This window comes from Bradyrhizobium sp. SZCCHNR1051 (assembly GCF_032489615.1).
Lineage (GTDB): Bacteria > Pseudomonadota > Alphaproteobacteria > Rhizobiales > Xanthobacteraceae > Bradyrhizobium.
This window is the reverse complement of the sequence record NZ_JAUEYJ010000029.1, coordinates 1-89,556: the sequence shown is the minus strand read 5'-3', so window position 1 is coordinate 89,556 and position 89,556 is coordinate 1. Positions and strand designations below refer to the sequence as shown.

General features: G+C 66.2%; 88 protein-coding genes. 28 read left to right on the top strand and 60 right to left on the bottom strand.

Translation table 11 applies throughout. The features are described 5' to 3' along the window. Positions 1-113 precede the first annotated feature (113 nt). Entirely contained in the window at positions 114-1,292 is a 1,179-nt protein-coding gene (locus QW868_RS30090) for an acetate/propionate family kinase (protein ID WP_316232238.1), read from the bottom strand. Between the two features lie 170 nt (positions 1,293-1,462). On the opposite strand from QW868_RS30090, the gene QW868_RS30085 reads away from it, so the two are divergent. After that, on the top strand, positions 1,463-2,497 hold the full coding sequence (locus tag QW868_RS30085; protein ID WP_316232242.1) for a uroporphyrinogen decarboxylase family protein: 1,035 nt from the start codon (positions 1,463-1,465) through the stop codon (positions 2,495-2,497). 138 nt (positions 2,498-2,635) lie between these two features. Continuing rightward, positions 2,636-3,283, top strand: a complete 648-nt coding sequence (locus QW868_RS30080) for a hypothetical protein (protein WP_316232237.1) — start codon at positions 2,636-2,638, stop codon at positions 3,281-3,283. Between the two features lie 12 nt (positions 3,284-3,295). On the opposite strand, the gene QW868_RS30075 is transcribed toward QW868_RS30080, so the two are convergent. The 14 genes from QW868_RS30075 to QW868_RS30010 all read right to left on the bottom strand — a co-directional run bounded on the left by QW868_RS30075 (position 3,296) and on the right by QW868_RS30010 (position 14,276). Next, a complete protein-coding gene (locus QW868_RS30075; RefSeq protein ID WP_316232236.1) occupies positions 3,296-4,276 on the bottom strand; it encodes a PDR/VanB family oxidoreductase in 981 nt (326 codons plus the stop codon). Positions 4,277-4,286: 10 nt separating this feature from the next. Beyond that, positions 4,287-5,042 (bottom strand): GntR family transcriptional regulator, encoded by a 756-nt coding sequence (locus QW868_RS30070; RefSeq protein WP_315738426.1) that lies wholly within the window; start codon positions 5,040-5,042, stop codon positions 4,287-4,289. Between the two features lie 5 nt (positions 5,043-5,047). Continuing rightward, on the bottom strand, positions 5,048-6,091 hold the full coding sequence (locus QW868_RS30065; protein WP_315738427.1) for an aromatic ring-hydroxylating dioxygenase subunit alpha: 1,044 nt from the start codon (positions 6,089-6,091) through the stop codon (positions 5,048-5,050). A gap of 372 nt (positions 6,092-6,463) precedes the next feature. Further along, positions 6,464-7,072 carry a nuclear transport factor 2 family protein gene (locus tag QW868_RS30060; RefSeq protein ID WP_315738428.1) on the bottom strand — a complete coding sequence of 203 codons (609 nt, stop codon included), beginning with the start codon at positions 7,070-7,072 and terminating at the stop codon, positions 6,464-6,466. A 1,085-nt stretch (positions 7,073-8,157) separates the two neighbouring features. Then, on the bottom strand, positions 8,158-8,826 hold the full coding sequence (locus QW868_RS30055) for a hypothetical protein (RefSeq protein WP_316232235.1): 669 nt from the start codon (positions 8,824-8,826) through the stop codon (positions 8,158-8,160). 153 nt (positions 8,827-8,979) lie between these two features. Further along, positions 8,980-9,648 (bottom strand): DUF1109 domain-containing protein, encoded by a 669-nt coding sequence (locus QW868_RS30050; RefSeq protein ID WP_315738430.1) that lies wholly within the window; start codon positions 9,646-9,648, stop codon positions 8,980-8,982. After that, the gene (locus tag QW868_RS30045; RefSeq protein ID WP_316232234.1) at positions 9,645-10,277 is read right to left on the bottom strand and encodes a sigma-70 family RNA polymerase sigma factor; all 633 of its coding nucleotides are present in this window, start codon (positions 10,275-10,277) and stop codon (positions 9,645-9,647) included. The genes QW868_RS30050 and QW868_RS30045 overlap by 4 nt, the downstream gene beginning before the upstream one ends. After that, the gene (locus QW868_RS30040; RefSeq protein ID WP_316160426.1) at positions 10,267-10,773 is read right to left on the bottom strand and encodes a DoxX family protein; all 507 of its coding nucleotides are present in this window, start codon (positions 10,771-10,773) and stop codon (positions 10,267-10,269) included. The genes QW868_RS30045 and QW868_RS30040 overlap by 11 nt, the downstream gene beginning before the upstream one ends. Continuing rightward, positions 10,770-11,555 (bottom strand): DNA-binding domain-containing protein, encoded by a 786-nt coding sequence (locus QW868_RS30035; RefSeq protein ID WP_316232233.1) that lies wholly within the window; start codon positions 11,553-11,555, stop codon positions 10,770-10,772. Before QW868_RS30035 ends, QW868_RS30040 begins: the two co-directional genes overlap by 4 nt. Then, complete coding sequence (locus tag QW868_RS30030) at positions 11,555-12,424, bottom strand: DUF692 domain-containing protein (RefSeq protein WP_316232232.1); 870 nt, start codon at positions 12,422-12,424, stop codon at positions 11,555-11,557. Before QW868_RS30030 ends, QW868_RS30035 begins: the two co-directional genes overlap by 1 nt. A 53-nt stretch (positions 12,425-12,477) precedes the next feature. Further along, positions 12,478-12,825: a DUF2282 domain-containing protein gene (locus QW868_RS30025; protein WP_315738435.1), complete on the bottom strand. Its 348-nt coding sequence runs from the start codon at positions 12,823-12,825 to the stop codon at positions 12,478-12,480. A gap of 128 nt (positions 12,826-12,953) precedes the next feature. After that, a complete protein-coding gene (locus QW868_RS30020) occupies positions 12,954-13,544 on the bottom strand; it encodes a TlpA disulfide reductase family protein (protein ID WP_316232231.1) in 591 nt (196 codons plus the stop codon). Between the two features lie 2 nt (positions 13,545-13,546). Further along, positions 13,547-13,891, bottom strand: a complete 345-nt coding sequence (locus tag QW868_RS30015) for a hypothetical protein (protein ID WP_315772081.1) — start codon at positions 13,889-13,891, stop codon at positions 13,547-13,549. Positions 13,892-14,060: 169 nt separating this feature from the next. Further along, positions 14,061-14,276 carry a hypothetical protein gene (locus QW868_RS30010; protein ID WP_316232230.1) on the bottom strand — a complete coding sequence of 72 codons (216 nt, stop codon included), beginning with the start codon at positions 14,274-14,276 and terminating at the stop codon, positions 14,061-14,063. 272 nt (positions 14,277-14,548) lie between these two features. Between QW868_RS30010 and QW868_RS30005 the strand changes: the two genes are divergently transcribed. The 5 genes from QW868_RS30005 (at position 14,549) to QW868_RS29985 (ending at position 17,441) form a co-directional block, all read left to right on the top strand. Beyond that, a complete protein-coding gene (locus tag QW868_RS30005) occupies positions 14,549-15,028 on the top strand; it encodes a VOC family protein (protein ID WP_315796785.1) in 480 nt (159 codons plus the stop codon). Between the two features lie 191 nt (positions 15,029-15,219). Continuing rightward, positions 15,220-15,528, top strand: coding sequence for a hypothetical protein (locus QW868_RS30000; RefSeq protein ID WP_316232229.1), 309 nt, complete (start codon positions 15,220-15,222; stop codon positions 15,526-15,528). 305 nt (positions 15,529-15,833) lie between these two features. Then, positions 15,834-16,199, top strand: a complete 366-nt coding sequence (locus QW868_RS29995; protein ID WP_316232228.1) for a hypothetical protein — start codon at positions 15,834-15,836, stop codon at positions 16,197-16,199. Between the two features lie 73 nt (positions 16,200-16,272). After that, positions 16,273-17,079, top strand: a complete 807-nt coding sequence (locus QW868_RS29990) for a sensor histidine kinase (RefSeq protein WP_315811771.1) — start codon at positions 16,273-16,275, stop codon at positions 17,077-17,079. Beyond that, a complete protein-coding gene (locus QW868_RS29985; RefSeq protein ID WP_315796782.1) occupies positions 17,070-17,441 on the top strand; it encodes a signal transduction histidine kinase in 372 nt (123 codons plus the stop codon). Before QW868_RS29990 ends, QW868_RS29985 begins: the two co-directional genes overlap by 10 nt. A gap of 19 nt (positions 17,442-17,460) precedes the next feature. On the opposite strand, the gene QW868_RS29980 is transcribed toward QW868_RS29985, so the two are convergent. Continuing rightward, positions 17,461-18,381 carry a LysR family transcriptional regulator gene (locus tag QW868_RS29980; RefSeq protein WP_316232227.1) on the bottom strand — a complete coding sequence of 307 codons (921 nt, stop codon included), beginning with the start codon at positions 18,379-18,381 and terminating at the stop codon, positions 17,461-17,463. Between the two features lie 135 nt (positions 18,382-18,516). Between QW868_RS29980 and QW868_RS29975 the strand changes: the two genes are divergently transcribed. The 7 genes from QW868_RS29975 to QW868_RS29945 all read left to right on the top strand — a co-directional run bounded on the left by QW868_RS29975 (position 18,517) and on the right by QW868_RS29945 (position 24,470). Then, positions 18,517-19,797: a gallate dioxygenase gene (locus tag QW868_RS29975; protein ID WP_316232226.1), complete on the top strand. Its 1,281-nt coding sequence runs from the start codon at positions 18,517-18,519 to the stop codon at positions 19,795-19,797. A 213-nt stretch (positions 19,798-20,010) separates the two neighbouring features. Next, positions 20,011-20,973 carry a PDR/VanB family oxidoreductase gene (locus tag QW868_RS29970; RefSeq protein ID WP_316232225.1) on the top strand — a complete coding sequence of 321 codons (963 nt, stop codon included), beginning with the start codon at positions 20,011-20,013 and terminating at the stop codon, positions 20,971-20,973. A gap of 4 nt (positions 20,974-20,977) precedes the next feature. Further along, positions 20,978-21,181, top strand: coding sequence for a hypothetical protein (locus QW868_RS29965; RefSeq protein WP_315776080.1), 204 nt, complete (start codon positions 20,978-20,980; stop codon positions 21,179-21,181). Between the two features lie 263 nt (positions 21,182-21,444). Beyond that, positions 21,445-23,088, top strand: a complete 1,644-nt coding sequence (locus QW868_RS29960) for a nitroreductase family protein (protein ID WP_316232224.1) — start codon at positions 21,445-21,447, stop codon at positions 23,086-23,088. A 65-nt stretch (positions 23,089-23,153) separates the two neighbouring features. After that, a complete protein-coding gene (locus tag QW868_RS29955; protein ID WP_316232241.1) occupies positions 23,154-23,897 on the top strand; it encodes an ankyrin repeat domain-containing protein in 744 nt (247 codons plus the stop codon). After that, on the top strand, positions 23,894-24,208 hold the full coding sequence (locus QW868_RS29950; protein WP_316232223.1) for a hypothetical protein: 315 nt from the start codon (positions 23,894-23,896) through the stop codon (positions 24,206-24,208). Before QW868_RS29955 ends, QW868_RS29950 begins: the two co-directional genes overlap by 4 nt. Before the next feature lie 22 nt (positions 24,209-24,230). Then, positions 24,231-24,470: a hypothetical protein gene (locus tag QW868_RS29945; RefSeq protein ID WP_315738450.1), complete on the top strand. Its 240-nt coding sequence runs from the start codon at positions 24,231-24,233 to the stop codon at positions 24,468-24,470. Between the two features lie 126 nt (positions 24,471-24,596). Here QW868_RS29945 and QW868_RS29940 read toward each other — a convergent pair whose 3' ends face one another. Then, complete coding sequence (locus QW868_RS29940) at positions 24,597-25,040, bottom strand: Rieske (2Fe-2S) protein (protein WP_316232222.1); 444 nt, start codon at positions 25,038-25,040, stop codon at positions 24,597-24,599. A gap of 191 nt (positions 25,041-25,231) precedes the next feature. On the opposite strand from QW868_RS29940, the gene QW868_RS29935 reads away from it, so the two are divergent. After that, on the top strand, positions 25,232-25,876 hold the full coding sequence (locus QW868_RS29935) for a glutathione S-transferase family protein (RefSeq protein WP_316232240.1): 645 nt from the start codon (positions 25,232-25,234) through the stop codon (positions 25,874-25,876). A gap of 5 nt (positions 25,877-25,881) precedes the next feature. On the opposite strand, the gene QW868_RS29930 is transcribed toward QW868_RS29935, so the two are convergent. Continuing rightward, on the bottom strand, positions 25,882-27,600 hold the full coding sequence (locus QW868_RS29930; RefSeq protein WP_316232221.1) for an ATP-binding protein: 1,719 nt from the start codon (positions 27,598-27,600) through the stop codon (positions 25,882-25,884). A 25-nt stretch (positions 27,601-27,625) separates the two neighbouring features. Then, complete coding sequence (locus QW868_RS29925) at positions 27,626-29,242, bottom strand: flavin monoamine oxidase family protein (protein WP_316232220.1); 1,617 nt, start codon at positions 29,240-29,242, stop codon at positions 27,626-27,628. 136 nt (positions 29,243-29,378) lie between these two features. Between QW868_RS29925 and QW868_RS29920 the strand changes: the two genes are divergently transcribed. The 5 genes from QW868_RS29920 to QW868_RS29900 all read left to right on the top strand — a co-directional run bounded on the left by QW868_RS29920 (position 29,379) and on the right by QW868_RS29900 (position 33,070). Continuing rightward, the gene (locus QW868_RS29920) at positions 29,379-29,783 is read left to right on the top strand and encodes a nuclear transport factor 2 family protein (protein ID WP_316232219.1); all 405 of its coding nucleotides are present in this window, start codon (positions 29,379-29,381) and stop codon (positions 29,781-29,783) included. A gap of 276 nt (positions 29,784-30,059) precedes the next feature. Continuing rightward, positions 30,060-30,578 carry a hypothetical protein gene (locus tag QW868_RS29915; RefSeq protein WP_316177285.1) on the top strand — a complete coding sequence of 173 codons (519 nt, stop codon included), beginning with the start codon at positions 30,060-30,062 and terminating at the stop codon, positions 30,576-30,578. A 92-nt stretch (positions 30,579-30,670) separates the two neighbouring features. Next, the gene (locus QW868_RS29910; protein WP_315738455.1) at positions 30,671-30,832 is read left to right on the top strand and encodes a hypothetical protein; all 162 of its coding nucleotides are present in this window, start codon (positions 30,671-30,673) and stop codon (positions 30,830-30,832) included. A 71-nt stretch (positions 30,833-30,903) separates the two neighbouring features. Continuing rightward, entirely contained in the window at positions 30,904-31,494 is a 591-nt protein-coding gene (locus tag QW868_RS29905) for a cysteine dioxygenase (protein WP_316232218.1), read from the top strand. Beyond that, complete coding sequence (locus QW868_RS29900; RefSeq protein WP_316232217.1) at positions 31,451-33,070, top strand: rhodanese-like domain-containing protein; 1,620 nt, start codon at positions 31,451-31,453, stop codon at positions 33,068-33,070. The genes QW868_RS29905 and QW868_RS29900 overlap by 44 nt, the downstream gene beginning before the upstream one ends. A gap of 162 nt (positions 33,071-33,232) precedes the next feature. Here QW868_RS29900 and mmsB read toward each other — a convergent pair whose 3' ends face one another. From mmsB to QW868_RS29795, 21 genes are all read right to left on the bottom strand, one after another. Beyond that, positions 33,233-34,423 carry a multiple monosaccharide ABC transporter permease gene (gene mmsB, locus QW868_RS29895; protein ID WP_316232216.1) on the bottom strand — a complete coding sequence of 397 codons (1,191 nt, stop codon included), beginning with the start codon at positions 34,421-34,423 and terminating at the stop codon, positions 33,233-33,235. A 21-nt stretch (positions 34,424-34,444) separates the two neighbouring features. After that, the gene (gene mmsA, locus QW868_RS29890; RefSeq protein ID WP_315776072.1) at positions 34,445-35,995 is read right to left on the bottom strand and encodes a multiple monosaccharide ABC transporter ATP-binding protein; all 1,551 of its coding nucleotides are present in this window, start codon (positions 35,993-35,995) and stop codon (positions 34,445-34,447) included. Between the two features lie 80 nt (positions 35,996-36,075). Next, a complete protein-coding gene (gene chvE, locus QW868_RS29885; RefSeq protein ID WP_315796773.1) occupies positions 36,076-37,146 on the bottom strand; it encodes a multiple monosaccharide ABC transporter substrate-binding protein in 1,071 nt (356 codons plus the stop codon). Between the two features lie 108 nt (positions 37,147-37,254). Beyond that, positions 37,255-38,139 (bottom strand): SMP-30/gluconolactonase/LRE family protein, encoded by an 885-nt coding sequence (locus QW868_RS29880; RefSeq protein ID WP_316232215.1) that lies wholly within the window; start codon positions 38,137-38,139, stop codon positions 37,255-37,257. Further along, complete coding sequence (locus QW868_RS29875) at positions 38,136-39,218, bottom strand: aldose epimerase family protein (RefSeq protein WP_316232214.1); 1,083 nt, start codon at positions 39,216-39,218, stop codon at positions 38,136-38,138. Before QW868_RS29875 ends, QW868_RS29880 begins: the two co-directional genes overlap by 4 nt. Positions 39,219-39,222: 4 nt before the next feature. Next, positions 39,223-40,149 carry a Gfo/Idh/MocA family oxidoreductase gene (locus tag QW868_RS29870; protein WP_316232213.1) on the bottom strand — a complete coding sequence of 309 codons (927 nt, stop codon included), beginning with the start codon at positions 40,147-40,149 and terminating at the stop codon, positions 39,223-39,225. 4 nt (positions 40,150-40,153) lie between these two features. Continuing rightward, positions 40,154-41,083, bottom strand: a complete 930-nt coding sequence (locus QW868_RS29865) for a dihydrodipicolinate synthase family protein (RefSeq protein ID WP_316232212.1) — start codon at positions 41,081-41,083, stop codon at positions 40,154-40,156. A gap of 9 nt (positions 41,084-41,092) precedes the next feature. Next, a complete protein-coding gene (locus QW868_RS29860; RefSeq protein WP_315811756.1) occupies positions 41,093-42,829 on the bottom strand; it encodes an IlvD/Edd family dehydratase in 1,737 nt (578 codons plus the stop codon). Next, entirely contained in the window at positions 42,826-43,566 is a 741-nt protein-coding gene (locus QW868_RS29855; RefSeq protein ID WP_316232211.1) for a FadR/GntR family transcriptional regulator, read from the bottom strand. Before QW868_RS29855 ends, QW868_RS29860 begins: the two co-directional genes overlap by 4 nt. Next, a complete protein-coding gene (gene yjfF, locus QW868_RS29850) occupies positions 43,563-44,543 on the bottom strand; it encodes a galactofuranose ABC transporter, permease protein YjfF (protein ID WP_316232210.1) in 981 nt (326 codons plus the stop codon). The genes QW868_RS29855 and yjfF overlap by 4 nt, the downstream gene beginning before the upstream one ends. Then, positions 44,540-45,532, bottom strand: a complete 993-nt coding sequence (locus QW868_RS29845; protein ID WP_316232209.1) for an ABC transporter permease — start codon at positions 45,530-45,532, stop codon at positions 44,540-44,542. Before QW868_RS29845 ends, yjfF begins: the two co-directional genes overlap by 4 nt. After that, positions 45,529-47,079, bottom strand: coding sequence for a sugar ABC transporter ATP-binding protein (locus QW868_RS29840; RefSeq protein WP_316232208.1), 1,551 nt, complete (start codon positions 47,077-47,079; stop codon positions 45,529-45,531). Before QW868_RS29840 ends, QW868_RS29845 begins: the two co-directional genes overlap by 4 nt. Positions 47,080-47,193: 114 nt before the next feature. Next, complete coding sequence (gene ytfQ, locus QW868_RS29835; RefSeq protein WP_315781805.1) at positions 47,194-48,159, bottom strand: galactofuranose ABC transporter, galactofuranose-binding protein YtfQ; 966 nt, start codon at positions 48,157-48,159, stop codon at positions 47,194-47,196. Between the two features lie 239 nt (positions 48,160-48,398). After that, the gene (gene eda / locus QW868_RS29830) at positions 48,399-49,043 is read right to left on the bottom strand and encodes a bifunctional 4-hydroxy-2-oxoglutarate aldolase/2-dehydro-3-deoxy-phosphogluconate aldolase (protein WP_316232207.1); all 645 of its coding nucleotides are present in this window, start codon (positions 49,041-49,043) and stop codon (positions 48,399-48,401) included. Further along, positions 49,040-49,966 carry a sugar kinase gene (locus QW868_RS29825; protein WP_316232206.1) on the bottom strand — a complete coding sequence of 309 codons (927 nt, stop codon included), beginning with the start codon at positions 49,964-49,966 and terminating at the stop codon, positions 49,040-49,042. Before QW868_RS29825 ends, eda begins: the two co-directional genes overlap by 4 nt. A 17-nt stretch (positions 49,967-49,983) precedes the next feature. Next, positions 49,984-51,015, bottom strand: a complete 1,032-nt coding sequence (locus QW868_RS29820) for an L-idonate 5-dehydrogenase (protein ID WP_316232205.1) — start codon at positions 51,013-51,015, stop codon at positions 49,984-49,986. 35 nt (positions 51,016-51,050) lie between these two features. Next, complete coding sequence (locus tag QW868_RS29815) at positions 51,051-51,818, bottom strand: SDR family oxidoreductase (RefSeq protein WP_316232204.1); 768 nt, start codon at positions 51,816-51,818, stop codon at positions 51,051-51,053. Positions 51,819-51,900: 82 nt separating this feature from the next. Next, the gene (uxuA, locus tag QW868_RS29810) at positions 51,901-53,097 is read right to left on the bottom strand and encodes a mannonate dehydratase (RefSeq protein WP_316232203.1); all 1,197 of its coding nucleotides are present in this window, start codon (positions 53,095-53,097) and stop codon (positions 51,901-51,903) included. Between the two features lie 27 nt (positions 53,098-53,124). Then, positions 53,125-53,850: a GntR family transcriptional regulator gene (locus QW868_RS29805; RefSeq protein WP_315738476.1), complete on the bottom strand. Its 726-nt coding sequence runs from the start codon at positions 53,848-53,850 to the stop codon at positions 53,125-53,127. A gap of 18 nt (positions 53,851-53,868) precedes the next feature. Beyond that, positions 53,869-55,731, bottom strand: coding sequence for a TRAP transporter large permease subunit (locus QW868_RS29800; protein WP_316232202.1), 1,863 nt, complete (start codon positions 55,729-55,731; stop codon positions 53,869-53,871). Between the two features lie 163 nt (positions 55,732-55,894). Next, positions 55,895-56,911, bottom strand: coding sequence for a TRAP transporter substrate-binding protein (locus tag QW868_RS29795; RefSeq protein WP_316232201.1), 1,017 nt, complete (start codon positions 56,909-56,911; stop codon positions 55,895-55,897). A gap of 183 nt (positions 56,912-57,094) precedes the next feature. Here QW868_RS29795 and QW868_RS29790 point away from each other — a divergent pair, with 183 nt between their 5' ends. Together QW868_RS29790 and QW868_RS29785 are read left to right on the top strand one after the other, a co-directional pair. Then, positions 57,095-58,105 (top strand): Zn-dependent oxidoreductase, encoded by a 1,011-nt coding sequence (locus QW868_RS29790; RefSeq protein WP_316232200.1) that lies wholly within the window; start codon positions 57,095-57,097, stop codon positions 58,103-58,105. 9 nt (positions 58,106-58,114) lie between these two features. After that, positions 58,115-59,596, top strand: coding sequence for a mannitol dehydrogenase family protein (locus QW868_RS29785; RefSeq protein ID WP_316232199.1), 1,482 nt, complete (start codon positions 58,115-58,117; stop codon positions 59,594-59,596). Between the two features lie 45 nt (positions 59,597-59,641). Here the strand turns inward: QW868_RS29785 and QW868_RS29780 are convergent, their stop codons facing one another. From QW868_RS29780 to QW868_RS29755, 6 genes are all read right to left on the bottom strand, one after another. Further along, complete coding sequence (locus tag QW868_RS29780) at positions 59,642-61,057, bottom strand: FAD-binding oxidoreductase (protein WP_316232198.1); 1,416 nt, start codon at positions 61,055-61,057, stop codon at positions 59,642-59,644. A 119-nt stretch (positions 61,058-61,176) separates the two neighbouring features. Further along, positions 61,177-62,826, bottom strand: coding sequence for an ABC transporter ATP-binding protein (gene nikE, locus QW868_RS29775; RefSeq protein ID WP_316232239.1), 1,650 nt, complete (start codon positions 62,824-62,826; stop codon positions 61,177-61,179). Positions 62,827-62,852: 26 nt separating this feature from the next. Continuing rightward, positions 62,853-63,713, bottom strand: a complete 861-nt coding sequence (locus QW868_RS29770) for an ABC transporter permease (protein ID WP_315738483.1) — start codon at positions 63,711-63,713, stop codon at positions 62,853-62,855. Positions 63,714-63,715: 2 nt separating this feature from the next. Then, entirely contained in the window at positions 63,716-64,747 is a 1,032-nt protein-coding gene (locus QW868_RS29765; protein WP_316232197.1) for an ABC transporter permease, read from the bottom strand. 18 nt (positions 64,748-64,765) lie between these two features. Continuing rightward, a complete protein-coding gene (locus tag QW868_RS29760) occupies positions 64,766-66,385 on the bottom strand; it encodes an ABC transporter substrate-binding protein (protein WP_316232196.1) in 1,620 nt (539 codons plus the stop codon). Positions 66,386-66,498: 113 nt separating this feature from the next. Further along, positions 66,499-67,914, bottom strand: coding sequence for an NAD(P)/FAD-dependent oxidoreductase (locus QW868_RS29755; RefSeq protein ID WP_316232195.1), 1,416 nt, complete (start codon positions 67,912-67,914; stop codon positions 66,499-66,501). A gap of 210 nt (positions 67,915-68,124) precedes the next feature. On the opposite strand from QW868_RS29755, the gene QW868_RS29750 reads away from it, so the two are divergent. Next, positions 68,125-69,021: a LysR substrate-binding domain-containing protein gene (locus QW868_RS29750; RefSeq protein WP_315772059.1), complete on the top strand. Its 897-nt coding sequence runs from the start codon at positions 68,125-68,127 to the stop codon at positions 69,019-69,021. 1 nt (position 69,022) lies between these two features. Here the strand turns inward: QW868_RS29750 and QW868_RS29745 are convergent, their stop codons facing one another. From QW868_RS29745 to hydA, 3 genes are all read right to left on the bottom strand, one after another. Further along, positions 69,023-69,784: an SDR family oxidoreductase gene (locus QW868_RS29745; RefSeq protein ID WP_316232194.1), complete on the bottom strand. Its 762-nt coding sequence runs from the start codon at positions 69,782-69,784 to the stop codon at positions 69,023-69,025. Between the two features lies 1 nt (position 69,785). Beyond that, a complete protein-coding gene (locus tag QW868_RS29740; RefSeq protein ID WP_316232193.1) occupies positions 69,786-70,757 on the bottom strand; it encodes an NAD(P)-dependent oxidoreductase in 972 nt (323 codons plus the stop codon). 198 nt (positions 70,758-70,955) lie between these two features. Continuing rightward, positions 70,956-72,425, bottom strand: coding sequence for a dihydropyrimidinase (hydA, locus tag QW868_RS29735; RefSeq protein ID WP_316232192.1), 1,470 nt, complete (start codon positions 72,423-72,425; stop codon positions 70,956-70,958). A 128-nt stretch (positions 72,426-72,553) separates the two neighbouring features. Here hydA and QW868_RS29730 point away from each other — a divergent pair, with 128 nt between their 5' ends. Further along, on the top strand, positions 72,554-73,213 hold the full coding sequence (locus QW868_RS29730) for an aspartate/glutamate racemase family protein (protein ID WP_315772054.1): 660 nt from the start codon (positions 72,554-72,556) through the stop codon (positions 73,211-73,213). A 250-nt stretch (positions 73,214-73,463) separates the two neighbouring features. Here the strand turns inward: QW868_RS29730 and QW868_RS29725 are convergent, their stop codons facing one another. Continuing rightward, positions 73,464-74,390 (bottom strand): N-carbamoyl-D-amino-acid hydrolase, encoded by a 927-nt coding sequence (locus QW868_RS29725; RefSeq protein WP_316232191.1) that lies wholly within the window; start codon positions 74,388-74,390, stop codon positions 73,464-73,466. 27 nt (positions 74,391-74,417) lie between these two features. Further along, positions 74,418-75,647 (bottom strand): amidohydrolase family protein, encoded by a 1,230-nt coding sequence (locus QW868_RS29720; protein WP_316232190.1) that lies wholly within the window; start codon positions 75,645-75,647, stop codon positions 74,418-74,420. Between the two features lie 249 nt (positions 75,648-75,896). Between QW868_RS29720 and QW868_RS29715 the strand changes: the two genes are divergently transcribed. The 3 genes from QW868_RS29715 to upp all read left to right on the top strand — a co-directional run bounded on the left by QW868_RS29715 (position 75,897) and on the right by upp (position 79,301). Continuing rightward, positions 75,897-77,153, top strand: coding sequence for a GTP cyclohydrolase II (locus tag QW868_RS29715; protein WP_315796750.1), 1,257 nt, complete (start codon positions 75,897-75,899; stop codon positions 77,151-77,153). A 15-nt stretch (positions 77,154-77,168) separates the two neighbouring features. Next, positions 77,169-78,398, top strand: a complete 1,230-nt coding sequence (locus QW868_RS29710) for a URC4/urg3 family protein (RefSeq protein ID WP_316232189.1) — start codon at positions 77,169-77,171, stop codon at positions 78,396-78,398. A gap of 273 nt (positions 78,399-78,671) precedes the next feature. Then, on the top strand, positions 78,672-79,301 hold the full coding sequence (gene upp / locus QW868_RS29705) for a uracil phosphoribosyltransferase (RefSeq protein ID WP_315738496.1): 630 nt from the start codon (positions 78,672-78,674) through the stop codon (positions 79,299-79,301). Between the two features lie 6 nt (positions 79,302-79,307). Here upp and QW868_RS29700 read toward each other — a convergent pair whose 3' ends face one another. Genes QW868_RS29700 through QW868_RS29670 form a run of 7 tightly spaced genes read right to left on the bottom strand, consistent with a single transcriptional unit; the run spans position 79,308 to position 85,817 of the window. Beyond that, positions 79,308-80,681 carry an amidohydrolase family protein gene (locus QW868_RS29700; protein ID WP_316232188.1) on the bottom strand — a complete coding sequence of 458 codons (1,374 nt, stop codon included), beginning with the start codon at positions 80,679-80,681 and terminating at the stop codon, positions 79,308-79,310. Then, on the bottom strand, positions 80,678-81,571 hold the full coding sequence (locus QW868_RS29695; RefSeq protein WP_315811735.1) for a polysaccharide deacetylase: 894 nt from the start codon (positions 81,569-81,571) through the stop codon (positions 80,678-80,680). The genes QW868_RS29700 and QW868_RS29695 overlap by 4 nt, the downstream gene beginning before the upstream one ends. Next, on the bottom strand, positions 81,558-82,376 hold the full coding sequence (locus QW868_RS29690; protein ID WP_316232187.1) for an ABC transporter substrate-binding protein: 819 nt from the start codon (positions 82,374-82,376) through the stop codon (positions 81,558-81,560). The genes QW868_RS29695 and QW868_RS29690 overlap by 14 nt, the downstream gene beginning before the upstream one ends. Before the next feature lie 4 nt (positions 82,377-82,380). After that, positions 82,381-83,148 (bottom strand): amino acid ABC transporter ATP-binding protein, encoded by a 768-nt coding sequence (locus QW868_RS29685; RefSeq protein WP_315796917.1) that lies wholly within the window; start codon positions 83,146-83,148, stop codon positions 82,381-82,383. Next, the gene (locus QW868_RS29680) at positions 83,145-83,999 is read right to left on the bottom strand and encodes an amino acid ABC transporter permease (RefSeq protein ID WP_316232186.1); all 855 of its coding nucleotides are present in this window, start codon (positions 83,997-83,999) and stop codon (positions 83,145-83,147) included. Before QW868_RS29680 ends, QW868_RS29685 begins: the two co-directional genes overlap by 4 nt. Then, a complete protein-coding gene (locus QW868_RS29675) occupies positions 83,996-84,817 on the bottom strand; it encodes an ABC transporter substrate-binding protein (protein ID WP_316232185.1) in 822 nt (273 codons plus the stop codon). The genes QW868_RS29680 and QW868_RS29675 overlap by 4 nt, the downstream gene beginning before the upstream one ends. 25 nt (positions 84,818-84,842) lie before the next feature. After that, positions 84,843-85,817, bottom strand: a complete 975-nt coding sequence (locus QW868_RS29670; RefSeq protein WP_315772038.1) for an N-carbamoyl-D-amino-acid hydrolase — start codon at positions 85,815-85,817, stop codon at positions 84,843-84,845. A 153-nt stretch (positions 85,818-85,970) separates the two neighbouring features. Here QW868_RS29670 and QW868_RS29665 point away from each other — a divergent pair, with 153 nt between their 5' ends. Then, complete coding sequence (locus QW868_RS29665; protein ID WP_316232184.1) at positions 85,971-86,909, top strand: LysR family transcriptional regulator; 939 nt, start codon at positions 85,971-85,973, stop codon at positions 86,907-86,909. Between the two features lie 101 nt (positions 86,910-87,010). Here QW868_RS29665 and QW868_RS29660 read toward each other — a convergent pair whose 3' ends face one another. Together QW868_RS29660 and QW868_RS29655 are read right to left on the bottom strand one after the other, a co-directional pair. Beyond that, positions 87,011-87,799 (bottom strand): creatininase family protein, encoded by a 789-nt coding sequence (locus QW868_RS29660; RefSeq protein WP_316232183.1) that lies wholly within the window; start codon positions 87,797-87,799, stop codon positions 87,011-87,013. A 305-nt stretch (positions 87,800-88,104) separates the two neighbouring features. Then, entirely contained in the window at positions 88,105-88,347 is a 243-nt protein-coding gene (locus QW868_RS29655) for a hypothetical protein (RefSeq protein WP_315811728.1), read from the bottom strand. Between the last annotated feature and the right edge of the window lie 1,209 nt (positions 88,348-89,556).

Sequence of the window (89,556 nt, the reverse complement as noted above, 5' to 3'; positions counted from 1 at the left end):
AACTCCAGCAGAGGCGCTTGACGAGCTGCTGTCACGAATGAAAACACTGGGTGTTGCGACCACCGCTTGAGCCCGCCAAGCGGCAAATCAGCAGGTCTGGTCGGCCATCTCAGTCATTGCTGCCTAAGCAGGCGCGCGGCGTGCCGCGCGATCATCATTTCCTCATTGGTATTGACCACGCGCACGCGCACCTGCGACCGGTCCGAAGAGATCAAGGAATGGCTCGCACGATTGCGGCCGTCGTCCAACGCGATCCCGAGCCATTCGAAGCCTTCGCAGACGCGCTGGCGAATGCGCCATGCGTGCTCGCCGATGCCGCCGCAGAACACCACCGCGTCGATGCCCGAGAGGATCGCGGCCATAGCGCCGAGCTCGCGCCTGATGCGGTCGACAAAGTAGTCGATCGCCTGCCGGGCTTCCGGCGTGCCGGCTGCCTCCAATTCGCGCATGTCCTGCGACAGTCCCGACAATCCCTTGAGGCCCGAATGATTGTAGAGGAGATCGGTGACCGCCTCGGCGGTCATCCGCTTCTCCTGAAGCAGATAGAGGACGACGCCAGGGTCCAGCTGACCGCAGCGCGTGCCCATCGGCAGACCGTCGAGCGCCGTGAATCCCATCGACGAACCGATGCTCTGCCCATCCCGGATCGCACACATCGAGGCACCGTTGCCGAGATGCATCACGACCACCCGGCCCTTCTCGTCGAGCGGAGCGATCTCCTTCAGTCGCGAAACGACGTATTCGTAGGACAGGCCGTGAAAGCCGTAGCGGCGGATGCCTTGGTCGTAGAACTCACGCGGCAAGGCATAGGTATCATTGACCCAGGGGTGCGAACGATGGAACGCGGTGTCGAAACATGCGACCTGCACGGCATCGGGAAAGGCGCGATGGGCGGCGCGGACGCCGGAGAGATTGTGAGGCTGGTGCAATGGTGCCAGCGGAATGAGCTTTTGCAGATCATTCAGAACATCGTCATTGACGACGATCGGCTGCGTGAAAGCGAGCCCGCCATGGACGACGCGATGACCGACGGCGTCGACTTCGGTGCGACCGATGGCGCGTTGCAGTACCTCGAGCACGACGCCGAGAGCCGCCTCGTGATCGGTGGCGCTCGCGGCATCGAGCCGTTCGTCAGCCAGCGCACCGTCCCTCAGCTTTGCTTCGAGATGCGGCGCCGCACCGCCGAGCCCTTCGATCTGGCCATGCACGGCCTCGACAAGGGCGGCATCTTCCTCGAACAAGGCGAACTTGATCGAGGATGAGCCGGAGTTGAGGGTCAGGATGTGTTGCATCGATGATGTCGCCTCGTGGAGAATGATGAACTGATAAACTGCAGAAAATGCGAACTATTTCCGTGACGACCCGAACACGAACAAAACTTTAGGTTGCATTCTGCCCTGAGCTTACTGCCTGCTATCATATCAAAGGTTGAGTCGGACCCGCGGGAGAGCATTGCGTGAATATGCCTCGACATCTCCTGCCGACCACCGTGGTCGGAAGCTACCCGCAGCCGGATTGGCTGGTCGATCGCGCAACGCTGTCGAAGTCCGTTCCCCGCATTCGCATGCAGGGCATGTGGCGCATCCCCCGGCCGCTGCTCGACGACGCCCAGGACGATGCGACCATCGTCGCGATCCACGACATGGAACAGGCCGGGATCGACATCGTGTCGGATGGCGAGATCCGGCGCGAAAGCTACTCCAACCGGTTCGCGACTGCGCTCGACGGCGTCGATGCCGACAATCCCGCCATCATCATCTCGCCGTCCGGGATCAAGACGCCGGTGCCGCGCGTCGTCGGTCCGATCCGGCGGACACAGCCGGTCGAGCTGCGTGACATGGAGTTCCTCCGCCGTAACACCAAGCATGCCGCCAAGATCGCCCTGCCCGGGCCGTTCACATTGAGCCAGCAAGCCCAGGACGACTTCTACGGTGACGACGAGGCGCTCGCGATGGCTTTCGCCGACGTCGTCAATGCCGAGGCCCGCGACCTGCAACGCGCCGGCGCCGACGTCATCCAGCTCGACGAGCCCTGGGTCCGCAACAATCCGCAGGCGGCGCGGCGCTATGCCGTCAAGGCGATCAACCGGGCGCTCGATCACATTACGGTGCCCACCATCGTTCACGTCTGCTTCGGTTATGCCGCCATCGTGCCGGGCTCCAGCAAGCCGAGCGGATATGCGTTCCTGGCCGAGCTTGCCGATTGCCACGCCGCGCAGATCGCGATCGAGGCGGCGCAGCCGCGACTCGACCTCGGCGTTCTCAAAGATCTCTCGACCAAGACCATCGTGCTCGGCGTCCTCGATCTCGGCGATGCCGAGGTCGAGCCGGTCGCGGTCGTCGCCGAGCGCATCCGCAACGGCCTCAAAGTGGTGGCGCCGGAGCGGCTGGTCGTGGCGCCGGACTGTGGCATGAAATATCTGCCGCGTGCGACCGCCTTCGGGAAATTGAAGGCGATGTGTGGGGCGGCGGCGCGGGTGCGCGAAGAGCTCGCCTGAAAGCCCAATGTGGCAGATGCGGCGCATGTCGGGCGCGACGCTCCACGATGGCGCCACCCTGCAAACCCATTTCCGGAATAAGGCAGCCGGCGAGCGCGAGGGGTCGGCTGGCCCGATCTCGTCGCAAGGGAGGCTCCGATGGCCGTCTGCATCACGTCGAGACATGTCGCCGGTGCGATCGGCATGCTTGCCGGCGCAGCGTTGAGCGGGACCGCGATGGCCGATCCGCTCGACGACATCATGGGCGGCCTGATGCGCGACGCGCGCAGCTCGTTTGCGCGGATGGTGCCGATCGGGCTCGTACCGACCATGCCATCGCTCCAGCCACCTCCCATCCAGCAGCCAACGGCACTCCCACCATCCTCTCCGCCCGCGCTGCCGCCACAGGCTCAGACCGTCAAGCCGCAGGCCACGGTGAAACCACTGCGCCCCCGGCCGCCGCTCAGTCCCGCTGCGGCGACGCTGGCGGCTGCCCATGCTGCCGAGATGGTCGCCGACGCCAATCTCGATGCGGCGCTGGCGGCCAACGAGAAGGCCATTTCCGACCGCGACGCGGCGGAGGCGCTGGCGAAGGCCAATCCCACCGCTACCAACATCGCGGCGGCCAAGGCCGCGGCCGAGGCCGCCTACCTCGCGGAGGCCAACCTCACCGACGCGCTGCTCGCCGACAAGGACGCCGACGCGCGCCTCAAGGCGGCGCGGGCCGCTCTTGCCGCGGAGCAGAGCGGCCGGAGACCGGCCGCCAAGCCGCAGGAAGCGATGCCGGTCAGCCTCGCCGACAAGTAGCCGGCATCGCGCTCACAGCGCGTCGGCTCGTTCCATCGTATCGATCGTGACCACGCCATGGGCGCGCGACACGCAGGCGCAGAGCTTGCGGTTGTCGTGCTTCTGCTCGGCGCTGAAGAACACGTCGCGATGATCGATCTCGCCCTCGACCTCGACCACGTCGACCGCGCAGACGCCGCACTCGCCGCGCCGGCAATCCGCCATGACCTCATGGCCGGCGACATTCAGCACGTCGAGCATCGAGCGGTCGCGCGGCACCACGATTTCCTCGCCGCTGCCACGCAGCCGGACCTTGAACGGCTCGGTCGACAGCCGGCCGCTCGATCCGAACGTCTCATAACTGAGATCGGCCGGCGCGCGGCCGCACGCCGCCCACGCGCTGCGCGCGGCATCCAGCATCCGCATCGGTCCGCAGAACAGCACGGCTGCTCCGGACGGCAGACCCGAAAACAGACCGGGCAGGTCCAGCCGCTGCGACTGGTCTGCGGCATACACCGCGAGCCGGTCGCCGAGCAGCGCCGAGAGCTCATCGACATAGGCCGCCTCGCCCTGCGATCGCACTGCGTAGTGCAACGAGACGTTCGGTGTCTTGCGGAGCAGCGCGTGCGCGGCCCCAACCAGCGGCGTGATGCCGATGCCGCCGGCGACCAGACAATAATGCGGCCGCTGCCAGTCGATCTGCAGCAGCGAGGTCGGGCTCGCCACATCCAGCCGCGCACCGGGCTGCAGCGACCACAGATAGCGCGACCCGCCGCGGGAATCCTCGGCGAAGCGCACGGCGATCCGGTAGCCACGCGGATCCGCCTCGCCGACCAGCGAATAGGAGCGGACATCGGGCTGGCCGGCGGCGAGAACGCCGACCTTGATGTGGCTGCCAACCGCATAGGGCGCGCAGACATAGCCGTCGGGCCGCAGAATGAATTCGCGGATGCCCGGCGCGAGGTCGCGTGTCGAGACCAGGGTCGCAGGCGACCAATTGTCCTGGAAACGCATGATCGCCTCCTCAGCCGTTGGTCTGCGTCTTGATCAGCACCGCCGCCGGCACCAGGTCCATCGGACCACGCGCCTTCACGGCCAGCCGCAGGTTGCGGGCGGCAAGCCGGGCATGCTCGCGCATGATCCCCTCGGCGCGCGCGCCCTCGCGGTTCTCGATCGCGTCGATGACGATGCGGTGATGCTCCTGTGCGACCACCAGGATGTGACGCGCCTCGGGGAGCGCCGATTGCGCCATCACGAAGCCGCTTGGCGAGGCGAACGGCAGCGCGCTGGCGCGGTCGACCTGGCGGATCACGGGCGGACTGCGCGACAATTCGGCCAGCAAGGCATGAAAGCGCGCATTCAGCGCCACATAGGCCGAGAACCCATCGAACGAGAGCTCGGCGGGCGCGATGAGCTCGTCGATCTGGGCGAGGCATTCGCGCATCGGCTCGGTGTCGCGCACGGACACGCCGCGCTCGGCGGCGAGCCGCGCCGCCAGTCCTTCCATCGTGCCGCGCACCTCGATGGAGTCGAGCACGTCACGCTCGGAGAACGACTTCACCATGAAGCCGCCGGACGGAATGGCCTCGAGCAGCCCCTCCTCCTCCAGCCGCACCAGCGCCATCCGCACCGGCGTGCGCGAGACGCCGGCGGCCTCGACCGCCTGCAGCTCGGAGATGCGCTCGCCAGGGCGCAAGCCGCCGGTGAGAATCAGGTCGCGCAAAGTGAGCTGCGCACGGACGGTCTGCGAGATCGAGCGCTCGCTGTCACGCTCAGCCATTCCATTTACTCCGCGGCTTCGCGCAGCGGCGTTTCGCGCGCGATCATCCGATCGATGATCCGTCGTGCCCACATTGCGCCTGCATCGATGTTGAGGTTGTAGAAAACGCGTCCTGGATTCTCGTCCATCGCACGCTGCTGCGCTTCCAGGATCAGCTCGTCCTCGCGGAAGATGCCCGACACGCCCTCGCGAATCTCCGTCGTCAGCCGCTGCTCGGAAAGCTGGTAGTTGCGGGCGAACGCCCAGAAATAATGGCAGGTCTTGTCGGTCTCCGGCGTGATGGTGTTGAGCACCATGCCGTTGACGCCCTGCGAGCGGTCGCCCTCCGGCGCGCCCGTCCCGGTCGGGGCGACGCCGACGTCGATCGTCACCGTGCACGGCGCCTCGAAGCGGATGATCTGCCAGCGGTCGACGAGACCGGGCTTGCCGAGCTGCTTCGCCCAGAACGGCGGCGGCTCGATGCCGCGCATCCAGCGCGTCACGGTCGCGGTGCGCTCGCCATGGGTGACGTCGAACGGCGCTTCCGCCACCGCGTCGTTGCCGATCGACGAGCCGTGCACGAAGGTCTCGTGCGTGAGATCCATCAGATTGTCGACCACCAGCCGGTAGTCGCATTTGACGTGGATGGTCTTGCCATCGCCGGCCCAGGCCGGATCGTGATTCCAGTGCATGTCGGGAATGGTCGCGGGATCGGCCAGCGCCGGATCGCCCATCCACAGCCAGATGAACCGATGCCGCTCGACCGCCGGATAGGCCCGCACGCAGGCCGAGGGGTTGATGGTCTCCTGCGAGGGCATGAACGTGCAGCGGCCCTGCGGGCTGAACTTCAAGCCGTGATAGCCGCAAACGACAGTGTCGCCTTCCAGCCGCCCCTTGGACAGCGGCACCAGCCGATGCCAGCAGGCATCTTCGAGCGCGGCGATGGTGCCGTCGGCCTTACGGTACATCACGACGTGCTTGCCGCAGATCGTCCGCGGCAGCAGGGCCTGCTTGACCTCGGCGTCCCAGGCAGCGGCGTACCAGGCATTCATCGGAAAAGAAGCGGCCATGGCGTGTCCTCGTGTCGGTATACGTCCAACTGGCCGCTGTATACAATACATGGGAGACAAGGCGCAAGTTCCGCCTGTTCCATGTCCACATCTGCCATTTCTGTATACAAAACACCTTCCCAGCCGCGCGACGGTTCCGCCAGAAGGAACGAAGCTGACAGACAATCCTTTCTAATTCAGTGACTTGCGTTGATTCCTCGCCGGTCCTCGACCAGATGTCACCCGTTCGGCTTCGGCCTTCGCCGCCCAGCGAGCGCTCGATCCCTTGGCATCTTTGCCTGGCAACGGGACCACAGGCACGAGGGATCAGCCGCCCCACGGCGAGAGCAGATTCCGCAGGCAGCGCGGCGCCAGCGAGGCAGGGTTCGACGATCACGAGTGCTCGCCCCGAAGCCACGCGGCGCCGCGTGCATAGAGCGCTTCGACTTCCGGCCCCTTCAGCCCGGGCATGTCGCGCTTCACCGTGTAGCCGATGCGCGTCTGCAGATAGGCGAGATGCCGATACCCCACGGGAAACTGCTCGAGCAGCGCACGATCCAGCGCCGGCACCGCGCCGGGTGTCACCGGGTCCATGCGATCCTTCTCATAGATCGGCTGGCGCAGCACGATGCCCCATTTGCCCGCGCGCTTCTCGAGAAAGTCGTAGAAGCGGCCGGTGCAGAGCACGTCGCAAACGACGCCTTCGACTTCGGCGCGCTGTGAGATCGTCATCTTGGTCTGCGCGATCGCGCGCTGGCCGGCGAGATCGACCGAGATGCCGCCGAGAAAGTGCAGGATGTTCACACCCTTGGCCCAGGCCGCCTTGCTGATCTCGATGAACTCGTCGCCGGTGCCCTGCGTCCACGTCGCCATCATCCGCCCATCCGGATGCCACACCGTGCGGAAACGCTCCCAATCGCCGGCATCGCGCCAGATCGCCCAATTCTGCAACAGCTCGCGGATCTGACGGTCGTCCTCGATTTCGGCGGCGGTCTTGGTCATGTGCATTTCCTCTGTGTTGTGCGGCTGCTGGATACATGGATCGGAGCAGCGCTGCAAAACTCACATTGCTGGTGATGAAGTCCAAGACGCGCCAAGCATTCAGTGTCGTCCCGGGCAAGTCCGACAACGCGGAGCGTTGCCGGACGCCGACCCGGGATCCATACGCCGCGGCGGATGCGGCTGGGCGAGAATGGTCGACCATCGTGCCTCGCACATCTCCTTGGGGTTATGATCCCGGATCGGCGCGCGCGTTGCGCGCTTGTCCGGGACGACAGTTGAGTAAATGTCGACACCTTCGGCCTCATCACGGAGGCGAAGTGATAAGCATCTTTCATCCCGCGGCACGTCGTGCCCGGGTGATGCAGCATTCGTGTCCCTCTGAACAAAGAGAGGGCGCGAGGAAGGCCGGACCTCGGCTGAGGCCCGTGGCCCGCCTGCTCAAAAGAATGCAAGCGGCAGGTACCACAGGTACAGCCGGACAGACCCGGCCTTCCCCGCGCGACGGTGTTAACGGTGTCCTTCGTGCTCTCCCTGGGGATCGGCTTTCTTGCCCCCATCGCCCGCGCGTGCCGTCAAGCAACGCTCACGGACTTGACCTCAGCGTCGAGAGGCCAGGACCACACGACTTCGCCGTACGTAACCACTGCGCTCGTCGGCACAGCCATCACGTCCATCGCAGCCCACCTCCACGTTCGTGACGACGCGTACGTCCCTCTGCTCGAGGCGGGATGCGCCGACATAAGCACAGTTTCTGAAAAACAGCAACCAAAATCTTTCCAATCGGCAGGCCGCCTGCCCCCGAAACAGCGCGAGAAGCTCATCGTTCGGCCGTTCGGTCGCTCCTAAGGCCTTTCCCCTGAACGACCAAAGCGATCGCATTTGCGTCGTTGATGTCTGCAGCCGTTGCTGAGCTCTCATGGTCCGAGGGCCGCGGCAAGCGGCGGTCTCAGAGGACGGCCGCAGGCGCCGCCAGCACTGCGCTCTTGTCCATCTGCGATCCCCCTCCCCCACAGCCGTGCATGATGGCCTACGAATCGTCGGGTCACCTCGCCGGCCTTGCCATCATGCGCCAGCTCTCTGACCGCCTATTCCGGAATCCGTGCGATCAGCTGATGATGGGCATTGACGCCGATGTCGCCGCGCTGCGCGCCATGAGCCGCACCGTCGCTGTGATAGACGAGCAGTACGGCGTTGTCGTGGGTCAGAGGCTGCGGCGCCATGATCGTCAGCTTGGCCTTGCCATCTGCGCTGGCCACGAAGTCGTTGGTCGTGGCAGTGCCGTCGAGCGGCGTGAAGCCGACAGGCTTCTGGTCGAAATGGTTTTCGAACAGGCTGTAATGGCCGCCCGGCTTCAGATGATCGAAGCTCATGGCAATCTCGACCTTGCCGCCAGCCGTCGGCGTGAGCGTCACGCTGCCGCTCGCCGCCAGCCAGTCGCCGAGCGTGAAGCCGATCGCCTCTCCCTTGGCATTGGAGATTGCAACGGTCATCGCATCCTGATCGATGAACGCTGGCCGGAAGCCGGCGACATGCGAGATGTTCTGCGGCCCGACGGCGACCGGCGCTGCCGCGTCCGCGACGAAGGCATGGGGATCGACCGACTTCGGCTGCTTTGTCTCGGCCGAGAAGAATGCAGCATGCGTGACGAAGGTCAGATGGCTTGCATCGGCCGCCATGCTGGGGCCGGAGGCAGCGAATGACGCGAGCAGCAGCACCGGGCCGGCCCACGAGATCAGATTCTTCGATCGTTGCATCGTCCTATTCTCCTGGCGCCGCGTGCATGTCGACGCGCGCGATGCGCGTCCTGGCGGGCCTGCCCGCGCCGAAGCCCTGCTGGCTGTTCGCTTCGAACGCGACAAAGGTTACGCCCGCTGCCGCCCATGTTCGTGGCGCGCAGCACTGCGAGCTCAGTCCTGGGCAAAGACGCGTGGCGCGATCGAGAGGAACATGCGGCGGCCAAACAGGGCGGCCACCCCCATGAGCAGGACCGCCGTTCCGACGTTCCACATCAGGATCATCACCGAGGCGTCGATGGTATGGAACAGCGCGAGCGCCGTCGACGTGATCGCAGAGACGGCGAGGCTTCCCATCAGAGCGACCATGGTGGGACGAAGCCGCGCGGCATAGCGCAGCATCACCAGCAAGGCCAGCGACAGCGGCAGACTCGTCACCGCGAGCGTCGTGAAGCAGCGCGCCGCTTCGCCCGGACTCATGCCGTCGGGACCGATCGAGACCCAGTCCGTCAGACACTGATAGCCGATGTTGGACAGCCAGAGCGCAAGCGCCGGCAGCGGCAGGAGCATCCAGAGTCGCGAGCGGTCGGGAAGACTGATCAGGAACGCCGCGATCACCGCCAGCACGCCGGTCAGGATCGATCCCAGCAGGCTGGTGACGAAGGGCGCATCGTGCAGGCGCTGCGCCAGATCCGGACGGATCCCCTGGTTGACGGCGAGCAACGCCACGATGGCGGCTGCTCCCAGCAGCCAGCCGCAGGCGCGCAGCAGCGGCGGCCGCAGCCGTCTCACCGGCCGCATGTCGGTCGCAAGAGAGTCGATCAGGTCATCGGTCTTGATCATGGCTCGTTCCGCGGAATGAGCAGTTTCTGAAGGCTCTTCAGAGCGCGGTGCATGTTGACTTTCAAGGAGGTCGTGGACATTCCGGTCGCCGCCGACGCCTCCCTGAGCGACAGCTCCTTGAGCTTAAGCAGCCGCACGGCCTGTTGCTGGGCCGGCGGAAGGTTGCCGATCGCCCGCTCCAGTTCGCGGCGGTCAGGGGCCGCCTCCGCACTGGTCTCGGGCTCGGCTGCAATCTCGTGCTCCGGCGCCAGCGCGATCTCTCGCCCACGCTGGCGGACCTGCCGCCGCACCCGATCGATCAGCCGGCGGTTGGCGATGGTCACCAGCCACGGCGCGAACGGGCGCGTCGGATCATAGGTGTGGCGGATCGAATGAATGGTCAACAGCACGTCCTGCACCGCGTCCTCGATGTCGCTGCGGTCGTTGCAGCGCCGGGCCGCGAGCGAGCGCAGATACGGCGTGATCTCCTGCAGCAGCCGCTGATAGGCGACGCGGTCGCCCTCCTGGGCATGCGCCATCAGGATCGCCCAATCGAGCGCCCGCCGCCCCGGCTTGACCTCGGCACGCGCCTGATGGCCGGCCGAGACGAGCCTCAGCCGCGGTGCGGGACCGCCCGGATCACTGCTCATCGGCGCCCTCCGCCTTTCGACCGAACGACGCCGCGAGATGATCGAGACTGACAGGCCCCGGCCCCAGGGCGATGATCGCAACGGCCATCGCTGCCCATGGCAGATGAAAATTGGCCCAGCCGTCGGGGACCACGAGCTGAATGATTGCGGTCATCATCAGAAGCCCGAGCGCGCTCAGCCGGGTCGCGAGCCCGGCCACCAGAAGCACGGGCAGCACGATCTCGGCCACGCCATCGAAGAACGCGAAGGCCGTAGGCCAGGGAAAATCGTAGGCCTGCCCGAACACATGCAGCTTGAACTCATCCTCGAACAGATAGGAAGCGGCCGGCGACAGCGACAGCAACCCATCCCACTTGGTCAGGCCGGATCTGAAGAACGGGACCGCCAGCGCGATCCGCAGCACCGGGGGCGCCACGGTCCCCGCCAAGCGAGCGAGCCGATCCGCGACGTCACGCACGACGACGGCGAGGGCTGGAATGGTTGCGGCCGTTCTCATGCCGTCCCCGCCATCGGCGCGAGGTCGAAGCCGATCACGGCTCCGCTGTGGATCAGGTCGTGGAGAGTTCCGGCCAGCTCGAACCGGACGTCGGCGCGCAGCGCATTCTCGAGCGCCGTCAGGACCGATCGGCCAGCCAGGAGGGCCTCGACGAAAGCGAGGCTGCCCGCGGGGATCGAGCGGACCACGACATCAGCGTCCGGACGGACGATCAGCGCGGCCTCTCGGGCGGCGAGATCTACTGGGCCAGGAATTCCTCCGGCCGCATTCATCTGCCAAATCGTGAGCGCAGGAAACGATGAGCCGACGAGCCGCAACGACGGATGAAACCGCAGGCGAAGCCCGGGCAGATCGGCCGGCGCAACGGCTGCGAAGGCCGCCGGTGTGACCGGCCCGGCCTCGGCGGCGTGATAGGCCTCCGTCCAGGCGCGCTCGATCCGCGCGACATCCGCCAGATAGGGCAGCGCCGATGCCGGCGCGAAGCCGTGGATGAACGCGGCGAAGCCGGCGCCGTAATCGAGCAGGATGGGAGAGCGCGGAAGCTCGGAGACGACATAGCGGCGCGCCATGGCCTGGAAGAACTCCGCTCCGACGATGCGATGCACTGCGGGATAGGCGTCCTTCAGCGTGGCCGTCAAGCCGGCCACGACGTTGTTGCGGTAGACGCCGAACCGTCGCCGGCTCGGCGTGCCGTCCGGCCCGACCAGGCCGGCGGGCACCGGCTGCTCGGGGTCGAGCAGCGCCCGCGCAAAGCTGCCAAGACGTTCAGCAGGCGGCGGCATCACGCCACCTCCTTCACTTGCATCTGCATGATCGCCTCGGCGCGGCTGGCGTCTTCCGCGAGCACCGGCCAGGGTGGCACCTCGGCGTCCCACTCGATCAGCGTCGGCACGGGGCCGATCGACCGGATGGCGCGCGCATACAGCGCCCAGACCACGTCGTCGACCGGACGGTCATGGGTATCGATAAGGAGCGGCTGTCCGTGCTCGTCGGCCTCGCGCGCGTGACCGGCGAGATGGATCTGCAGCACATGCCCAAGCGGAAATGCGTCGAGATAGGAATACGGATCCCACTGCTGATTAGTTGCGGCGACGTGCACGTTGTTGACGTCGAGCAGGAGTCCGCAGCCGGTGCGGCGCGCGATCTCGGCAATGAAGGCGGGTTCGGACCAGTTGCTCTCCGCGAACGCGACATAGGTGGACGGATTTTCGAGCAGCATGCGGCGGCCGAGCGCGCTCTGCACCTCGTCGATATTGGCGCAGATGCGGTTCAGGGTTTCCGTCGTGTAAGGGACCGGAAGCAGATCGTTGAAGAACCCGGACTCGTGCGACGACCACGCGAGGTGTTCCGAGAACAATCCGGGCTCGTAGCGCGCGATCAATTGGCGGAGGCGGCCGAGATGGGCTTGGTCGAGCGGGCGATCGGCGCCGATCGACAATCCGACGCCGTGAAGCGACAGCGGATAGCGCTCGCGAATAGCCATGAGGTAGCGGTGCGGCGGTCCGCCCGCGCCCATGTAGTTCTCGGCATGCACTTCGAAGAAGCCGATGTCGGGCGATGTTTCGACGATGCAGCGGTAGTGCTCGGCCTTCAGGCCGACGCCCCCCCGTGCAGGGATCCCTGCAGCCGTCGAGAATTGCGAGCGTGACACGTGCAGTCTCCGATCAAGAAGTGAGGCGGGCCGCGCGCAGCCCGCCCGCGGCATCAGGCCTTCGGCGTGAGGCTTCCCGATCCCTTCGGGGTCTGCATCGTCGTGCAGGTGCCCTTGGGTTCGAGCTTGAAGGCATTGCCCTGATAGTCCGCCGTGCTCGTGCCCGCGCAGGTCGTGCCGGCACCTGCGAAGCAATCGTTCTGGCCCTTCAGCGCGACGCCGAAGCACTTCTCCATCTTGCCGTCCTTCATGGCCTTCATGGTCTCGGCCTGCTTGGCCTTCATCATCTTTTCCATGTCGCCCTTGGCCATCATCTCCGCCGAGGCGGACGTCACGGCAAGCGTGCCGGCGGCGACCGCGAATGCGCCGACAATCATTGCGGACAGCGTGCGATTGGACATGCGTGTTCCTCCATTCTCAGGGTTCAGCCTGCGGACATTGCAGGCGTCTGGCGGCCATCGGCACGCCTGCACATTGGTTCGCTCGGATGCGGCGGAAGGTTACGTCGCCGCGTTCGAGATGGCGTCCCTCAATTGCGCCTGAGATAGGCGAATAGATCGGCGGCCGCCGACGACGACCAATCGGCGGCGCCCTGGAGGTATCCGATGACGAGGCCCGAAGCGGAGATCAGGTAGGTGATCGGCATTCCATGGAGGATGAACGGCGCGGTCCTGCCGCTGCCGTCGCCCTGCTGGGCCACATATCCGTTCGGATCGAGGCAGATCGGCAGCGTCTTCAGCCCAAGCGACCCGACGAAACGACCGACACGGTCGCGATCGCTCCGGTCTTCGGACACCGCGACGACCTGCAGGCGATCATGGGCGACGCTGCGCGCGAGTTGATCCAGCACCGGCAGTTCGGTGCGGCAGGCCGCGCACCATGAGGCGAAGAAGTTCAGCAGGATCGGCGCGCCGCGCAGCGCGGCCAGATCGAGCGTCCCGCCCTCGAGGCGAAAAAGCCTCACCGGCGGCAGGCTCTGTTGCGGCCGCAGCAAGATGAGCTGATGGCGCCCGTCCGCGAAGGCCGGCACGTCATCGTGAGGGGGCGCAGCCAGGGCGGATCCCGCGCCCGCCATGAGGACCGACAGCAGGCCGCCGGTCACATCGCGCCGGCTCGCCACGCTCATTCCGTCACCTCCTCGACGACGAGAACGGGCGACGACTGCGGCACGGCGGGACGGAATGCGATGAAGAAGAACAGCGGATTGGGTAGCCAGTACAGCCAGCCGATCGACGGCTCACGCCGGCCATCCGGAAGCCGAAGGTCCAGCCAAACGTACAAGAACTTGTAGATGCACAGCCCGGGGATCCAGTTCAGCCGAAGATGGCCCGTCTTCAGGTAGCGCCGCCGGATGTAGAGATTTCCTTCAAACGGCGTGATGCCCCAGAGTCCGACCGGCCCCTCGGCAATCACCTCGCCGCTCGGCCGGTGCGTGATGCGCACGATGCGCGGGCGTGTGATCTGCAATCGGATACCTCCGCTGACCGCTCCGGACCATGTTGTTCCGACGGTTCGATCGCGGACCTGGAAAGGTTACCTGGCAGCTTGTCACGACGGAGCGGATATCCGCGGCGCAAATCCGGCTACGGCGGCCCGAGCCTCGACTGGCCTCACGGCTGACGAATCCGGATCGAGATCACACGCCCTGCCCGATCGCAGCGTCGCCGATCACGAGCGGACCGAGACGAAGGCAGGTTCGCGTGATCAGACTCTCCAGCTTGGCCGGCGTGAGCTGCTGCGACATCTTCGCGACGCAGGTGAACCCGACCGCCTCGGCGGCGCTCCCGGCTGCGAAAACGAATGCCAGCAGGACGAGCGCGTCCGACATCACGAACGGCGTGATGGCTTTCATGCAATTCCCCCTGCCGCAGGACCCGCGGCGGCAAGCCTCACGACACGTCCATACGATATGACTGCGCCAAGACCACAACCGTTGGCGGAACCGACCCGCTGCAGACCACCTGAAAAAAATCTGCTGGAAACGCCGGCCGTCGTGTCGGCATGTGCGCATGCGGACCGTCCTTGGGTCAGCCGTATCGATACGAGCTGGCTTGAGCACTCCCAAATGGCCGCCTATCCAAGGTTGAAGCGTGGCCTGCACCCGGACCGGAGAGGACCCCTGCGATGCCGACGAACAAAAACACGATCTGCCTGTGGTTCGACAAGGACGCCGAGGCGGCCGCGCGGTTCTATGCCGAGGTGTTTCCCGACAGCCACGTGGCCTCCGTGCACCGCGCGCCGGGCGACTATCCGTCCGGCAAGGCCGGCGACGTGCTGACAGTGCAATTCACGGTGTGTGGCATCCCCTGTCTCGGCCTCAATGGCGGCCCCGCGTTCACCCACAACGAATCGTTCTCGTTCCAGATCGCCACCGACGATCAGGCGGAGACGGACCGCTATTGGAATGCCATCGTCGGCCATGGCGGCCAGGAAAGCCAATGCGGCTGGTGCAAGGACAAATGGGGCATCTCCTGGCAGATCACGCCGCGCGCACTCACCGACGCGATGGCGGCCGGCGGAGCCGAGGCCAAGCGCGTGTTCGCCGCGATGATGACGATGAAGAAGATCGACGTCGCCGCCATCGAGGCGGCGCGGCGGGGATGACCTTGCCAGCCGGAGCGCAGCATCGCCGCGCTCCGGCGTCACGGGCACAGGCTGCCGCCGCGATGGCGCGCAGGCTGCCGTTCGACGCCAGAGCCTCGGGACGAAACAAATGACGCCGCCTGGGGAACCATGGGATTGCCAGCAGATTGGTTCCATGACGCAATCCCCCCACCCGGAGACATCTCATCACCATGAAGATTCTTACGATCACTCTCGCAGTAGCGGCGAGCACATTGATGGCTGCAGCCGCCTCCGCTGCCCCGCTCACGGCCAGTATATCGGTCCTCCCGGAGAGCAGCATCCAGCAGGTTCGCCTGGTCTGCAACGAGAACGGCCGCTGCTGGCGCCAAAGCCGCGAACGCCGTGTCATCATCCGCGAAGACCGCGGCGCCTACGGCTATGGCCGGCGCGAGCGGCGTGACTATGAAGGGCGTGGCTATGAAGATCGTGACGGCATCGGCATCCGCGCGCCCGGCGTGAGCGTCGGAATCGGCCGATAACACGTCCGACGTTCTGACTCCATGCCAAGGCATCGCGATCAGAACTGCACATGATCCACAAATGAGCCAGGCGTCCGACGTTCGCATGTCGATGCAACGATGCTACGAACGTCGGATGAGCCGTCAGGCCAGACTCGCTCTCGCTTCAGGCGATGGCGGCGACCAGATCCTCGCGACAAATAGTTTCGGGCCGGACCTCGCTATTGCGCGCGCGCACACCATATGTTGATGATCACCGCGCGTCCCCCGGCTGCCATCGGTGACTGAGAGCCATGCGCTCCCGCCGCGACCAGAAGGCGGACAGCATGTCGAAAACTTCGAACACCTCTTCGAACACCACCACGTCCAGTGCGCGCGTGGTTGGTGCGACCGCTCCTGGCGCCGCCATTCTTTGGGCTGCTGATCGTCGCCGCGATTCTGATCCGGTGGCCGCCGTTCGCAGCGGGGCGCTTGCGCCAGTTCGCCCCGACAAGCCCTCCGAGCCGGCCAAGCGAGAGCGGTCATCGCTGCACGCGACGCTCGCCACCAGGGCGGAGAATGCGTTGGAGACGGCGGGCCTGATGCAGCAGGGCGGCGAGCGCGCTGCCGCGATCAGGAAGGCGACCATCCTCGCAAACGCCGCCGAGATACTCGGGCATTTCAACGGAAGTGTCCGCTCGCGAACGAAGTGACGCTGGGGCGGCCTGCTCCTGCGTACCATCGTGCCCTCCGAGGGCGGCATCCGGTACAAGGACATGTCAGCCAATGCTCGAGATCAACCTCACCACAGAGCCTCCTCACGGCACGGTCGTGGATCCCGACTTTCTGCTGACGGAAATCATCGGGCTGAAGCGCCTGCTCGTCGAGGCCGAGAGCAATGCCAAGACCCGGTCCGAGCAGGCCGAAATCGAGGCGAGAGAACGCGAGACGGCGAGCAGGCTGCAAAAGCTCATTCTTGAGGAGCTGCACCATCGCATCAAGAATACGCTCGCGACCGTCACCGCCATCGTCTCCCAGAGCCTCCGCAACGTGCCGGCGACCAAGGATGCACAGCATGCCATCTCCGGGCGGCTCCTGGCCCTCGGACGGGCACACGATCTCCTCCTGCAAGCGAAATTGTCCAGCGGCGATCTCCGCACGGTGATCCGTACGTCCGTCCAGGCCTTCGACACGCCCGACGACTCACGCTTTGCGATCACCGGGCCCGACGTGCTGGTGACGCCGGATGCCGTCATCGCCATCGCGATGACGCTCAACGAGCTGTGCACGAACGCCCTGAAGTTCGGTGCGCTGTCCGTGCCGGAAGGACGCGTCGATCTGCTGTGGACCGTCGACCAACGCCGGGTCCGCTTCGCCTGGACCGAAAGACACGGCCCGGTCGTTCAACAGCCCGCCAGCCGAAGCTTCGGAACCCGGCTGATCGAAACGCTCGGCGTGCAGCTCGGCGGCGAGGTTCAGTTGAACTATGCGCCGTCAGGGCTCTCCTACACGTTCGACGCGCCGATCGCCGTTCTCGACTCTCCCGTGAGACCGCCGATGCACGCAACAGAAAGGGATCTCCGATGTCGCTGAGCCAATTTAGCGTCGATGAGCAGCCGCATACGATGGACGGATTGCGCCTGCTCGCCCAGGATGGCGCCGTCGGCGTCGAGGCCTTCGTCAGCCGCAAGGTGATGGACATCTGGGCCGAGTCGATCGAGCACACGGGCGGCCGGCAGAGCCTGTTTCGTGTCCAATACAATGCGCTGGGACAATTGAACCTTGCTGCGATCGAGCGGATCGTGAGCAGGAAATATCGGCGCGGCGCCGCATCCAACCGTCAGCATCCCTTCATCGAGGTGTTGTTCTCGGATATCGCCGACAGCGGTGAAACGCTCGATCTGAGCGAGCTGGTGCGAGAGCCATTGCCGCCGTCATTCCATCGGCTTGCGTGAGGCAGACGGACGGCGCACCTCAGGTCTGACCGATCAGGGTGTGCGCGGACGCGGTGCAGATCTCCTCGAGGAAGTCGAGGAAGGCACGGGCGCGCGAGGAGATCAGCTTGCGGCTCGGAAAGATCGCGGTCAGCTGGGCGGCGCGGGTGTCGAACACGACCCCCCTGCCGATCTCGACCAGCCGGCCCTCGCCGATCAGCTCGACGCAATAGTGCTCCGGCAGAAAGGAAATGCCGGCGCCATGGGCGACGGCGCGGCGCACCGCCAGCGGATTGTTGATGCGGGCGACATGCGCACCGACGTCGAAGCGGACGAGATGGCCGTGCTGCTTGATCATCAGGGTGCGATCGCCATAGCGCCGCTCGCAGATCATGAGATGGCGCTCCAGCGCGCGGACGTCGTCGCCGATGTCGTGCGCGGCGAGATAAGCGGGGCTGGTCACCCAGATCAGGCGGCCCCCGATCAGCACTTTCTGCGCCAGCTCGGAATTCTCCTGCACGCCGACCACGACCGCGATGTCGAAGCGGTCGGCCAGCATGTCGATCGCCCGCGTGGTGGCCTCGACATCGAGCTCGATGCGCGGATAGCGGCGGTGGAATTCGGCGAGCTGCGGCGCCAGGATCTCCTCGCAGAATGCCGGCGGCAGCGCCACGGACAGTCGGCCGCTGGGCACGCCGACCAGCCCGGTCATGACCGCGTCGGCCTCAGAGACCTGATCCAGGATCTTCTGACATTGCTGGAAGAACAGCTCGCCCTCGCGGGTCACCCGGACGCGCCGCGAGTTGCGGTCGAACAGCCGGATGCCGAGATCCTGCTCGAGCCGGGCGACCGATTTGCTGACCGAGGATTTCGGCATGCCCAGCGACCGCGAGGCGCCGGTCATGCCGCCGGTCGCGACCACCGCATGGAACACCGGAATGTCCTCGATCCGCCATTTCATCCTAGAGCCGCTCGTTCATCGAGAGAAACGATCCGTGCACGTTAGCATGATTGTCTAGCATGGGAAACTTCGTAAGGTCCGTCCCAGCACGGCCGCGGGTCACAGTCCACGGCGGCCCATTTCGCGGAGGGACACTTGGCCCGGATCATCGGCGGCATCGGCGCCTCGCACTCGCCCACCATCGGCTTCGCACTCGACACCAACAAGCAGAACGACCCGGCCTGGAAGCCGATCTTCGACGGCTTCGCAGTCGTGCGCGACTGGGTGAAGCAGAAGGACATCGACGTCCTGTTCATGATCTACAACGATCACATCACCTCGTTCTTCTTCGATCACTACTCCGCCTTCGCGCTCGGCATTGACGACCGGTATATCGCCGCCGACGAAGGCGGCGGACCGCGCGACGTGCCGCCGGCGAAGGGCCACCTCGGCCTGTCGCAGCACGTCGCGATGGCGATGATGGCGGACGAGTTCGACATGTCGTTCTTCCAGGGCAAGCCGGTCGATCACGGCCTGTTGTCGCCGCTGTCGATGATGGGCGATGCCAGCGGCCCGTGGCCGGGCATGGTGGTGCCGCTGCAAGTCGGCGTGCTGCAATTGCCGATTCCCAATGCGAAGCGGATGTGGAAGCTCGGCAAGACGCTGCGCAAGGCGATTGAGAGCTATCCGGAAGACCTGAAAGTGGCGATCTTCGCCACCGGCGGGCTGTCGCACCAGGTTCACGGCGAGCGCGCCGGCTTTCTGAACGAAGACTGGGACAACGAATTCCTCGATCTGCTGGAGAACGACCCGGAGCAGCTGACGGCGATGCGCATCGCCGACTACGCGGTCAAGGGCGGCATGGAAGGCGCCGAGGTCATCATGTGGCTGATCATGCGCGGTGCGCTCTCGGACAGTGTGAGGCTCGTGCACAAACAGACCTACGCGCCGTCGGTGACCAACATCGCCACGCTGGTGTTCGAGGATCTCGGCGGCGCGCCCGACCCGCAGGAGGTCGCGGCCTATCGCGCACACATCGGCCATGAACTCGCGGGCGCGGAGATGCTGACCGGCACCTACCCGTTCACCCATGGCCGCAGCCAGGCCAATTTCCGCATCAACGACTTCCTGCACCGGCTCGTCATCCCCGCGCATCGCGCGAGATTCGTTGCGGAATTCGACGCGCTGGCGGACGAGCACCGTCTCACGGACGAGGAGCGCGAGCTCATCAAGAACCGCCGCTGGATCGAGATGATCCGACGCGGCGTCAGCTTCTTCGTGCTGGAGAAGATGGCCGCCGTGATCGGCGTCTCCAACCCGGAGGTCTATGCCGCGTTTCGCGGCGAGACGCTGGAAGCCTTTCTGAAGACCCGCAAGGTGCCGATGCGCTACTCCGTCGCCGGTGGCGCCAAGGCGGACGCGATCGACGCCCATTGACATTGGCACGCACGACCCGCGCCGCCGCCCCGCAGCGGCGACGCAGGTCATGTCTCCGGCGTTGATGCCGCGCGCCTTGGCCCAGCACTCCAGGACCTTGCGCTCGTCGCAGCGTGCACAAGCGGAAAAGCCGCCGCGCCCCGCGGCGAACGCCGCTTGGCCCTCCCCTTGCATCGGCCTCTCATGAGCCGGTTCGCAAGATGGAGTTGTCAGATGTCCGACAGCCTGCATACCGTCGTCGTGGCCAGGAAGGCCATCGAGGCGCACAACATGGCCTCATTCGAACTTGTCCCGGCGGACGATCAGCCGCTGCCGGGCTTCACCCCCGGCAGCCATATCGACGTCACCCTGCCGAACGGACTCACACGGCAATATTCGCTGCTGAACAGCGCCGCCGAACGCAATCGCTACTGCATCGGCGTGTGGAAGGATGCCAACAGCCGCGGCGGCTCCAAGGCGCTGCATCTCGATATCAACGAAGGCGACAAGCTGCAGGTCAGCCGCCCACGCAACCGCTTCAAGATCCCGAAGGACACCAAGCGCGCGCTGCTCGTGGCGCGCGGCATCGGCGTCACGCCGATCCTGTCGATCGCGGACACGCTGAAGGCGAAGAACATCCCGTTCGAGCTGCACTACGTGTTCGCGCTGATGTCGCCGGATTCGTTCCGTAGCACCATCGAGGCCTCGGCCTTCGTCGAAGATACGACATACTACAAGGAAGCCACTGAGGACAATCAGCTGCTGAAGGCCGCCGAGCTGCTGGCCGACCGGCCCGACGACACCCAGCTGTTCATCTGCGGCGTCGACTGGTGGATGGATCCGATCGTCGCGCTGGCCAAGCAGAAGGGCTTTGCCGAGGAGCGCATCCATGTCGAGCGCTTCACCGCGAAGGCGGCCGCGGCGCTACTCGACAAGGTGTTCGACGTCACCATCAAAAGCACCGGCGCGACCTTCAAGATCCCCGGCGACAGGACCGTGACCGCGTTTCTCGAGGAGAACGGCGTCAAGATCGCAACCTCCTGCGAGCAGGGCCTATGCGGCACCTGCAAGACCAGGGTCGTCGAGGGCGAGGTCGACCATCGCGACAAGCGCCTGTCGGCGGCGCAACGCGCCGAAGGCTACTTCCTGCCCTGCGTATCGCGCGGCAAGGGCGACCGGCTGGTGCTGGATCTCTAGCACCGTGACGACCGAGACCGATCTGTGGCAGACCGCGTGGATCATCGCGCAACAGCATGGGACCGACGGGCCTGCGTTCGCGGCCCGCATGGCCGACGGCTTCAGGCTCGGCCACAAGGTCGCCGCGCATCGGGCGTGGCTGTCGATCGCGGCCAAGGTCGCCGTGCTGATCGACGACAGCGCATCGGGCACCACGCACCGGCATTGATATGTCGAGAAGCGGACAGTTCTGATCGCGCTGTTCAGAATCGGACACGCTGTGTCGGCGCGTCATTCCGGGGCGACGCGCAGCGGCAAGCCCGGAATCCATATCCACCAGCCGTGGTTATGGATTCCGGGCCTGCGCCCAACGGGCTCATGACGACGGGGAGGCAGTTGCGGCTGTTCGGAACGTTTTTTGCTCCGCCTGACGCAGTCACCAAGCGACCGTCCAACATGCGCGAACGCGCAGGTCGCGCCTTGTGAGGAAGCATGTCCGTGTCACAGTCCGGCACGGCGGACGTTCCAGCCGCCGCCGACATCGCGTTGGCCTATCACGCCCGCACCAAGCACAGCCTCAAGCGCTATGCGGCGGGGCCGGAGACGCTGGACTGGGACGCGCAGCCCAATCCGTTCCGCGAGTTCGCCGGCAGCCCGCGCACCGATCTGCCGCTGACCTCGGACCGTCTCGCCGTGAGCTTCGCCGATGCCTGCGACGCCACGGCGCCGGTCCAGCCGTTGACGATCGACGGCGTCGCGCTGCTGCTGGAATTGTCGTTCGGGCTGGCGGCCTGGAAGGAGTACGGCCCTGACCGCTGGGCGCTGCGCTGCAATCCCTCCAGCGGCAATCTGCATCCGACCGAGGCCTATGTCATCGCGGAGAATGTGACAGGGCTCAGCGACGGTCTTCATCACTATGTCAGCCGCGATCACGTGCTGGAGCAACGTTGCCGCCGCGGCAGGCCATCGCATGGCGAGCCGCGGCTATGGCTCGCGCTGTCCTCGATCCATTGGCGCGAGGCGTGGAAATATGGCGAGCGCGCGTTCCGCTACTGCCAGCTCGACCTCGGACATGCGATCGGCGCTGTCAGCTACGCCGCCGCTGCGCTCGGCTGGTACGCGCACGTGATCGACGGCATCGACAGTGCGAGACTCGCAGCGCTGATGGGACTCGATCGCGCGGATGATTTCGCCGGCGTCGAGACCGAGAATGCCGATGTGCTGCTCGCGATCACGCCGCGCGATGCGAGCTCGCGGTCGCCCGCCGGTTTGCCATCACTCGCCACGATCGACGACACGTGGAAAGGTCAGGCGAACCGGCTCGATCGCCATCCGCTCTACCGCTGGCCCATCATCCCCGAGGTGAGCGCGGCCACGGCCGGCGCGGCGCAGGATGCGATCTCCATTCCGTGGCGGTGCCCGCCGCTGACGCGGCAATCACAGGCGCGCGCGGCCGAGCTCATTCTCGGTCGTCGCAGCGCGCAGCGCTTCGACGCCAGGTTCACGATGGATCTCGCAACGTTGCTTCACCTTCTCGACGCGCTGCTGCCGCGCGCTACGCCGCCATGGACCATCTGGCCGTTCGCGTCGCGGCTGCATCCGCTGCTATTCGTCCATCGCGTCGAGGGGCTCACGCCCGGGCTCTATGCGCTGCCGCGCGGCAGCGGGGCGGAGACCAGCCTGCGGCGCGCGCTGCGTCCCGACTTCGACTGGCAGCCGGTCGAGCGCGTGCCTGATCATCTGCCGTTGTTCCGGCTGCTACCGACCGACAGCCGCGGCGTGATCCGCACCGCGAGCTGTCACCAGGCGATCGCGGGCGACGGCTGCTTTGCGATGGCGATGCTCGCCGAGTTCACGCCGGCCGTCAGCGACCATCCGTGGCGCTATCGGCAACTGCATTGGGAGGCCGGCCTGATCGGCCACGTGCTCTACCTCGAAGCCGAGGCGGCGGGTCTGCGCGGCACCGGCATCGGCTGCTTCTTCGACGACTCCGTGCACGAGATGCTCGGCGTGGTCGGAGAGCAGTTCCAGGTGCTCTATCACTTCACGGTCGGCCGTCCCCTGACCGATGATCGCATCACGACGCTGGCGGCCTATCCCGGCCGAACGCGCAATGAAGCGGGAGTCCTGCCATGAGACCGCGTATTCCGTTTCAGCGCATCGATGTCGACCACGCAGCCGAGCTGCTGCAGCGCGACGATGTGCTGCGCTTCGACGTCCGCGACAACGCCTCGTTCGACACCGCGCATATGGCCGGCGCGCGGCATCTCACCCAGCGCAATCTCGCCGAGATGATCGCCGGCACGAGCAGGCGCGCGCCGATCCTGATCTACTGCTATCACGGCAATGCCAGCCAGGACTACGCGCAGACCCTCTCCGATTTCGGCTTCACTGAGGTCTATAGCCTCGACGGCGGCTATGAGGCGTGGCGCCAGCGTTGTCCCGCGCGGAGCGGCGCGGCGAATGTCAGTCCGGCCCTGGCGGCGTGGCTCGCCGCCCAGGGCTTTCCCGCTGACGGTGTCGACGCCATCATCGCCAATCGGACCACGCCGCTGATGAAGGCGGCACATCTCGGCAATGTCGTCGTCATCCGCGAGTTGCTCTCTGCCGGCGCCGACATCGCCGCCAGGAACGCGGACGGCAATAACGCACTGTGGCTCGCCTGCGTCGGCCGGCATCTCGACGCCATCGACGCGCTGGTCGAGGCCGGCATCGATCTCGACAACAGCAACGACAATGGTGCGACAGCGCTGATGTATGCGTCCTCCTCCGGCAAGGCCGATGTGGTCGCGCATCTCCTGGCCAGGGGCGCGGACATCCGCACCGAGACGCTCGACGGCTTTTCCGCGCTCGACATGGCCGCTTCGCTCGAATGCCTGAACCTGCTGCGGAATGCGGTCAAGGCGGCGGCTTCAAAGGCGCCCGCGCCCGAGGTCCGACCGTGACCGTCATCGAGCACGATTTCGGCATGCAGCAGCGTCAGGTCGAGCGCCGCTTCCGGACGCTGCTCAGCCTCGATGCGCTGCACGAGGCCAATGTCCGCGCCAATCCCATTCCTTATCTGGAACGCGCCAGCGAGCGCATCTACCAGCTCGAGAAGGCGCTGTTCGATGCGCTGCAGGCGGCGACGGCTGCAGCCGACGATCATGGCGAGACGGTGAGCATCAGCAAGGCCGAGCATCAGCGCCTGCTGCAATGCCGCGCCATCGTCGAGAGCGCCTATGCGCAGTTCGTCGCCGATCAGCCCGAGACCTGACTGAACGAGGTTGGAGAAAGAGATGAGTGAAGGATTCTTCGTAGACTGGGATGGCAACCTGCGCAGTGCCGCCGATCCCGGCGGCGGATATCTGTGCGACATCGACACTGTCGCGCGCTATGTCGCGGTGACGACCAAGAACGGCACGCTGGTGCACGAGGCGACCTTTTTCAGAACCCGGGCCGATGTCGACAAGGCCGGCATCAAGGCACAGCTTGTGTCGGGTACCCATCCGTGGGGCAAGAAGGCGGATGGGTTCTGAGGGTCCGCCGAACGACATCACGTAGTGAGTGTCATTGCGAGCGAAGCGAAGCAATCCAGGGCTCAGGTAGGATTCTGGATTGCTTCGTCGCTTCGCTCCTCGCAATGACGTTGGAAACCCCATCCGTCAATCCGGGTGGATCATGATCTCCATGGTCTCGTCGAGGTCGTCGAACGGGTCGGGAAGATCTTCCACCAGCGCGACGCCGCACAGGCAGACCTCGCCGTCGATGACAGCGAGCGCAATCGGCTCCAGGCTCTGCCCTGCGCAGGCACCGACGTTGCACAGCCCGGTGTCGATCTCGAACGTTGCGCCATGCCGTCCGCAGCGCAGCAGCGTCCGATCCGGAGTGAAGAACTGGCCGCTACCGATGTTCAGCCATTTGCCCTCGTGTGGGCAGCTGTTGACATAGCCGACAAAGCCGCCGGACACAGTGTGAATGATCACGATAGGAAACGGCCGCGCCTCGCCATTGTCGCCGATCCGCGACAGGCTGAACGCCTTGGCTTCACCCGGCGCGATGCCGGCAGTCGGACAGATCACGAAGATTTCCGGCTCACGTTCCGTCATGCGCGGCGCTCCCTGACCGACGCGACGGAGCTACGGGACCGCGATGACGTCTCCCGTCGCAAACCTGACGGCAGCGGCCCGACGTGTCGAGCCACGGCGCATCAGTCTCGATCTGTCCCGATCCTTGCATGAAGCATGCCGTAGGCATCGAAGACACGCGCGATGTCGGCTTGGAGACAATGATGGCCGCGATGAAATTCTACATGACGCCGGGATCGTGCTCGACCGGCATCCACATCATTCTGGAAGAGCTTGAGGAGGTGTTCGAGGCCCATATCGTCAACCTGCCGGCCGGCGACAATTTCAAACCGGACTATGTGGCCATCAACCCGAAATCGACGATTCCGGCGCTGGTGCGCAGCGACGGCAGCGTGCTGACGGAGGTGCCGGCGATTGCCTATTGGCTCGGCCGCTCCAGGTCGCGCGCCAGATTATGGCCTTCGGATATCGAGACCGAAACGCGGCTGCTCGAAGCCATGAGCTACATTGCCGGAACGGTGCATGGCCACGGCTTCGCGCGCATCTTCGCCACGCCGACCTTCAGCCGCAACGAGGCCGACCAGGAGTCGGTGCGCGCGCTCGGCCGCAACATCGTCGTGAAGGGCTTTGCCATCCTGAACAAGATGCTCGACGGGCAGTCCTATCTCGGCGGCGAATTCTCGGTCGCCGATCCGATCCTGTTCTATGTCGAGTTCTGGGCCGACAAGACCGGCATTGCGCTGCCGGCCAACCTGCTCGCGCACTACCGCCGCATGCTCGCGCGCCCGGTCGTGCAGCGGGTGCTGCGCGAGGAAGGGTACAGTCCGGCGACCTTGGGGCAGGCCAGCCAGTTGTAGCCGATCTACTCCGCGGCCTCCGGCAGCAGCTCGTGGTCGCCCAGATCGATGCCGCGGAAGATGGCGCAGCGGCGGAAGACCTCGATGGTCGGGCGGACGCTCTTGTGGTGGCAATATTTGGCGACCAGCTTGGCCAGCCCCTTGATGTCGCGGCCTGACGCGCCTGGGAACGTGTCCACCAGCAGCTCCACCAAGCCGGCATCGACGTTCAAGCCGAACTGCGCGCACATCACCCGCCAGATCCGGCCGCGCGCTTGCGCGTCCGGCGCCTGGAACTTGATCAGCGCGATGCAGCGCGACACGATCGCTTCATCGATGTCGTCGATGCGATTGGTGGTCAGGAACAAGAGCCCGTTGAAATATTCCAGCACACGCAGGAATACGCCGACGACGGCATTCATCGTCATGTCGTCCTCGCGCCGCTTGATGTAGACGTCGGCCTCGTCGATCAGCATGACCGCGCCCCAACGCTGCGCGCGCGTCAGCACATCCTTCAGCGCACTCTCCATCGCCGCGACGTTCAGCCCGAGCTGACCGGAATGCACGCGGTACAGCGGCCGGCCGATGATCTCGGCGTAGACCTCCGCCGTCAGCGTCTTGCCGACGCCGGGCGGCCCCGCGCAAAGCACGGTGGTGCCGCCGGACTTGCCGGCGACGATGTCGTCCATCAAGAGGTCCATCTCGGCAGTGAGGATGTCGATCAGATCGGTCTGCTCCTCCGGCAGCACCAGCTTCTGCTTGAGCTCGGGCTGATAGGCGTAGGGCACCATGTCGTCGGCATGCACCCAGAGATAATGGTGCAGGTCGAGATGGAACATCAGCATGTAGGGATGGACGGGAATGCGGCAGAAGATGCCCTTCGGGATCGCCGCCCTGGATTCTTCGACCTCCTGCTCTGCGTCATAGAGGTTGCTCTTGGCGGCCTTGCGCAGGTACTGCCCGAGTATGTCGCCCGTGACCTCGAGCGTCAGCGCCCGCTCGGTGAGAATGCCTTCGTCGTTGACGAGCCGCGCGCTGCCGCCGCCGGACGACAGCACGATCACGTCCTTGCGCGACCAGTCCATGTCGCGATGCGAGGAGTTCGGATCATCGGCGAAGAAGCCGATGCCGCGGCCGGAGAACTGCGCTCCGTAGCGGCCGCGCCAGGCGAAATAACGCTCGGCCGTCTCGTCATAGGCGGATATCAGCTCGGGTGTTTCCTTGAGGAAGCCCTTGGCGGCGAAGATTTCGGCGACCGTCCTGCCGACGATGTCGCCGGCGGAGATGCGCAGGGTGGACGTGGTGATCGCGCCCTTGGCGTTGGCCTTGAGCTCGATGAAGACGCGGCCGGCCTCGTCATTCGACGGTGCGGTGTAGTCGAGTCGCGTCACGACATAGGGCAGCGGCCGGCTGGCGACGTTGGCCGTGAACATCCAGCCGCGGATGGCGTCCGAGATCAGGTAGCGCGCAATCGCCGGCAGCACCGATTCCAGTTCGTGCTCGGAGAACCGGGCGCCGGAATCGGCAAAGGCGCGCTGCAAGGTGGCGATCTGCGCCGCACGGGCGTGCCATTCGGGACCGGCCTTCTGGTAGCTGTCGCGCAGGAAGTCGAGCTCGGCGGTCGCGAGTTGCGCCATATTGACCTCGACCTTGTCGCCGAAACGCAGCTGCTCCGTCAACGAGGCCAGGCGCGGGAAGGCCGCCGCCATCGCCAGGATGGTCGGACGTTCGATCTGCAGCTTCATCGGTCGTACCTCGACGCTGTCGGACTCACGACGACATTCTCGTCGGCGTGCGCGTCACGTCTCCCGACTTTGCCAGCAGCAGGCGGTTGGCGGCGAGCGAGAACTCCTGCCAGGCGGCGGCGATGTCGCGCAGGATCGTCTGCACGTAGTCCTTCGACGGCTTGTGCTCGAACGGAAAGTTCGACAGCGCGCAGGAGGTGCGATTGAAGGCTATGGCATCGTCGAGCAGCGACTGCATGACATCGCGGAACGGTTTCTGGATCTCCGGCATCAGGGCGGAGCGCCCGCGTTCGACGGCGACGTCGCGCATGTCGAAGGTCAGTGCGTCCAGCACCTGCAGCGCCGCCGCGAACACCCCCTCGGTGGCTCCGAGAACAGCGAGCTGGGTCAGTTGCTCGCGCTGCTGCGTAGCGAGGCTGCGGTTGAGCCGCTGCCGATAATCGTCGAACGCGGCATCACGCTGCGCGGCGACCCAGGCGCCGAACCAGGCGAGGCTCGCTGCGTTGCCCGACAGCCCGTCGCCGATCGCCACGGCCGGCCGCGGCCCGGCGATCTCGCCCATGCTCCGGGCCATCGCACGCTCGATGCGCTTGGCGGCGTTCAGGGCACCTTCGAGATAACCGGCCGCGTGGCTTGCGGTCTCGGCGCCACCGAGGTGCAGCCGCCCGTCCCATAGCGCCCGCCGCAGCATCGGATTGGCGATCTCGCTGTGCTCGCCGCGCGGCGTGGTGCGATCCAATGCGCTGCAGGTGAAGCGCTCGGCCGCCCAGTCCTGATAGTGCTGCTCGCCGCCTTCCAGCGCGGAGCCGAACAGCTGCACCATCTGGCTGTCCATCAGCAGCGGCAGCCCGACACTGAAGGTCGCGCGCAGATCGGGCGAGAAGGCGAGGAAGCCGCCGAGCGCAGCACGGTCGCCGCCGGCATCGCAGGCGTCGAAGATCTCGCCGATCACGGCCTGCTCGTGGCTGACGAACGCATTGCCGGACCGGCCCTGGTCGCGCCAATGCGCCTGGTCGTAGGCGATCACGACCTTGGCCTGCGCCGCCATCCAGGTCTCGGCACCGCGCATCGCATCGAAAGTCGCGTCGTCCAGCTCGGGAAAGAAGCCGACGTGATCGATCAGCAGCCGCGGCGGCAGCGCGAGCACGGCGCGCTTGGCCTCGATCGCGACCGATTCCGTTGATGTGGCAAAGATCAGCCGCACATGCGTGCCGCAATCGACGATGCGCACCAGCTCATGGCCGAGATGGATGAAGGGCTGCGGCAGATCACGCGCCAGCGCCTCGACCAGCTTCGTCATGCCGCCGGAGAGCCGGCGCGCGCCCTGGTGGACCGGCGGCCCGCCGATCTGCTCGGCCGACTTGTCCGCCTCCTTCAGATGAAGAACCGTGCCGTCATCGTGCTGGGCAAAGTCGGACAGGCCGAGCTCCGCGATCAAGCCGGTCAGCAGCGGCTGGGTGTCCGGCCAGAACCAGGTCGGGCCGAGGTCCAGCGCAAGCCCCGCCTTGCTCCTGGCCGACAGCACACGCCCGCCTAGGCGATGTCGGGCTTCGAACAAAGCGAACGTGCTGCCGCGCTGCTGCAGGCTGCGCGCGAGTGCCATTCCGCACAATCCACCTCCGACAATGGCCGTTTCGAGCATGGCAGGACCTCGGCTGATGCGCTGCGATCGCGTCTCGACCGGGTCCTGCAAGAAGCTTGCAAGTTTTTGCGGGCCCGGATGTGTGCGTTTCCAAACATTGCTTGATTTTCGCACCGGCTTGGCTCACCTCATCACAATGAGCGACGAGCGCGAGATCCTGGCCGCCAATGCGGCCTTTTATGCTGCCTTCACGGCCGGCGATTTCGCGGCACTCGTCGCCCTCTGGGCCGATCGCGACGGCATCTCCTGCATTCATCCGGGCTGGACGGCGATCGTCGGCCGCGCCGCCGTGATCGGCAGCTGGCGCGACATGCTCGCCAACCCGGGCCGGCCGAACATCGTCTGCGCGGACCCGCACGCGATCGTCGACGGCGATCATGGTCACGTGCTCTGCATCGAGCTGGTGGACGGCGCGGCGCTCGCGGCGGCCAATCACTTCGCGCGCATCGACGGCGCCTGGCGGATGATCCACCACCAATCCAGCCCGATCGCGCAGCTCGCGACGCCGGAACACGACGCCGACGGCCATCGTCTCCACTGATCGCCGCATGTGGCACGAAATTTGATCTACCCTCCCTGACCGGCAGCAATGTCGGGGATTGTTGATTTTCGTCGCGTCGGATTCGGGTCGAATGTCCGTCTCCACGCAAGGCGATCTGCGCAGGCTGCGACCAGCAACGTGCAGATGCCGACGGGAGACAGGGATGGCACGCGTTCTGACCGCCTATCTGAAACGCAGCGATGTGCCGACGCGCACAGCGTTGCAGCAGGCCATCGACCTCGCGCTCGGACAGGCGCAGGGAGCACTGGTATGAACATGACGGCTCCACTTCAGCCGACGGCGATCCATGCCGTGCCTGCCGAGCTCTGCGACTGCGGCTTCCGCCTGCTGATGATCCGCCAGTTCAATGTCGGCGCGGTGCCGCCGGCCTTCGCCATCATCGATCAGCGCGTCATGCGCATGCCGCAGCGGCTCGGCCGCCATGGCGTGTCGTTTGCCGCCACGTTCCTGCCCGAGGTGATGTCATGGCTGATCGATCATCTCGGCCGGCCATCGCTGCATGATGAGACCGGCCGCTCCTACCGCAATCCGCGCTGGCCTGTCGTGTGCTGGCATGACCAGGAACGCTACTGGCCGAGCGGCGCCGTCACGGTCGAGTGGTTCGCCGAGGTTGCCTTCCAGGATCACGCATCATGGATGGCATTTCGCACCCATTGGCACGAAAGCCTGACGGGCCGGAATGCCGGCGCAGACGCGACCGATGGAGAAGCAGAGCAGCGCGACGCGTACGATGCGGAAAAGGAATTTGCCGGCGAGGTGCTTCAGCAGGCATGATCTGCCAAAGTGATGCGGAGCCGTGCCGGGCTCTGTTCGATGCCGGTCGAGGCGTGATATCAAGGACGTGATCAAACCGCGCGGAGACTCTCATGCGCTACGTCTCATGGTTCGGAGGCTGGCTCGGTCATTTGCTGCCGCAAGGGCGCGCTGACAGCCGTCTCAAAGCGCACGACATCCTCACCCGGCGCCCGGCCGCCGAGTTGTCCAATGAGGACCTGTTCTACATCGCGATGCTCGGCCCTCACGTCTGAGTGGGACCAGATCCCTCGCCCATCGCGCCGCCCATCGGCGGCCTCCCGCCTCGATACGACACGAGCCCGACATGACTGACATTGCGCGCTTCCGCGACTTCGTCGCCGATACGGCACGCCTCGTCGCAAGCACGACAAACGAGCCGGAGCTGCTCGCCGCGCTCGCACCGAAACTGAAGGAGCTGGTCGCGCATGACGACTGGCTGCCTCAGGCCTTTGCGGTCGCCGACGGCGGCCGCTACCGACAATATCTGCTGTATGCCGATCCGCTCGATCGGTTCTCCATCGTGAGCTTCGTGTGGGGCCCCGGCCAGGGCACGCCGGTGCACGACCATCGCGTCTGGGGCCTCGTCGGCGTGCTGCGCGGCGAGGAACGCTCGGTCAGCTACGCGCGGCAGCCGGACGGCACGTTGCGCGCGGCTGCGCCGGAGCCGCTGCGGGCTGGACAAACGGCCGCGGTATCGCCACACATTGGCGACATCCACGCGATCTCCAACGGTCTGGCGGACCGCTCCTCGATCAGCATCCACGTCTATGGCGGCAATATCGGCCGCATCCGCCGTGCGGTGTACGATGTGGAGACCGGCGCCGCGCGAGACTTCATTTCCGGATATTCGAATGACACCGTCCCCAACCTCTGGCCCGACCGCGCCGCCGCCTGACGGTTTCCGCATCATCACACCGACCGAGTTGCGGCGGCGCTGGCGCGCCGGCGAGGAGGTTGCGCTGCTCGATGTCCGCGAGGAAGGCCCCTACTCGCTGTCGCACCCGTTCTTCGCGGTGTCGCTGCCACTGTCGCAGATCGAGCTGCGCATCCTCGATCTCGTGCCGCGTCTGAATGTAGCCGTCGTCGTTTATGATGATGGCGAAGGCTATGCCGCCCGCGCGGTGCCGCGCATTCATGCACTGGGCTACACCGACGTCGCGATGCTCGCTGGCGGGCTGTCGGGCTATGCGCGCCATGGCGAGGTGTTCCGGGACGTCAACGTGCCGAGCAAGGCGTTCGGCGAATTGGTCGAGGCCATCCGGCACACGCCGTCGCTGTCGGCCGACGAAGCCAAGGCGCTGATCGAGCGCGAGTCGAATCTGGTCGTGCTCGACGCCCGCCGCTTCGAGGAATATCGCACCATGAGCATCCCGCGCGGGGTCAGCGTCCCCGGCGGCGAGCTGGCGTTTCGGGCGCGCGAGGTCGCGCCGTCGCCCGACACCACGATCATCGTCAACTGCGCCGGACGCACGCGCTCGATCATCGGCACGCAGTCGCTGATCAATGCCGGGCTGCCGAACAAGATCTATGCGTTGCGCAACGGCACGATCGGCTGGACACTTGCCGGCCATCAGGTCGAGCGCGGCAAGACCGCGCGCGTCCTGGAGCGGCCACGGACGAGCTACGCGACCGCGCTGGCTGATGCCAAGGCGTGGGCCGAGCGCGTCGGCGTCGGCGTGCTCGATGCCGCGACATTCGCGCGCCATCAGGCCGAAGCCGGGATGCGCACGCTGTATTGCCTCGACGTCCGCACGCCCGAGGAACATGCCGCCGGCCATCCGACTGGCTTCGTGTCGGCACCGGGCGGCCAGCTGGTGCAGGCGACCGACGAGTGGGTGGGCGTGCGCGGCGCCCGTCTGGTGCTGTTCGACGATGACGGCGTGCGCGCACGCATGACGGCGTCGTGGCTGAAGCAGATGGGCTGGGACGTGGCGGTCGTGGGACCGGATGTCGTTGGAGCGACCGAAACGGAAATCCGCGCCGCACGCCGACCGCCGCCGCCGCGGCTTGGCGACGCGGCAATCAGCGCCGAGCAACTCGCGGCCGATCCCGCTGCGTGGACGATCGTCGATCTCACGCGCAGTCCGAGCTACAAGGCCGGACACATTCCGGGCGCACATTTCGTGCTGGCGTCGCGCTTTGCGGATGATCTCGCCAAGCTGCCCGGCGACGGTCCGATCGTGCTGACCAGCAACGACGGCAGCGAAGCCGCGCTTGCGCTTGCGGATGCACGTGCCGCGACGACGCGTGAGCTCCGCGTGCTCAGCGGCGGCACGCGCGCCTGGACGGCTGCCGGGCATGTGCTGGAGAGCGATCGGTCCTCATGGATCTCGCTTGCCGACGACGTCTACAAGCGTCCCTATGAGGGCACCGACAACGCCGCCGAAGCGATGCAGGCCTATATCGACTGGGAGCTGCAACTCGTCGCTCAGCTCGCCAATGACAGCGTGTCGAATTTCCACGTGGTGTAGTTCTGGTGAATGCGCAGGGTGGGCAAAGCCGCATTCGCGACGCGAATGCCGCGTGCCCACCGCTTTCACGCGGGTCGCGAGACGTGGTGGGCAGGCGCCGCCTTCGGCGTCGCTTTGCCTACCCTAGGTCGTTACAGCTTCACCGGGAGCTGCGCGCCGAACTCAACGGCGCTGGTTGTAGACGTCGATGCAGACGGCGCCGAGCAGCACCAGGCCCTTGATGACCTGCTGATAGTCGATGCCGATGCCGAGGATGGACATGCCGTTGTTCATCACGCCCATGATCATGGCGCCGATAACAGCGCCGCCGACCCGTCCGACGCCGCCATAGGCCGAGGCACCGCCGATGAAGCAGGCCGCGATGACGTCGAGCTCGAAGCCGAGGCCGGCCTTCGGCGTCGCGGTGTTGAGCCGGGCGGCGAAGATCAGGCCGGCCAGCGCGGCCAGCACGCCCATGTTGACGAAGGTCATGAACACGAGCCGCTCGGTCTTGATGCCCGACAGCTTGGCGGCCTTGGCGTTGCCGCCGACCGCATAGATCTGCCGGCCGACCACGGTGCGGCGCGTCATGAAGCCGTACAGCGCGATCAGCGCGGTCATGATGACCAGCACGTTGGGAAGGCCGCGATGCGAGGCGATCAGGTAGGTGAAATACAACAGTGCGCCGGCCAGCACGACGTTCTTGGCAGCGAAGAAGCCGAACGGCTCGACCTCGATGCCGTGCTCCACCTCGCGCGCACGGCCCTTGACGCTGGCATAGACCAGAATGAGCGTCAGCACCGCGCCGATCGCGAGCGACGTGGGATAAAGATGCGCCGCGCTCGGCATGAACTCAGGGATGAAGCCGGACGACAGCTTCTGGAACGTACCCGGGAACGGCCCGACCGATTGCCCCTGCAGCAGCGCCAGCGCCAGACCCTTGAACACCAGCATGCCCGCCAAGGTGACGATGAACGACGGAATGCCGAAATAGGCCACCCAATAACCCTGCGCGGCGCCGATCGCGGCGCCGACGATCAGGCAGGCGATGATCGCGAGCGGGAAGTCGACGTGATAGCGCACCATCAGCACGGCGGCGACGGCGCCGACGAAGCCCGCAACCGAGCCGACCGACAAATCGATGTGCCCGGTCACGATCACCAGCAGCATGCCCAGCGCCATGATGACGATATAGCTGTTCTGCAGCACCAGGTTGGTGAGGTTGAGCGGCTGCAGCAGGGTGCCGTCGGTCATGAACTGGAAGAACAGCATGATCACGAACAGCGACAGCAGCATGCCGTAGCTGCGCAGATTGTTCTTCAGGAAGCCGCTGTGCGACTTCTCCTCCGGGAGCGAAACCGTCTTGTCGGTCATTGCTGGCGTCCTCCCGACCGCTTACGCGGCCGTCTCCTGGTTCTTGATGGTTTCATTACGCATGATGGCGCGCATGATCTTTTCCTGCGTCGCCTCCGGCCCGGCGAACTCGCCGACGAAGGCGCCGTCATTCATCACGCAGATGCGGTCGCAGATTCCGAGCAGCTCCGGCATCTCCGATGAGATCACGACAACACCCCGGCCGGCATCCGCGAGCTCCTGGATGATACAGTAAATCTCATACTTTGCGCCAACGTCGATGCCCCGCGTCGGCTCGTCGAGGATCAAGACCTTGGGATCGGTCATCAGCCATTTCGACAGCACGACCTTCTGCTGGTTGCCGCCGGAGAGCTGGCCGGCCTCCTGATAGACGTCGGAGCAGCGGATCCGCATCCGGCCGCGGTAGCCGGACGCCGCCTTGAGCTCGGCGATGTCGTCGATCACGCCGTTCGGCGCGACCTGAGAGAGGCTCGCCAGCGTGATGTTCTTGCGCACGTCGTCGGCCAGAATCAGGCCGAGCTGCTTGCGGTCCTCGGTGACATAGGCGAGGCCGGCGTCGATCGCGGCCGGTACGCTGTTGAGAGTGACGTCGTGGCCTTCGAGGCGGGCGCGGCCCGTGATGTTGACGCCCCAGGAGCGGCCGAACAGGCTCATGGCGAATTCGGTGCGCCCCGCGCCCATCAGGCCGGCGATGCCGACGATCTCGCCGCGGCGCACCTGGAAATCGACGTTCTTGATTACCTGGCGGTCGGTATGCTGCGGATGGTAGACCGACCAGTTCTCGACCGTGAACACGGGCTCGCCGATCTTCGGCTGCCGCTCGGGGAAGCGGTGCGCCATGTCGCGATTGACCATGCTCTTGATGATCCGGTCCTCCAGAACCGGCTCGGCACGGCAATCGATGCTGTCGACGCTGCGCCCGTCACGCAGCACCGTGATGCGATCGGCGACGCGGGCGACCTCGTTGAGCTTGTGCGTGATCAGGATCGAGGAGATGCCCTGCTCGCGGAAGGTGACGAGGCGGTCGAGCAGCGCCTGGCTGTCGGCCTCGTTCAGGCTCGCCGTCGGCTCGTCCAGGATCAATAGCTTGACACGCTTGGACAGCGCCTTGGCAATCTCGACCAATTGCTGCTTGCCGACGCCTAGATCGGTGATCAGCGTATCCGGCGATTCCTTCAAGCCCACCTGAGCCAGCAATTGCTGGGTGCGGCGGTAGACCTCGTCACGATCGATGACGCCAAAGCGTGACGGCGCATGCGACAGGAAGATATTCTCGGCGATCGACATCAGCGGAATCAGCGCGAGCTCCTGGTGGATAATGATGATGCCGAGCGCCTCGGAATCGTTGATGTCACGGAAGCGCCGCTCCTCGCCTTCGAAAATGATCTGGCCCTCATAGCGGCCGTAGGGATAGACGCCGCTCAGCACCTTCATCAGGGTCGACTTGCCGGCGCCATTCTCGCCGACGAGGGCGTGGATCTCGCCCGCCGCGACCGTAAAGCTGACGTCGCGGAGCGCCTGCACGCCCACGAAGCTCTTGCTGACGCTGCGCATCTCGAGGATTGCCGTCATCGCGCTGTATCCCGCAACACTTGAAGTCGTTGAGATAAGAGGAGCCGGCGAGCGCATGGCCGCGCTCGCCGGCCATGAGATCACTCGACCTGCGACTTTTTGTAGTAGCCGCCTTCGATCAGGACCTTCTCCCAGTTGCTCTTGTCGACCACGACCGGCTTGAGCAGATAGGCCGGGACGACCTTGACGCCGTTGTTGTAGGTCTTGGTGTCGTTGACCTTCACTTCCTTGCCGCTCAGCGAAGCATCGACCATGTCGGCGGTCACCTTGGCGAGGTCGCGGGTGTCCTTGAAGATGGTCGAGTACTGGTCGCCGCGCAGGATCGCCTTGACCGACGGCACCTCGGCGTCCTGGCCGGAGATGACCGGCATCGGCTGGTTGCCGCTGCCATAGCCGACGCCCTTCAAGGACGAGATGATGCCGATCGAGAGGCCGTCATAGGGTGACAGCACCGCATCGACACGCTTGTTGCCGTAATAGGCGCTGAGCAGGTTGTCCATGCGGGCCTGGGCGGTGGCACCGTCCCAGCGCAGGGTCGCAACCTTGTCCATGCCCTTCTGGCCGGAGGCGACCACGAGCTTGCCGGAGTCGAGATAGGGCTGCAGCACCGACATCGCGCCATTGTAGAAGAAGTAGGCGTTGTTGTCGTCCGGCGAGCCGCCGAACAGCTCGATGTTGAACGGTCCCTTGCCGTCCTTCAGCCCGAGCTTGTCCACGATCGACTGCGCCTGCAGCACGCCGACCTGGAAGTTGTCGAAGGTCGCGTAGTAGTCGAGGTTCGGCGTGTCGCGGATCAGGCGGTCATAGGCGATCACGGTGATGCCCTTGGCCTTGGCCTGCTTCAGCACGTCCGACAGCGTGGTGCCGTCGATCGCGGCGATCACCAGCACCTTGGCGCCCTTGGTCACCATGTTCTCGATCTGCGAGAGCTGGTTCGGAATATCGTCCTCGGCATATTGCAGGTCGGTGGTGTAGCCGCGCTCCTTCAGCACCTTCACGATGTTGTTGCCGTCGTCGATCCAGCGCGCCGAGGATTTGGTCGGCATCGCGATGCCGACGGTCCCCTTGCTCTGGGCCAGCGCAGCGCTGGACAGCGCCATCGCGCCGAGGCCGGCCAGCGCGGCGGCCATGATGGTCTTCATTCTCGACATGTCTTCACTCCCTTTGGATTTTCGAATTTGGACAAGAGATACCCGATTGCGTATCTTGATACCAGTTAGCTGTTAGGCTGAACGACGCTTGACTGATTGTTCCTCCTCTCAGATCGACAGCTTGACGTCGGGCTCGGCGCGACCGTGAGCGCCGACGTCAAGAAGGAAAGTCTGGCCATGGCCAGGGTCGGCCGCCTTGGCCGCCGCGTCCATGTCCTGCCAGGCCGACGTCACCAGCAGGCGCGACAGATCGGGACCGACGAACGCCGGGCAGCTCGTCTGGCTGGCCGGAACCGCGATGCTGCGCAGATGCTCGCCCTGCGGGCTGTAGACGTCGACACAACCGCCGCCCCAGCGCGCGTTCCAGATCCGTCCCTCGGCATCGACGACGGCGCCATCGAGCCCACCGACACCGGCATGGCGCAGCAGCACCTCTGGCTCGCCGCGCGGCAGGCCCGTCTCCGGGTCAAGCGCGACACGGTAGAGGACGTTCTCATCCGTATCGGCGAAATAGCCGATCGCGCCATCCGGCGAGAAGCAGATCGCGTTGGGAATGGTGACGTTGGGGAACAACCGGATGATCTCGCCGCGATGCAGCGCATAGATCGAGCCCAGGCCGCACTCGGCGTTGCGGCCCATGGTGCCGATCCAGAACGTGCCGGAGGGATGGACCCGCGAATCGTTCGACCGCGTCGCCGGATTGTCGGCTTCGAGCGGCAGATGCAGCGACAGCGCGCCGTCGGCGACGCTGCGGATGTAGAGTCCGTCCTCGGCCACGATCAGCTGCCTGTTGGCATCGACGCGGCCGAGCGCGCTCGCCATCTTGCCGAGCCCGTGGCGGCGGACTTCGCCGCTGCCGATCTTGGCCTCGAACAGCAGACCCTCCCGAATGTCGAACCACCAGGCGGTGTCGGTGTGGGGATCGTAGGTCGGCCCCTCGCCGAGATGGCAGCGCTCGTCGCAGAGGATCGTGGTCGGCACCTGCTCGATCATCTGGGCGCTCCCGCGGTTGAGAAGCGATACACGGTCTCGTGCTCATAGACGTCGTCGGGCCCAAGGCGCGCGCTTGGAAAATCCGGACGGTTCGGACTGTCCGGCCAGGCCTGCGGCTCCAGGCAGAGCGCGTCGGATTGACGATAGACACGCCCCTTGCCGCTCACGGTCGCGTCAAGATAGTTGCCTGAATAGACCTGCAAGCCAGGCTGATCGGTGAGCAACTCCATGATCCGCCCGGAGCGCGGCGACTCGAGCCGGGCCGCGAAACGCACGCCAGAGCCGTCGCGCAGACAGAAATTATGATCATAGCCGCGGCCACATTTGATCTGCGCATCGTCGGCACGGATGCGCGCACCAATGGGATGCGCGTCGCGGAAATCGAACGGCGTCCCCACGACGGAATGCGGCGGCCCCGCCAGCGGGATCGCAGTCTCGTCGATCGCGAGATAGTGGTCGGCTTCGACTGTCAAACGATGATCGAGAATGCCGGTGCCGGCGGCCAGGCCGTCGAGATTGAAGAAGCTGTGGTTGGTCAGGTTGACGATCGTCGTCCGGGTCGTCCGGGCGCTGAAGCTGACGGCCAACTCCATCGGCCCGGTCAACTGATAGGTGACACGAACGTCGAGCCGCCCCGGATAGTTGGCCTCGCCGTCGGGACTGACATAGAGCATCGTGACCGAGGGCTGGGCGCCGTCTTCGGTGGCGACGATCTGCCAGAGCTTGCGGTCGAAGCCGTCGGGGCCGCCATGCAATGCATGCGCACCATTATTGGCGTCGAGGCGCAGGTCCTGACCGTCGAGCGAAAAGCGCGCCTTGGCAATGCGGTTGGCGTAGCGTCCGACCGTTGCACCGAAAAATTTCCGGAGCTTGAGGTAGCTCAGCAGGTCGTCGTGGCCGAGCACGACGTCGTCGACGCGGCCCTGCGCATCCGGCACCAGCAGCGCCTGCAGCGCCGCGCCGTAAGTGATGATCCGCGCCTCGAAACCGTGAGCGCCACGCAAGGTGACGCGCTCGACCTCGCGGCCGTCCGGCAGCGTGCCGAAGACATCCCGGGTGATCCGTGCCTGCTCCGCCATGGCGTCAGTCCTCGAACGGCTCGACGAATTGGCGGCGACCGAGCAGGAAAGCGTCAGCCACCAGCCGCAGCGGCGTCAGATCGACGTCGCTCGCACCGGTCCTTGTGAGTTCGACGAAGCGACGGTAGAGGCCGGGATACTCCCGCTCCCTTTCGTCGACCATCGGCTGGTCGTCCGCGGTCATCCGCGCGCCGCCCAGCGACAGCGTCAACTGGCCTGCGTCGGTCTCGATCCGGATGTCCCAGCTCTGCGGCCCGGTCTGGCGGAAGTCGAACTCGGCCGCGATCGGCAGGTCGCTCGCCGTCGACAGTGACAGGTTGGCCGCGATCGGAGCCTGGCGGTTGGACGGGAACGACAGTTCCGCCTCGGTCACGAACACCGGCTCTGGCAGAATGCGGGTCAGGATCGACAGCGCGTTGATTCCGGGATCGAACACCCCTAATCCGCCCGGCTCCCAGATCCAGCCCTGCCCCGGATGCCAGACGCGCACGTCCTCCTTCCAGTCAATCCGCACGCTGCGAATCTGGCGGGAAGACAGCCACGCGCGCGCCGGCTCGACGGCGGGCGCGTAACGTGAATGCCAGGTCGCGAACAGCGTGCGCCGCTTCGCGGCGGCAAGCGCGACCAGCGGATCGAGCTCGCTGACGGCGGCGCCCGGCGGCTTCTCCAGCATCACATGCTTGCCGGCTTCCAGCGCGGCAAGCGCCTGCGCACGGCGCACCTGCGGCGGGGTGCACAAGGCGACCGCGTCGATCTCAGGTCCGTCGCGCAGCAGCTCTTCGATCGTGCCGAAATGCGGCAGGCCGGGCAGCGAGGCATTGCGGCTCGCCACTGCCGTCAACGTCACGCCCTCGGTGGCGGCGATCGCGGGCACGTGCTGGTCGCGCGCGATCTTGCCGTAGCCGACGATGGCAACACGAAGCTCGCTCATCTCCTTAGCGTCCCCAGCGCAGCACGACCGGGTCGAGCCGGCGCGCGATCTCGATCAGGCCCTTTTGCGTCGCCGGATGAATCGCCGGCTGCGGGCTGCGCAAGGTGTCGTGGCGGATCACGCCGCCCGCCTTCATCAGGATCTTGCAGGTGGCAAGCCCGCACTGCCGGTTCTCGTAGTTGATCAGCGGCAGCCAGCGCTCATAGGCCGCCGCCGCGGCCTCGCGGTCGCCCGCGAAATACGGATCGACGATCTTGCGAATGCCGTCGGGATAGCCGCCGCCGGTCATCGCGCCGGTGGCGCCCGCGTCGAGATCGGCCATCAGGGTGATTGCCTCCTCGCCGTCCCACGGACCTTCGATCGCCGTGCCGCCTGCCTCGATCAGCGCGCGCAACTTGTCGGCCGCGCGCGGCACCTCGATCTTGAAATAAGCGAGGTTCTCGATCTCCTTGGCCATGCGCGCCAAGAACGGCACCGATAGCGGCGTGCCGGCGACCGGCGCGTCCTGCACCATGATCGGAATCGAAATCGCGTCCGACACGCCGCGATAGAATTCATAGATGGAGATGTCCGGCACGCGGAAGGTGGCGCCGTGATAGGGCGGCATCACCATGACCATGGAAGCGCCCTTCTCCTGCGCGCGGCGCGAGCGCTCGGCGCAGACGAAGGTCGAGAAATGCGTGGTCGTGACGATGATCGGCACGCGGCCGGCGACATGATCCAGCACCGTGGTCATCACCAGATCGCGCTCGTCATCGGTCAGCACGAACTGCTCGGAGAAATTGGCGAGGATGCAGATGCCGTGCGAGCCGGCATCGATCATGAAGTCGATCGCGCGCTTCTGGCCCTCGAGATCGAGGCGGCCGTCAGCGTCGAAGATGGTCGGCGCGACCGGGAAGACGCCCTTGTAGAGCTTTTTGGCGGAAGCGGTCATGCGGCACCTCTAGTGATTGTCGCGCGGCACCGGCGAGCCGCTGCGGCCAACGAGAAAATCGAAATCAACGCCGCGATCCGCCTGCAGCACGTGATCGATGTAGAGCTTCTGATAGCCGCGAGCCGCATGCGGCTTCGGCGGCGTCCAGGCGGCGCGGCGCGTCGCCAGCTCCTCGTCGCTGACATGCAGATGCAGCGCGCGGGCGGCGACGTCGAGCGTGATCATGTCGCCATTCTTCACCAGCGCCAGCGGTCCACCGACGGTGGCCTCCGGCGCGACGTGCAGGACGACGGTGCCGTAAGCGGTGCCCGACATGCGCGCATCCGAGATGCGGATCATGTCGCGCACGCCCTGGCGCAGGAGCTTCGCCGGGAGCGGCATGTTGCCGACCTCGGCCATGCCCGGATAGCCCTTCGGTCCACAGTTTTTCAGCACCATGATGCAGGACGCATCGATGTCGAGATTGTCGTCGTCGACGGCGTCATGCATCTCCTCGACACTCTCGAACACGACCGCCCGTCCCGTATGGTTCATCAGCTCCGGCGAGGCCGCCGACGGCTTGATGACGGCGCCGTTGGGCGCGAGATTGCCGGTGAGGATCGCGATGCCGGCTTCCGTCTTGAACGGCGAGTCGAACGGGGTGATGACGTCGGCGTTCCAGTTCGGCGCGGCGGCGACGTTGTCCCATAGCGTCTTGCCGTTGACGGTGCGGGCGTCCTTGTGCAGCAGGCCGCGCTCGCCGAGCGCGCGCAACACGGCCGGCAGGCCGCCGGCGTAGTAGAAGTCCTCCATCAGGAAGCGGCCCGACGGCATCAGGTCGACCAGGCAATGCACGTCGCGGCAGAGCCGATCGAAATCATCGAGCGTCAGCTCGACGCCGACACGGCCGGCGATGGCGAGCAGATGCACCACGGCATTGGTCGAACCGCCGATCGCGGCCAGCGTGCGGATCGCATTCTCGAACGCCTGCCGCGTCAGGATGTCGGACGGCTTGAGATCCTCAGCCACCATCTCGACGATGCGGCGGCCGGCCATGCGCGCCAGCAGGTTGCGGCGCGCGTCCGCAGCAGGGATCGCCGCATTTTCCGGCAAGCCAATGCCGAGCGCTTCCACCATCGACGCCATGGTCGAGGCCGTGCCCATGGTCATGCAGCTGCCGGCGGAGCGGTTCATGCCGGCCTCGGCCTCGTGGAATTCCTTCAGCGTGATCTCGCCGGCACGCAGTTGCTCGCTCATCGAGATGATGTTGGTACCGGAGCCGATGATCTGGCCACGATAGACGCCGCGCAGTTGTGGCCCGCCTGAAACACCGATCGCAGGCAGATTGGCCGAGGCGGCGCCCATCAAGAGCGCCGGCGTGGTCTTGTCGCAGCCCATCAGCAGCACGACGCCGTCGAGCGGGTGCGCGCGGATCGCCTCCTCGACATCCATCGAGGCGAGGTTGCGGAACAGCATCGCGGTGGGGCGCATCGTCACCTCGCCGAGCGAGGAGACCGGAAACTCCAGCGGATAGCCGCCGGCATCGAGCACGCCCTGGCGGACATGCTCGGCGATGACGCGGAAATGCGCGTTGCAGGGCGTCAGCTCCGACCACGTGTTGCAGATGCCGATGACGGGCCGTCCATCGAAACGATCCTGCGGCGTGCCGCTGTTCTTCAGGAATGAGCGATAATAGAAGCCCATCTTGTCCTGGCGGCCGAACCACGCCTGGCTCCGCAGCGTCTTCTTCTCGTTGTCGTTGCTCATTCCCGGTCCGTTCGTGCAGCCGACTGGGCATGGCGCCGCCGGCCGTTGTAGATGACTTCGATCATCGCCTCGGAGGCGCCCTCGGGGTCTCGAGCGGCGATCGCGTCGATGATGCGCTGGTGCCAGACCAGCACGGTGTCGCGATCGGCAGTCTCGATCGGGGCGCTCAGGACGAACGAGGCGCGCAAGGCGGCTTCGATGACGGCGCCGATCGAGCGCATGAAGGGATTGCCGGAGGCATTGGCGATCGCGATGTGCAAAGCAAGGTCGGCTTCGGCGAAGGCGACCGAGGTCGACGGCTCGCGCTCCATCTGCGCCATTGCCTTGCTCATCGCAGCAAGATCGTCCTCGCTGCGGCGTTCGGCAGCGAGCGCCGCCGCGCGCGGCTCGATCGCCAGCCGGATCTCGGCGAGGTCGGCGAGGAAGCGCTTGTCGATGCCGGCATCGAGGTGCCAAGCCAGCACGTCGGGATCGAACATGTTCCAGTCCGAGCGTCCGCGCACCACGGTGCCGACGCGCGCCTTGGTCGACAGCAGCCCTTTTGCAACGAGCGTCTTCACGCTTTCGCGCAGCACCGGACGCGACACGCCGAACGTCGCCGTCAGTTCGGCATCGCCGGGCAGGCGCGCTCCCTCGGCCAGACGGCCGGAGATGATGTCGATGCCGATGCTGCGGGCGACCTCGGCATGGTTGGAATGCGCGCGCCGTGTCGGAATCGAGACGAGCTGCGAGGTCATGTCCTCGCCCCCGCCGGTTTGATGGACGAGCGGCGCGCCAGCGCCATCAGACCTTGCTGCAGCGCAATGAAAACGAACAACAGAACCCCCGTGGCGATCTTGGTCCACCAGCTCGACAGCGTGCCGTCGAAGTTGATGTAGGTCTGGATCATGCCCTGGATCAGGACGCCAAGGAAGGTGCCGATGACGGAGCCCTGCCCGCCCGTCAACAATGTTCCGCCGATCACCACCGCGGCGATGGTGTCGAGCTCGACACCGACCGCAGAAAGCGAATAGCCGGCCGCCGTATAGAAGGAGAAGACGATGCCGGCGAGGCCGGCAAGCACGCTCGACAGCATATAGATGCGGATCGTCATCGGTCCGACCGGAATGCCCATCAGGGCCGTCGCGGCGCGGCTGCCGCCGAGCGCATAGACGTTCGCGCCGAAACGGGTGAGGTGCAGCAGCAGCGCGCTCAAGACCAGGATGACCAGCATGGCGATCGCAATCGCGGTGAGTCGTCCGCCGCCTGGCAGCCGGATCGCGAAATCGGACACGGCGCTGTAAATCGGCGCGGTGATCGGAATCGACTCGGTCGACAGCAGGAAGCTGACGCCGCGTGCCAGGAACATGCCCGCGAGGGTCACGATGAAAGGCGGCAGGTCGAAGACGTGGATGACGGCGCCCATCGCGGCGCCGAACAGCGCGCACAGCACGAGCACCATTGCGAACGCGGCAACGGGCGGGATGCCCCAGCGCTCGATCGCGAGCGCCACGAACACCGTGGTGAAGCCGATCACCGAGCCGACCGACAGATCGATGCCGCCGGAGATGATGACGAAGGTCATCCCCGCCGCAACGATGCCGAGGAAGGCGTTGTCGGTGAGCAGATTGGCGACGACGCGGGTCGAGGCGATGTTCGGGAATTGCAGCGCGCACAACGCGAAGCCGGCGACCAGCACAAAGGCCGTGATCGCAACCGAGGTCGATGCTCTCATGGCTTCATCCTCCGCCAGCGCGCGGTGAAGCGCGAGAGATCGCCGAGCCGCGGCGACTGCGCCAGCAGCACGGCGAGCACGACGACGGCCTTGACCAGCAGGTTGAGCTCCGGCGGATAGCCCGAGAGCAGGATGCCGGTGTTCATGGCCTGGATGATCAGCGCGCCGGCGACCGCCAGCACCAGGCTGAATCGCCCGCCGAACAGCGAGGTGCCGCCGATGACCACGGCGAGGATCGCATCGAGCTCGAGCCACAGCCCGGCATTGTTGGCGTCGGCGCCCATGATATCGGCGGCCGCAATGACGCCCGCGAGCGCGGCGCACAGTCCGCACCAGACATAGACCGACAGGATCATGGCGCGGGTGCCGACGCCGGAGAGCTCGCTCGCGCGTGCATTGCCCCCGGTCGCCTCGATCAGGAGCCCGAGCGCGGTGCCGCGCACGACCGCCCCCGTCACCAGCAGCATGCCGACCGCGATCACGATCGGCGTCGGCAGGCCGAGCACGGCGCCGTTGCCCATCCACACCAGGTCAGGCGACGTGAACGTGACGATGCGCCCCTCGGTGATGAGCTGCGCGATGCCGCGCCCGGCAACCATGAGGATGAGCGTGGCGACGATCGGCTGGATGCGCAGGACGGCGACGAGGATGCCGTTCCACAGCCCGCAGGCGAGGCCGACGGCGAGCGCCGAGCCGATCACGACCGGCAGCGGCTGCGTATCGGCGAGGCTCGCCGCAGTGGCGCCTGCGATCGCCATCACGGCGCCGACCGAAAGGTCGATGCCGCCGGTCGCGATCACCAGCACCATGCCGAGCGACAGCAGCGCCACCGGCGTGCCGCGGTTGAGCACGTCGATCACGCTGCCGAACAGCCGGCCATCCTGCAGATGCAGGTTGAAGAACTGCGGCGACACTGCGCGATCGATGATGAAGATCACGATCAGTGCTAGGGCTTGCGCGAGACCACGGCGCGGAATCCGGAGCGTCATGATGCAGCCTCGTGCGCCGGCTCGCCATCGGCGGCGATTGCCGCGAGGATGCTGGAGACTTCGACGGCCTCCCCTTTCAGCTCCTCGACATGGGCGCGATCGCGCAGCACCACGACACGGTTGGAATAGGTGACGATCTCGTCGAGCTCGGAGGAGATCACGAGCAGCGCCAGGCCCTGCTCGCAGAGCTCGCGCACCAGGCGGATGATCTCGGCATGGGCGCCGACGTCGATGCCGCGGGTCGGCTCGTCGAGCACGAGAAGCTTCGGCGAGGTCGCAAGCCAGCGCGCAAGCAATGCCTTCTGCTGATTGCCGCCGGACAGCAGCCCGATCGGCCGTTCCGGATCGGGCGGCCTGATGTCGAGCATGCGAATGTAGCGCATCGCGATCTCATCCTGCTCGCGCCGCGACAGCGGCCGGTGCAGGCCGCGCCGGGCCTGCAGCGCCAGGATGATGTTCTCGCGCACGGTCAGATCGGCGACGATGCCCTCGGTCTTGCGCTCCTCCGGGCAATAGCCGAAGCCGAGCCCGGCGGCGTCGCGCGGCGAATTCAGCCGCACGGTCTCGCCGTTGACGGTGGCCGCGCCGCTGTCGGCGCGCTCGGCGCCGAACACCAGCCGCGCCGTCTCGGTGCGGCCGGAGCCGAGCAGGCCGGCAAGCCCGACCACCTCGCCGCGGCGCAGCTCGAGATCGAACGGAGCGAGATAACCCTGCTTGCCGTAGCCCTTGAAGCTGACACAGACCTCGCGTGCGGTCTCGGGTTGGCTGGCGGCACGTTCGCCGGTGGTCTCGGCGAGCTCGCGGCCCAGCATCATGCGGATCAGGTCGAGCCGCGGCAGATCGGCAATCTCGCGCGAGCCGATCAGCCGGCCGTTGCGCAGCACGGTGACGCGGTCGCAGATCTCGTAGACCTGGTCGAGGAAGTGGCTGACGAAGATGATGCCGATGCCATCAGCCGCGAGCTTTCGCATCACCTTGAACAGGATCTCGACCTCGTGGCGGTCGAGGCTCGCCGTGGGCTCGTCGAGAATGAGGACGCGCGCCGACAGATCGACGGCGCGCGCGATCGCCGTGATATGCTGGACCGCGACCGAGTAGCTCGAAAGCGGTGCGCCGACGTCGATGTCCAGCCCATAATCCAGCAGCAGCGCATGCGCCCGCCGCTTCATTTCAGCCTCGCGCACGACGCCGAAGCGCGTCGGCTGCCGGCCGAGATAGAGGTTCTGCGCCACCGAGAGGTTCGGCAGCAGATTCACCTCCTGATAGACGGTCGCGATGCCGGCATCGACCGCGTCCTTGGCGGAGCGCGGCGCGATCTCGCGGTCCGCCAGCCGCACGGTGCCGGCGTCCCGCGCGAACACCCCGGTGACCACCTTGATCAGGGTCGACTTGCCGGCGCCGTTCTCGCCCAGCAGCGCGTGAATCTCGCCCTCACCCAGCGTGAAGTCGACATCATCAAGCGCCTTCAGCGCACCGAAGCTCTTGGCCAGGCCGCGGATTTCCAGCAGGGCTGGACGCATCGCCGGCGGAGCTGAACTATCAGACATGACGAACTACTTGGCGATCACCAGGAAGGTTGACGCCCGCACAATGTGCGGACGCCAGCGACTTGTCGTCCATCGTCCCGGCGAGCGCCGGGACGACGGCTCAACAGCCAAGGCTCAGTAGCCGAGGCCCTTCTTGCTGTCGTAGACCTTCTGCGGCTCGTCAGCCGCCGTGTAGAGCTTCGATTCCGTCTGGATCCACTTCGGCGGAACGGTGCCCTTCTCCTTGAAGGCGACGATGGCGTCGAAGGCCGGGCCCGCCATGTTCGGCGTCAGCTCGACGGTCGCATTGGCTTCGCCGGCGGCGATCGCCTTGAAGATATCCGGCACGGCGTCGATCGAGACGGTCAGGACGTCCTTGCCCGGCTTGAGGCCGGCTTCCTTCATCGCCTGGATCGCGCCGACCATCATGTCGTCATTGTGGGCATAGACGGCGCAGATCGACTTGCCGCCATTCTCGGCCTTGATGAAGCTTTCCATCACCTCTTTGCCCTTGGCACGGGTGAAGTCGCCGGTCTGGCTGCGCACGACCTTCAGGTTGGCATTCTTGGCGACGACCGCGTCAAAACCCTTCTTGCGGTTGGTGGCGACGCTGGCGCCGACCGTGCCCTGCAGCTCGACGACGTTGCAGGCCTTGCCGCCGACGGTCTTGGCGAGCCACTCGCCGGCGACCTCGCCTTCATGCACGCTGTCGGAGGTGACGGCGGTCAGATAGAGGTCCTTGCCCGACGGATCGATGTCACGGTCGAGCAGCACCACCGGAATCTTGGCTTCCTTAGCTTCCTTCAGCACGGCATCCCAGCCCGAGGCCACGACCGGCGCGAGGAAGATCGCATCCACCCCCTGCGCGATGAAGGAGCGGATCGCCTTGATCTGGTTTTCCTGCTTCTGCTGCGCGTCGGCGATCTTCAGGTTGATCTTGCGCTTGGCGGCTTCCGACTTGGAGACGGAGGTCTCGGCGGCGCGCCAGCCGGACTCGGAGCCGATCTGCGAGAAGCCGACGGTCAGTTCGGCGGCGCTGGCGGACGTGGCAAGCAACAAGGCGGCCGTCGCGGAGGCCGCAAAGAGGGCTTTCAGGGTCATCAGGCGTTCTCTCCCAAAATGATCTGTTTTGGATGCGCCGCCGCTTCGAGCGGTGTCGTCGCACCTTTTCAGCCGGCCTTAGCAGCCGACGCGCCCGTTATTCCACGGAACCCTAGGGCTGACTAGTCATATTATTTGACTGTAATACTTTTTGAAAAGGATGCGCGAGCCCATAGGCGCACACTGCCCAAGAGCGACAGCATACACCAATGAAATCTTAAGTTGTCAGCAGCGTTCAGCTAGCGCAGCTTGGTCGCCTCGCGGGCGCGCAGCTCGATCGCGGCCCAGGCGCCCGCCTTGATGTCTGCCGCCGGCGCGACCCAGGAGCCGCCGATTGCGACGACCTTCTTGTGCGCGAGCCATTGCGCAGCGTTGCCGGCATTGATACCGCCGGTCGGGCAGAAGCGCACGCTCGGGAATGGTCCGGCCAGCGCATCGAGCGCGGCAAGTCCGCCGGCCGGCACCGCCGGAAAGAACTTCACCAGCTCATAGCCGCGCGTCACGCAGGCGATGAGATCCGACGCGGTCTGGACGCCCGGCGCGAACGGCAGCTCGCCGGCTTTCTCCGCATCCAGCAGCTCGATCGACAGCCCCGGACTGATCGCAAACGCCGCGCCAAGCCTGGCCGCGCGCTCGTAGTCCGCTGGTGTCAGCACCGTGCCAATTCCGACCACGGCATCCGGCACCTCGCCAATGATGGCCCGCGCAGCATCGAGACCGGCTTGCGTGCGCAAGGTGATCTCGATCACGCGCAGACCACCGCTCACAAGGGCGCGCGCCAGCGGCACGGCGTGCGCCGCATCGTCAATGGTGATCACGGGGATCACCGGCGCCAGCGCGAGCACCGCATCGAGCTTCGCGCGCTTGTCCAGAGTGCTCATCACGCCTCGCTCATCGCCAGAATGTCCCGCGGCATCGCGGTTGCCGGAATCACGGCCCCCGGCGCCATGATCACGGCCCCCGCCAGCCGGTGGCCCGCCAACGCCGCCTTCCGTGGCGGCGCGCCCTTGATGCGCGCGGCGAGATAACCCGCATTGAAGGAATCGCCTGCCGCCGTGGTGTCGATCGGCTTGAGCACCGCGGGCGGCGCAATGTCGACCAGCACGCCATCGGCATGGATCAGACAGCCGCGCGCGCCGCGCTTGACGACGACTTCGCCCACGCCGGCGTCCTTGAAGCGGCGCAGGCTGACCGACGCATCGGAATCGCCGAACAGCATCTGCTCGTCCTCCAGCGTCGGCAGCGCGACGTCGACCAGCGGCAGGATCGCGCGGAATGCGCGTTGCGCCGCCTCGCGGCTGGCCCAGCCGCGCGGCCGATAGTTGCCGTCGAAGGCGACCCGCGCGCCGCGCTTGCGCGCCACCGTCAAGAGCTCGCGCAGCTTGGCCTTGCCGGTCTCGCCGTACAGCGAGAGGCTGATGCCGGAGAGATAGATCCAGTCGAAGCGCGAAAGCCTGTCGAGCATGTCGCTGTCGGCGCGATCGAACAGCTCGCGCGCCGGCGCGCGGTCGCGCCAATAGAGGAAGCTGCGCTCGCCCTTGGCATCGCGCTCGATCATGTAAAGGCCGGGCACGCGGCCTTCGACCTGCAACACCTCGGCGGTATCGATGCCCTCCGCCTGCCACGCAGCCAGCATCATGGCACTCAAGGGATCATCGCCGAGCGCCGTGACGTAGGAGGTGGGCACGCCGAGCCGGGCCAGATAGAGCGCCGTGTTGAGCGTGTCACCGCCGAAGCCGCGCCGGAACAGACTGCCGTCCTCCTGCGCGAACTCCACCATGCACTCTCCGATGCAGGCGACTTTCATCGGCGTCGATCCATCCATCAAAACGTCAAATGAACCTTCATCGACCGGCTTCGATCGCTGGCGAGCTCGAAGGCGGCAACCGCCTGCTCGAATGGCAGCGCGGCCGAGATCAATGGCTTGACGTCGAGCAGCCCCTCGCCCATCAGCCGCACCGCCAGCTCGAATTCGCGGTCGAACCGGAACGTGCCGCGCAATTGCAGCTCCTTCGTGACCAGCGTGTTGACCGGCAGGGCCATCTCGCCGCCGAGCCCGAGCTGGACGATGATGCCGCCGGGCCTGATGACATCCAGTGCGGCACGCAGCGCGGCCTGGTTGCCGGACGCCTCGAACAGCACGTCGAACGTGCCCTTGCCGGCGCGCCACGGATCGAGCGCGGAGGGCTCCGCGCCGACATTGAAGGCGTGGCTGGCGCCGAGGGCGCGCGCGACCGCAAGCGGCGCATCGGCGACGTCGGTTGCCACGATCTCGGCCGCGCCGCCGTAACGCGCAACCAGGATCGACAGTGCACCGATCGGGCCGCAGCCGGTCACCAGCACCCGCTTGCCGAGCAGCGAGCCGGCCTGATGCGCCGCATGCAGGCACACCGACAGCGGCTCGGCCATCGCCGCTTCGCCGAGCGACAGGGACGGCGCGATCGGAACAGCCTGCGCGGCATCAACGGTGACGAACTCGCGGAAGCCGCCCTGCACATGGGGATCGCGCATCGCGCTGCCCATGAAGCGCATGTCCAGGCACTGGTTGCGCAGCCCCTCGCGGCAATAGACACATCTGCCGCACGGCAGGCTCGGGTTGACCGCGACGCGCGCGCCTTCGGCAAGGCCGCTGACGCCGCTGCCCACCGCGGCAACGATGCCGGCGATCTCATGGCCCAGGGCCATCGGCTGCTTGATCCTGACGGTGCCGAAGCCGCCATGATGATAGTAGTGCAGGTCCGAGCCGCAGATGCCGCCGGCTTCGATCTTGACCCGGACCTCACCTGCTCCGGGCGCCGGATCGGGATAGCTGTCGATGCGCAGATCCTTGGGCGCATGAATGACGACGGCTCGCATCGGCTGTTCTCCCTGGCTCGTTGTCCCGGCCGATCCTACATCGACGCCAGCATGCCGCCATCGACATAGATGGTCTGGCCGTTGACATAGGTGGAGGCCTCGGAGGCCAGGAAGATCGCGGTGCCGACCAGCTCGTCCGGACGGCCCCAGCGCTTCGCCGGGACGCGCGACATCAGCCAATTGTTGAAGTCGGGATTGCTCATCAACGCCTGGTTCATGTCGGTCAGCATGTAGCCGGGGCCGATGGCGTTGGCCTGGATGCCGTGCGCCGCCCATTCGACCGCCATCGCACGGGTCAGGTTGCGGACGCCGCCCTTGGCCGTGGTGTAGGGTCCGATCGTCGGCCGCGCCAGCTCGCTGCCGAGCGAGCCGATGTTGATGATCTTGCCGCTCTTGCGCGGGATCATCCGCTTGGCGGCCTCGCGCCCGATCACGAAGGCGCTGGTGAGATTGGTCTCGATGATCCGGCGCCACTCGTCGGTGGTGAACTCGACCAGCGGCTTGCGGTGCTGGATGCCGGCATTGTTGACGAGGATGTCGATCGCAATCCCCTCGTCATCGAAGCGCGCGAAGGCGCGGACGACGGCCTCTTCGTCGGTCACGTCGAACGGACAGGCCTCGGCCTGATGGCCCACGGCGCGGAATTCCTCCACGGCTGCCAGCGTGCGCGCCGGGTCGGTGCCGTTGATGACGAGCCGCGCGCCAGCCTTGGCGAAGCCTTCGGCGATGGCGCGGCCGAGGCCACGCGAGGACCCGGTCACCAGCGCGGTCTTGCCGGAGAGATCGAAGAGCGAGGTCGACATCGGTTCAACTCGTGGAAGGCTTCGGGCCGGCATCCTCGGTCACGCGACGCGCCCTGACAAGCGCGTTATCCTGCCCTGCCGATCAAACCGGGAGACGGTTAATGGCCGCTACCGCGGTCATGACGCCGCGGATCTCGGCAAGACCTTTGAGCCGGCCGACCAGCGGATAGCCTGGATGGGTGCCGCGACCGATGTCGTCCGCCAGCTCGTGGCCGTGGTCGGGCCGGAACGGAATCCGCCAGTCCGGCTCACCCTCGGCCTTGCGGCGAGCCTGCTCCTTCAGCAAGGTCGTCACGACCGCAACCATGTCCACGTCGCCGCGCAGATGCTCCGCCTCCATGAACGAGCCGTCGAGCATCTTGGTGACGTTGCGCAGATGCACGAAGCGGATGTGCGGAGCGAAGCGCTCGGCCAGCGCCGGCACGTTGTTATGGCCGCCGGCGCCGAGCGCGCCGGTGCAGAACGTGATGCCATTGGCCTTGGACGGGGCGGCATCGACGATGAACTGCAGATCATCGGCTGACGACACCACGCGCGGCAGGCCGAACAGGTCCCGCGGCGGATCGTCCGGATGGACGCACAGGCTGACGCCGCACTCCTCCGCCGTGGGTACCACCTCGCGCAAGAAGCGCGCGTAGTTGGCGCGCAGCTCGGCATGGCCAATGCCGCGATATTTCTCCAGCATGCGGCGCAGGCCGGGCACGTCGTAGCGATCGTAGGCCCCCGGCAGCCCCGCCATGATGGTCGCGAGCAGACGGTCCTTGTCGGCTTCCGAGGCCTGCGCCACCCAGGCGCGGGCACGGTCGAGCACGTCGGAGGAGAACTCCGCCTCGGCGCCGGGGCGCTGCAGGATGTAGCAGTCGAACGCGGCGAAGCGATCCTGATCGAAGCGCAGCGCGGTGGCGCCGCCCGGCAGGCGGAAGGCGAGCTCGGTGCGGGTCCAGTCCAGCACGGCCATGAAATTGTAGCAGACGGTGGTGACGCCGCAGGCAGCGAGGTTGCGCAGCGACTGCCGGTAATTGTCGAACAGGTCAGTGAGGTCGCCCTCGCCGAGCTTGATCGCCTCCGACACGGGCAGGCTCTCGACCACGCTCCAGCGCAGCCGCAGCGATGAATCACCCTCGATCATGCCGATGCGCTTGACGATCTCATCCGTGCTCCACACCACGCCATAGGGAATGTGGTGCAGCGCGGTCACGATGCCGGTCGCGCCGGTCTGGCGGACCTGCGGCAAAGTGATGGGATCATCCGGTCCGAACCAGCGCCACGTCTGTTCCATGTCGTCCACCTTCCAAAACGCGTGCGGTCAGCGCCGCCGCCGTGTCCTTGTGCGCGGCTCGGCCTGCGCCAACTCTTCCTGCCGTGCAAAAATGCCGTCAGCGCGGCGGAACACCTCGCGCAAATGACGGCGCATCGCTGCCACCGCCTGGGCCTCGTTGCAGGCCGCGAGCCCGTCCAGGATCTCCTGATGCTGCGCGATCAGGAGCGGAATGTGGCCGGCATCCTCGATCAAGGTCAGATGCCGGACGCGGTCGAAATGGATCTTGGTCTGGCGGATCACCTGCCAGACATGCGGATGCCGGCTGGTGCGGGCGATGGTCTGGTGGAACGCCTCGTCATGGGCGTAGAACTCCGCGGGAGTCGCGGCCGCCTTCTGCTTGTCGATCAGTTCGTTCAATTCACGCAGCGAGGTCGCATCGATGTAGCGCACGGCCTCGGCGACCAGCGCGCATTCCAGATGCTCGCGGATGAACTGGGCTTCTCCGAACGCCTCGCGCGACACCGGCGCGACGACGCTGCCGCTCTGCGGATAGATTCGAACCAGATCGACATCGGCTAGCTTGATCAGCGCCTCGCGCACCGGCGTGCGGCTGACGCCGAGTCGCTCGCACAGATCGAGCTCGGCCATCGGCGTCCCCGGCGGCAGCGCGCCGGAGACGATGTCCTCGAGCAGCCGCTCATAGACCTGATCGGCGAGCCGCCGCCCGGCCTTGCCGTCCATCCGCGTCAGCGGTGTCAGATCGTCATCCATGGCGGCAGTCTATCCGATTCACAGGAAGCCGATCGAGATCCAAGGCAGGAACACGATGAGAAGCAGCGCGATCAGGAGCGCGGCGAGGTGCGGCCAGACATGGCGGATGACCTCGTCGGGCGAGGCGCGGCCGATCGCGCAGGCGAGATAGAAGCCGACGCCGAACGGCGGCGTGAACAGGCCGAGCCCCATCGCGAACACCGCGATGATGGCGTAGTGCACCTCGTGCACGCCCATCATGCGCGCGATCGGAAACAGCAGCGGCCCGAACAGCACCACCGCCGGCACACCTTCGAGCACGCTGCCGAGCACGACGAAGGCGAGCGCCGAGATCAAGAGGAAACCCCAGCGTCCGCCGGGCACCGCAACCATGAGGTCGACGAGCTGCTGCGAGAAGCCGGACTGGGTCAGCGCCCAGGCCATGCCGGTGGCCGCACCCACCACCAGCAGGATCGCGCCGGACAGCGAGGCGGTATCGACCAGGATCGGATAGACCCGCTTCCAGTCGAACTGGCGATAGACGAAGATGCCGACCAGCACCGTGTAGATGACGCCGATGGCAGCGACCTCGGTCGCGGTGGCGACGCCCTCGACCACCGCCGAGCGGATGACGATCGGCAGGCCGAGGCCGGGGATCGAGATCGCGAACAGCTTCAGCCGCGTCTTGGCGTCGAAACGCTGCGCGCCACCCATGTCCTCCTTGCGGGTCTGCATGAAGACCACGACGGAGAGCGCGATCAGGCCGACCACCGCCGGCAGCAGCCCGCCGGTGAACAATGCGGCGATCGAGACGCCGGTGACCGATCCGACCGTGATCAGCACGATCGAGGGTGGGATCGTCTCCGACATCACGGCCGAGGCCGACAGCAGCGACACCAGATCACCTTCGGAGCTGCCGCGCTGCTTCATCTCGGGAAACAGTGCCGGCGCGACGGCGGCCATGTCGGCCGCCTTGGCGCCGGAGATGCCGGAGACCAGGTACATCGCGCCGAGCAGCACATATTGCAGGCCACCGCGGAGATGGCCGATCAGCGACACGAGAAACAGGATCATCGCCCGCGCCAGCCCGGCGATCTCGATCAGCGCTCCCAGCAGCACGAACATCGGCACCGCCAACAGCACCATGTGCGACATGCCCTCGCTGACCCGGCCGGGTACGATCGAGACGGGCACCGTGGTGCTGAAATGCAAGTAAGCCACGGTGGCGAGCAGGAAGGTGAACGCGATCGGGGTGCCGATCACCATGGCACCCGCGACAAGGACGAAGAAGAAGATGAACAGATTGTAGTTGCCGAGATCCTCCAGCACCGGTGCGGCCGCATAGAGCGCCCCTGCGCCGGCGAATACCAGCGCCAGCACGCCGATGATCTGCGGAAGGCTCGCCTGCTGGACCAACCGGTCGACGGCCGTGAGCAGCATGAGGAGCACGCCGACCAGCATCGCCGCCTCGCGATAGCCTTCGCTGATCTCGAGCACCGGCATGTTGCTGATCAGATGGCTTTCGAGGTGATGCCAAGACGGCATCACCAACGCGACCAGAACGGTGCAGACCAGCATCAGGCCGAACGCATCGGTGCGCGCCCGCCACGCCGGCGAGAGGTTGCGCACGAAAGCGGTGAGACGCATGTGCTCGGACCGGCGCAGCGCCACCACCGCGCCGAGCATGGCGAGCCAGACGAACAGCACGGTGGCAAACTCGTCCGACCAGATCAGCGGTGCATTGAAGACGTAGCGCGCAGCCGTTGCTGCGCCGAGCAACACCAACTCGGCGACGACGATGGCCGCGGCCAACGCCTCGACCGTGCGGCCGAGCATCTGGTCGAACCGCGCGAACACACCGTGCGACGGCACGGAGGTCGTCGCTGTGATGTCAACGGCCATTGCATCCTCCCCGGCTCGTTCCTTGTTCATCGCGACCGCCGTCATTCCGGGGCAAGGCCGCAGGCCTTGAACCCGGAATGACGATGAGCATGCAACGGCTTGGCGGTTTATGACGGGCTTCCACGAATTCGTCTCGTTCCACAGCGCTTGACTGGGCGTGGCCTCAGAGCTGGCCGACCGACTTCTCGAGCAGGCCCCAGGCCTCGGCGCCGAACTTGGTCTTCCACTCGGTGTAGAAGCCGGCGGTGCGCAACGCGTCACGGAACGGCTTGGTGTCGACCTTGTTGAACGCGACGCCTCCCGCCTGCATTTCGGCTTGCGCCTTTTCGTTGAAGCTCTGGATGTCCTGCCGCTCCTTCACGGCGGCCTCCGACAGCGCCGCGGTGATGGCGTCGCGCACGTCGGCGGGCAGACCGTTCCAGCGCGTCGCATTGGCGAAGATGTGGTGACCGTCCCAGATATGGCCGGATAGCGCGATGTATTTCTGCACCTCGTAGAGCTTGGCGCTCTGGATCAGCGCCAGCGGATTCTCCTGGCCGTCGACGATGTGCGTCTGCAGCGCCGCATAAAGCTCGCCGAAATTGATCGGCGTCGGCGCAGCACCGAGCGTCTTGAACAGCGTCACCCACAGCGGATTGCCGGGCACGCGGATCTTGAAGCCCTTGAGATCGTCGGGCGAGGCGATCGGCTTGGCGCCGGAGGTGATGTTGCGATAGCCGTTGTCGAGGCATTTCGGGAGCACGTGCAGGCCGACCTTGGCGAACTCGCCGCGCACATGGTTGCCGAGATCGCCGTCCATCGCCGACCACACCTGGTCGTAACTCTCGAACGCGAACGCCACCGCATTGATGCCGCCGATCGGCACCACGGTCTGGTTCACGCCCGAGGTCGACATGAAGTCGAGCGCGCCGGTGCGGACTTGCGAGAACATGTCCGGCTCGCTGCCGAGCTGGCTGTTCGGATAGACCTGCAGGTCGACCAGACCATTGGTCTGCTTCTTGATGACCTCCGACGCCTCGATGATTCTGATGACGCCGGGATGGGTGGCGGGAAACGCCGTGCCGTAACGCAGGCGATACTTGGCCGACTGCGCCCGGGCTGGCCCGAACGCCAGGGCAGACACCCCGGCGAGTGCGGTGCCGACGAAGCTGCGACGGGACATGGATGTGGACGAAGACATTGGCAACCTCCCCTGCCGGCCCGCTTGGGGGCCTTTTGTATGTCATTCATGGATCTAAAGCCTATAATGGATACTAAATAATGTTTCAATACATAACTTGTATCCAAGTTTTGAGATTGCTATACGGCAGCCGCTCACGGTGGAGATGAGCGCCCAAGAAGCGCCCAAGGGATGGAGGAACGCGTGAAGAGCCTCGTGGTGGAGCGGCCCGGCCGCCTGTCGATTGAAACCCGCACCATTCCCGAGCCCGCCGCCGGCGAGATCCGCATCAAGGTCGAGCGCGCCGGCATCTGCGGCTCCGACATCCACATCCTTCACGGCAGCAACCCGTTTGCGCGCTATCCGCGCGTCATCGGCCATGAATTCTTCGGCCGCATCGACAAGCTCGGCGACGGTGTCGACGCACGGCTCGGCGCTCGCGTCGTGGTCGATCCGGTCGTCGCCTGCGGCCACTGCTATCCCTGCTCGGTCGGCCGTCCCAATGTCTGCGCTGAACTCGCCGTGCTCGGCGTGCACCGCGACGGCGGCTTCTCCGAATATTCCTGCGTGCCGGCCGAAAACGCGCATCTGCTGCCGGACAGCGTCGACGACGACAAGGCGCCGCTGGTCGAGCCGTTTTCGATCGCCGCCAACATCACCGACCATACGCGCGTGTTCGCTTCCGACGTCGCGCTGGTCTATGGCGCCGGGCCGATTGGGCTGACCGTGATCCAGGTGCTCAAGCGCGTCTATGGCGTCAAGGAGCTGATCGTCACCGACCGCATCGACCAACGCCTCGACGCGGCGCGGCACAATGGCGCCGATCGCGTCATCAACACCGCGCAGACCGCCCTGCCCGCAGCGCTCGCGGACGCCGGCCTGAAGCCGACGCTGATCATCGATGCCGCCTGCCATCCCGCCATCCTCGCTGAAGCGATCGAGATCGCCTCGCCCGCAGCGCGGATCGGCCTGCTCGGCTTCTCGGCCGAGCCCTCCACGATCGTGCAGCAGAAGGTCACGGCGAAGGAGCTTTCGATCCACGCCTCGCGGTTGAACAGCGGCAAGTTCGCCAAGGTGATCGCGTGGTTCGCCAGCGGCACCTTGCAGCCCGAGCGCCTGATCACCCACCGCTTCGAGCTCGACGCCTACGCCACCGCGTTCGACACGTTCGAGCACAACCAGACCGAATGCTGCAAAGTGCAGTTGATCTTCTGAAGTCCCGCCATGGACCGTCTCAGCCCCGCCACGCTCCACCGCCTGCCTGTCGGCATCCCGAAACCGGACTACGACCGCACGGCCGTCGCGACCGGCATCGTCCATCTCGGGCTCGGCGCGTTCCATCGCGGCCACCAGGCTGTCTACACCGATGCGCTGCTCAAGGATGATCCGCACTGGGGCATTCTCGGCGTCTCCTTGCGCTCACCCGACACCCGCGATGCGCTCGAACCGCAAGGCGGCCTCTACAGCGTGACGGCCAGCGACGGCGCCGGCCATGCGCGGCGCGTCATCGGCGCGCTCACCGGCGTTGCGGTCGCGCCGGAAGATCCTGCGGGCCTGATCGCACGGCTGGCCGATCCCGCGGTGCGTATCGTCTCGACGACAGTGACCGAGAAGGGCCACAGCCACGATCCGGCCACCGGCGCGTTGCGCGCCGATGATCCCGACATCCGCCACGACGCTCTAAATCTCACGCATCCGCGAAGCACGCTCGGCTTCATCGTCGGCGGCCTGCGGCTGCGGCGGCAGCAGGGCCTGCCGCCCTACACTGTGCTCGCCTGCGACAACCTTCCCGCCAACGGCCACACCCTGCGCGGCCTTGCCATCGCCTTCGCCGGGCTGGTCGACCGCGATCTCGCCGAATGGATCGCGGACAATGTCCGCTTTCCCTCGACCATGGTCGACCGCATCGTGCCGGCCACCACCGACGCCGACCGCGCCGATGTCAGCGCTGCGCTCGGCCTCGACGATGCCTGGCCCGTCGTGACCGAGCCGTTCAGCCAATGGGTCATCGCGGATGATTTCGGCGGCGACCGTCCGGCCTGGGACGCCAGCGGCGCGCAGTTCGTCCGCGACGTCGCGCCGTTCGAGCTGATGAAGCTCCGGCTGCTTAACGGCGCGCATTCGACGCTCGCCTATCTCGGCTACCTCATGGGATGCGAGACGGTGGCCGCAGCCATGGCCGAGCCCGACCTCGCCGGCCTCGTCGAGGACATGATGCGCGACGAGGTCACCCCGACCCTGCCCGCGCTCGGCGGCTTCGACGTGACCGCCTATCGCGCCGCGCTGCTCAACCGCTTCCGCAATCCGGCGCTCAAGCATCGCACGGCGCAGATCGCGATGGACGGCTCGCAGAAGCTGCCGCAGCGCCTGTTCGGCACGATCCGTGACCGGCTGGCGCGCGGCGTGCCGATCACCCGGCTCGCGCTCGCCGTTGCGGGATGGATGCGCTACGTCAGCGGCACTGACGAGCACGGCCAGCCGATCGCGCTGCGCGACCCGCTGGCGGCCAAGCTGCGCGCACTGGCGGATGAGGCCGGCCCGGTCGCGAGCCGGCTCGCGCCGGCGTTGTTGTCGGTTACGTCAGTCTTCGGCCACGGGTTGCCGAACGATCCTCGTTTCGCGCGTGCGGTTGAGACAGCACTCGGTAGCCTCTTCCTGAATGGAACCCGTGCGACTGTCGCGCGGATCCGGCAAGACGTAGGCTGACGTCACGTCGGCTCTAGCCGGACGACGGGCGACATCAGCATCGAACTAAACGTTCGGCAACAGCTTGCCCGGATTCATCAGCCCATGCGGATCGAGCGTAGCCTTGAGCTGTCGCATCAGTTCCAGCTCGAGCGGCTGCTTGCACAGCGGCATCTCGGCGATGCGGAGCTGGCCGATGCCGTGCTCGGCGCTGATCGAGCCCCGGCGGCGGGTGATCTCGTCGTGGACGATACGGGTGATCCGCGCACCGTGCTCGTAGAACTGCGCCTCGCTCATATCGAGCGGACGCATCAGGTTGTAGTGCAGGTTGCCATCGCCGAGATGGCCGAACACCATGGGCCGGACGCCCGGCAGCGCCGCACGGACTGCTGCATCCATCACATCAACGAAATCGGCGATCTCGGCGACGGGGACGGCGATGTCGTGCTTGACCGCCTTGCCCTCGCGCACCAGCGCCTCCGACACGCCTTCGCGCACGCGCCAGAACGCCTTCGCCTGCGTGCCGTCCTGAGCAACCACGGCATCTGAGGCGATCCCGTTCGCCATCGCCTCGGCCAGCGCAGTTTCGAGCCGCACGGTCAGCGCGCTCTCGTCACCAATGTCGCTCAGTTCGATCAGCACTGCCGCGCCGGGAAGCGCCGCGAATGGCAGCCGCGTGTCCGGCATCTGGCGCAGGATCATCTCCAGCGTCGCCGAGGTGAGGAACTCGAACGCGGTGAGCCGGTCGCCGCAATGCGCACGCGACAGCCGCAGCAGCGCGAGTGCGGCGGCTGCATCGGCCACGGCGACGAAGGAGGTCGCACGCGCGGTCGGCTGCGGAAACAGCTTGAGCACGGCGCCGGTGATGATGCCGAGCGTTCCTTCCGAACCGATGAACAGATCGCGCAGCGCGTAGCCGGTGTTGTCCTTGCGCAAGGAGCGCAGGCCGTCCCAGATCCGGCCGTCCGGGAGCACCACCTCGAGGCCGAGCGTCAGCTCGCGCATCACGCCATAACGCAGCACGGCGACGCCGCCGGCATTCGCCGCGAGATTGCCGCCGACGGTGCAACTGCCCTCGGAGCCCAGGCTGAGCGGAAACAGCAAGCCGGCCGCGCGCGCGGCGTCCTGCACCTTGGCCAGTACGACGCCGGCATCGACCACGATGGTCTGGCCGATGGCATCGACCGCGCGGATACGGTTCATCCGCGCCAGCGACAGCACGACCGCCCTTCCGCCCGCATCCGGCGTCGCGCCGCCGGACAGGCTGGTGTGGCCGCCCTGCGGCACCACGGCGGAGCGCGCCTCGGCGCAGGCCACCATGACGGCCGCAACCTCCGCGGTCGAGCCGGGGCGCACCACCGCAATCGCAGTGCCATGATACTTGCCGAGCCAGTCGCGCAGATATGGCGCCTGATCCTCGGCCGCGACGAGAACATGCGCCGCGCCGATGGCGCCCTGCAGCCTTTCGATCAGCTCCGTCATGATCAGCGCTTTGACCCTTTGATGGCTTGAGAGGCCGATGCCCGCAAACTAACAGGCCAGCCGATCGCGATCCCAATACCAAGTTGTCCGGCGTCCATAATCGATTGTTATGGGTGCGTTCAGGCCGGCGCCAGCGCCACTGGCGGCGCGATGTGCGGCACGGCTTCGACCAGCTCGCGGGTGTAGTCGGTCTGCGGGTTGGCGAACAGCGCCCGGCTCTCGCCCTGCTCGACGATCAGGCCGGTACGCAGCACGATGGTGCGGTCGCACATCATGCGCACGACGTTGAGATCGTGGCTGACGAACAGGAAGGCGAGATTGTCCTCCCGCCTCAGCCTGTTGAGAAGCTGCAGCACCACGGCCTGCACGGAGACGTCGAGCGCCGCGGTCGGCTCGTCCAGCACCAGGAGCCGCGGCCGGCAGGCAATGGCCCGCGCAATGCCGACGCGCGCCTTCTGCCCGCCGGAGAGCTGATGCGGGAAGCGCGACAACAGCTCGCGCGGCAGCCCGACGCGGTCTGCGCATTTCTCCACGCGCTGGCGCAGCTTGTCGCCGTTGCGCATGTTCATCAGCCGAAACAACGGATGAGCGATGCAGTCGAACGCGGTATAGCGCGGATTGAGGCTGTCGTTCGGATCCTGGAAGACGATCTGAATGTCCTTGCGCAGCTCGGAACGGTGGAAGTCGCGTGCCGGGATCTGGCCGATCGGCCGCCCGTCGAACAGGATCTCGCCCTCGCTGGGATCGATCAGGCGGCAGATCATGCGCGAGGTCGTGCTCTTGCCCGAGCCGCTCTCGCCGACCAGGCCGACGCTCTCGCCGCCGCGCATCGTCATCGAGAAGTCGGCCACCCCAACAGTGCCGTCGTCGAAGCGCTTGACGATGTTCTTGACGTCGAGCAGCAGCGGCGTGCCGTGCGGCGGAGGCGGCAGCTCGCTTATCTCGACCAACGGAATCCTCTCGCCATCGGGCACCAGATCCTCGATGCGCGAGGTCGCCGTCGGCGATGCCGCGACCAGACGCTTGGTGTAGGGGTGCTGCGGGCGATGGAACAGCGTCAGCGGCTCGGCCTGCTCGACCAGCCTGCCCTGCTCCATCACCACGACGCGCGCGCAGTAGCGCGCGGCGAGCCCGAGATCATGCGTGATCAGGATCGTCGCCATGCCGCGGTCGGCGGCGATATGAGCGAGCAGGTCCATCACCACCTTTTGCGTGGTGACGTCGAGGCCGGTGGTCGGCTCGTCGGCGACCAGGAGCTGCGGACTGCAGGAGATCGCGATCGCGATCATCACGCGCTGGCACATGCCGCCGGACAGCTCATGCGGATAGGCGCCCATGCGCCGCTCGGGATCGCGGATCTGCACCGCCTTGAGCAAGCTCAGAGCCTCGGCCTGCGCCTCCTGCCGCGACAGACGGCGATGGGCGAGGATCGCATCCGCAATCTGCTGGCCGACGGTGCGGATCGGGTTGAGCGCGGCGCGCGGGTTCTGGAAGATCATCGCCATGGCTGCGCCATGCAGGCTGCGCAGATCGGCGCCGTCGGCGCGGGTGATGTCCTGCCCCTTGAAGCGGATGCAGCCATCGGTGATGCGGCCGGCCTTGTCGAGCAGATGGGTGATGGCAAAGCCGGTCACCGATTTGCCGGAGCCGCTCTCGCCGACAAGGCCCAGCATCTCGCCGGGCTGCAGCGACAGCGACACGCCGCGCACCGCCTCGACGAGGCCGCGGCGGGTCGAGAACGTCACTTTGAGGTTCTCGACCTCGAGCAGCGGCGCGCCTTTCACATCGGGTGCGCTCACGTGCGCATCCTCGGATCCAGGATGTCGCGCAGGCCGTCGCCGAGCAGATTGAAGCACAGCACCGCGCTCATCAGCGCAAGTCCGGGAAACGCCACCAGCCACCAGCGCCCCGTGGAGATGAAGCGTGCGCCCTCGGCGACCATGATGCCCCATTCCGGCGTCGGCGGCTTGACGCCGAGGCCGATGAAGGAGAGGCCCGCGGCATTGAGAATGGCCCAGCCGAGATTGAGCGAGATCTGCACCGCCATCGCCGGCAGCACGTTCGGCAGCAGGAAGCGCAGCACCACGGCGATGTGGCTCTCGCCGCAGGCCCGCGCGGCCTCGACCCAGCCGAGATTGCGGCGGATGTTCACTTCGGCGCGGGCGAAGCGGATGTAGAACGGCAGATTGATGATCGCGGTCGCGATCACGATGTTCTCGACGCGGTTGCCGAGCGCGGCGACCATCGCCATCGCCAGCACGAACAGCGGGAACGCCATCAGGACGTCGACGAAGCGGCCGACCGCCTTGTCGAGCCGGCCGCCGGCATAGCCGCACAGCGCACCGACGACCGACCCGAGCGCGAAGGACACGGCGACCGCCGTCACCGCGATGGTGAGATCGAGCCGGCTCGCGACGATCAGGCGGCTTAGCACGTCGCGGCCGAGCTGGTCGGTGCCGAACCAGTGCGCAGCGCTCGGCGGCTGCAGCGCGGCGGAGACCTCGGACGCGACAGGATCGTAAGGCGCGAGCCACGGCGCAAAGATCGCGATCAGTGCCAGCAGCAGCGCGCCGCCGGCTGCGACGGCGGTGACCGGATTGCCGCGTAGCACGAACGCGGTATGGCGCAGGGTCGACGCGGTCTCGATCGTGCTCATGCTCACGCCACCGTCGCCCTGGGATCGGCGATGCCATAGAGCAGATCGACCAGGAGATTGACGATCACGAAGATCGTCGCCATCAGCAGCACGAAGCCCTGCACCGGCGCGTAGTCCGACACCAGCAGCGCATCGAGCGCGTAGGAGGCGACGCCCGGCCAGGAGAACACCTTCTCCACCAGCACGTTGGCGCCGAGCATGGTCGAGAATACGATGCCGGCGATGGTGATCACCGGAAGGATCGCGTTGCGCAGCGCATAGGTGACGACGATGCGCCACCACGACAGCCCGACCGAGCGCGCAGTGCGCACGAAGTCGCTGCCGAGCGACACCAGCATCGAGGCGCGGGTGATCCGCGCCAGCGGCGCGATCACGAACAGCGCCATGGTCAGCGCCGGCAGCATCAATTGCCGCGCCGCCGCCCACCAGCCCTCGAGATCGCCGGCGAGCAGGAAATCGATGATCAGGAAACCGGTGCGCTGCGGCGGCAGCGTGGCGAAGATGTCGATGCGGCCCGTGGGGTCCGGCGCGAAGCCGAGCAGATAATAGAACACGTAGATCAGCAGTAGACCGGAGACGAAGGTCGGCACGCAGACGCCGAGCGAGCAGAACAGCCGCACGCCGTGATCGACCAGCGACCCTGGCCGGAGCGCTGCGAGCACGCCAAGCGGCACCGCCGAGACCAGCGCGATCAGCAGCGCGGTCAACGTCAGCTCCAGCGAGGCCGGCAGCCGCTCCTTGAGGTCCTTGGCAACGGCCTGCCCGGTCATCATCGAACGGCCGAGATTGCCGCGGCCGACGTCGTACAGATAGATCGCGAGCTGGTTCGGCAGCGGCTTGTCGAGCCCGAGCTGCCGGCGGATCACCTCGATCTCCTCCTGGCCGGCATTGGGACCGGAGGCAAAGAACACGGCCGGGTCCCCCGGCAGCACGCGCATCAAGAGAAAGGTGAACACCAAGACGCCGAACAGCGCCGGCAGCGACGAGACGAAGCGTCGTCCCGCCCGAGCCAAGGTTGCGCCGACCGTTCCCATGGTTATCCGCCGTCCCCGTTACTTGCGACTCAGGTTACGATAATCGACCTGCCGCGTGAACTGGTAGACATAGCCATCCATCGTCGGCTGCATCACCGCATCCTGCGCCGCCTGCCAGATCGGGATCTGGAACATCTGGTCGAAATGGATGGCGTTGAGCGCCTTGCCCTGCTCCTCATATTTCGCCTTGTCGGCCTCGAAGCGCGCCTCCTGCGCGATCTTCTCCAGCTCAGCATTGTCGGTCGAGGAGTAGTTCCAGCGCTGCTTGCCGGTGTAGAAGTTGCGATAGAAGTAGTCGGTCGAGGGCAGCCAGGCGACGATGCCCTCGGTGAAGAACGGCAGCTTCTTCTCGTTGATCGCGGTCGACATCTGCGCATCCGGCAGCTTCTGGATGTCCACCTTGATGCCGATCTTGGCGAGCGATTCCTTGACCAAGGCGGCCATCGGCTCGGCGGTCGCCGCCTGGCCGACATTGAAGCTGAAGGTGGTGGAGAAGCCGTCCGCCATGCCGGCGTCCTTCAGATAGGCCTTGGCCTTCTCCAGATCGAGCTTGATCGGCTGCGGGATCGGATAGCCGCCGCTCGGCGGCTTGCCGTCGGCCCAGATCGCGCCGTAGAGCGGCGCGCCGCGGCCGAACAAGGCCGCCTTGAACATGTCGTCATAGGGCAGCGCAGAGGCGATGGCGCGACGCACATTGACGTTGTCGAACGGCGGAATGGTGTTGTTCATCGAGATGAAGGTCACCGCGTTGTATTGCGGCGTCGAGATCACCTTCAGCTTGCCCTTGCTTTCCAGCGACTGCACGTCGCTCGCCTGCAGATCGATGACCAGATCGGCATCACCGCGCTCGACGAGGTTGGCGCGCGTCGCCGGCTCCGGCACCGACTGGATGATCAGGCGCTTGAACGCCGCCGGCTTGTCCGGCGTGCCGCGGTTCCAGGCCTCGTTGCGCTTGGCGATCACTTGCTCGCCGGGCTTGAAGGTCTCGACGATGTAGGCGCCGCTGCCGGCCGCGTTCTCCTTGGTCCAGTTCAGCGCCCAGGGATCTTCAGCCGTCGCATGCGCCTTGGCCAGCTTGGAGTTGATGATGATCGGATAGACGGTCGCGAGATTCGGCAGCGCCAGCTTGTCCGGCTTCGGCAAGGTCACTTCGAACGTCAGGGGATCAATGACCTTGAACTGATCGGCCGACGTCAGCGAGCCCGTCAGCAGTTGCGCCTTGCCGAGGATCGGCGCGCTGACGCAGCGGTCGAGCGACCATTTGACGTCCTCGGCCGTCACCGGCGAGCCGTCCTGGAACTTGGCGTCGGGGCGCAGCTTGAAGGTGATCTTCAAACCGTCAGCGCTGACCTGATAGGATTCAGCGAGCTCGCCGGTGATCGTGTCGAGATCGAACACCCACTTTCCATTGAGCTGCTTGCGACCGAACGACACCAGCCGGTCGTAGCTCGACATCGACAGCGCGAAGGCCTCGCGCGTCGAGCCCGGAATGTTCGGATCGAGCGTGTTGACGGTGGCACCGGTGACATAGCGCAGAGTCTCGGCGCGGCTCTGCGCATGCGCCGATGGCGCAGCCAGCATCACCGCGAGCAAGGCGGTCGCAGCGAACAACGAACGTTTGGACATCTCGAAACTCATCGCCCTTGTTCCCTCATTGGTCTCAAAATCCGGGACTGAAATAGCCTGCCAGCGGTCACCGGCGGCGCAAGCGCATCAGATGGGAGCGCAGCAGATGGAAGCGCAGCAGCAAATCACGTGCCACGGCACACCTCGGCCTGCTTCACATCGTAGGCCTGGAAGCTGGCCCAATGCTTGTCGATGTCGGCCTTGAACAACCCGCGCGTCAGCCCATGCACGAGCTTCGGCACCGCTGTGGTCATTGCATTGATGGAAGAACCCGACGCGCCGAAGCTCATCGTCGAGGCAATGGCGAAAACATGGACGTCGCGGATCCACGGCGTCCGGCCAGCCACACGCTCGCACAGCGCATAGTCGTCGGCGAGATAGGGAAAGGCGCCGAGCCGGTCGTTGCGCTCGCTGGCGTCGGGCGTGTAGCGATCGCACCAGCGTGCGATGTTGGCGGCAAAGCGCTGCAGCTCCGGACGCTTTGCGAAGTCCATCGAGATGCCCGTCGCGCTGACTACGAAATCGACTGTGACTTCGTCTTGCGGTGTCCGCAGCACGACTCCGTCGGACGTCTCGCACGCGGCCACGATCGGCGCGCCCTCGTGTAGATGGAACGCGGCATGACGGGCGCAGCGATCATAGGTGTGCTGCGGAAAGCCCTCGCGCAACTCGAGGACCGCGCGCATGAAACGCCAGCGCCAGACGTCGTCGAGCTCGGAGAAATGCCGCAGGAAACCGCGGAACGTCAGCCAGCGATAGGGCTGGATCAGCTGGATTTCCGTGCGGCGGCATAGCAGATCGACGCGCGCCGCACCGGCTTCGAGCGCAGCCGCCGCATTGTCGAACGCCGAGGCACCGGCGCCGATCACGGCGACGCGGCGGCCGCGCAAGCTGTCGAAATCGATCTCGGCGCCGGAATGGGCGCCGCGCGTTGCGGGCAGATCGCGCAGCGGCTCCGGAATACTCCAGTCGCCCATCCCCTCCTGCCCGGTCGCCAGCACGATCTTGCGGGCGTAGATCGTCGCCTCACCATCCTTGCTGCGCACGGTCGCCTGCAGCAGTCCATCAGCGGCCGGCGCGATATCGACGACTTCGCAGCCGTTGCGCACGGGAAGGTCGAGCACCTCGCGATACCAGGCGAGATAGTCTGCCCAATATTCGCGCGGAATCAGGTCAAGATTGCGCCAGCTCTCGCCGCCGAACTTCGCCTCGTGCCACGCCTGATAGGTCAGACAGGGTATGTCGAGATCCGGTCCGGTGAAATCTTTCGGGCTGCGCAGGGTCGGCATGCGCGCATAGCTGAGCCACGGTCCTTCGCGGCCAGCTTCGGCCTTGTCGAGCACGAGAATGTTGCTGACGCGTGAGCGCAGCAGCGCGAAGGCGGTGGCAAGACCCGATTGGCCGCCGCCGACGATCAACACATCGCGCGCAGGTCGGCCATCGGGACCGATGATAGGCGTCAGCCATGGCATGCTGGGATGCGCGATCCTGGCAAGATCGCTGCGGACCTGGGCCGTCAGCGCGGCGAGACCGGCGCTCATGCCGGCCACCGGATGAAACACGCGCAATCGCGATCGACACGCTCGCTGTCGCTCACGCTCTCTCCATCAGTCATGTCACCCGGCGAGCGAAGCTTAGCAAAGCGAGCCTGGAGCCGACCATACCGATTTGTCCGCCGCCCATAACAGCTTGTTATGGGACGGCAGCGGCAGCTAGAATCGACAGCCATCCGCAGCGAGACAAGAGGTCGCATGCCGCTCAATCTGCGCCAGATCGAGGTGTTCCGCGCCATCATGATGACAGGCTCGATCAGCGGCGCTGCGCGGCTGCTGTCCGTGTCGCAGCCCGCGATCAGCCGGCTGCTGGCCTATACCGAGGATGGCCTCAAGCTCAAGCTGTTCGAGCGCATCAGCGGCCGGGTGCAGCCGACGCCGGAGGCCAGGCGGCTGTTCGCCGAGGTCGAGCACGTCCATCGCGGCGTCGCGCGCATCAACGATCTCGCCGACGAGTTGCGCGCGGGCGGCACGGGGACGATCCGCGTGGTGGCGAGCCCGAGCGCGGGACACAGCATGGTGCCGGAGGCGCTGGCGCGGCTGCGCGGCCGCTTTCCCGACCTGCGTGTCGAGTTCGAGTCGCTGACCCTGCTGGAGATCGTCAGCCGCGTCGGCACAGCCCGCGCCGATCTCGGCATCACCGTGCTGCCGGTCGACGAGCCGACAGTCGCGGTCGAGACGATCGCGGAGGGCGCGCTGCACGTGATCATGCCGGCCGATCATGCCCTGGCGAAGCTGCGCAGCATCAGGCCGAAGGACATGCTGCCCTATCCGCTGGTCGGCTTCGGCCGGCAGACGCCTTATGGCCACATCGTCACATCGGCCCTCGCCGGCGGCCCGGAGCCGACCACGATCGTGCGCTACACGCCCGACGCCTGCGCCATGGCCCGCGCCGGCGCGGGCCTTGCCGTGGTCGACGAATTCGTGCTGCGCGGCCGCGCCTGGCCCGACCTCGCGGCACGGCCACTCGCACCGAAGATTCCGATGCGCGCGCATCTGCTGACGCCACGCTTCGAGCCACTGTCTCGCAACGCGGCCGCGCTTGCGGACATTTTGCGCGGGCGCGATCGGAAATCCGGCACTGCGAGGCGTTGAGCTACGCCGCCAGCCAGCCGCCATCGACCGGCAGCACGATGCCGGTCGTGAACGACGCCTCGTCGCTGGCGAGGAACAGCGCGGCGGCCGCGACCTCGTCTGCCGCGCCAAAGCGCTTCATGGCGTGGCGCTGGCGCGAGGCCTCGCGCACCGGCTCGGGATCGGCGTGGCGCGCAAAGCTCCGGCGCAGCAGCGGCGTGTCGATCGCGCCCGGCGCCAGCGCATTGACGCGGATGCCATCGGCGGCGAAGTCCACCGCGATGGTGCGGGTCAGGCTGATGATCGCGCCCTTGGCGGCGATATAGGCGCTGTTGCCTTTGCCGCCGGCGACCGCAAGCTGCGACGCCACGGTGATGATCGATCCGGCCTTCTGCTTCTGCATGATCGGCACCGCGACCTTGGTCCACAGCCAGGTGCCGCCGACATTGGCGCGGAACACCGCGTCCCAGTCGGCGGGATCGGTGGTGACGACGGTGCCGCCACAGGAGAAGCCGGCCGCGGTCATCAGCACGTCGAGCCGGCACCGTGCCCCGGCCACGCCCTCGATGGTCGCCTTGGCGAAGTCGGCGTCACCGACATCGCCGACATGGACGCTGCCATCCCCGCCCGCGCTCCGCACAAGCGCCAGCGTCTCATCCGCGCCCGCAGCGTCGCGATCGACCAGGGCGAGATGCGCCCCCTCGCGCGCGAACATCACGGCGCTGGCGCGCCCAATGCCGGAGCCGCCGCCGGTGACGATCGCGACCTTGCCTGCAAGCCTCATCTCAATCTCTCCCGTGCTGATCGAACCAGCGGCCGAAATGCTCCGCCGATGCCGCGCAGTCGAAGCGCGCGCGCCAGCCGAACTCCTCGGCCAGTCGCGTCGTCGACAGCCGGCCGCGGTTCGGAGCAAACACCGGCACCGTCGGCGCCTCGCCCTGCTCTGCGAGCCGGCAGACGAAACCGGAGCGGCCTTGCGCGAAGGCGCGGCCCCAGGCCTCGGCGGTAAACATGGCTGTGCTGGAGATGTTGTAGAGCCTGTGCTGCGGCCTCTCGGCTTCCAGCAACCGGCAGACGGCGTCGGCGACGTCGACCGCATAGACCCAGTCCTTGTCGCCCGGCTCGTTCAGCAGCGCCGGCGCATTGCGCGCGCAACAGGCCGCGATCAGCGCCTGCGGCGATGGCGTGTCGCGCACGCCGCCGGCGCGCTCGAAAGGGCCGAAGACCGCCGACAGGCGCACGCTGATCACGTCGGTTTGCCACAGATCCGACAGCCGCGCGGCGACGCGCTCGGAGGCGAACTTGGTGATCGCATAGAGCGACACCGGCTCGCACGGCATGGTCTCCTCCAGCACGGCAAAGCGCCGACCGCTGGCGCCATAGGAGGCCGCCGAGGACAGGTTGATGACGCGGCGGATGCCGCTGCCGCGCGCCGCCTGCAGGATCGGCACCTGCGCAAGCAGATTGACCGCGAGGATGCGCTCCGGGTCAGCCGCATCGCGCTCGGGCCCGGCAGTGATCGCGGCGCCGAGCACGACGGCATCGCAGCCGCTGGCGACGGCGGCCGCGACGGCGCTCGCATCGGTGACGTCGCCCTGCACCAGGTGCAGACGCTCGCGATACGGCGCGAGGGCGCGCTGCGCTGCCGCCGGCAAACCTGCTGCGTCAAAGATCGTCGCGGCATGGCCGCGCTCCAGCAGGCCTTGCGCAATGTTGAGCCCGACGAAGCCGGCGCCGCCGAAGATCAGGACATGCATCAAAGAGGTCCTCGCGTGGACAGCGATCGACAAAGGGCGTTCAGCTCTCTCCCCACGTCATGGCCGAGCGCCGTCCCGGCCATCCACGTCCGGCAGCATCCTGGGAAGCACGTGGATGCGCGGGTCCAGCCCGGGCATGACGGCGGACAGCGGAGCGACCGCGTCAACATGATCAGCTACTCCAACAGCTCTTCGCGCCTAGAGCAGCTTCGCCCCAAAATTCTGCTCCGGGTCCATATCCGCGACCAGGCGCCCCGTCGGCGTCGCAGCCTCGCCACCGCTGCGGGCGAGGAACTGGCCGGAGCCGGGCTGGGCCGACAGTCTGCCGCCGTCAACGATGACGCGGCCGCGCGACAGCACGGTCACCGGCCAACCCTGCACGCTGCGCCCCGCAAATGGCGTGTAGCCGGCGAGGTCGTGCATGGCGGCATCGCTGATCGTGACGTGCTTGTCCGGATCCCACAGCGCGATGTCGGCATCGGCGCCGATCGCGATCGCGCCCTTTCTCGGATGCAGATTGTAGATCTTGGCCGGCGCCGTCGCTGTCAGCTCGACGAACTTGTTGAGGCCCAGCCGCCCCTTCGACACCATCGCGTCGAACAAGAGCGGCAGCCGCAGCTCCAGGCCCGGCAGGCCGTTGGCGATCTGCTTGAAGTTGGGGTTGGGGCCGGCGCGCAGCTTGCCGGTCTCGTCGAACCGATACGGCGCGTGATCGGAAGAGATCGTCTGCAGGTCGCCGAGCGACAGCGCCTGCCACAGCGCCTCCTGATCGGGCGCGCGGCGCGGCGGCGGACTGCACATCCACTTCGCACCCTCGATGCCGGGCTTGTCGAGATCCTCGGCTGTCATGAACAGGTATTGCGGACAGGTCTCCGCGAACACCTTCAGCCCCTGCCCGCGCGCATCCCGGATCACTTTCGCACCTTCCGCGGTCGAGACGTGGAAGATCATGATCGGCTGATCGACGAGGGCGGCCATGCCGATCAGGCGGTTGAACGCTTCGGCCTCGGAGAAGCGGGCGTGGCTGATGGCGTGATATTTCGGCGCGGTGTAGCCGCGCGACAGCAGCCGCTTCACCATCCAGGAGATGATGCCATGGTTCTCGGCGTGCGCGCACAGCATGGCGCCGCCTTCGCGCGCGGCGACGAGAATGTCGAGCAGCGGCTCGTCGTCGATCTTGAGCCGGTCGTAGGTCATGAAGATCTTGATCGAGCCGTGGCCCTGGCGGATCAGCGCCGGCAGGTCCCGCTCCAGCGTCTCCCTGGTCGGATCGGCGACGATCATGTGGAACGCGTAGTCGATCACGGCACCCTTGCGCGCCAGCGCGTGATAGTCCTCGACCACCTGCGGCAACTGCATGCCGACATGCTGGGCTGCGAAGGAGATCACGGACGTGGTGCCACCGAACGCGGCCGACGTGGTGGCGCTCTCGAACGTGTCGGCATTGACGATCCCTGCCGCCGAGAGCTGCTCGATATGGCAATGGCTGTCGACGCCGCCGGGCAGCACATACTTGCCGCGCGCATCGATCTCGCGCTTGGCCCGGCCGAGCCCGCGGCCGATCGCCGCGATGGTCTCGCCTGTGATGGCGACATCGGCCTCGAACGTATCGGTGGTGGTGGCGACGCGCCCGCCCCGGATGATCAGGTCATAGGCCGGCTCGGTCATCGCGATCTCCTAGTTCTGCCAGATGGAACGCCGTGGACGCGAGACGACCGCATCGGCCCCATTGCGTCAGCCATGGCATAGTGGTTGCCTGTCACGCGCCGTCAACACTGAAGAAGCAGGTAGCTCCCATGTCCCGCCCGCGCATCACCGTGATCAATCCGAACTCCAACCAGGTGGTCACCGACGGCTTGGCGGCGGCGCTCAAGCCGCTGATGTTCGCCGACGGGCCGGAGATCGTCTGCGAGACCTTGAAGGAAGGTCCATACGGCATCGAGAGCCAGAAGGACGCCGACAGCGTCACCCTGCCGCTGCGGCGTCTCGTCGAGGGCGACAACGCATCCAGCGCGTTCGTGATCGCCTGCTACAGCGACCCTGGCCTGCATGTCTGCCGCGAGGCCACGGCACGTCCGGTGCTCGGCATCGCCGAATGCGGCGTGCTCACCGCGCTGACCCGCGCCGATACGTTCGGCGTGCTCGCCATCGCGCAGCGCTCGATCCGCCGCCACATCCGCTATCTCCGCCAGATGGGCTTGATGGATCGGTTGGCCGCGGAACGACCGTTGGACATGACCGTGGCGGAGACGGCGTCAGGCGAAGGCACCTTGGCGAAGATGATCGCGGTCGGCCGCGCGCTGAAGGAGGAGGACGGCGCCGGCGCCATCGTGATGGGTTGCGCCGGCATGGCGCGGCACCGGAAGAGCTTAGAGGAGGCGCTGGGGATTCCGGTGATCGATCCGACCCAGGCTGCGGTGACGATGGCGCTCGGCGCGGTGGCGTTTGCCGGGTGAGTGGCGCTGAGCCTTGCGCTCTGCATTCGCTGATCTGCCCGACCGATCGCCTCACACACGGCTGTCGTCCCGGCCTTGAGCCGAGACCCATAGCCACCGGCTGCGGTGAGGTAGGCAACTAACAGTCACGTTCCTCGATAGCTTCCGCGGTATGGGTCCCGGCGTTCGCTGGGACGACACCATTGTCGTCGCTGGAGTCGAGCACAATAACTGCGATTTGCTTGGCTCCGGCAGCTAAAAAACTCGTTGTTCACTCCGGCGGCACCGCGCCCGTGCGGCTGGTGATCAGCCCGTAATGCTCGATCCGCCGATGCCTTGCGAAGTCGAAGGTCGTCTGCTTGCCGAACCGCGTCGCATCGAGATCGCACGGCACGACCAGCACCTCGTCCCCTTCCGTCGCGGCCTCCGCGACGATCTCGCCGTCGGGATTGACGATCAGGCTGCCGCCGATCAGGTGATGGCCGTCCTCGACGCCGGCCTTGGCGACCGCCACCACCCAGCACGAGTTCTGGTAGGCGCCGGCCTGCGCCGAGAGGCGATTGTGAAACAGGCGCTGCTGCAGGCCCTCCGCGCTCTTCAATGAGTTCACCGACGGCGTGTTGTAGCCGATCAGCACCAGCTCGACGTCCTGCAGCCCCATCACGCGATAGGTCTCCGGCCAGCGGCGATCGTTGCAGATCGCCATGCCGAAGATGCCGCCGAGATTGCGCCACACCGGAAAGCCGAGATCACCCGGCTCGAAATAGCGCTTCTCCAGATGCTGGTGGCTGCGCTCCGGTTCGAACTCCTCGTGGCCGGGCAGATGCACCTTGCGGTACTTACCGACGATGGTGCTGCTGCGATCCGTGAGGATGGCGGTGTTGTAGTGGTGCCCATCCGGCGTCAGCTCGGCATAGCCGAGATACATCGCCATACCATGCTGCGCAGCGCGATCGAACAGCGGCTGCACGGCGGCGTTCGGCATCATCAGCTCGAACCAGCTATCGACCTCCGCCTGATTCTCCATGTACCAGCGTGGAAAGAACGTCGTCAGCGCCATCTCTGGATAGACGATGAGATCGGCCCCCCGGCGCTTGGCCTCGTCCAGCAGCGCGATCATGCGCGCCACCACCGCCTCGCGGCTGTCGGCGCGCTGAATCGGCCCCATCTGGGCGGCGGCAACGTTGATCACGCGCATGGTTGGTCTCCTATTCTAACTCTGGCGTCACCCCGGCCGATACAGCACGGGCCGCGTCCGCGAGAACGATGGGCGGCCGCGCTTGAGGCCCCATAGCGGCTGCGCCAGGGTCGCCACCGTCTCGGTCGGCGTCGACGCATCGATGCAGACCAGATCGGCCGGCGCGCCGACCCTGATGCCGTAGTCGCCGAGCCGCATCAGCTTCGCCGCATCATGCGTCACCATGTCGAGGCAGCCGGCCAGATGATCGGGACGCGAGACGTGACAGACATTGGCATAGAGATTGGCCATGCGGATCAGCGAGCCGTCGCCATAGGGCGTGAACGGGTTGAGCACGTTGTTGGTCGAGAGCGAGCAGGTCACGCCCGCAGCGCGTAGCGGCTCCAGCGGGACCACGCCGCGCGGGATCGCATGATGGTGGCGGCGGCCCATCAGATGCAGGTCGGTCGACGGCAGCACGGTGACGGCGACCCCGGCATTGGCCAATTGCGCAGCGATGGCTTTGAAGCGCTGCGGCGGCAGCAGCGACAGCTGCGTGACGTGACCGACGGCGACGCGGCCGCCCCAACCATACTCCTCGGTCTTGCGGCAGACATACTCGATCTGCATGTGATCGAGCGTCTCGGCGAGATCGAGATGCATGTCGATGTCGACGTCGTGCTCGCGCGCGATCGCGAAGATGCGGTCGATCTGCGCCGGCGGGTCGGTGTCGAAATACGGGGCGGCGCCGATGGTTCGCGCGCCGCGGCGCAGGCCTTCGATCAGCAGCTCCTCGGTGCCGAGATAATTGGTGAGACCTTCCTGCGGAAATACGCAGATCTCGAGATCGAGCGCCCAGGCATAGTCCTTTGCGAGCCGCCGGATCGCCTCGAAACCGATGAAGCCGATGCCGGGATCGAGCTCGACATGGGTGCGCATGCGCATCGTGCCATGGCTGACGCAGCGCTCCACCGTCTGCTTCGCTCGCGCGTAGACATCATCAGCGGTGAAGTTGCGCTTCGCGGCCGCGGTCTCGCGCACCGCCTCGGCGACTGTCCCGTCGCGGATGGTGCAGCGGTCGAGGATGCAAGTCTTGTCGAGATGGATGTGCGTCTCGATGAAGCCGGGAACGACGAGGCAATTCTCCGCGTCGCGCTCCGCGCCGTCGGCTGGCAGCGACGGCGCGATCGCCGCGATGACACCATCGGAAATTCCGATATCGGCGCGGCGCAGTTCGCCCTGCTGCGCCAGCACCGCGTTGCGAATGATCAGGTCCATGCTGCCGCCAGGGATTCCATACGCGCGCCAAGCTGGCGGCCCGGTTGCGAAAAGGCAAGCGCCATGCCAAGGCCCGTCCGCCGCAACGCGCGGCCAGCGGTCGATACCATTCGTTTACAAATAGACGGCCGCCGGGAACCACTTGTTTCCCGGGGAAAAACTGCTATATTGATGCATGGAAAACGTGAACTCGTTCTGCTCAGGCCCGTCGTCAAGGCGGGCCGTTGCCGTTTTGGGGGTAGCTGTCCGATGACTCGCTCCAACCGTACGGATCACATTCGCCTGACCTCGCACCCGGTGCCAGGCGCCAAGCACAATTTCCCGCTCCACTGGGGCGCCGAGAGCGCGCGCGAGCGCGGCCCGATCATCGGCACGGTGTCGCGTCCGCAGGACCGCAACGTGATCGGCAGCCATGGCGGCTCCTACACCGTCTACCGCGCGCTCGCGGTATCATCTGGTGCGCTCGATCCGATCCGCCGTCCGGATCTCACCAACACCCATCCCGCCGCCACCATCGGCCCGTTCACGCAATGGCGCGATCCGGCGAAGATCGTCGCGCTCGATCCCTGGGGCCATCTGGTCGCCGAGAATTTCGGCGGCGAGATCGCGGAAGGAATCGATATCCGGCCGACGATCGCCGTGACCAAGGCGCGCATCGAGCTGCCGGAACTGCATGCGGCGCTCGCCGCCAAGCGCCTCGTTCATGATGGCGATGTCGTGCACGCCAACGGCAGCGTGTCGGTGGTCAAGATCGCGATCGATCCGGTGTGGTACCTGCCCGGCGTGGCCGCGCGGTTCGGCACCAGCGAGACCAATCTGCGCCGCGGCCTGTTCGAACAGACCGGCGGCATGTATCCGGAGTTGGTGACCCGGCCCGACCTGCAGGTGTTCCTGCCGCCGATCGGCGGCACCACGGTCTATCTGTTCGGCGACGTCGACAAGCTCAATGACAGCCGGACGAAGATCACATGTCGCGTGCATGACGAGTGCAACGGCTCGGACGTGTTCGGCTCCGACATCTGCACCTGCCGCCCCTATCTGATCCACGGCATCGAGGAATGCGTCGCGGCCGGGCAGAACGGCGGCCTCGGCATCATCGTCTACAACCGCAAGGAGGGCCGCGCCCTCGGCGAGGTGACGAAGTTCCTGGTCTACAATGCGCGCAAGCGCCAGGAGGACGGCGACGCCGCCGCCGCCTATTTCGAGCGCACCGAATGCGTCGCCGGCGTGCAGGATGCGCGCTTCCAGCAGTTGATGCCCGACGTCATCCACTGGCTCGGCATCAAACGCATCGACCGCTTCATCTCGATGAGCGACATGAAGCATGACGCACTGGTGGGCCAAGGCGTCGACATCGTCGAGCGCGTGCCGATCCCGGACGAGCTGATTCCGGCGGATGCCCATGTCGAGATCGCGGCGAAGAAGGCGGCCGGCTATTTCTCGCTGGAGCCGCAGAAGCCCGAGGCGCTCGGCGACACCGTCGGCCGCCCGCTCGAGAAATACTGAGCGCAGCCTGAGATCATGGACGACGTCTCCTATCTCCTCTCGGCCCGCGCAGTGCGCGAGCGGGCGCATCAAATGCTTGCGCTCGGTCTTGCCGACAAGCTGCCGCATTTTCGGGTCGAGATCGGCAAGCTCGATGCGATCGCCGACCTCGTGCTCGATGTGACCCGCAAGGCCTATCCCGATGGCGAGGTGCCGTTCCACTCGCGCTGGCGGCATTTCGTGGTCGGCGGCGTCGATCGCTGGGCTGCGATCGCCGACAAAGTGAATTGGCCGAATGCGGCTTCACGGGCGCGCGCCGAGTTCGATCTCGCCATCACCAGCGTGCTGCTCGACGCGGGCGCCGGCGCGGCGTGGCGTTACCATGATGTCATAAGCGACACGCGTATCGGCCGCTCCGAAGGGCTGGCACTGGCGAGCCTCGACATGTTCGCACGCGGTGCGTTTTCGGCCGACGCGAGCGATCCGCTACGGGCCGATGCAGCGAAGCTGAAGCAGCTCACCGTCGGCGATCTCGAACGCGGCTTTCAGGTCGGTGCCGACAATCCACTGGTCGGGCTCGAAGGCCGGGTCGAATTGCTGCGAAGGCTGGGCGCCGTCGTCAATCCCCATTCCGATCGGAGCATCTTCCCAAATCGTGATACGCCAAGACCTGGCGGCTTGTTCGATGACCTCGCCGCGCGTGCTGAGGACGGCCGCATTCAGGCGGACGCGATCCTGCAATCGGTGTTGCGTCAGTTCGGCCGGATCTGGCCCTCGCGCATCCTGCTGAACGGCACCAGCCTCGGGGACTGCTGGCGTCATCCGTCACTGCCGACTGACGATGGCATCAGCAACCTCGTCCCGCTGCACAAGCTGTCGCAATGGCTGAGCTATTCGCTGATCGAACCGTTGCAGCGCGCGGGCCTGGTGGTCGAGAACATCGACGGCCTCACTGGCCTTGCCGAATACCGCAATGGCGGCCTGTTCGTCGATGGCGGCGTGCTGGTGCTGCGCGATCCCGCCGATGCGGCGCGCGCCCATGCAGTCGACTCGCCGCTGGTGGTGGAATGGCGCACGTTGACGGTCGCCCTGCTCGACCGGCTGGCCGAACTGATCCGCCGGCGCACCGGCCAGACCGCGGAGCAGCTGCCGCTGGCGCGAATCCTCGAAGGCGGCAGCTGGGGCGCCGGCCGCAAGCTCGCCTTCGCTCGCCGCCCGGACGGCTCGCCGCCGCTGACCATCATCAGCGACGGCACGGTGTTTTAAGGGGGGTTGAGGTTAAACTCATCGATCTTGCGCCTCCGTCATTGCGAGCGAAGCGACTTGTCCGCCATAGCCCGAAGGGCGACGGCGGAAGCAATCCGGGGCCAGGAAGGAAGTCTGGATTGCTTCGTCGCTCCGCTCCTCGCAATGACGAAACTGATGAAGTGCCTGTAGGGTGGGCAAAGCGCAGCGTGCCCACCATTCCAAGCTGAGCTAATATCAGGTGGGCACGGCGCTTCGCGCCTTCGCCCACCCTACGCTTCGGAGATGAAAGCCATGGAAGGCGTCACGGTCGTCGATCATCCCCTGGTGCAGCACAAGCTGACCTTGATCCGCGACAAGTCGATCTCGACCAAGTCGTTTCGCGAGTTGCTCAAGGAGATCGGCATGCTCCTGTGCTACGAGGTCACGCGCGACCTGCCGCTCACGGAGGTCGAGATCGAGACGCCCCTGGCGCGGATGCAGTCGGCCAAGATCGCCGGCAAGAAGCTGGTGTTCGTGCCGGTGCTACGCGCAGGCGTCACCTTCGTCGACGGCATGCTCGATCTGGTGCCGACCGCGCGCGTCGCCCATATCGGCCTGTACCGCGAGCCGCAGACCTTCACCGCGGTCGAGTACTTCTTCAAGGCGCCGTCCGACCTGCAGGAGCGTCTCGCCGTCGTCGTCACACCGGTGCTCGCGACCGGCAACAGCGCGGTCGCCGCGGTCGACCGGCTCAAGGAGCGCGGCGCCAAGGACATCCGCATGGTCTGCATGATCGCCGCCCCCGAAGGCGTCGAGCGCGTGCGCGGCCTGCATCCTGATGTTGCGCTGTGGACCGCCGCGATCGACGAGGGCCTCGACGACGACGCCTTCATCGTGCCGGGTCTGGGCGATGCCGGCGACCGCGCCTACGGCACGAGGTAGCAGCGGTCAGCCGGCGAACGCGGCCTGCGCCTCCGGCAGCGCCCAGATCCTCTCGATCGCAGCAGCACCTGCGGCGATGATGGTCGCCTCGTTGCCGTGGAGATAGCGACCGTCGTGGATCAGCAGCCGGCCGTCGACCATCACCTGGTCGATGTTGGCGCGGTTGGCGAGGGCGATCAGGCCGCGGCGGGGATCGTGCAGCGGCTGGAGATGCGGATGGGTCATGTCGATGACGGTGAGATCGGCGGTCGCACCCTGTGCTATTACGCCCAGATCAGGCCGCTTGATCATCGCGGCGGCGGTCGCCGTGACCGCGTCGATCAGTTCCGGCGCGCTCGCGGTCTCGGCGCTTCCCAGCGCGATCTTCGAGATCATCGACGCCGCGTTGAGCTCGCCGAGCAGGTCCATGTTGTAGCCGTCGGTGCCGACCGCCGTGCGTACGCCATGCGCGGCGAAGCGGCCGAAGGCGGCGGTGACGCCGGCGCGTGCGAAGACGCGCGGGCAGTTCAGCACGCCGGCACCACGCGCCGCCATCAGCGCAAGGTCCGCATCGGTCGAGGCATGGCAATGCGCCGCCAGCAGATCTGGACCAAGCAGGCCGAGCCAATCGAGATACTCGGCCGGGGTGCGGCCGTCATAGCGCTGCGCGATGGTCGCGACCTCGCCTGCGCTCTGCGCCATGTGCGTCGTGATGGGAATGTCGAGCTCGCGCGCCCGGCTCGCAGCCGCGCGCAACAGATCCGGTCCGCACGTATCGGTCGCGTGCGGGCTCATCGCGAGACGAATACGGCCGTCGCCCTGGCCGTGCCAGCGCCGATACAGCGCATTCCAGATTGCCATGTCGGCTTCGCCGTCATTGCCCGCGTAAGTCACGACGCCGGAGGCATCCGCCTTGGCATCTGATGTCGAGAACAGATAGGGCGCGCCATAGAAGCGCAGGCCCATCTCGAGAGCCGCATCGAACAGCTCCGGAATCGTGTTGCGGAACGGCTCCATGACCGTGGTGGCGCCGCCCTTCAGGAGCTGCAGCACCCCCATGCGGCCGATCGCCAGCCGCTCCTCCGCCGAGAGGATCTCGGCCCCGCGCTTGGACAGCGGCAGCAGCACCGTGTAGACGATGCTCTTGTTGTTGCGCCGGCCGTTGCCGTCCTCGGTGAGCGTGCGTGCGATCGCCTCGCTGAAGATGTGGTTGTGCAGATTCAACAGGCCCGGCAGCACGAAGCGGCCGGGCCGGTCGAACACCTCGTCCGCCGCAGGCTTATCGGCCGTCACGGCTGCGATCTGCTTGCCCTCGATCAGCACCCAACGGTCGCGCAGCACATCCTGCGCGCCGTCCTTGCGCGCCAGCACGTAGCTGCCGAAGATCGCGGTCGTGCTCATGCGTCCTTCGCTTCCGCCGCCTCATGACGCTGATAGTTCGCCGCGATCTCGGCCCCGGTCGTGATCCACACGTCCCGGCACGATTTGGCGTAGGTCAGGAACTCGCGCAACAGGCGGAAACGCATCGGCCGCCCCGAGACCTGCGGATGCAGCACGGTCGTCACCATCGCGCCCCAGTCGCGGACTTCGTCCAGCTCGTCCTTCCACATCGACAGCACATGCTCTTTCGGAAAGATCGAGCGCGGCGAGAACCGCGCCGACAGGCCGTGCATCCAGTCGTCATAGCTCGCGGTCACCGGGATCTCGATCGTGCCCGGCTTGCCGTCGGCGAGACGGTGTCGATAAGGCCTGACGTCGTCGCGGAACGACGAGGTGTAGATGATGCCCTGCCGCACCAGCGCTGTCAGCAGCTCCTCGCAGAACTCGCCGAACGGCGCGCGGTAGCCGATCGGACGGACGCCGAGCCGGCGCTGGATCGCCTCGAAGCCGCGCTCGATTTCCTCGATGATGAAGGGATCGCCGGGATCGGGCAACAGATGGTGATAGCCGTGATGGCCGATCTCGTGCCCCGCCTTCAGCACGGCTTCCGCCATCGCCGGATGCGCGTCGACCGACCAGCCCGTGATGAAGAACGTCGCCTTGAGATCGAGCTCGGCGAGCAGCTCAAGCAGCTTCGGCGTGCCGACGCGCGCCTCGAAGCCACCGAAGCTCATCGTCACCAGACGCGCGGCGTGCGCCGGATCCTTCGAGGTCCAGGCGCTCTCGGCGTCGATGTCGAACGACAGGAACATGGCCGCGCGATACGGCTCAGGCCACGGATAGTCCGGCGCCGGCGGCGCGGTGTTGGCGGGAATGAGCGGAATGCCTGCGAGCGCCTTACTGTCCGGCATTGATCAGCACCTTCTCGATTCCGTTATCGCTGAGCTTCCACTTCACCAGCAGCGCCTTGTAGCTGCCGTCGGCAATCAGGCCCTCCAGCGCGTCGCGCAAGGCCTCGCGCAGCTCCTCCGCCTTCACCGGCGTCGCCAGCCCCGTATATTGGTAGGCGATCGGCGCGCCGATCGGCACATAGGTGTTCGGCTCGAGATCCATGATGTAGGGCAAGGTCTCGTTGCCCTGCACGGCGGCGTCAATGCGGCCCTGCTTGAGCTGCGTCCGCGCATCGGCCGAGCCTTCCGTGCCGACGAACTGAATCGGGCTCGCGCCGCAGTTCTTCTCGCTCCAGGCGGCGATGTCCTTGGGGAACATCGTGCGCCTGCTGGCGCCGACCTTCTTGCCGCACAGCGCGGCCGGCTCCTTGAGCTCGGCCGCGCGCGACGCCTGGACGAAGAAGCGCGGACCGCTGCGCAGATAGTCGAGGAAGGTCGCGGTGTCCTGCCGGCTCTTGTAGTCGGTCATGCCGGTCAGGATGATGTCGAAGCGTTGCGTGGCGAGGCCCGGCATCAACTGGTCGAAGCTCGTCTCCTGCCACACCGCCTTGACGCCGAGCTTCTTGGCCAAGGCCTCGCCGAGCTCGACGTCGAAACCGGTCAAGGTCGCGGTGGCCGGATCCTTGAACTCCATCGGCGGATAGTTCGGCACCACCGCGATGCGCAGGCCGCTCTGCTTGATCTCGGCCGGCAGCTCGGCGGCGAGAGCCGCGCCCGCCACGGCCGCGCTCATGAACCCAGCCAACATGATCGACTTCAAACCCATCACCTCACCCCACTTCAGCTGCCAGAAATGCCTTTGTTCTCGCCTCGCGCGGCGCGCGCAGCACCTCACGGGCCGGGCCGCTCTCCACGATCACACCCTGATCCATGTAGACCACCCGGTCGGCGACCTCCCGCGCGAAGCCGAGCTCATGCGTCACCACCAGCATGGTCATGCCCGATGTCGCGAGTTCCTTCATCACGCTGAGCACCTCGCCGACCAGCTCGGGATCGAGCGCCGAGGTCGGCTCATCGAACAGCACCAGCCGCGGCTTCATGGCGAGCGCGCGCGCAATGGCGACGCGCTGCTGCTGGCCGCCCGACAATTGCGATGGATAGGAGCCCGCCTTGTCGGCGAGGCCCACCCGCCGCAGCAGCGCCATGGCCTCGTCCTTCGCTTCGGCCGGTCCACGCTTCTGCACCTGCACCGGCCCCTCGATGACGTTCTCCAGCGCCGTCATGTGCGGAAACAAATTGAAGCGCTGGAACACCATGCCGCAGGCGAGGCGCTGCCGCGCGATCTCGCGCTCCGACAGCCGATGCAGCCGGCCATCCTGCTCGCGGAAACCGAGCAGCGCGCCGTCGAGCCAGATGCCGCCGCTGTCGGCCGTGGTCAGCTGGTTGACGCAACGGAGCAAGGTGGTCTTGCCGGAGCCGGATTGCCCGATCAGGCAGACCACCTCGCCCTCGAAGACATCGAGCGAGACTTGCTTGAGCGCCTGGAATTCGCCGAAGCGCTTGCTGACCTGACGGATGGCGACGAGCGGCGTCATCAGCGTCCCCGCGCGATGCCGCGGGCAAAACGGCGTTCGAGCAGCATCTGCAGCGGCGTCAGGATCGAAACCACGAGCAGATACCAGAGGCCGGCGACGATCAGAAGCTCGATGACGCGCGAATTGGCGTAGTAGATGTTCTCGGCCGAGTGCAGCACCTCCGGATACTGGATCACGCTGGCGAGCGAGGTCGCCTTGACCAGGCCGATGAACTCGTTGCCGAGCGGCGGGATCACCACCCGCATCGCCTGCGGCAGGATGATCCGGCGCAGCGCCTGCAGCCGTCCCATGCCGATCGCCTGCGCCGCCTCGTATTGGCCGATGTCGACCGACAGCAGCCCGGCCCGCATCACCTCCGAGGTGTAGGCGCCCTGGTTGATGCCGAGCCCGAGCAGCGCGGCCAGGAACGGCGTCATCACGTCGACGGCGCGCGCGCTCCACAGGCCGGGAATGCCGATGGTCGGAAACACCAGCGCGAGGTTGAACCACAGCAGCAGTTGTAGGATTAGCGGCGTGCCGCGGAACAGCCAGGTGTAGCCGGCGGCGACCGACCTCAGCACCGGATTGGGCGACAGCCGCATGATCGCGACGACCACGCCGAGCGCTATGCCGAGCGCCATCGCCGCGACCGCCATGACCATGGTGTTGACGATGCCGCGCAGGATCACCGGGGCGGTCAGGAAGCGTTCGACGTAAGACCATTCGATCTGGCCTCTGGCGAAGGCGCGGCCGATCGCGACGAGGATGACGACGATGACCGCAGCCGCGAGCCAGCGGCCCCAATGCGCCTCGCGGGCAATCCTGTGTCCGGACAGATCCGGGAAGCCGCCGGCCAGCGCCTCGCTCCAGCTCATTGCGGCGCCGCGTTGAGCATCGGCTCGCGCACCGCATTGGCGCCGAGACCCCATTTGTCGAGAATGGCCTTGTAGCTGCCGTCGGCGATCATCGCCTTGAGCTGTTCGGTCACGACCTCGCGAGAGCCTGCATCGTCCTTGCGGAACATGATGCCCTGGTAGCCCAAGGCGATGGGCTCACCCAGGATGCGATACTTGCCGGTCTCCTGCGACTGCGCATAGGGCAAGGTTTCGCTGCCCTGCACGGCGGCCTCGATGCGGCCCTGCTTCAGCTGGTTGCGGACATCGATCGAGTTCTCCCCCGGCACATATTGCGCGGCCGGCTTGCCGGCGGCCTCGCAGACCGCCTTGCTCCATTTCTCGATCTCCTGCGGGAAGCTGGTCGAGCGCGTGGTGCCGATCTTCCTGCCGCACAGATCGGTCGCGACCTTGGCATCGCTCTCCGCCAGCACGAAGAATTGCGGGCCTGTGACCAGATAGTCGACGAAGTCGGCGGTCTCGCGCCGCGAGGCGCGATCGGAGATGCCGGAGATGATGAAGTCGGCGCGCCTGGTCTGCAGCGATGGGATCAGCTCGGCGAACGGTGTCTCGCTCCAGACGATCTTGACGCCAAGCCGCTTCGCCAGCTCGTTGGCCAGGTCGATGTCGAGTCCCTTCAGCTCGTTGGTGGCGGGGTCGTGATATTCCATCGGCGCGTAGGTCGAGTTGACCGTGAGCTTGAGCACGCCAGCCTGCTTGATCTCGGCGGGCAGCTCCGCGGCCCCCGCCGGAGCAAGCGAGGCGAGGATGACGAAACCTGCGAACGACGAACGGCGCATCCTGCGACACTCCCCATGTGAACGGCTAATCGACCGCGACCGGCTCGACCACGCCGGCGCGCTCGGTGATGACCTTGTACTGATCCGGCCGGCGATGCGCCGCGAAGTTGAACATCTTGTCCTTGCCCTGGCGGCACAGATCGAGGTCGATGTCGGCGACGATGACCTCATCGGCGAGCGTCGTCGCCTTCGCCACGATGCAGCCATTGGGATCGACGATGCAGGAGCCGCCGATCAGCCCGCTGCCATCCTCGTCGCCGGCCTTCGCCACCGCGATCGCCCAGGTCGCGTTCATGTAAGCGTTGGCTTGCGCCACCAGCGTGGAATGGAAGGTGCGCAGCGAGGCATCCTCGGTGGTGCCGCCATTGGGATCGTAGGCCGCGGAATTGTAGCCGACGCAGACCAGCTCCACGCCCTGCAGCCCGAGCACGCGCCACGATTCCGGCCAGCGCCGGTCGTTGCAGATCATCATCCCCATGATCGCGCCGCCCCATTCGCTGCCGGCGCGCACCGCTGGAAAGCCGAGATCGCCGTAGCCGAAATAGCGCTTCTCCAACTGCTGATACCTGGCGCCCGGCCGCGGCTCGACCGAGCCCGGCAGATGCACCTTGCGATATTTGCTGATGATCTCGCCGTCGGGATCGACCAGGATGGAGCTGTTGAATCGGCGTCCGTCCGGCGTCAGCTCGGCATAGCCGACATAGAAGCCGACACGAACCTCTCGCGCCCGGTCGAACAGCGCAGCGACGGCCGGGTTTGGCATCGACCGCTCGAAATGGTCGTCGAGCGCCTCGTCTTCGAGGATCCATCGCGGAAAGAACGTCGTGAAGGCGAGCTCGGGGAAAACCACCAGCTTCGCGCCCTGGCTGGCGGCCTGATCCAGCAGCGCAATCATGCGGGACAGCGTGTGCGTCCGGCTGTCGGCGCGCTGGGTCGGTCCCATCTGGGCGGCGGCGGCGCGGAAGATACGGCTCAATAGTGCCTCCGATCTGTGCGCCATGCCGAACGATCAGGCGGAACGCCGCCTGGATGCGCGCACTGGAAGAAGGGATCATTTGGCGAAAGCGGCGCGGGATTTGCAATCTGCCCACACGGCCGCGCGCTATGATATTTTGGCCGAGACCATCACCGGGGCTTATAGGGCGACCATGTCATGAACCTGCGCCAGCTGGAGATCCTGCGGGCCGTCATCCGCCATCACACCACCGTCGCCGCCGCCGAAGAGCTGGCGCTGTCGCAGCCCGCGATCAGCAACGCGCTCAAGGCGATGGAGGCCCAGGCCGGCTTCACCCTGTTCGAGCGCGTCAATAACCGATTGTTTCCGACGCCGGAGGCAATGACGCTCTATGAGGAGAGCGAGGCGATCTTCACCTTGCACGCCCGGCTGGAAAACCGCGTGCGTGACCTGCGCGAGCAGAAGACGGGTCATCTGTCGATCGTCGCCACGCCGCCGCTCGCCTACAGCATCATCCCGCCGACCTTGTCGGGCTTCCTGCGGCGCCGGCCGCAGACGCGGATGTTCTTCGACGTGCGCCGCTATGAGGGCATCATCGAGGGCGTGCTCGGCAATGTCGCCGAGCTCGGCTTCGCGCTCGGACTGTCTGACCATCCCGGGATCGCCCATGAGGTCGTGCACACCGGCGAAATGGTGTGCGTGATGCCGGCCCGGCATCCACTTGCGGACCACGACGTGATTTCAGCGCGGGATCTCGCCGGGTTCCCGCTGATCGGCCTCGAACGCGGCACCCGCCTCGGCGAAGCCGTGCGCGAGAGCTTCCGGCAAGCCGATGCGGACTTCCAGCCGACCGTCGAAGTGCGTTACTGCAACACGGCCTGCGTGCTGGCTTCGACCGGCGTCGGCCTCGCCGTGGTCGATCCGTTCTCGCCGCGTCAGAGCGGGCCTGATCTCGTGGTCCGGCCGTTCACGCCCTGCACCACGGTGTCGGCCTATGTGCTGTGGTCCGAGGCAAGGCCGCTGTCGAATCTGGCGAAGACGTTTCGAAACGAGGTGCGCAACGCGAGCCGGAGTCTCGCCGGTTGCGTCGACGCGATCGGGGCTCCGAGTCTCGCCGCTTCCGCGGAACGCGGCTGAGCTTGCCGTCCATGATTAAACCGGTGGACGTATCGTTTGCGGCCCATCATCCGAAACGCCTGCCTGCGGCGGGCTTCCCGGGATGATGCTCTGCGTCGCTGTCATCTTGCGGCTGGCGGCGGAGTTGTTGCAGTCGACCATGGCTCGCCCGCCCGCAATCGCGCCGCCAGCGCCGCCGCGCAGCCGGCGAGCAGCCTCTCGCCCTTTGCAGCAGATGCCTTGCGCGCATCGCCTGCGACGCCGGAGGTGGTGATGTCGGCGAACGATCTGAACATTTTCAGCGACGGCACCAGCGAGCCCATGATGTCGAAGCTCGGCCCAAAGGCCGCGTCGAGCCTCGCCGCATCGACGAGGCTGGGATGAACCACCATCATCATCGAGGTCTCGGCTTCGCAGGCATGCATCACGCCCTCCTGATCCTCGAGGACCTCGGCCATCATCTCCCGCCCTTCCATGAAATAGGTCGTCGTCGCGATCGGCGCATTGAGCTCGCGCGTCAATTCGCCGGTGAGAGTGGCCAGCGCCTGAATGTTGCCGCCATGGCCGTTGACGATCACGATGCGGCGGAAGCCGGCATTCAGGATCGAGCGACACAGGTCCCTAAGCACGGCGTGGTAGGTGGCGAGACCGAGGGTGAAGGTGCCGCCGAACGGAACGTGATGGTCGGCAAGCCCGCACCAGACGGTCGGCGCGACCACGATGGGATAGTCTGGAGCCAGCTCCAGCGCGGTGCGACGGCAGACCTCGCTGCACAGGAAGTCGTCAACGCCCGTCGGCAGATGCGGGCCGTGCTGCTCGGTCGAGGCCACCGGCAACAGCACGATCGCGTCGCGCGCCGCGAGCGCGCGAAGCGCTTCGGCGGAAAGTCTGTTCCAGGCGGTTTCTGTCATGACGGCTGCTCGCATGGTCGGAGATGAGGAAGCTTGGCTCATACCACCCGACACCGCAACGGCGCATCTCGGCACATCTTGCGCGCAGGCCGCGACAGCCGTCTCCGTGCACTCCAGCCACGACGCGGCTGCAGTTACAGCGCCCTCTCCCACAACGGGCGAGGGCGCAGTAACGGGCACCGCACCCTCGGCTAGATCAGGAGCTGCTTTCCATACACTCAAACATCGACAACGATTGCGATGACCTCAACAAGGTGCAACGGCCTTGCGTCCTCACGACACCAGGACCCGCACGGCAGGCCGACTCACACCCGCGCCAACTCGATGTCGTGGGTCTGCTTCGTCTCCGCGTCGTACACCCTGATCTGCAACATCGGAAACCGGCGCTTCAGGTCATGCGCGCCGTTGTGCGCGCCCTCTTTTGTCTTGAACTCGGTCTTGATCTGACCATCGACCACGACGGCATAGCCGGTCAGCGGAAGGTCTTTGCCGGATTTGTCTTGAGCAGGCTTGTTGTGAACAGACTTCTCTTGGGCAGACTTGAGCATTGCGAGCCGACGTCGATTCGTGAGTTGAAGGGGTGTCGAGACGCGATCTCTCCGCCTCGGACGACTCCGATGTAAGGTGAGTCTGTCGCGACGAGCAAGCGAAGACGTGTTCTTCACAAGCAGGACGATTACGGTTCAACCTGACGGAGCAGCGCCGGCCCGCGATGATCTCGGGATGTTCACTGCGAACGAGTCGCGCGAGTTCCAGATTTGCGAGCTTTCCGGACGCTCGGAGTCATGCTCGCCACCGCGAACGACGAGCGCTGTGGTCGCACGTCTCTCAGTGCCCGCAGCGCTCACCTCGCGCCGCCTCGAAGGCATAAGCCCGATTCCAGCATGAGATGCGCGCTCCAACTGAGCGAGGTCACGCAAAATCCCGGCGCCATCGAATGAATGCCTCAGCATGACCGCCATGCGCGAATTGCCCGTCGTGCCAGTCTGCCGCAGATAAACCGCTTGCACCGTCGGGCAAATCGGGACGACATTTCGTGCATCCCGCCTCATGAAGAGGGGCGTGTCGCGAACGTCACGAGACGTGGAGTGCGGGATGCGATGGACGCGACGTGTCGCAGCGGGTGTCATGCCTGCGGACGAACGGCACGGCGCGGACGGCGAAATCGCATGGTCCTGGCGCCGCGACGCTGGCGTCAAGCTCGCGACGAGGTTTCAGCCTCGCACGGGTGACGGTGGCAAGACAGCCCGTTCACCGGGGAGAATGCGTATAAGCCGTAACACCATCGCGCAGGGAAGGCCGGGATGTCTCAGCCGAACCTGTGGTTCCTGCCCCGTGCATTCTTTCCGCACGGGGGCCATGGGGGCGGCGAGCTCCCGGCCTTCCCTGCGCCCTCTCACTTGAAGAGGGTGACGTCATGCAAGCCTCGGGCGTAACCTGCGCCGCGAGATCGCGATGTGCTGTCCTGCTGTTTGTCAGTGTGAACCCCGATCCCCGTGAGATCACGGATGCCGCGCCCGCCGCCCGGTATCCCTGTCGGCAGCTCGGCGCAGATGAGCGGGAACCATCAACGGCGGCCCGGCGCGGTTGACCCTCCATTTACCTCACGATCGGCCACAACACTCGCGTTGATGCAGATCAACATCCTCGCTGAGAACGCGCCGCCTACTCACAAGGCTCCCTAGAGCATGCTGTTTTTATACGGAAACATATCCTGAGTTTCTGAGATAGTTGGCGCACTCCTTTTCCGAGAAGAG

Excerpts from the sequence above, each read along its gene's own strand:
- QW868_RS30035 (WP_316232233.1), bottom strand. The coding sequence starts at position 11,555 with ATGCCGCCGCCTGCTGAACGTCTTGGCAGCTTTGCGCGGGCGCTGCTC.
- QW868_RS29715 (WP_315796750.1), top strand. The coding sequence starts at position 75,897 with ATGACTCGCTCCAACCGTACGGATCACATTCGCCTGACCTCGCACCCG.
- QW868_RS30070 (WP_315738426.1), bottom strand. The coding sequence starts at position 5,042 with ATGGCTGAGCGTGACAGCGAGCGCTCGATCTCGCAGACCGTCCGTGCG.
- QW868_RS29865 (WP_316232212.1), bottom strand. The coding sequence starts at position 41,083 with ATGACCGCTTCCGCCAAAAAGCTCTACAAGGGCGTCTTCCCGGTCGCG.
- QW868_RS29845 (WP_316232209.1), bottom strand. The coding sequence starts at position 45,532 with ATGACGCTCCGGATTCCGCGCCGTGGTCTCGCGCAAGCCCTAGCACTG.
- QW868_RS29805 (WP_315738476.1), bottom strand. The coding sequence starts at position 53,850 with ATGGATGACGATCTGACACCGCTGACGCGGATGGACGGCAAGGCCGGG.
- QW868_RS29840 (WP_316232208.1), bottom strand. The coding sequence starts at position 47,079 with ATGTCTGATAGTTCAGCTCCGCCGGCGATGCGTCCAGCCCTGCTGGAA.
- QW868_RS30055 (WP_316232235.1), bottom strand. The coding sequence starts at position 8,826 with ATGCAACGATCGAAGAATCTGATCTCGTGGGCCGGCCCGGTGCTGCTG.
- mmsA (WP_315776072.1), bottom strand. The coding sequence starts at position 35,995 with ATGACGGCAATCCTCGAGATGCGCAGCGTCAGCAAGAGCTTCGTGGGC.
- QW868_RS29915 (WP_316177285.1), top strand. The coding sequence starts at position 30,060 with ATGACGGCTCCACTTCAGCCGACGGCGATCCATGCCGTGCCTGCCGAG.
- QW868_RS30085 (WP_316232242.1), top strand. The coding sequence starts at position 1,463 with ATGCCTCGACATCTCCTGCCGACCACCGTGGTCGGAAGCTACCCGCAG.
- QW868_RS29990 (WP_315811771.1), top strand. The coding sequence starts at position 16,273 with ATGCTCGAGATCAACCTCACCACAGAGCCTCCTCACGGCACGGTCGTG.
- QW868_RS29695 (WP_315811735.1), bottom strand. The coding sequence starts at position 81,571 with ATGCCGGACAGTAAGGCGCTCGCAGGCATTCCGCTCATTCCCGCCAAC.
- QW868_RS29870 (WP_316232213.1), bottom strand. The coding sequence starts at position 40,149 with ATGAGCGAGCTTCGTGTTGCCATCGTCGGCTACGGCAAGATCGCGCGC.
- QW868_RS29785 (WP_316232199.1), top strand. The coding sequence starts at position 58,115 with ATGGACCGTCTCAGCCCCGCCACGCTCCACCGCCTGCCTGTCGGCATC.
- QW868_RS29935 (WP_316232240.1), top strand. The coding sequence starts at position 25,232 with ATGAAATTCTACATGACGCCGGGATCGTGCTCGACCGGCATCCACATC.
- QW868_RS29740 (WP_316232193.1), bottom strand. The coding sequence starts at position 70,757 with ATGCATGTCCTGATCTTCGGCGGCGCCGGCTTCGTCGGGCTCAACATT.
- QW868_RS29875 (WP_316232214.1), bottom strand. The coding sequence starts at position 39,218 with ATGGCGGAGCAGGCACGGATCACCCGGGATGTCTTCGGCACGCTGCCG.
- QW868_RS29980 (WP_316232227.1), bottom strand. The coding sequence starts at position 18,381 with ATGAAATGGCGGATCGAGGACATTCCGGTGTTCCATGCGGTGGTCGCG.
- QW868_RS29920 (WP_316232219.1), top strand. The coding sequence starts at position 29,379 with ATGAGCGACGAGCGCGAGATCCTGGCCGCCAATGCGGCCTTTTATGCT.
- QW868_RS29760 (WP_316232196.1), bottom strand. The coding sequence starts at position 66,385 with ATGAGTTTCGAGATGTCCAAACGTTCGTTGTTCGCTGCGACCGCCTTG.
- QW868_RS30090 (WP_316232238.1), bottom strand. The coding sequence starts at position 1,292 with ATGCAACACATCCTGACCCTCAACTCCGGCTCATCCTCGATCAAGTTC.
- QW868_RS29825 (WP_316232206.1), bottom strand. The coding sequence starts at position 49,966 with ATGAAAGTCGCCTGCATCGGAGAGTGCATGGTGGAGTTCGCGCAGGAG.
- QW868_RS29930 (WP_316232221.1), bottom strand. The coding sequence starts at position 27,600 with ATGAAGCTGCAGATCGAACGTCCGACCATCCTGGCGATGGCGGCGGCC.
- QW868_RS29860 (WP_315811756.1), bottom strand. The coding sequence starts at position 42,829 with ATGAGCAACGACAACGAGAAGAAGACGCTGCGGAGCCAGGCGTGGTTC.
- ytfQ (WP_315781805.1), bottom strand. The coding sequence starts at position 48,159 with ATGACCCTGAAAGCCCTCTTTGCGGCCTCCGCGACGGCCGCCTTGTTG.
- QW868_RS30080 (WP_316232237.1), top strand. The coding sequence starts at position 2,636 with ATGGCCGTCTGCATCACGTCGAGACATGTCGCCGGTGCGATCGGCATG.
- QW868_RS29910 (WP_315738455.1), top strand. The coding sequence starts at position 30,671 with ATGCGCTACGTCTCATGGTTCGGAGGCTGGCTCGGTCATTTGCTGCCG.
- QW868_RS29960 (WP_316232224.1), top strand. The coding sequence starts at position 21,445 with ATGTCCGTGTCACAGTCCGGCACGGCGGACGTTCCAGCCGCCGCCGAC.
- QW868_RS29945 (WP_315738450.1), top strand. The coding sequence starts at position 24,231 with ATGAGTGAAGGATTCTTCGTAGACTGGGATGGCAACCTGCGCAGTGCC.
- QW868_RS29725 (WP_316232191.1), bottom strand. The coding sequence starts at position 74,390 with ATGCGCGTGATCAACGTTGCCGCCGCCCAGATGGGGCCGATTCAGCGC.
- QW868_RS29680 (WP_316232186.1), bottom strand. The coding sequence starts at position 83,999 with ATGAGCTGGAGCGAGGCGCTGGCCGGCGGCTTCCCGGATCTGTCCGGA.
- QW868_RS30005 (WP_315796785.1), top strand. The coding sequence starts at position 14,549 with ATGCCGACGAACAAAAACACGATCTGCCTGTGGTTCGACAAGGACGCC.
- QW868_RS30050 (WP_315738430.1), bottom strand. The coding sequence starts at position 9,648 with ATGATCAAGACCGATGACCTGATCGACTCTCTTGCGACCGACATGCGG.
- uxuA (WP_316232203.1), bottom strand. The coding sequence starts at position 53,097 with ATGGAACAGACGTGGCGCTGGTTCGGACCGGATGATCCCATCACTTTG.
- chvE (WP_315796773.1), bottom strand. The coding sequence starts at position 37,146 with ATGTCGAGAATGAAGACCATCATGGCCGCCGCGCTGGCCGGCCTCGGC.
- QW868_RS29690 (WP_316232187.1), bottom strand. The coding sequence starts at position 82,376 with ATGGGTTTGAAGTCGATCATGTTGGCTGGGTTCATGAGCGCGGCCGTG.
- QW868_RS29940 (WP_316232222.1), bottom strand. The coding sequence starts at position 25,040 with ATGACGGAACGTGAGCCGGAAATCTTCGTGATCTGTCCGACTGCCGGC.
- QW868_RS29730 (WP_315772054.1), top strand. The coding sequence starts at position 72,554 with ATGTCCCGCCCGCGCATCACCGTGATCAATCCGAACTCCAACCAGGTG.
- QW868_RS29905 (WP_316232218.1), top strand. The coding sequence starts at position 30,904 with ATGACTGACATTGCGCGCTTCCGCGACTTCGTCGCCGATACGGCACGC.
- QW868_RS29900 (WP_316232217.1), top strand. The coding sequence starts at position 31,451 with ATGACACCGTCCCCAACCTCTGGCCCGACCGCGCCGCCGCCTGACGGT.
- QW868_RS29780 (WP_316232198.1), bottom strand. The coding sequence starts at position 61,057 with ATGACGGAGCTGATCGAAAGGCTGCAGGGCGCCATCGGCGCGGCGCAT.
- QW868_RS29655 (WP_315811728.1), bottom strand. The coding sequence starts at position 88,347 with ATGCTCAAGTCTGCCCAAGAGAAGTCTGTTCACAACAAGCCTGCTCAA.
- QW868_RS30000 (WP_316232229.1), top strand. The coding sequence starts at position 15,220 with ATGAAGATTCTTACGATCACTCTCGCAGTAGCGGCGAGCACATTGATG.
- hydA (WP_316232192.1), bottom strand. The coding sequence starts at position 72,425 with ATGACCGAGCCGGCCTATGACCTGATCATCCGGGGCGGGCGCGTCGCC.
- yjfF (WP_316232210.1), bottom strand. The coding sequence starts at position 44,543 with ATGAGAGCATCGACCTCGGTTGCGATCACGGCCTTTGTGCTGGTCGCC.
- QW868_RS29880 (WP_316232215.1), bottom strand. The coding sequence starts at position 38,139 with ATGATCGAGCAGGTGCCGACCACGATCCTCTGCGACGAGCGCTGCCAT.
- QW868_RS30025 (WP_315738435.1), bottom strand. The coding sequence starts at position 12,825 with ATGTCCAATCGCACGCTGTCCGCAATGATTGTCGGCGCATTCGCGGTC.
- QW868_RS30040 (WP_316160426.1), bottom strand. The coding sequence starts at position 10,773 with ATGAGAACGGCCGCAACCATTCCAGCCCTCGCCGTCGTCGTGCGTGAC.
- QW868_RS29765 (WP_316232197.1), bottom strand. The coding sequence starts at position 64,747 with ATGGGAACGGTCGGCGCAACCTTGGCTCGGGCGGGACGACGCTTCGTC.
- QW868_RS29855 (WP_316232211.1), bottom strand. The coding sequence starts at position 43,566 with ATGACCTCGCAGCTCGTCTCGATTCCGACACGGCGCGCGCATTCCAAC.
- QW868_RS29755 (WP_316232195.1), bottom strand. The coding sequence starts at position 67,914 with ATGAGCGCCGGTCTCGCCGCGCTGACGGCCCAGGTCCGCAGCGATCTT.
- QW868_RS29660 (WP_316232183.1), bottom strand. The coding sequence starts at position 87,799 with ATGACAGAAACCGCCTGGAACAGACTTTCCGCCGAAGCGCTTCGCGCG.
- mmsB (WP_316232216.1), bottom strand. The coding sequence starts at position 34,423 with ATGACCGACAAGACGGTTTCGCTCCCGGAGGAGAAGTCGCACAGCGGC.
- QW868_RS29795 (WP_316232201.1), bottom strand. The coding sequence starts at position 56,911 with ATGTCTTCGTCCACATCCATGTCCCGTCGCAGCTTCGTCGGCACCGCA.
- QW868_RS29995 (WP_316232228.1), top strand. The coding sequence starts at position 15,834 with ATGTCGAAAACTTCGAACACCTCTTCGAACACCACCACGTCCAGTGCG.
- QW868_RS30045 (WP_316232234.1), bottom strand. The coding sequence starts at position 10,277 with ATGAGCAGTGATCCGGGCGGTCCCGCACCGCGGCTGAGGCTCGTCTCG.
- QW868_RS29700 (WP_316232188.1), bottom strand. The coding sequence starts at position 80,681 with ATGAGCACGACCGCGATCTTCGGCAGCTACGTGCTGGCGCGCAAGGAC.
- QW868_RS30075 (WP_316232236.1), bottom strand. The coding sequence starts at position 4,276 with ATGCGTTTCCAGGACAATTGGTCGCCTGCGACCCTGGTCTCGACACGC.
- QW868_RS29720 (WP_316232190.1), bottom strand. The coding sequence starts at position 75,647 with ATGGACCTGATCATTCGCAACGCGGTGCTGGCGCAGCAGGGCGAACTG.
- QW868_RS29970 (WP_316232225.1), top strand. The coding sequence starts at position 20,011 with ATGTCCGACAGCCTGCATACCGTCGTCGTGGCCAGGAAGGCCATCGAG.
- QW868_RS29670 (WP_315772038.1), bottom strand. The coding sequence starts at position 85,817 with ATGGCGCACAGATCGGAGGCACTATTGAGCCGTATCTTCCGCGCCGCC.
- QW868_RS29800 (WP_316232202.1), bottom strand. The coding sequence starts at position 55,731 with ATGGCCGTTGACATCACAGCGACGACCTCCGTGCCGTCGCACGGTGTG.
- QW868_RS29665 (WP_316232184.1), top strand. The coding sequence starts at position 85,971 with ATGAACCTGCGCCAGCTGGAGATCCTGCGGGCCGTCATCCGCCATCAC.
- QW868_RS29745 (WP_316232194.1), bottom strand. The coding sequence starts at position 69,784 with ATGAGGCTTGCAGGCAAGGTCGCGATCGTCACCGGCGGCGGCTCCGGC.
- QW868_RS29750 (WP_315772059.1), top strand. The coding sequence starts at position 68,125 with ATGCCGCTCAATCTGCGCCAGATCGAGGTGTTCCGCGCCATCATGATG.
- QW868_RS29770 (WP_315738483.1), bottom strand. The coding sequence starts at position 63,713 with ATGAGCACGATCGAGACCGCGTCGACCCTGCGCCATACCGCGTTCGTG.
- QW868_RS30065 (WP_315738427.1), bottom strand. The coding sequence starts at position 6,091 with ATGGCCGCTTCTTTTCCGATGAATGCCTGGTACGCCGCTGCCTGGGAC.
- QW868_RS30060 (WP_315738428.1), bottom strand. The coding sequence starts at position 7,072 with ATGACCAAGACCGCCGCCGAAATCGAGGACGACCGTCAGATCCGCGAG.
- QW868_RS29675 (WP_316232185.1), bottom strand. The coding sequence starts at position 84,817 with ATGCGCCGTTCGTCGTTCGCAGGTTTCGTCATCCTCGCCTCGCTTGCT.
- QW868_RS29985 (WP_315796782.1), top strand. The coding sequence starts at position 17,070 with ATGTCGCTGAGCCAATTTAGCGTCGATGAGCAGCCGCATACGATGGAC.
- upp (WP_315738496.1), top strand. The coding sequence starts at position 78,672 with ATGGAAGGCGTCACGGTCGTCGATCATCCCCTGGTGCAGCACAAGCTG.
- QW868_RS29710 (WP_316232189.1), top strand. The coding sequence starts at position 77,169 with ATGGACGACGTCTCCTATCTCCTCTCGGCCCGCGCAGTGCGCGAGCGG.
- QW868_RS29820 (WP_316232205.1), bottom strand. The coding sequence starts at position 51,015 with ATGCGAGCCGTCGTCATTCATGCGCCCAAGGATCTGCGCATCGACAGC.
- QW868_RS29815 (WP_316232204.1), bottom strand. The coding sequence starts at position 51,818 with ATGTCGACCTCGCTCTTCGATCTCTCCGGCAAGACCGCGCTGGTGACC.
- QW868_RS29925 (WP_316232220.1), bottom strand. The coding sequence starts at position 29,242 with ATGCTCGAAACGGCCATTGTCGGAGGTGGATTGTGCGGAATGGCACTC.
- QW868_RS30010 (WP_316232230.1), bottom strand. The coding sequence starts at position 14,276 with ATGAAAGCCATCACGCCGTTCGTGATGTCGGACGCGCTCGTCCTGCTG.